89 protein-coding genes and 1 pseudogene are annotated in these 106,760 nt (G+C 66.7%); 56 read left to right on the top strand and 34 right to left on the bottom strand.

The window, feature by feature from the left end; translation table 11 throughout:
• Positions 1-897, top strand: an 897-nt coding sequence (locus AC1DP9_RS25700; protein ID WP_477108867.1) for a DUF6708 domain-containing protein, incomplete at its 5' end; no start/stop codon positions are given.
• 27 nt (positions 898-924) lie between these two features.
• Here AC1DP9_RS25700 and AC1DP9_RS25695 read toward each other — a convergent pair.
• The 5 genes from AC1DP9_RS25695 to AC1DP9_RS25675 all read right to left on the bottom strand — a co-directional run bounded on the left by AC1DP9_RS25695 (position 925) and on the right by AC1DP9_RS25675 (position 6,496).
• Entirely contained in the window at positions 925-2,004 is a 1,080-nt protein-coding gene (locus tag AC1DP9_RS25695; RefSeq protein ID WP_477108866.1) for a glycosyltransferase, read from the bottom strand.
• 85 nt (positions 2,005-2,089) lie between these two features.
• Positions 2,090-3,310, bottom strand: coding sequence for a phage tail protein (locus tag AC1DP9_RS25690; RefSeq protein WP_477108865.1), 1,221 nt, complete (start codon positions 3,308-3,310; stop codon positions 2,090-2,092).
• A 295-nt stretch (positions 3,311-3,605) separates the two neighbouring features.
• A complete protein-coding gene (locus tag AC1DP9_RS25685) occupies positions 3,606-5,840 on the bottom strand; it encodes a phosphocholine-specific phospholipase C (protein ID WP_477108864.1) in 2,235 nt (744 codons plus the stop codon).
• 44 nt (positions 5,841-5,884) lie between these two features.
• Positions 5,885-6,049, bottom strand: coding sequence for a hypothetical protein (locus tag AC1DP9_RS25680; RefSeq protein WP_177219952.1), 165 nt, complete (start codon positions 6,047-6,049; stop codon positions 5,885-5,887).
• A 123-nt stretch (positions 6,050-6,172) separates the two neighbouring features.
• Complete coding sequence (locus AC1DP9_RS25675) at positions 6,173-6,496, bottom strand: hypothetical protein (protein ID WP_092296475.1); 324 nt, start codon at positions 6,494-6,496, stop codon at positions 6,173-6,175.
• A gap of 284 nt (positions 6,497-6,780) precedes the next feature.
• Between AC1DP9_RS25675 and AC1DP9_RS25670 the strand changes: the two genes are divergently transcribed.
• Positions 6,781-8,799 (top strand): lactonase family protein, encoded by a 2,019-nt coding sequence (locus AC1DP9_RS25670; RefSeq protein WP_477108863.1) that lies wholly within the window; start codon positions 6,781-6,783, stop codon positions 8,797-8,799.
• Between the two features lie 45 nt (positions 8,800-8,844).
• Positions 8,845-10,845: a lactonase family protein gene (locus tag AC1DP9_RS25665; protein ID WP_477108862.1), complete on the top strand. Its 2,001-nt coding sequence runs from the start codon at positions 8,845-8,847 to the stop codon at positions 10,843-10,845.
• A gap of 12 nt (positions 10,846-10,857) precedes the next feature.
• Here the strand turns inward: AC1DP9_RS25665 and AC1DP9_RS25660 are convergent, their stop codons facing one another.
• The 3 genes from AC1DP9_RS25660 to AC1DP9_RS25650 are packed head-to-tail and all read right to left on the bottom strand — an operon-like array spanning position 10,858 to position 14,131.
• Entirely contained in the window at positions 10,858-11,607 is a 750-nt protein-coding gene (locus AC1DP9_RS25660) for a Coq4 family protein (RefSeq protein ID WP_092296463.1), read from the bottom strand.
• Positions 11,608-11,639: 32 nt separating this feature from the next.
• A complete protein-coding gene (locus tag AC1DP9_RS25655) occupies positions 11,640-12,608 on the bottom strand; it encodes an alpha/beta fold hydrolase (protein WP_441593170.1) in 969 nt (322 codons plus the stop codon).
• Entirely contained in the window at positions 12,605-14,131 is a 1,527-nt protein-coding gene (locus tag AC1DP9_RS25650) for a flavin-containing monooxygenase (RefSeq protein ID WP_477108861.1), read from the bottom strand. The genes AC1DP9_RS25655 and AC1DP9_RS25650 overlap by 4 nt, the downstream gene beginning before the upstream one ends.
• A 73-nt stretch (positions 14,132-14,204) precedes the next feature.
• Between AC1DP9_RS25650 and AC1DP9_RS25645 the strand changes: the two genes are divergently transcribed.
• The 3 genes from AC1DP9_RS25645 (at position 14,205) to AC1DP9_RS25635 (ending at position 16,835) form a co-directional block, all read left to right on the top strand.
• Positions 14,205-14,834 (top strand): TetR/AcrR family transcriptional regulator, encoded by a 630-nt coding sequence (locus AC1DP9_RS25645; protein ID WP_477108869.1) that lies wholly within the window; start codon positions 14,205-14,207, stop codon positions 14,832-14,834.
• A gap of 91 nt (positions 14,835-14,925) precedes the next feature.
• Positions 14,926-15,849: a bifunctional helix-turn-helix transcriptional regulator/GNAT family N-acetyltransferase gene (locus AC1DP9_RS25640; protein ID WP_092296451.1), complete on the top strand. Its 924-nt coding sequence runs from the start codon at positions 14,926-14,928 to the stop codon at positions 15,847-15,849.
• Positions 15,846-16,835, top strand: a complete 990-nt coding sequence (locus tag AC1DP9_RS25635) for a DMT family transporter (RefSeq protein ID WP_477108860.1) — start codon at positions 15,846-15,848, stop codon at positions 16,833-16,835. Before AC1DP9_RS25640 ends, AC1DP9_RS25635 begins: the two co-directional genes overlap by 4 nt.
• Here AC1DP9_RS25635 and AC1DP9_RS25630 read toward each other — a convergent pair.
• Positions 16,758-17,633 (bottom strand): LysR substrate-binding domain-containing protein, encoded by an 876-nt coding sequence (locus AC1DP9_RS25630; RefSeq protein WP_092296448.1) that lies wholly within the window; start codon positions 17,631-17,633, stop codon positions 16,758-16,760. The two genes, AC1DP9_RS25635 and AC1DP9_RS25630, sit on opposite strands and share 78 nt — an antisense overlap.
• Before the next feature lie 96 nt (positions 17,634-17,729).
• Between AC1DP9_RS25630 and AC1DP9_RS25625 the strand changes: the two genes are divergently transcribed.
• The 5 genes from AC1DP9_RS25625 to AC1DP9_RS25605 are packed head-to-tail and all read left to right on the top strand — an operon-like array spanning position 17,730 to position 22,783.
• A complete protein-coding gene (locus tag AC1DP9_RS25625) occupies positions 17,730-18,608 on the top strand; it encodes an HpcH/HpaI aldolase/citrate lyase family protein (RefSeq protein WP_477108859.1) in 879 nt (292 codons plus the stop codon).
• 50 nt (positions 18,609-18,658) lie between these two features.
• Positions 18,659-19,654: a tripartite tricarboxylate transporter substrate binding protein gene (locus AC1DP9_RS25620; protein ID WP_092296442.1), complete on the top strand. Its 996-nt coding sequence runs from the start codon at positions 18,659-18,661 to the stop codon at positions 19,652-19,654.
• 26 nt (positions 19,655-19,680) lie between these two features.
• A complete protein-coding gene (locus AC1DP9_RS25615) occupies positions 19,681-20,889 on the top strand; it encodes a CaiB/BaiF CoA transferase family protein (RefSeq protein ID WP_477108858.1) in 1,209 nt (402 codons plus the stop codon).
• A gap of 40 nt (positions 20,890-20,929) precedes the next feature.
• A complete protein-coding gene (locus AC1DP9_RS25610; protein ID WP_477108857.1) occupies positions 20,930-21,784 on the top strand; it encodes an amidohydrolase family protein in 855 nt (284 codons plus the stop codon).
• A gap of 33 nt (positions 21,785-21,817) precedes the next feature.
• A complete protein-coding gene (locus AC1DP9_RS25605; protein WP_477108856.1) occupies positions 21,818-22,783 on the top strand; it encodes a tripartite tricarboxylate transporter substrate binding protein in 966 nt (321 codons plus the stop codon).
• On the opposite strand, the gene AC1DP9_RS25600 is transcribed toward AC1DP9_RS25605, so the two are convergent.
• A complete protein-coding gene (locus AC1DP9_RS25600; protein WP_477108855.1) occupies positions 22,755-23,702 on the bottom strand; it encodes a 2OG-Fe(II) oxygenase in 948 nt (315 codons plus the stop codon). The genes AC1DP9_RS25605 and AC1DP9_RS25600 overlap by 29 nt on opposite strands.
• Before the next feature lie 384 nt (positions 23,703-24,086).
• Between AC1DP9_RS25600 and AC1DP9_RS25595 the strand changes: the two genes are divergently transcribed.
• The 3 genes from AC1DP9_RS25595 to AC1DP9_RS25585 all read left to right on the top strand — a co-directional run bounded on the left by AC1DP9_RS25595 (position 24,087) and on the right by AC1DP9_RS25585 (position 28,388).
• Positions 24,087-26,237 carry an alkaline phosphatase family protein gene (locus AC1DP9_RS25595; RefSeq protein ID WP_477108854.1) on the top strand — a complete coding sequence of 717 codons (2,151 nt, stop codon included), beginning with the start codon at positions 24,087-24,089 and terminating at the stop codon, positions 26,235-26,237.
• Positions 26,238-26,352: 115 nt separating this feature from the next.
• Entirely contained in the window at positions 26,353-27,729 is a 1,377-nt protein-coding gene (locus AC1DP9_RS25590) for a cytochrome-c peroxidase (RefSeq protein WP_477108853.1), read from the top strand.
• Positions 27,726-28,388 carry a hypothetical protein gene (locus AC1DP9_RS25585; RefSeq protein ID WP_477108852.1) on the top strand — a complete coding sequence of 221 codons (663 nt, stop codon included), beginning with the start codon at positions 27,726-27,728 and terminating at the stop codon, positions 28,386-28,388. The genes AC1DP9_RS25590 and AC1DP9_RS25585 overlap by 4 nt, the downstream gene beginning before the upstream one ends.
• A 10-nt stretch (positions 28,389-28,398) precedes the next feature.
• Here AC1DP9_RS25585 and AC1DP9_RS25580 read toward each other — a convergent pair whose 3' ends face one another.
• The 6 genes from AC1DP9_RS25580 to AC1DP9_RS25555 all read right to left on the bottom strand — a co-directional run bounded on the left by AC1DP9_RS25580 (position 28,399) and on the right by AC1DP9_RS25555 (position 34,369).
• On the bottom strand, positions 28,399-29,079 hold the full coding sequence (locus tag AC1DP9_RS25580) for a GntR family transcriptional regulator (protein WP_441593325.1): 681 nt from the start codon (positions 29,077-29,079) through the stop codon (positions 28,399-28,401).
• Between the two features lie 80 nt (positions 29,080-29,159).
• A complete protein-coding gene (locus AC1DP9_RS25575) occupies positions 29,160-30,161 on the bottom strand; it encodes a TRAP transporter substrate-binding protein (protein ID WP_092296418.1) in 1,002 nt (333 codons plus the stop codon).
• An 83-nt stretch (positions 30,162-30,244) separates the two neighbouring features.
• Complete coding sequence (locus tag AC1DP9_RS25570) at positions 30,245-31,510, bottom strand: TRAP transporter large permease (protein WP_477108851.1); 1,266 nt, start codon at positions 31,508-31,510, stop codon at positions 30,245-30,247.
• A 1-nt stretch (position 31,511) separates the two neighbouring features.
• On the bottom strand, positions 31,512-32,162 hold the full coding sequence (locus AC1DP9_RS25565) for a TRAP transporter small permease (RefSeq protein ID WP_477108850.1): 651 nt from the start codon (positions 32,160-32,162) through the stop codon (positions 31,512-31,514).
• Positions 32,163-32,282: 120 nt separating this feature from the next.
• Positions 32,283-33,233 (bottom strand): dihydrodipicolinate synthase family protein, encoded by a 951-nt coding sequence (locus tag AC1DP9_RS25560; RefSeq protein ID WP_477108849.1) that lies wholly within the window; start codon positions 33,231-33,233, stop codon positions 32,283-32,285.
• 287 nt (positions 33,234-33,520) lie between these two features.
• Positions 33,521-34,369: an amidohydrolase family protein gene (locus tag AC1DP9_RS25555; protein WP_477108848.1), complete on the bottom strand. Its 849-nt coding sequence runs from the start codon at positions 34,367-34,369 to the stop codon at positions 33,521-33,523.
• 101 nt (positions 34,370-34,470) lie between these two features.
• On the opposite strand from AC1DP9_RS25555, the gene AC1DP9_RS25550 reads away from it, so the two are divergent.
• From AC1DP9_RS25550 to AC1DP9_RS25535, 4 genes are all read left to right on the top strand, one after another.
• Positions 34,471-35,241, top strand: coding sequence for a GntR family transcriptional regulator (locus AC1DP9_RS25550; RefSeq protein ID WP_477108847.1), 771 nt, complete (start codon positions 34,471-34,473; stop codon positions 35,239-35,241).
• 35 nt (positions 35,242-35,276) lie between these two features.
• Positions 35,277-36,251, top strand: coding sequence for a tripartite tricarboxylate transporter substrate binding protein (locus AC1DP9_RS25545; RefSeq protein WP_477108846.1), 975 nt, complete (start codon positions 35,277-35,279; stop codon positions 36,249-36,251).
• Positions 36,252-36,296: 45 nt separating this feature from the next.
• Positions 36,297-37,298 carry a Bug family tripartite tricarboxylate transporter substrate binding protein gene (locus AC1DP9_RS25540; protein ID WP_477108845.1) on the top strand — a complete coding sequence of 334 codons (1,002 nt, stop codon included), beginning with the start codon at positions 36,297-36,299 and terminating at the stop codon, positions 37,296-37,298.
• Positions 37,299-37,360: 62 nt separating this feature from the next.
• A complete protein-coding gene (locus AC1DP9_RS25535) occupies positions 37,361-37,555 on the top strand; it encodes a DUF1059 domain-containing protein (protein WP_092296395.1) in 195 nt (64 codons plus the stop codon).
• Between the two features lie 65 nt (positions 37,556-37,620).
• Here AC1DP9_RS25535 and AC1DP9_RS25530 read toward each other — a convergent pair whose 3' ends face one another.
• On the bottom strand, positions 37,621-37,839 hold the full coding sequence (locus AC1DP9_RS25530) for a DUF2188 domain-containing protein (RefSeq protein WP_092296392.1): 219 nt from the start codon (positions 37,837-37,839) through the stop codon (positions 37,621-37,623).
• A gap of 99 nt (positions 37,840-37,938) precedes the next feature.
• Here AC1DP9_RS25530 and AC1DP9_RS25525 point away from each other — a divergent pair, with 99 nt between their 5' ends.
• Positions 37,939-38,352: a MerR family transcriptional regulator gene (locus AC1DP9_RS25525; RefSeq protein WP_441593145.1), complete on the top strand. Its 414-nt coding sequence runs from the start codon at positions 37,939-37,941 to the stop codon at positions 38,350-38,352.
• Here the strand turns inward: AC1DP9_RS25525 and AC1DP9_RS25520 are convergent.
• Positions 38,321-39,255: pseudogene (locus AC1DP9_RS25520) on the bottom strand (LysR family transcriptional regulator). The gene AC1DP9_RS25525 and the pseudogene AC1DP9_RS25520 sit on opposite strands and share 32 nt — an antisense overlap.
• A 100-nt stretch (positions 39,256-39,355) precedes the next feature.
• Between AC1DP9_RS25520 and AC1DP9_RS25515 the strand changes: the two are divergent.
• From AC1DP9_RS25515 to AC1DP9_RS25490, 6 genes are all read left to right on the top strand, one after another.
• Positions 39,356-40,345, top strand: coding sequence for an SLAC1 anion channel family protein (locus AC1DP9_RS25515; RefSeq protein WP_454757836.1), 990 nt, complete (start codon positions 39,356-39,358; stop codon positions 40,343-40,345).
• A 113-nt stretch (positions 40,346-40,458) separates the two neighbouring features.
• The gene (locus AC1DP9_RS25510) at positions 40,459-40,749 is read left to right on the top strand and encodes a hypothetical protein (RefSeq protein WP_477108844.1); all 291 of its coding nucleotides are present in this window, start codon (positions 40,459-40,461) and stop codon (positions 40,747-40,749) included.
• A 46-nt stretch (positions 40,750-40,795) separates the two neighbouring features.
• On the top strand, positions 40,796-41,611 hold the full coding sequence (locus AC1DP9_RS25505; RefSeq protein WP_477108843.1) for an AraC family transcriptional regulator: 816 nt from the start codon (positions 40,796-40,798) through the stop codon (positions 41,609-41,611).
• A 92-nt stretch (positions 41,612-41,703) separates the two neighbouring features.
• Positions 41,704-42,351, top strand: coding sequence for a LysE family translocator (locus AC1DP9_RS25500; RefSeq protein WP_477108842.1), 648 nt, complete (start codon positions 41,704-41,706; stop codon positions 42,349-42,351).
• Between the two features lie 173 nt (positions 42,352-42,524).
• A complete protein-coding gene (locus AC1DP9_RS25495) occupies positions 42,525-46,211 on the top strand; it encodes an autotransporter outer membrane beta-barrel domain-containing protein (protein ID WP_477108841.1) in 3,687 nt (1,228 codons plus the stop codon).
• Between the two features lie 22 nt (positions 46,212-46,233).
• Positions 46,234-47,361, top strand: a complete 1,128-nt coding sequence (locus tag AC1DP9_RS25490) for an NAD(P)/FAD-dependent oxidoreductase (protein ID WP_477108840.1) — start codon at positions 46,234-46,236, stop codon at positions 47,359-47,361.
• Here AC1DP9_RS25490 and AC1DP9_RS25485 read toward each other — a convergent pair.
• Both AC1DP9_RS25485 and AC1DP9_RS25480 read right to left on the bottom strand, forming a co-directional pair.
• Positions 47,271-47,807 (bottom strand): EF-hand domain-containing protein, encoded by a 537-nt coding sequence (locus AC1DP9_RS25485; protein WP_143093914.1) that lies wholly within the window; start codon positions 47,805-47,807, stop codon positions 47,271-47,273. The genes AC1DP9_RS25490 and AC1DP9_RS25485 overlap by 91 nt on opposite strands.
• A gap of 193 nt (positions 47,808-48,000) precedes the next feature.
• Positions 48,001-48,693, bottom strand: coding sequence for a type 1 glutamine amidotransferase domain-containing protein (locus AC1DP9_RS25480; RefSeq protein ID WP_092296370.1), 693 nt, complete (start codon positions 48,691-48,693; stop codon positions 48,001-48,003).
• 124 nt (positions 48,694-48,817) lie between these two features.
• On the opposite strand from AC1DP9_RS25480, the gene AC1DP9_RS25475 reads away from it, so the two are divergent.
• The 3 genes from AC1DP9_RS25475 (at position 48,818) to AC1DP9_RS25465 (ending at position 51,294) form a co-directional block, all read left to right on the top strand.
• Complete coding sequence (locus AC1DP9_RS25475) at positions 48,818-49,720, top strand: LysR family transcriptional regulator (RefSeq protein WP_441593129.1); 903 nt, start codon at positions 48,818-48,820, stop codon at positions 49,718-49,720.
• 383 nt (positions 49,721-50,103) lie between these two features.
• Positions 50,104-50,601 (top strand): cupin domain-containing protein, encoded by a 498-nt coding sequence (locus AC1DP9_RS25470; RefSeq protein WP_477108839.1) that lies wholly within the window; start codon positions 50,104-50,106, stop codon positions 50,599-50,601.
• A gap of 42 nt (positions 50,602-50,643) precedes the next feature.
• Entirely contained in the window at positions 50,644-51,294 is a 651-nt protein-coding gene (locus AC1DP9_RS25465) for a DsbA family protein (RefSeq protein ID WP_477108838.1), read from the top strand.
• Between the two features lie 15 nt (positions 51,295-51,309).
• Here the strand turns inward: AC1DP9_RS25465 and AC1DP9_RS25460 are convergent, their stop codons facing one another.
• Positions 51,310-53,238 (bottom strand): sensor histidine kinase, encoded by a 1,929-nt coding sequence (locus tag AC1DP9_RS25460; protein WP_477108837.1) that lies wholly within the window; start codon positions 53,236-53,238, stop codon positions 51,310-51,312.
• A complete protein-coding gene (locus tag AC1DP9_RS25455; protein ID WP_477108836.1) occupies positions 53,231-53,938 on the bottom strand; it encodes a response regulator in 708 nt (235 codons plus the stop codon). The genes AC1DP9_RS25460 and AC1DP9_RS25455 overlap by 8 nt, the downstream gene beginning before the upstream one ends.
• A 449-nt stretch (positions 53,939-54,387) precedes the next feature.
• Here AC1DP9_RS25455 and AC1DP9_RS25450 point away from each other — a divergent pair, with 449 nt between their 5' ends.
• Positions 54,388-55,515 (top strand): hypothetical protein, encoded by a 1,128-nt coding sequence (locus tag AC1DP9_RS25450; RefSeq protein ID WP_477108835.1) that lies wholly within the window; start codon positions 54,388-54,390, stop codon positions 55,513-55,515.
• Positions 55,516-55,614: 99 nt separating this feature from the next.
• On the opposite strand, the gene hxsC is transcribed toward AC1DP9_RS25450, so the two are convergent.
• From hxsC to hxsA2, 4 genes are all read right to left on the bottom strand, one after another.
• Complete coding sequence (gene hxsC / locus AC1DP9_RS25445; protein WP_477108834.1) at positions 55,615-56,781, bottom strand: His-Xaa-Ser system radical SAM maturase HxsC; 1,167 nt, start codon at positions 56,779-56,781, stop codon at positions 55,615-55,617.
• Positions 56,763-58,223, bottom strand: a complete 1,461-nt coding sequence (hxsB, locus tag AC1DP9_RS25440) for a His-Xaa-Ser system radical SAM maturase HxsB (protein WP_477108833.1) — start codon at positions 58,221-58,223, stop codon at positions 56,763-56,765. Before hxsB ends, hxsC begins: the two co-directional genes overlap by 19 nt.
• Positions 58,220-58,510, bottom strand: coding sequence for a His-Xaa-Ser system protein HxsD (hxsD, locus tag AC1DP9_RS25435; protein WP_477108832.1), 291 nt, complete (start codon positions 58,508-58,510; stop codon positions 58,220-58,222). The genes hxsB and hxsD overlap by 4 nt, the downstream gene beginning before the upstream one ends.
• Before the next feature lie 61 nt (positions 58,511-58,571).
• The gene (gene hxsA2 / locus AC1DP9_RS25430; protein WP_477108831.1) at positions 58,572-58,853 is read right to left on the bottom strand and encodes a His-Xaa-Ser repeat protein HxsA2; all 282 of its coding nucleotides are present in this window, start codon (positions 58,851-58,853) and stop codon (positions 58,572-58,574) included.
• Positions 58,854-59,601: 748 nt separating this feature from the next.
• Between hxsA2 and AC1DP9_RS25425 the strand changes: the two genes are divergently transcribed.
• The 16 genes from AC1DP9_RS25425 to AC1DP9_RS25350 all read left to right on the top strand — a co-directional run bounded on the left by AC1DP9_RS25425 (position 59,602) and on the right by AC1DP9_RS25350 (position 81,513).
• Positions 59,602-60,177, top strand: coding sequence for a Pvc16 family protein (locus AC1DP9_RS25425; RefSeq protein ID WP_177219951.1), 576 nt, complete (start codon positions 59,602-59,604; stop codon positions 60,175-60,177).
• Positions 60,174-60,911: a hypothetical protein gene (locus tag AC1DP9_RS25420; RefSeq protein ID WP_477108830.1), complete on the top strand. Its 738-nt coding sequence runs from the start codon at positions 60,174-60,176 to the stop codon at positions 60,909-60,911. The genes AC1DP9_RS25425 and AC1DP9_RS25420 overlap by 4 nt, the downstream gene beginning before the upstream one ends.
• Positions 60,912-60,935: 24 nt before the next feature.
• The gene (locus AC1DP9_RS25415; RefSeq protein ID WP_477108829.1) at positions 60,936-62,492 is read left to right on the top strand and encodes a phage tail sheath family protein; all 1,557 of its coding nucleotides are present in this window, start codon (positions 60,936-60,938) and stop codon (positions 62,490-62,492) included.
• A 56-nt stretch (positions 62,493-62,548) separates the two neighbouring features.
• Positions 62,549-63,007 carry a phage tail protein gene (locus AC1DP9_RS25410; protein WP_092296337.1) on the top strand — a complete coding sequence of 153 codons (459 nt, stop codon included), beginning with the start codon at positions 62,549-62,551 and terminating at the stop codon, positions 63,005-63,007.
• 13 nt (positions 63,008-63,020) lie between these two features.
• A complete protein-coding gene (locus AC1DP9_RS25405) occupies positions 63,021-63,491 on the top strand; it encodes a phage tail protein (protein ID WP_477108828.1) in 471 nt (156 codons plus the stop codon).
• 4 nt (positions 63,492-63,495) lie between these two features.
• Entirely contained in the window at positions 63,496-63,696 is a 201-nt protein-coding gene (locus AC1DP9_RS25400; RefSeq protein ID WP_092296331.1) for a DUF5908 family protein, read from the top strand.
• Positions 63,697-64,395 carry a CIS tube protein gene (locus tag AC1DP9_RS25395; protein WP_477108827.1) on the top strand — a complete coding sequence of 233 codons (699 nt, stop codon included), beginning with the start codon at positions 63,697-63,699 and terminating at the stop codon, positions 64,393-64,395.
• Positions 64,396-64,398: 3 nt separating this feature from the next.
• The gene (gene vgrG, locus AC1DP9_RS25390; protein WP_477108826.1) at positions 64,399-66,186 is read left to right on the top strand and encodes a type VI secretion system tip protein VgrG; all 1,788 of its coding nucleotides are present in this window, start codon (positions 64,399-64,401) and stop codon (positions 66,184-66,186) included.
• A 93-nt stretch (positions 66,187-66,279) separates the two neighbouring features.
• Entirely contained in the window at positions 66,280-66,552 is a 273-nt protein-coding gene (locus AC1DP9_RS25385) for a PAAR domain-containing protein (protein WP_255370870.1), read from the top strand.
• A gap of 2 nt (positions 66,553-66,554) precedes the next feature.
• Positions 66,555-66,974 (top strand): GPW/gp25 family protein, encoded by a 420-nt coding sequence (locus tag AC1DP9_RS25380; protein WP_092296319.1) that lies wholly within the window; start codon positions 66,555-66,557, stop codon positions 66,972-66,974.
• An 11-nt stretch (positions 66,975-66,985) separates the two neighbouring features.
• On the top strand, positions 66,986-71,170 hold the full coding sequence (locus tag AC1DP9_RS25375; RefSeq protein ID WP_477108825.1) for a hypothetical protein: 4,185 nt from the start codon (positions 66,986-66,988) through the stop codon (positions 71,168-71,170).
• The gene (locus AC1DP9_RS25370; RefSeq protein WP_477108824.1) at positions 71,160-71,978 is read left to right on the top strand and encodes a hypothetical protein; all 819 of its coding nucleotides are present in this window, start codon (positions 71,160-71,162) and stop codon (positions 71,976-71,978) included. Before AC1DP9_RS25375 ends, AC1DP9_RS25370 begins: the two co-directional genes overlap by 11 nt.
• Positions 71,975-74,596: a hypothetical protein gene (locus tag AC1DP9_RS25365; RefSeq protein WP_477108823.1), complete on the top strand. Its 2,622-nt coding sequence runs from the start codon at positions 71,975-71,977 to the stop codon at positions 74,594-74,596. Before AC1DP9_RS25370 ends, AC1DP9_RS25365 begins: the two co-directional genes overlap by 4 nt.
• The gene (locus tag AC1DP9_RS25360; RefSeq protein ID WP_477108822.1) at positions 74,593-77,556 is read left to right on the top strand and encodes a contractile injection system tape measure protein; all 2,964 of its coding nucleotides are present in this window, start codon (positions 74,593-74,595) and stop codon (positions 77,554-77,556) included. The genes AC1DP9_RS25365 and AC1DP9_RS25360 overlap by 4 nt, the downstream gene beginning before the upstream one ends.
• Positions 77,540-78,928, top strand: a complete 1,389-nt coding sequence (locus AC1DP9_RS25355) for an ATP-binding protein (protein WP_477108821.1) — start codon at positions 77,540-77,542, stop codon at positions 78,926-78,928. Before AC1DP9_RS25360 ends, AC1DP9_RS25355 begins: the two co-directional genes overlap by 17 nt.
• Complete coding sequence (locus AC1DP9_RS25350; protein ID WP_477108820.1) at positions 78,925-81,513, top strand: putative Ig domain-containing protein; 2,589 nt, start codon at positions 78,925-78,927, stop codon at positions 81,511-81,513. The genes AC1DP9_RS25355 and AC1DP9_RS25350 overlap by 4 nt, the downstream gene beginning before the upstream one ends.
• An 18-nt stretch (positions 81,514-81,531) precedes the next feature.
• On the opposite strand, the gene AC1DP9_RS25345 is transcribed toward AC1DP9_RS25350, so the two are convergent.
• Complete coding sequence (locus AC1DP9_RS25345; RefSeq protein ID WP_441593103.1) at positions 81,532-82,176, bottom strand: response regulator; 645 nt, start codon at positions 82,174-82,176, stop codon at positions 81,532-81,534.
• Positions 82,173-82,898: a sensor histidine kinase gene (locus AC1DP9_RS25340; protein WP_477108868.1), complete on the bottom strand. Its 726-nt coding sequence runs from the start codon at positions 82,896-82,898 to the stop codon at positions 82,173-82,175. The genes AC1DP9_RS25345 and AC1DP9_RS25340 overlap by 4 nt, the downstream gene beginning before the upstream one ends.
• Positions 82,899-83,284: 386 nt before the next feature.
• Between AC1DP9_RS25340 and AC1DP9_RS25335 the strand changes: the two genes are divergently transcribed.
• On the top strand, positions 83,285-85,552 hold the full coding sequence (locus AC1DP9_RS25335) for an eCIS core domain-containing protein (protein ID WP_477108819.1): 2,268 nt from the start codon (positions 83,285-83,287) through the stop codon (positions 85,550-85,552).
• Between the two features lie 33 nt (positions 85,553-85,585).
• Here AC1DP9_RS25335 and AC1DP9_RS25330 read toward each other — a convergent pair whose 3' ends face one another.
• Complete coding sequence (locus AC1DP9_RS25330; RefSeq protein WP_477108818.1) at positions 85,586-87,439, bottom strand: hypothetical protein; 1,854 nt, start codon at positions 87,437-87,439, stop codon at positions 85,586-85,588.
• Between the two features lie 230 nt (positions 87,440-87,669).
• Between AC1DP9_RS25330 and AC1DP9_RS25325 the strand changes: the two genes are divergently transcribed.
• The 3 genes from AC1DP9_RS25325 to AC1DP9_RS25315 all read left to right on the top strand — a co-directional run bounded on the left by AC1DP9_RS25325 (position 87,670) and on the right by AC1DP9_RS25315 (position 91,711).
• The gene (locus AC1DP9_RS25325) at positions 87,670-89,670 is read left to right on the top strand and encodes a lactonase family protein (RefSeq protein WP_477108817.1); all 2,001 of its coding nucleotides are present in this window, start codon (positions 87,670-87,672) and stop codon (positions 89,668-89,670) included.
• A gap of 158 nt (positions 89,671-89,828) precedes the next feature.
• A complete protein-coding gene (gene hmpA, locus AC1DP9_RS25320; RefSeq protein WP_477108816.1) occupies positions 89,829-91,040 on the top strand; it encodes an NO-inducible flavohemoprotein in 1,212 nt (403 codons plus the stop codon).
• Between the two features lie 104 nt (positions 91,041-91,144).
• Entirely contained in the window at positions 91,145-91,711 is a 567-nt protein-coding gene (locus AC1DP9_RS25315) for a TetR family transcriptional regulator (protein ID WP_477108815.1), read from the top strand.
• A gap of 13 nt (positions 91,712-91,724) precedes the next feature.
• Here the strand turns inward: AC1DP9_RS25315 and AC1DP9_RS25310 are convergent, their stop codons facing one another.
• Positions 91,725-92,732: a LysR family transcriptional regulator gene (locus AC1DP9_RS25310; protein WP_477108814.1), complete on the bottom strand. Its 1,008-nt coding sequence runs from the start codon at positions 92,730-92,732 to the stop codon at positions 91,725-91,727.
• A gap of 228 nt (positions 92,733-92,960) precedes the next feature.
• On the opposite strand from AC1DP9_RS25310, the gene AC1DP9_RS25305 reads away from it, so the two are divergent.
• The 4 genes from AC1DP9_RS25305 to AC1DP9_RS25290 are packed head-to-tail and all read left to right on the top strand — an operon-like array spanning position 92,961 to position 99,548.
• Entirely contained in the window at positions 92,961-93,767 is an 807-nt protein-coding gene (locus AC1DP9_RS25305; protein WP_454757817.1) for an alpha/beta hydrolase, read from the top strand.
• Positions 93,768-93,771: 4 nt separating this feature from the next.
• A complete protein-coding gene (locus AC1DP9_RS25300) occupies positions 93,772-94,992 on the top strand; it encodes an efflux RND transporter periplasmic adaptor subunit (protein ID WP_477108813.1) in 1,221 nt (406 codons plus the stop codon).
• Between the two features lie 4 nt (positions 94,993-94,996).
• Positions 94,997-98,161 carry an efflux RND transporter permease subunit gene (locus AC1DP9_RS25295; protein WP_092296273.1) on the top strand — a complete coding sequence of 1,055 codons (3,165 nt, stop codon included), beginning with the start codon at positions 94,997-94,999 and terminating at the stop codon, positions 98,159-98,161.
• The gene (locus AC1DP9_RS25290) at positions 98,148-99,548 is read left to right on the top strand and encodes an efflux transporter outer membrane subunit (RefSeq protein WP_255370868.1); all 1,401 of its coding nucleotides are present in this window, start codon (positions 98,148-98,150) and stop codon (positions 99,546-99,548) included. Before AC1DP9_RS25295 ends, AC1DP9_RS25290 begins: the two co-directional genes overlap by 14 nt.
• 5 nt (positions 99,549-99,553) lie before the next feature.
• On the opposite strand, the gene AC1DP9_RS25285 is transcribed toward AC1DP9_RS25290, so the two are convergent.
• Entirely contained in the window at positions 99,554-100,195 is a 642-nt protein-coding gene (locus AC1DP9_RS25285) for a TetR/AcrR family transcriptional regulator (protein ID WP_477108812.1), read from the bottom strand.
• 275 nt (positions 100,196-100,470) lie between these two features.
• Between AC1DP9_RS25285 and AC1DP9_RS25280 the strand changes: the two genes are divergently transcribed.
• Positions 100,471-101,421 (top strand): tripartite tricarboxylate transporter substrate binding protein, encoded by a 951-nt coding sequence (locus AC1DP9_RS25280; RefSeq protein ID WP_477108811.1) that lies wholly within the window; start codon positions 100,471-100,473, stop codon positions 101,419-101,421.
• 76 nt (positions 101,422-101,497) lie between these two features.
• On the opposite strand, the gene AC1DP9_RS25275 is transcribed toward AC1DP9_RS25280, so the two are convergent.
• The 3 genes from AC1DP9_RS25275 to AC1DP9_RS25265 all read right to left on the bottom strand — a co-directional run bounded on the left by AC1DP9_RS25275 (position 101,498) and on the right by AC1DP9_RS25265 (position 103,903).
• Positions 101,498-102,388 carry a serine hydrolase domain-containing protein gene (locus tag AC1DP9_RS25275; RefSeq protein WP_477108810.1) on the bottom strand — a complete coding sequence of 297 codons (891 nt, stop codon included), beginning with the start codon at positions 102,386-102,388 and terminating at the stop codon, positions 101,498-101,500.
• 144 nt (positions 102,389-102,532) lie between these two features.
• A complete protein-coding gene (locus AC1DP9_RS25270; RefSeq protein ID WP_477108809.1) occupies positions 102,533-103,531 on the bottom strand; it encodes a zinc-dependent alcohol dehydrogenase family protein in 999 nt (332 codons plus the stop codon).
• Between the two features lie 69 nt (positions 103,532-103,600).
• Positions 103,601-103,903, bottom strand: a complete 303-nt coding sequence (locus AC1DP9_RS25265; RefSeq protein ID WP_441593082.1) for an ArsR/SmtB family transcription factor — start codon at positions 103,901-103,903, stop codon at positions 103,601-103,603.
• A 196-nt stretch (positions 103,904-104,099) separates the two neighbouring features.
• Here AC1DP9_RS25265 and AC1DP9_RS25260 point away from each other — a divergent pair, with 196 nt between their 5' ends.
• Complete coding sequence (locus AC1DP9_RS25260; protein ID WP_477108808.1) at positions 104,100-105,107, top strand: retroviral-like aspartic protease family protein; 1,008 nt, start codon at positions 104,100-104,102, stop codon at positions 105,105-105,107.
• 32 nt (positions 105,108-105,139) lie between these two features.
• Positions 105,140-106,585 (top strand): IS1182 family transposase, encoded by a 1,446-nt coding sequence (locus AC1DP9_RS25255; RefSeq protein WP_477106178.1) that lies wholly within the window; start codon positions 105,140-105,142, stop codon positions 106,583-106,585.
• Positions 106,586-106,760 lie beyond the last annotated feature (175 nt).

Raw genomic sequence — 106,760 nt, 5'->3', positions numbered from 1 at the left:
CAGGATCGTGAGTGGCATGTATCGATCCATGACAGTGCAGGCGAGCCGCATGCATCAGGCCGGGCGATCCGAATGAACTCTTCCTATCTCGAGTTAGTCGACGGGTTCTACTCGAATCGCGGAGGGATGAGTGCGGTTGGAATTTTCGGGGTGAGTGCAGCTGTGTTCATGATCAATTCGTTCGTTCACACCGCCATCGCCCGCTATCTGAATCCAGATTGGGACCGTCACGATGAATTCGAAATGATGTTTGCAACGATCCTTTGCTCAATTCTCTTTTCACTTCTCATCGYYGGCRTYGTCGCCTTCAATMWMAAGATCGGCGAATGGTTCCGCTAYACGCAYTACCCGATGCGCTTCAACCGMYGSAACCGKATGGTSTACGTATTTCGCGGTGACGAYACAGTGCTCGAAGCATCTTGGGATGACGTGTATTTCAGCCTTCTGGTCAACAACAATATTGCGGGCGTGCACACCTTTGGCATCTGCGGCCTCGTCCTGAAGAACGAACATACTGTCGAGGAAATGTTCGGGTTCGGCTACATTTCGACCTGCCGCGACTACTGCCTGCGCCACTGGGAATTCATTCGCCGCTACATGGAGGAAGGCCCGCAGTCGGTAATTGACGCGCCGGGTTTCGAATTTTGCCTGCCGATCGCCGACAAGCGCGAGACGCTCTATCAGGGCTGGATAGCGCTGGTGTCGAGAGACGCATCGAACCCTATCCTCAAGTGGTTCATGTCCCCATTCCACGTCTTCTTCTTTATTGGCCGTCTTGTCCACCGCGCCACAAGCAAAGTGCCACTCTGGCCCGCCGATGTCGAAGCCGCCTGCCGGATCGCGCCGAGCGATCCGTACGTGCGGGATTCCAGTACGAACCCGAAGGGGTATCGCTGAAGCGCCCTAGGGGAACCAGAGGGAGGGTTACATCCCGTAATACGGCCGATTCGCCTCGATTCRGGCGCGCTCAGACTCGGGGAACGCCCCTTCGGCGAGCAGCCGGATCAGCGCGGCGCGGCCTTGTTCCTGGGCGCCGATGTAGTAGGCGCAGACCGTCAGCTCGTCCAGCGCACGCCAGCGGTAGACCGAGGTATCGACGAACAGCGCGTCGGCGGGGAGCGGCATCGCCGCCGCCTGCTGGGCGTAGAGGTGCCCGAGCGCGTATTCCCCGCGCTGGCGGTGCCAGCGGGCCAGGTCGCACAGCGGCTCGGCGCGGGTGGGGCGGGCCTGATAGGCGGCCAGGTAGGCCGCGGTCACCGTCTCGGCCGGCGCGCCGTCCAGCGCGAGCATCGCCGCGCACTGGTAGGTGGCGAACCACTGCTCCTCGTCCCATCCCCCCATGGCGGCCCGCGCGCGGTAGTGGCGCAGGGCGTCCGCCGGCCGGCCAGCGTCCCGGCAGCTTTGGGCGAGGTAGAAACGGTAGCGCGTGTTGTCCGGGGCGTCGGCCACGGCGCGCTCCAGCACCTCGATATCGCGCAGATAGGTGTTCGGGTCGCGGGCCCGCGCGCCGTCGCGCGAGACCACGATGGATGGGCCCTGCAGGTCGTCCCAGACCGCCGGGGTATCGCAGGTCAGGTATTCGTGGATCACCCCTTCCCAGCGCCACGGCACCCCCGCCCGTACCAGCGCGTTGCGCTGGTACTGCCAGCCGCTCAGTTCGCAGCGCAGCCGGTAGCCATCCGTGCCGAGCGCCGGCCAGCGGAAGCCGTCCGGCACGCCCAGCGTTTCGTCGGCATCGATGAACAGGATGTAGTCGTCCGGCTGGCACTGTGCCCGGGCCAGTGTGAGCGCCTCGTTGCGGTTGTGGGCGAAGTCGCGCCAGGGCCGCTCGTGCACCGCGCCCGGCAGGCCCGCCATGCACGCGGCAATGCGCTGCTGCGTGCCATCGGTGGAGCCGGTATCGACGATCAGCCAGCTATCGATCCATGGGCGCACGGACGCGAGGCAGCGCGCGATGACCGGCGCCTCGTTCTTGACGATCATGTTCAGGCAGATGCGTGGCATGGAGCTTGGGGTGGGGTGGGTTGGGTGGCGCATCTTGCGGCCACGGCGGCGTGGGCTGCCGTGGCCGGAGGCGGTGCTGCTGCCGTCAGATGTGCTGCGGGAACAGCCCCTCGGTACAGATCATATAGGTCAGGTTCGCCGGCGCCTGGCCAGTCAGGTTCGGCAGCGCGAAGTTCGTCGTGCCGTCGCCGCCATACGTGGTGCCGATGAGCGAGAACAAGGCCGTATAGGTCCAGATCGGCAGGAGCTGGCCCTTGGCGACCATGCCGCCCAGCTCGTAGTTCTCCGGGTAGGGCAGGGCGGTCAGCCAGACCTCGCCGAGCGTGCACACGCCGGTTGCGCCGTCCTGGCCTTGATTGCCTTGCGGGCCCTGGGCACCGGTTGCGCCGGTGGCACCCGTTGCACCGGTTGCCCCCGCGGCGCCGGTCGCGCCCGTGACACCCGTAGCACCAGTGTTGCCGGTCGGGCCTTGCGGGCCGGACGGGCCGGTGATACCCGTGGCGCCGGTGGCCCCCGTGGCACCCGTCACACCAGTGGGGCCTGCCGCGCCAGTGGTGCCGGTGGCACCCGAGGGGCCGGAGGCGCCGGTGCTGCCCGTCGCCCCAGTCGCACCCGTGGCGCCAGTCGGCCCGGTTGCGCCCGTGGCACCCGCGGCGCCCGGACTGCCCACATCGCCACGCGCCACGTCCTGCGAGATCGCGCCCAGCGAGGTCTGGCGGGCGGCCAACTGCATGGCGAGGGCTTCGAGCTTGTCGTCATAGGCATCGCCAAACACCGGCTTGAACGGCTGGTTCAGCAGGTTCAGGCCGCTGGTGTCCACGCCCAGGTTGACCAGACGGGCGCGCACGAGGGTGAGCACCGAGGCCAGGTTGGACTGCATCAGGCTGGCCAGCGTGGGGTTGAACGCGTTGAACACCGTGCCGGTGTCGGGGTTCTGCGCGGCGCCCGCGACCACCAGTTCCGTGATCGGCGTGATGTTGGTCGTGCCGGGACCTTGAATGTAGGAATGCAGCGTCAGCCCGGCGGGGCCGGTCACGCGCGCCACGCAGGGCAGCGCCAGACCGGCGGACGAAACCGACCATGCACCGTTGGCGTCACTCGTGGTCGAGGCCGTGCCAGCGGCGCAGCGCAGATCGACGGCGCCGTTCTGGACCGGCGCGCCGGTGGCCGCCGTGCCCGAGAGCATGGCCGCCGCCGGGGCCGCCGCCGCCGGGGCGCTGGTGCCCGCATCGTCGCCGCCGCCGCAGGCGGTCAGCAGTTGGGCCGTGGCCATGGAAAGGGCGAGCGCCCACCGGTTCTGTTTCATCGTATTCCCCTGAATGGCGCGTCGCCGGCGTGTGAGTTGCCGGTCCGGAGCCTGTTATGTATCGAACGTGTGTTGAACGGAAAGGCCGTGACCAAACGGCCGTGGCGTGCGCCGGGTGGAGCCACCCGTCACGCCGGGCGTGATGATATGTCAACAAACCCGGAATTTCTGCCACCGATAAGGGGCAAGTGCGGAGTGCTGGGACTTGCGGGAGGTCGGGGGATGCACATGCGGGGTGTGTGACGTTTAAGCCTCCTGTCACACCCCCGCATGGCTACTGCGGATTAAAAGCTGCTCAGACCGTGCCCATCGCCGGGTCGGTGATGGTGTGCTGGCCGGTTTCCACGCGGCCGGCAAAGCGGCGGTAGTACGCGCTGTCGTGCGGGGTCGTCACGGCGAAGTCGTACCACTGTCCGCTGTCCTTCAGCGACCAGTGCAGCGTCTGCGTGCCGCCGGCAGCCACCGTGGCTTCCCACGGACCGTCCGTGCGATAGGCCAGCGGGGCCACGCGGAAGGTGCAGGCGGCCTTGCCGGTGTTCATCAGGTCGACGTAGACGTCGCCATTGGCGATGTCATAGCAGACGCGCACCTCCGCCACACCGAGCGCGCCGCCCAGCACGGTCGTATCGCCCTTGAAATGGCGATGGAAACCGTTCGGGCCGAGCACCCACAGGTCGTACTGGCCCGGCGCGGCGGCCGACGTGCTCCAGCTATCGGACAGATTCTTGCCTGCCTCCACCATGTAGCGGCGCGGAATGCTGTTCAGGTCGTTGCGGTCGTACACGTGGAACACGGCCGCCTGCGTGCCCGAGTTGGCGAACAGGATCTCCACCTGGCCGTTCACATGGGCGCGCGCGCTGGCGTGCAGCTCGTAGGGCAGGGCGCGCGACGGGCGCGTGCCGGTGGCCTGCTCCGGCAGGTTGATGTCGGAGGGCACCGGCACGGCCGGCAACGCCTGCTGGGCCACGCGCAGGGCGTCCGCCGCAGCGCGCGAGCCGCGGCCGGCGAGCGTGGGCAGCGCCTCGCTGTTCGGCGTCTTGAAGTTGAACGCCGAGGTCAGGTCGCCGCAGACCGCGCGGCGGAACGGGCTGATGTTGGGCTCCTGCACGCCGAAACGGGCCTCCAGGAAGCGCAGCACCGAGGTGTGGTCGAACACCTGCGAATTGACCCAGCCGCCCCGGCTCCACGGGGAAATCACGAACATCGGCACGCGCGGGCCCGGGCCGAACACGCGGCCATCGCGGGCCGGCTGGCTGGTGCTGCCTACCGGCGGCGACTGCGTGTAGTACTCGGCGGCCATGTCGGCATCGGTCAGCGTGGTCTTGCCGGCCAGCGTGCTGTCGGCATTGCGCGACGGGGCGGACGGCGACGGCACGTGGTCGAAGTAGCCATCGTTCTCGTCGAAGTTGACCAGCAGCACGGTCTTGCTCCAGACGTCCGGATTGGCGGTCAGCGCGTCCAGCACTTCCTGGAGGAACCACGCGCCCTGCACGGGCGTGGACGGCCCCGGGTGCTCGCAGTAGATCGACGGCGCGTTGATCCACGACACCGCCGGCAGCTTGCCATTGGCGATGTCCTGCTTGAAGGCGTCGAGGTACTGCTCCGGCTGGGTGCCCGGCAGTGTGTTGGCCACGCCCTTGTAGAGCGGATTGGCGGCGTTGTCGGTGGCCGCGTCATAGGCCTTGTACGGCACGGCCTGCCCGGTGTTGGTGTACGGGGCGCCCGGCGAGCCGCCGCTGGACACCGGGAAGCCCGAGTTCAGGTTGGCGCGGCGGAAGGTCTGGAACGCGCCCAGCATGTTGTCGCCCCATTCGTCGGGCATGTTCTGGTAGCTGATCCAGTTGATGCCGGCTTCCTCGAGCCGCTCGGCGTAGGTCTTCCATGTGTAGCCGATGTTGGCGTCGGCGGCCACGCCGTTGATGGCATCCCACTCGTTGTTCACGAAGGCCCGGTTCAGCGGCTTCGCGCCGTTGGTGCCGGTCATGTGGAACGAGCGATTGGCGTCGGTGCCGGTGTGCATCGCGCAGTGGTAGGCATCGCACAGCGTGAAGGCGTTGGCCAGCGCGAACTGGAACGGGATCTCCTGTTCCTTGAAGTAGCCCATCGACGTGTCCGTCTTGGCCACCGGCCAGCGCGACATGCGGCCGTGGTCCCAGGCGGCCTGGCTGTCCGACCAGGCGTGCGGCGTGCCGGCCGTGCGCTGGGCGTTGTTGGCGGCGCCGTTCAGGTGGTACGGCGTGATCAGCGAGCCGTTGGTGCGCGCCTGCTGCCAGACGTTGCGGCCACTGGGCATGGGGATGGTCAGGCGGTCGCCAAACCCGCGCACGCCACTGAGCGTGCCGAAGTAATGGTCGAACGAGCGGTTTTCCTGCATCAGGATGACCACGTGCTCCACATCGGCGATGGTGCCGGTGGCGTTATTGGCCGGAATGGCCAGCGCGCGGCGGATGCTGGGCGGAAAGGCGGCCAGGGCGGCGGCGGAGAAAGCCGTGCCCATGCTCGCCTGCAAGAACTTGCGGCGGGAGATCATTGTTCGGGTTCTGGAGTGTTGGGGAGAGGTGCCGTCAGGGACGGTCAGGGCGCGCAGCGCTTGTCCGGGGCCGGCGCGGAGGCGGGCGGCGGATCGCCGGCGGGCGGCTGGCTCGGGCTGGGCTTGTTGTCGTCGCCGCCGCAGGCGGCCAGCAGCAGCGCGGCAAGGCACGCGGCCGCGAGGGCGGTCGTCAAACTGGCTTGTTTCATGGGGTCAGGGCTGGTTGGATCGGGTCTGCCACATCAGCAGACCCGCAAGCCTATGTGTCAGGAATGACACAATCGTGACCTTTGCTGCATTAGGGTGATCTGTGCAGCACGCGGGGGAGACGCCTACAACGGTCCTCGAAGTGACTTGAGTCCCACCCAGATCACGCCGATCACCACGTTGATCGGCACGCTGAGCACGCTAGGGACGTAGAAGATGGCCGACAGCGCGGGCGCGCTCATCATGGATTCGGCGATGCCGCCGAGGGCGAACAGGATCAGGCCGCACCAGAGCCAGCGCCGCATATAGGTGGGCAGCCAGTGGGCGCGCGACTGGTTGAAGCGCCACGCCGCCGCGCGCTCGAACAGGTCGCCCCGGCTGGCGTCCTTGAACAGCCAGCCGAAGAAGAAAAAGCGGTACAGCAGCGTGCGAAACGCAAGCTCTTGCATGATGCGCGGGGCAGCCGGGCTGCCAGGTTGCCGATTCAAGAAAACGGGGCTTCCTGACGTAATAGGCCGAATAGGCGGGTTTCGCAATATGGATGCGAGCCCGGGAAAACGGCGCCCCAAAATGGGGACCGGGTTGGGCTGCAACCCGGGTTTTCCCCGTGGGCGTTACGCCCGCTAGTCCCCCCATTTGGGGACAGTCAAAACGTGACAGCGCTGTTACAGTCGCGCGCAATGCACCGGTCAACAAGGCCGGGCGAAACATCAAAAAAAACGGGTTGGGGTCCATGTTTTCACACTTCTCCGCCGGCGCGCGCGCGTTCGGCGTCGCCTTGCTTGCCGCCGCGGTGCTCACCGCCTGCGGCTCCGATGACAACACCACGCCGGCCCCCTCGGCCACGCCAGCGGCGACCAGGGTGGTGGTCGACACGACCAGCGCCCAGCCAGTGGCGGGCGGCACCTTGACGCTCAAGGCGACGCTGCTGACCGCCGATGGGAGCGAGGTCAAGGGCGCCAGCTTCGCCTGGACATCTTCGGACGAGTCGGTCGCCGTGGTCACGGCGGCTTCGGACAAGGCGCCGGCCGGGGTCTCGGCCTCGGTCTTCGTCGGTACCTACGCCACCGTGCAGACCCGGAATGCCGGGGAAGTCGATATCACGGCCACCGCGACGCTGGCCGATGGCAGCCGCGCGACTTCCGTCACCCATCTGGTGGTGCAGGCCGCCCCGGCAAAGTCCTACACGCTGACGCTGTCGCCGTCGAACCTGACCGTGACGGCTGGCGCAGCGGCGCAGACGGTGTCCGCAGCCGTGCGCCGCTCGGATGGGGTCGATGGGATCGCCGACCTGACCAACTGGTCGTGGACCACTGGCGACGCCACCTTCCCCGTGACGCAGGCAGCGGACGGCCATTCGGCACAGGTCAGCAGCCCTTCGTCGGCCACGTTGGCCGGCTCCGCCGTGCTGGCAGCCTGCGCCGATGCCCCCACCGGCACCCGCCTGTGCGCCAATGCCGCGCTGGCTCGCCCGGCCACGCCGCCGCCGCCCACCTACACCGTGGGTGGCACGGTGTCCGGCCTGGCGGCTGGCAAGAGCCTGCTGCTGGCAGGCCCCAATGGCGATTCGCTGGCGATCAGTGCCGACGGCGCGTTCACGCTGCCCACCGCGCTGGCCGCCGCCTCGGCCTACAGCGTCACGGTGTCCGGCCAGCCTGCCGGCCAGACCTGTGCCGTCCAGAATGGCAGCGGCACCATCGCCGCCGCCAACGTCACCAACGTGACCATCACTTGCGTGCAGGCGCAGTTCGCGGTGGTGCCAAACAGCATGGGCTCGACGATTTCGGTCTATCGGATCGATCCAGGCACCGGGGCGCTCTCGGACGTGCCGGGCAGCCCGTTCACCACCACGCGGCCGGTCACCGACATCGCCTTCCTGCCGGACGGGTTGGTGGGCTATGCGGTCATGGGCAACGACAGCGCGGTCGAGGCCTACCAACTGAACCCTGCCACCGGCGCGCTGAGCGTCATCCCCGGCACGAACATGCCGACCGACCCGGGTCCGGAGGTCGTCGCCGTGCACCCCTCGGGCAAGTGGCTGATCATTGGCGCCGGCCGGTCTGTCATGCCGTACAGCCTCGACCCCGTCACCCACGCGCTGTCGCTTCGGCTTGGGTATATCAGCGGCGACCTGGCAGGCCGTACGTCAGGGATCGCCGTGTCGTCGGACGGGCAGTATGTCTATTCGGTGAACACCGGGACCGGCGAGATCTGGTCCATGCCCTTCGACACGTCGCTGGGCAACCTTGGCTTGCCCAGCGTCAGGCAAACGACTGGCTTGGGCACGCGCGGGGCGGCGCTGTCGGCCGATGCGAACTTCCTGTACTTCGTGGACATGACCGCCAACCTGCTTGGCGCCGGCGTGATCGATGCTGTCAACCGTGCCGTAGGCGCGATCGGGTTCTCCTCCTCGGGCATGTTCCAGCCGACCGACGTCGTCCTCGCCCCGTCGGGCCCGTTTGCCTATGTCTTGACCGGGGGGGCGCTCACCACCAATCAAATTCAAGTGGTTCGGCGCGATCTCACGACGGGTCTGATCGACCGGGACCTGGGGGCAACGCCGACTGGCGTCAATGGGCAACGCCTAAGCATGGATCCGAACGGCCGCTTCCTGTACACGCCGTCTTTCGTCGGCCTGGTGTACGGCTTTGCCATCGACGCGACCACTGGCCTGCTGACGCCGGTGCCGGGCAGTCCGTTCCGCACGGGTATCGGCAATATCGGCATGGCCATTGTGCAGCCGACGCCATAAGCCAGTCGGCTCCCCACCATTCAAGACAACTACGGGTCGGGTTCCATGTTCCTTCGTCTTCCTGCCGGCGCGCGCTCGCTCGGCATTGCCTTGCTTGCCGCGGCGGTGCTTGCCGCCTGCGGCTCCGATGACAACGCCGCGCCGGCTCCCTCGGCCACGCCAGCGGCGACCAGGGTGGTGGTCGACACCACCAGCGGCGCGCCGGTGGCTGGCAGCACCTTGACGCTCAAGGCGACGCTGTTGGGTGCCGATGGCAGCGAGGTCAAGGGCGCCAGCTTCGCCTGGGCGTCTTCGGACGAGTCGGTCGCCGTGGTCACGGCGGCTTCGGACAAGGCGCCGGCCGGGGTCTCGGCCTCGGTTTTCGTCGGCACCTATGCCACGGTGGAGACCCGGAACGCCGGGGAAGTCGATATCACGGCCACCGCGACGTTGGCCGATGGCACCCGCGCGACTTCCGTCACCCATCTCGTGGTGCAGGCCGCCCCGGCAAAGTCCTACACGCTGACCCTGTCGCCGTCGAATCTGACCCTGACCGCTGGCGGGGCGGCGCAGACCGTGATCGCAGCCGTGCGACGCTCGGATGGGGTCGATGGGATCGCCGACCTGACCAACTGGACTTGGACCACGGGCGACGCCACCTTCCCCGTGACGCAGGCAGCGGACGGCCATTCGGCGCAAGTCAGCAGCCCATCCTCAGCCACGCTGGCCGGCTCCGCCGTGCTGGCAGCCTGCGCCGATGCCCCCACCGGCACCCGCCTGTGCGCCAATGCCGCGCTGGCCCGCCCGGCCACGCCGCCGCCGCCCACCTACACCCTGGGTGGCATGGTGTCCGGGCTGGCGGCGGGCAAGAGCCTGACGCTTTCCGGCGTGAATGGGGATACGGCGGTTGTCAGTGCCAACGGCGCCTTCTCCGTCTCCAGCGGGCTGGCCGATGCCACGCCCTACAACGTCACCGTGTTCGCCCAGCCGGCCGGCCAGACCTGCACGGTGCAGAACGGCAGCGGCACCATCGCCGCCGCCAACGTCACCAACGTGGCGATTACCTGCGTGCAGGCGCAGTTCGTGGTGGTGCCCAATAACATCGATCTGACGATTTCGGTCTATCGGATCGATCCGAATACCGGCGTGCTGGCCGCCGTGCCCAACAGTCCGTTCCCGAGTGTGAACCAGATCAACGACATCGCCTTCCTGCCCTCGGGACTGGTGGGCTATGCGATAGCGGGGGACAACAGCACGGTCGTCGGATTCCGGCTGGACCCGGTCACCGGCGCGCTGGCGGCCATCCCCGGGGCGACGGCCCTGACCCTGCCGGGTCCGGAGGTTATCGCCATGCACCCGTCCGGCAAGTGGCTGTTTGTTGGTGGGCTCGTATCCGTGGCAACGTATGGCATCGACACCGCGACGTACGCGCTGACGCCTTCGACCACGCAGCCGAGCGGCATGTCGAGTGCCACGACGGGGCTCACCGTGTCCCCGGACGGCCAGTATGTCTACGCGATGAACGCCATGCCGGACCTGCTCTGGAGCATGCCTTTCGATGCGATGACCGGTGTCCTGTCCACGCCGAACACCGCGCCGAGCCTTGGCGCCCGGCCGGGCGGGGGCGCCGTGTCTGCCGATGGCCGTTCCCTGTTCTTCGCGAACCTTTTCAGCAATTCGCTCGGCATCGGCCTGATCGACACCAGCACCGGGATGGTCGCGGCGGTCGCGGACTTCCCGACGGCCGCGGCCGGGCCGACCGATGTCGCGCTCGCGCCTTCGTTCGCCTATGTCCTTGGCTCGATGAGTAACAGCATCGAAGTGTTCCGTCGCAATCTCGCGACGGGGTTGGTCGACTTCAGTGTCGGGAGCACGCCCGCCAGCGTCACCGGCCAGCGCCTGCGGATCGAACCGAACGGCCGCTACCTCTATACGCCGTCCTACATGGGGCCGGTGTATGGGTTCGAGATCAATGCGACGACTGGCTTGCTGACGCCGCTGCCGGGCAGCCCATTCGCCTCGGGCAGGGGCAATGTCGGCATGGCGATTGTGCAGCCTACGCCATAAACCGGCGGATCGTTACGCCGTCCAGGCCTGCGCCGGGTTGCAGGCCAGGTAGCGCGCCGGTTCGGCAATCCCGAGCCGGGCGCGCGCCGCGTCCATCGGCTCGTGCAGCAGGGTTTCGTAGTCTTCCCCCAGCAGCCAGCCGGCACGGCGGCCCCGGCGGTAGCCTTCCAGCACCGCGCGGGCGAAGGCCGTGCTGCGCGAGACGCGCAGGCTTTTCAGGGCGGCGGCCACGGCGATGAAGGCCCAGCCGGTGCCGCCGGTCTGGGCGTAGCTGAAGGCCACCAGCGCCGCCTCGCCCAGGCTCTCATCGGCGCGATAGCCGGTCAGGACGTGCCAGATGTCGTGGATGTCCCGCGTGCGGCGCCCAAACCACAGATAGGCGTCCTCCATCACCGGCTCCTGGTTCAGGTTCGACACCTTGGCCAGTCCATCGGCGCTATAGCCGGTCTTTTCCAGAAATTGCCGATAGGCGGCGCCCACCGTGCCCGGCGCGAAGCTGGCGATAAAGGCCGGGTCGGTGAGCCGCTCGGCCAGTTCGATGCGCTGGTAGGCCAGCCGCCGCCCCTGCCGCGTACTGAGCAGGCGGCGGTAGTTCTTCGGCATGGCGGGGCCGTTCAGCGCCCGCATGATGAGGAAGACCTGCTCGGTGTCGTTGCCGTCCGCCAGCAGTTTGCGCACGGCGCGGAAGGCGGTGAGCAGGTCGCGCTGGTAGGGATCGGACGCAGTCGAGGGGGCGGGAGAGGGGGAAGCGGAACTGGCCATGGCAGGCTCCTCGGTCATCACGGGCAGGAAGGTCAGGCGGGCACCGCCGCGCGCAGGCTGGCGGCGGCGTTACGCACGAAATCGACACTGGCCTCGACGGCCGTCACCGGCAGCATATGCCCGCCGGCCACCAATGTCAGCCGGGCTGCCGGCAGCTTGGCGACCAGCGCCTCGCCGTTCTCGCGGTAATCGAGAATGCGGTCCTCGCGGCCGAACAGGATGCTGACCGGCATCTTCAGATCGCCATAGGTCGGCAGCAGCGGCGGCAGGCTGTGCGCCACGCCGTGCAGGTCTTCGGACGCCCCGAGGAAATGGCCGGGCCGCAGCCCCAGCAGGCCGCCGCCGCGCGTGGGAAAGTCCGCTGGCGCCGCGTCCGGGCCGAAGACGACCTCCATGACCTGCTCGCGGTTGCGGATCGACATCGGAATCAGCAGCGTCCAGGCGATCAGCTTGCGCATCAGCGCGCTCTGCATGGCCATCGCCTTGAACACCGGCGAGACCACCTCGGGCGGATGGGTGAGCGGGGCGATCAACGCCAGCCCGCCCACGCGCGCCGGGTGATAGGTGGCCAGCGCCAGCGCGATGGCGCCGCCGAGCGAATGGCCGACCACCAGCGGCTGCTCCAGCCCGAGATGGTCAATCAGCGCGGCGAGCGTGTCGGCCTGCGCGCGCAGGTCCGCCGGGGCGCCGGGCGTGCGCGTGGAATAGCCGGCGCCGGGGCGGTCGACCGCAATCACGCGGAAGTCACGCGCCAGCGGCGCGATCATGCCGTAGTCGAAATTGGCGAGCTGACCGGCCAGGCCGTGCACCAGCAGCACCGGCTGCCCCTCGCCACGCTCCACCACGTGCAGGCGGGCGCCGGGCACCTCGACGAACCGGCCGGTGGGCGGCAGGGCCGCCTCGATCTTGCGTGCCGTGCGCCAGGTGAACAGGAACAGCAGCGCCAGCGGTACCAGCACCACTATCGCTATGACGAGTACGAAAATCAGCAAGGCATTCATGATTGGGCTTCGGCGAGGGGGTCTTGGGTGGGCATCGTGGTGGCCTGCGTGGTGTCGAAGCGGAGCACGCCATCGTCGATGCGGCCATGGCGGATCGTCAGCATGTCCATCAGATAATTCTGATACACGCGCCACGGCTTGCGGTGGCCCTGGCGCGGCAGCACGGCAGCGGCGCGCTGCACGTAGCCGGAACTGAAATCGAGGAAGGGCACGCGCTGCACGTCCGGGTCCACCTGCGGCAGGGCGTAGCGATGGCCGTGGCGGTCCATGTACTTGAGCAGCCGGCAGACGTATTCGGCGGTCAGGTCGGCCTTCAGCGTCCAGGACGCATTGGTGTAGCCGAAGGCCAGCACCAGGTTCGGCACGTTGCTCAGCATCATGCCCTTGTAGGCGAGCAGCTCGGACGGCCGGCGCGGCTGGCCATCCACATGGACGGCGATGTCCCCGAGCATGTTCAGCTTGAGCCCGGTGGCCACCACCACCAGATCGGCCGGCAGCGTCTGGCCGGACTTCAGCACGATGCCATCTTCGGTGAAGCGTTCGATCTGATCGGTGACGATGGAGGCGCGGCCGTTACGGATCGATTGGAACAGGTCGCCATCGGGCACCAGACAGACGCGCTGGTCCCACGGGTTGTAGCGCGGGGTCAGGTGCGTGGCGGCGTCGAAGCCCGGCTGGAGCTGCGCGGCGGCCATGCTGACCAGCCGCTGCTTGACGCGCTCGGGGCGGCGGCGGGCGAGCTGGAAGAAGAACATCCCCAGCAGCACGTTTTTCCAGCGCGTGGCGCGGTAGGCCAGCCGCTCCGGCAGCAGGCGCCGCAGCTTGTTGGCGATGGCGTCCTCGCCGGGGCGGGTCACGATATAGGTGGGCGAGCGCTGGAGCATGGTCACGTGCGCGGCGGTCTCGGCCATGGCCGGCACCAGCGTCACGGCGGTGGCGCCGCTGCCGATCACCACCACGCGCTTATCGGCATAGTCGATCGACGGATCCCAGAACTGCGGGTGCACCATCTGGCCCCGGAAGGTTTCCTCGCCCGGGAAGGCGGGGCGGTGCCCCTCGGCATAGCTGTAGTAGCCGGCGCAGACGTAGAGGAAGCGGGCGCGCAGCCGCACGCGGGCGGCCAGAGTGGTGTTTTGCGCACGTTCGGCGTCGATGGTCCAGCAGGCGTCGCGACTGTCCCACGCCGCGCCCACCACCTTGTGGCCGAAGCGGATGTGGGGCGTGATGCCGGCTTCCTCGGCGGTTTCCTGGATGTAGCTGAGGATGGACGGGCCGTCCGCAATGGCCTTGGCGCCGCGCCACGGCTTGAAGCGGTAGCCGAGCGTGTACATGTCCGAGTCGGAGCGGATGCCGGGATAGCGGAACAGGTCCCAGGTGCCGCCCAGGGTCTCGCGGGCTTCGAGGATGGCGAAGCGCTTGTCGGGGCAGCGCTGCTGGAGCTGGCGGGCGGCGCCGATGCCGGACAGGCCGGCGCCGACGATCAGGACATCGAGGACTGCGTCATCGGGAGTGGGGGCGGTCATGACGGGCATCCGGATCTTGGGAGTTCTGACAACATAGGTTGTCAGACGCCATCTGACAATAGGGAATGTCATACTGGCGCCCATGACTGCCGAGCTGATCCCCGCCCGCCGCTATCGCGGCGCCGAAGCCGAAGAGCGGCGCGCCCAGCGCCGCGCCCAGCTGATTGCCGCTGCCGTGCAGGTCTACGGCGAACGCGGCTACCAGAACGCCACGGTCAAGGCCGTGTGCGAAGCCGCCGGCCTGACCGAGCGTTACTTCTACGAATCGTTCGCCAATAGCGAAGCGTTGCTGCTGGCTTCGTTTGAAACGGTCACGCACCGGTTGCTGTTGCGCATCGAACAGGCGGGCGAGGATGCCGGGGGCGATGGCGAGCATCGCGCGCTGGCTATCCTGCGTGCTTATTTCGGCACATTGCAGTGCGAGCCCCGCTCGGCCCGGGTGTTCCTGGTGGAGATCCGGGGCGTGAGCCGGTTGGTGGACGAGGCGCTGGGGCGGTCCCTGCGCGAATTCGGCGGACTGCTCGCCCGGACGCTGCTGCCGGGTGCGCCCGAGCCCGATCCGATGCTGCTGGCCGGCGTGGCGGGCGGCATCATCCACGTGGCGCTGCACTGGATTCGGCACGGCCATGTGCCGGAGGTGGATACGGTGGCCGCTACCGCGCTCCAATTGGCGCTGGTGTTGAAACCGGGCGCGAGGGACTGAGCGCGTCCATCGGAATTTCTTGATTTATTTGCTTGATTTGCTTGCCTTAAGCAACCAATAATTTGCCTCAGGCAAATAAATCGTCCCCGACATGTCTCCCAATCCGCAAGTTCTTGCGCGCGCCGAAACCGTGCGCCGCTTTAATCGCTTCTACACCCGCCAGATCGGCCTGCTGCACGAGCATCTGCTGGAAAGCGAGTTTTCTCTCACCGAAGCCCGGATCCTCTACGAGCTGGCCCATCGCACGGGGCTGACCTCGTCCGACCTGTGCCGCGAACTGGGCCTGAACGCCGGCTACCTGAGCCGGGTGATCGCCGGTTTCGAGAAGCAGGGGCTGGTCGCCAAGACCCGCTCGCAGGCCGATGCCCGCGTCAGCGAACTGGCGCTGACCGATGCCGGCCGGGCGACCTTCGAGGTGCTGAACCTGGCCTCGCGCAACGAGGTGACGGCGATGCTGGGCCGCATGACCGAGTCCACCCAGCAGCAACTGGTGGACGCCATGACGCAGATCGAAGCCCTGCTCGGCGAATCGACCCCGAGCTACATCCTGCGTGACCCGCAGGCGGGCGACATGGGCTGGGTCGTGCGCCAGCAGGCGGTGCTGTACACGCGCGAGTACGGCTGGAATAGCGAGTTCGAGGCGCTGGTGGCGGAGATCGTCGCCAAGTACCTGCGCGATTACGACCCGAGCGCCGAGCGCTGCTGGATTGCGGAGAAGGACGGCAAGGCGGTGGGTTCGGTGTTCGTCGTGCGGCACGACGCGGAGACCGCCCAGCTACGCATGCTCTATGTGGATGCCAGCGCGCGCGGGCTGGGTATCGGCCATCGGCTGGTGGATGAGTGCCTGCGCTTCGCGCGCGGGGTGGGCTACAAGCGGATGATGCTGTGGACCAACGACATCCTGACCGACGCCCGCAAGATCTACGAAAAGGCCGGCTTCACGCTCGTGGAGGAAGAGGCCCATCACAGTTTCGGCAAGGATCTCGTCGGCCAGATCTGGGCGCGGGATCTGTGAGGGGCGATCCCTCGGCCATCGTTGCTGCCGCGCTGACCGGCATTCTGGTGGGCGCGGCGATGGTGTCGACCCGGGCGGTGTCTGCCGATGCGTCGCCAGCCACGTTGGCCTTCCTGCGCTATCTGATTGGCCTGTGCGTGCTGATCGGGCCGGCCTGGCTCGGCATGCGCACCCGGACCCGCACCCGCACCCGCACCCGCACCCGCTTCGCCCGGAAGGATGCGGCGGTGCTCGCCGGGCTGGGCGTGTGCCAGTTCGCCGTGCTGATCGTGCTGCTGAACCACGCGCTCGGCGTGCTCTCGGCCGCCACCTGCGCGCTGGTTTTCTCGACCATGCCGCTGTTCACGATGCTGCTGGCCGTGCTGAGCGGGCAGGAGGCGTTCAGCCTGCCCAAGCTGACGGGGCTGGTTTGCGCCGTCTCGGGCGTGGGGGTGTTGCTGCATGGGGCGCCCCTCGGTGGCACCGGCGGCGGCACGCATCTCGGGGCGATGGCCGCGCTGATCGGGGCGACCGTGATCGGCGCCGTGAGCAGCCTGTTGGTTCGGCCCTTGCTGCAGCGCTATCCTGCCTTGCCGACCAGCGTGCTGGCGATGTGCGCGGCGGTGGTGTTCCTGCTGGCGCTCTGCGCGACGACCGGGCAGCCGCTGTGGCCGTCCCTGTCGTTGACGCAGTGGGGGCATGTCGCGTTTATCGGGCTGTCCAGCGGCGTGGGGTACTTTTGCTGGCTCTGGGCGCTGACGCGGCTGGAAGCGAGCCGGGTCGTCGGCTTCCAGGCGCTGGGGCCGGTGACGGCGGCGGTGCTGGAACTGCTGGTGGGCCGCCAGTGGCCGTCGGGGTCGTTGCTGGTGTCGATTGCGCTGGTGGTCAGCGGGCTGCTGATCGCCCAGCAGGGCCGCACGGTCGCGCGATCAGGTACCCGCCGCCAGCCGGGCCTGCTCGAGGAAGGAGCGGATCACGCTGGCCCCGGGCGACGTCCGGCGCCATAGCAGGCCGAAGCGGCGCGGCTCCGGCTCGATCGGCAGATGGAGCTTGGCGATATGGAGTCCGGCGGTCAGCGGCGAGGCGATGTCCGGCACCAGCGACACCCCGAGCCCACGGTCCACCATCATGGCGATGGCCAGCAGCGAACTCAGCTCGAAGCGCTCCTGCGCGGGCGTGATGCCGGCCCGGCGCAGGTAGTCGCTGGCCTGCTTGCCGCCGCCCAGGCTGCGGTCATAGCGGATCAGGGGCCGCGTGCGCAGCAACTCGTGCGGATCGGCATCGCGGTCCTGCGCCGGCGCCAGCACCACCAGCGGCTCCTGCCGCAGCAAATCCCAGGCGAAGGTCTTGGGAAGGGCGAAGGGCGGATGCAGGCAGACGGCGGCATCGAGTGATTCATCCTTCACCGCATCGAACAATTCGTGGGACAGCGCCGAGCGGATATGCACCGACACCCCGGGGTGCACCGCCGCGAACCGCGCGAGCGCGTCCGGCAGCAGGCTGTGCAGCGCCGTGTTGATCGTGCCGATACGCAGTTCGCGCACGGCGTCCGCCTGATTCACCCATCCCCTCAGTTCATCCACCTCCCGCAGCAGGGTCACGCAGCGCTCCGCCAGCCGTCGCCCGGACTCGGTGGGCGCCACGGTACGGCCGGCCCGGCCCAGCAACGTGGTGCCGAGTTGCCGCTCCAGCACCTGGATCTGCTGCGAGATCGCCGCCGGGGTCACATTGAGCCGCCGCGCGGCTTCCGCCAGCGTGCCGGTCTCCACCACCAGCGCGAAAGCCTTCAGGTAAGCGGTTTCCATAGAATTTCTAATGTACGAACGTAGTTAAGGATAGTTTATCTTTTTCATCGGTTCGCGGACACTGCCTGTCACCCCCACGGAGATACGGTATTCGCCATGAGAAGCAAGCTGTTCGTGCCCGGTTCACGCCCCGAGTTTTTCGCCAAGGCGCTGGCGAGCGATGCCGACGCGCTGTCGTTCGACCTCGAGGATGCGGTGGCTCAGGAGAAGAAGGGCGAGGCCCGGGCGCTGCTGTCCGGCCTGCTGCGCGCCGCCGAGACGCGCGCCAGCACCAAGACGCTGATCGTGCGCGTCAATGGTCTCGATACGCCACATTTCGAGGCTGATCTGGCGGCGGTGGTCGTGCCGGGTTTGCATCTGGTGAACCTGCCCAAGCCGGAAAGTGCCGATGACGTGCGCCGCGCGGCGGCGGCCATCGAACAGGCCGAACGGGCCAATGGGTTTGGCGATAGTGATGCGAAGGTTGGACTGCTGCTGAATATCGAAACGCCCCGGGCGCTGCGGCTGGCCGCCGAGCTGGCGGGCGCCCATCCGCGCGTGGCGGGCCTCCAGCTTGGGCTGGGCGACCTGTTCGAGCCGGCTGGCGTACATCGACGCAATACGGCGGCGATTGCCTCCGCCATGTTCGCCGTGCGGATGGCGGCCGCCGAGGCCAATGTCTATGCCTACGACACGGTGTTCGCCAATATCCGCGACACCGAGGGCTTCCGCGCCGAGGCCGAGATGTCCCGCCAGATGGGCTTCCTGGGCAAGAGCTGCATCCACCCGAGCCAGATTGCACTGGCCAACGAAGTCTACCGGCCGTCCGACGAGGAAATCGCCCACGCGCTGCGCGTGGTGGCCGCTGCCGAAGAGGCGGACGCCAAGGGCGTGGGCGCCTATGTGGTGGACGGCAAGATGATCGATCCGCCGTTTGTGCGCCGGGCCCAGGCGATTGTCGAGATTGGCCGGAAGCTTGGATTGATCGCCGCCTGATCAGATTTACCCCGCATTCCTATATAAAAAACACACAGGAGACAAACACCATGACGAATCCATCGTCGCTGCGTGCCGTGGCATGCCTTGGCCTGACGGTTGCTGCAACGGCCGCGATCTCTGTGCCGGCTGTGGCCGTCGCCGAGGGCGCCTACCCCTCCAAGCCCATCACCCTGATCGTGCCGTACCCGCCGGGCGGCTCGAACGACATCTTCGCGCGCATCGTGGCCAAGGAGATCGGCGAGGAACTGAAGCAGCCCGTGGTCATCGACAACCGCCCCGGCGCGAGCGGCAACACCGGCACCGGCCTGGCGGCCAAGGCGGCGCCGGACGGCTACACGCTCGTCGCGGTGTCCTCCAGCATGACCACCAACGCGGCCATCCAGAGCAAGCTGCCGTTCGACGCCGTGAAGAGCTTCGCGCCGGTGGCGATGGTGGCCCACGGGCCGTTCATCGTGGCGGTCAGCAATGACTTCCCGGCCAAGACGCCGCAGGAGCTGGTCAACGCCATCCGCGCCAATCCGGGCAAGTACAACTACGCGTCGTCCGGCCCGGGCAGCGTCAACCAGTTCGGCACCGAACTGCTCAAGGCGCAGGCCGGCAAGCTCGCCATCACCCACGTGCCGTACCGGGGCATGGGCCCGGCCGTGACCGACCTGATCGGCAACCAGACGCAACTGCTGATCTCCAGCGGGCCGTCGCTGCTGCCGATGGTGCGCGCCGGCAAGGTTCGCGCCGTGGGCATCACCAGCCTGAAGCCCAGCCCGATTGCGCCGGATCTGGTGCCGATGGCCACCGCCGTGCCCGGCTACGAGTTCGAACTCTGGTGGGGCTTCCTGGCGCCGGCTGGCACCCCGCCGGCGATTGTCGCGCGGCTCAACGCGGCGGTGAATCAGGCGCTGGCCAAGCCCGCCGTCAAGGAGGCGATCCTGAAGGAAGGCGCCGAGGTCACGCCCGGCACGCCGCAGAAGTTCGCCGAGACGATTGCCGCCGATGTGACCCGCTGGAAGGCGCTGGCCAAGCAGCAGAACATCGTCGCGGATTGAGTATTTAGAGAATTTTCGGAGTGAGTATGCAACCCAACACCAAGGGCCAGACCGAGGGCCAGGCGGGCGGTTTCGGCGCGCCACGGGCAGGACAGCCCGGTCCGCTGAGCGGCGTGCGCGTGCTGGACCTGAGCGCCTATATCGCGGGGCCGTACGGCTGCTCGCTGCTGGCGGATCAGGGCGCGGACGTGATCAAGGTGGAGCCGCCCGTCGGCGACAACCTGCGCAAGTACCCGTCCACGCTGGAGTCGGAGTCCCGCGCCTTCCTGGGCGTGAACCGCAGCAAGCTGGGCGTGGTGCTCGACCTGAAGGCTCCGGCCGATCTGGAGCGACTGCTGGCGCTGGTGCGCGAGGCCGACGTGCTGGTGCACAACTTCCGGCCCAGCGTGCCGGGGCGGCTGGGGATCGGCTACGCGCAGTTGGCCGCCGTCAATCCGCGCCTGATCTACTGCGCGGTCACCGGCTACGGCGAGGCCGGGCCGCTCAAGGACAAGGCCGGCTACGACCAGGTGCTGCAAACCATGACCGGCATGTGCACGCTGCAGGGCAAGCACGGCGGGCCGCCCGAGATCCTGTACGGCTCGGTGGTGGACTACTACGCCTCGGCGCTGGTGGCGGGCGGCGTGGCGTCCGCGCTCTATGAGCGGGAGAAGAGTGGGGTGGGGCAGTACGTGGGCGTGTCGCTGCTGCGCGCGGCGCTGACCATGCAATCGGCCCGCATGGTCTGGGCCGACTCGGAGCCGCGCGACGTGGGGCGCGACATGCGCTCGGGCGGCATCACCGGCATCCATCCCACCCGGGACGGCTATCTCTACATCTCGGCCAACACCCCGCACTTCTGGCGCGCCCTGTGCGAGAAGACGGGTTTGGGGGAATTGCTCTCCACCGACCGCTACGACAGCGTGCGCAAGCGCGCCCAGCATCAGGGCGAGATCCTGCCCAAGCTGCACGCGGCCCTGCAGCAGCGGTCGGCGTTGGAATGGGAGGCCGAGTTCGGCGAGGAAGTGCCCTGCGCGGCGGCGCGCTCGGTGGAAGACATGTTCGATTTCCCGCAGGTGCTGGCCGAGGAGATGGTGACGACGTTCGATCACCCGGTGGTGGGCCGCTATCGCGGCTTCACGCGCGCCGTGAAGTTTGGCCGCACGCCGGGGCCGGAGCCGTTTGCCGCGCCGGCGCTGGACCAGCACGGGGACACCGTCCGCGAGGCGGCCGACCGGCTGGTTGGCCGTGGCTGAGGGTGGGACTGCGGGTGGAAATGCGGCTGGCTTCCAGCCAGTGCCGAACAGTTCGGCCAGCGCCGCGCCACGCAGCACGGCATGGCCGGACGCCTGCGACGCCCATCTCCATATCTACGACTCGCGTTTCCCGGCCATCGCCCCGGCTGTGGCCAACGCCACCGTGGCGGACTACCGGCGCGTGCAGGGGCTGCTGGGCACGCGTCGCGCGGTGATCGTCCAGCCCCGCTGCTACGGCACCGATCACAGCTGCACCCTCGATGCGATCCGGCAGCTTGGCATCGCCAACACGCGCGGCGTGGGGGTGGTGCGGCCCGATGTGTCCGATGACACCCTGCAGGCGCTCCATGCCGGCGGCATCCGGGGCATCCGCTTCTCGTTGTACACCCCGGCCCACGCCGTGGTGGGCTTCGAGATGGTGGAGACGCTGGCGCACCGCATCGCCGAACTGGGCTGGCATCTGCAACTGCACTGGACTGCCGACCAGATCGTCGCCCATGGCGACCTGCTGGCGCGGCTGCCCACGCCGCTGGTATTCGACCATCTGGCCCGCCTGCCGCTGCCCGGCGGCACGGCGCACCCGGCGTTCGCGCTGGTGTCCAGGCTGCTGGCGGAGGGCCGTGCGTGGCTGAAGCTGTCGGGCGCCTATCTGGATTCGATGGTCGGCGCCGGCGGTGGGTATGCCGACATCGCGCCGGTGGCCCGTGCGTGGGTGCAGGCGGCGCCGGAGCGGCTCGTCTGGGGCAGCGACTGGCCCCATTCCACCGAGCCGCACGCCAAGCCGGACGATGCCTTGCTGTTCGACCTGCTGGCCGATTGGGCCGGCACCGAGTCGGCGCGCCGCCGCATCCTGGTGGACAACCCCGCCGCGCTGTACGGATTCGAGGCCGCGTAAGCCGGTCCATAGAACTCAAGAACGGAGACAACCATGAGCAAGACCCTGCAACGCCTCGGCAAGGCCGTGGCGACCCTGGCTGCGGCCGTGCCGCTCGCCGCTTTCGCCTTCCCGGACAAGCCCATCCGCATGGTGGTGCCGTACTCGGCCGGCGGCGGGGCGGACAACACCGCGCGGGTCGTCGCCCAGAAGGTGGGCGAACTCCTCGGCCAGACCGTGGTGATCGACAACAAGCCGGGTGCCGGCGGCGTGATCGGCGCGGACGCCGTGGCGAAGGCCCCGGCGGATGGCTACACGGTGCTCTACGACGCCTCGGCCTTCGCCGTGAACGGCGCGCTGCGCAAGCTGCCGTTCGACCCATCGGCCGATTTCATTCCGATTTCGCTGGTCGCCACGGCGCCCCAGATCCTCGTGGTGGCCACCAACGCGCCGTACAAGACCGTGGCCGAGTTCATCGCTGCCGCAAAGAAGACGCCCGGCAAGCTGACCTACGCGTCCGCCGGCGCTGGCACGGGTTCCCATCTGGCCGCCGAGATGTTCAACGAGCAGGGCAAGATCGAATTGCTTCACGTGCCATACAAAGGCGGCGCGCCGGCGCTGACCGATGTGATGGGCGGGCAGGTGGCGTCCTACTTCGGCAATACGGCCTCCACGCTCCAGTACGTGACCGGCGGCAAGCTGCGCGCGCTGGCGGTGACCTCGAAGACGCGCCTGAAGGCGCTGCCCGATACGCCGACGCTGGCCGAGAGCGGCATGCCGAACTACGAGGTGCTGGAGTGGAACGGCGTCTTCGTGCCCAAGGGCACGCCGCCGGACCGCGTGCAGACCATCGCGAACGCGGTGCAGAAGGCGGTGGCGGACCCGGCCGTGCGCGCCAAGCTCCAGCAGGCCGGGCTCGATCCGGTCGGCAACACGCCGCAGGCGTTCAAGAGCTTCCTGCACACCGAATCGACGCGCTGGCAGGCGCTGGTCAAGGCGCGCGGGATTCGGGTGGAGTAAGTTCCTGGCGCTCGGCTTCGGCAGCGGGCACGAAGCGCCGCTGCCGCATCCACTTCGTCGCCACCCATTTCTCGCCGGCCAGCACTTCGGCGGCTGCATGCAAGGTGCGGCCGTCTAGCTGGCCGTGGTCGTCGCAGTACTCGAAGTACAGCGCATTGCCCTTGCGCGGCACCACGGACAGGCCGATCTCGGGGAAGAGCGTTTCCCCGCCCGCCGGCACGTCGTTCAGGTAGATCACCATCGTGCTCACACGCTGCCCGCTGCGGGCAATCGACGCCTGATTGGCGGCGTTGTTCGGCATCAGGAAGTCGAAGTGCGGGCGGCTCTGCGCCCCCGGGGCGTAGCGCAGCACCTGCAAGCCCTCGCCGTTCTCCATCGGCATCTGCATCAGGGCTGAAATGCGGGCGTCGAGCGTGGCCAGCCACGGCGCCTCGGCCAGGCGGAAGAACATGCCCTCGCTGGTGCGGTCCGGGCTCACGATGTGCTCGCCGGTGCGTGGATCGACAAGGGTCGATGGCGCGAGGCGAGGCCGCGCCGCCGCCATCAATGCATCGCACTCATCATGGCTGAGCACACCTTCGAGCACGGCGACCACGGGGCGCTCGGTGCGGGATAGCACGGGTACGTCGCGGTCGCCACCGTGCAGCACCGACACACGCGGCAGCCGGGGCTGGGCCGGCGCCGTGGCGGGGGCGGTGCGTTCCACCGTGATGCTGCCCTCCGGCATTGGCAGTCCCTCGCGCAGCACGCGGGCGAAAGCCTCCACCAGTTCGCGCGCCACGTCCGGCGCAAAGCGCTGCGCGGCCAGCGCGCGCACCAGTTCATCCGGACGGCCGCCGCGCTGCAAGGCCTGCACGATCCAGTCGCGCAACTCGGCGGTGAAATGCAGCGTGGCAGGCTGGCGGGGCGGGGTAGTCAAGGATTGGGGCGAGGCGCGCATGGGACGGCATGGGTAACGGGCGGCGCCAGTATCCCGGCATTGCGCGCGGCATGCAACCGGTTGCCGGCTTGAAATTTTCTGTAACTTTCGTGTGGTACCGGAGCAATCAAACGGTCATATTTGGCTCCTAGGATCAGGGCCGCTGCACACATGACAGGGAATCGCGTACCGGCTTTCCCCCGTCGAAAAACTCCCTCGCGCAGGCGGCCCACCCGCCAGAACCATCGCGACGGGGCGGGCTTTTTGGGTGCGGCACTCCAACGATACCCACTACATATCGCCCTAGCCCGGCGAGCCAAAAATACAATGCACCCAAACCACCACAGCTTTGTTCCGTTACTCACGGCGCTGGCCGCAGCCGCCATGCTGACCGCCTGCGGCGGCGATGACGGCGGCACCCCGGCCGCGTCCACGCCCAACGCCACCCCGGCCACGGTCAGCGGCAGCGTGATGGGCACGGCGATCAAGAACCCGACTGGCGTCGCCCAATCGTCCGCCACGGGCGTGGACTACGCCAAGAGCAGCACGGGCGATGCCGTCCAGCAGACCATCGTCCCCATCGCCTATGCCAACGCCACCGTGTGTGCCGACACCAACGGCAACGGCGCGTGCGACAGCGGCGAAGCCTCCACCCGCACCGGCGCCGATGGCCGCTTCACGCTGACCACGGCGGCCACGAGCCTGGTGGCCGTGGTCGGCACGGACGCCACCTACACCGACGCCAGCGGCGCCCCGGCCAAGGTCGCCAGCAAGCTGGTGCTGCGCAGCGCGGCCGACCAGGCGGCAAATGGCGCTCAGGTAGTCATCAGCCCGTTATCGACGGAAGTGGTGCGCCTGACCGAAGCCGAATCGCTGACGGTGGCCGATGCCAAGACCGCCATCGCCAGCCGCCTGAGCCTCACCGGCGGCACCGCCGATGTGACGGTCAAGGCCGATGACGTGCTGGCCCTGCCGGCCAGCGTGGCCGACGCCCACGCCGCCGCCGCGCTGCTGACCGAGTCGAACACGCTCGCCGGGCGCTACACGCTGGCCTCGAAGATCCTCGACCGTGGCTTTATCAGCGATGCCGCCACCGATCCGGTCACCACGCTGAAGGCTGCGCAGGACGCTGCGTTCAACCCGGAAGGCATCCCGCGCTACGACCACCTGTTCGTGGTGGTCTTCGAGAACCACAGCAACCAGACTATCGACGATCCGGCCTACCCGAACTTCTACAAGTACCTGAACCAGGAAGGCAACAAGGCGGCCAACTATTTCTCCACCGGCAACCCCAGCGAGCCGAACTACATCTCGCTGGCCAGCGCCGACGACTGGGGCGTGGCCGACGACAACGCCTGGAATTGCCTGCCGGCCGGCGACACCGCCAACCAGCCGACCGACGTCTACCAGCCGCTGGCCGCCTGCAACGCCGACACCAAGGTCCACAACCTCAAGGGCCGCCGCAACCTGTTCACGGCGATGTACAACGCCGGCATGGGCACGCGCGTGTACAGCGAGTCGATGGACCCGGGCCAGGACCCGCGCAAGGACGGCGCCGGCAACGCGGCCATCACCGCCGTCAACGTGACGTCCGGCGCGGGCGCCACCGAGCCCATGATCTCCAGCCTGTACAAGACCAAGCACCACCCGGCGGTGAATTTCGACGAGGTGCGCAATCGTCCGGACTTCTTCAAGAACCTGAACCGCACCGTGGGCGGCGGCCAGTGGGATGCGGCCATCCAGACCTATGCGCAGGGCCACGGCATCACCTGGAACACCCACCAGTTCGAGGATGACCTGAAGAGCGGCGACGTTGGCGCGCTGAACTACATCGTCCCCGACCAGTGCGATGACATCCACGGCACCGGCTCGGCGGTGGCGGACTGCACCTCGGGCGTGCCGGGCATCAAGCGCGGCGACGCCTACGCCAAGTACCTGGTGGAGACCATCAAGGCATCGCCGGTGTGGCAGAACACCAGCCGCCGGTCGGCCATCGTCATGCTGTTCGACGAAGGGTCGAGCTTCTTCGGCAGCTCGTCGTGCTGCGGCTGGAACGTGGGCGGTACTGCCACCAGCGGCGCTCCGCTGGACGAAGGCATCACCACGGCGATTCCGCGCTACAACGGCGGCAACAAGGGCGATGGTCCGACCATCTTCGGGCTGCTGACCAACCAGCCGGGCGCGCCCAAGCAGGTCATCGACTCGGATGCCTACAGCCACTTCTCGTTCGTGCGCACGATGCAGGACATGTTCGCGCTGGCCGACCCGGGCGTGCCGACGTCGTACATGAACCGCTCGAAGTACACCGAGCAGTACATCGCCCAGAACCTGGCCAATCTGGCCGAGTACTCGGGTAGCGCCAACACCCACTTCGATTCGGTGCGTCCGATGAACCACAACTACGTGGTCAAGGCCGGCGATATCGTCTCGGGCGGCGCCACGCGCGGCGTGAGCGGCAGCGGCACGCTGAGCGGCGGCAACACGGCCAGCGGGCCGGATGCCACGCAGACCAATATCTGGGCGATCAAGTCCTGATGTTGCGGGGCGCCGGGCGCGCGGCGCAGGCCGTCGCCCGGGGCCCCGATCTTCTTATGGTGCGCAACCGGGCCTGGCCCGGCTGTGCGCCCGGCTGCCACCGCTGATCCAGACCATGTCCCACTCCATTCTTGCCGCCAGCCTGCTGGCGGCCGCGTGTGCTGTCACGCTCGTCGGCTGCAAGCCGGCCACCGAGACGGCGCCGCACGCTGCCACGCCAGCCAAGGCCGCCGTGCAGACCGTTTCCGCGCCGGCGCCATCGGCTCCGGCATCGCCCCTGTCTCCCGCCGCGCAGCTCGGCGCGAAGCTGTTTTTCGATCCCTCGCTGTCCGGCACGGGCAAGATGTCCTGCGCCACCTGCCACGACCCCAACCACGCCTACGCACCGGCCAATGACCTCTCGGTGCAGCTGGGCGGGGCCGACGGCAAGGCGCCGGGCACGCGCGCGGTGCCCACGCTGATGTACAAGGAGTACACCAACGCCTACTCGGATACCTTCGAGAACCCCGACATGGTCAGCCCGCCCGGTCCCGGCGGCGGCCTGACCTGGGACGGCCGCGCCAACACCATCGCCGAACAGGCTGCGATTCCGCTGCTGGCGTCCAACGAGATGGCCAATGCGAGCAAAGCCGCCGTGGTCGAGGCCGTACAGCACGGCGCCCACGCCGACGCCTTCCGCCAGACCTACGGCGCCACCGTGTTCGACGACACCGAGCGGGCCTTCACGCTGGTCGGCGCCGCGCTGCAGGCGTTCCAGGTGGAAGACCGCAGCTTCCACCCCTACAGCAGCAAGTTCGACCGCTACCGCAACAACAAGCTCGGCGGCGCGCTGACCGATGCGGAGGTCCGTGGCCTGCGCGTGTTCCTGGATCCCAACAAGGGCAACTGCATGGCCTGCCACCTGATCGGCGGTGGCAACGACGGCAGCCAGGACATGACGAGCGATTACTCGTTCGCCGCCATCGGCGTGCCGCGCAACATGGAGATCCCGGCCAACGCCGATCCGAAATATTTCGACCTCGGCCTGTGCGGCCCGCTGCGCACCGACCATCGCCCCGGCAAGGACAAGGGTGCGGCGGCCACCTGCGGCATGTTCAAGACGCCGGTGCTGCGCAACGTGGCCACGCGCCACGTGTTCATGCACAACGGGGTGTTCAAGTCGCTGGAGGAGGTGGTGCGCTTCTACAACACCCGGGACACCGCGCCGGAGAAGTGGTACCCGCGTGATGCCCGGGGCCGCGTGAACAAGTTCAACGACCTGCCGGCGTCGTACCGCGCCAACCTGGACGACCAGATGCCGCTGGACTTGCGCAAGCCGGGGAGCGCCACGCCGATGACTGACTCGGAGATGCAGGACCTGATCGTCTTCCTGAAGACGCTGACCGATGGCTTCGTGCCGCCGGCGGGCACCGCCGAGAGCGGTCCGCAGGCCCACACGGTGGCGGAAGCCGCGGCCGAGAATGCTGCCAGGAATGCCCAGCACAAGCCATGACCCATTCCATCGACACCAAGACCATGAAACCCATTCTTTTCGCCAGCCTCGCCGCGCTGGCCGTGCTCGCCGGCTGCAGCGCCCCGGACGCCCCCAACGAAGCCAACTTCCGCGCCGCGCTGGAGAAGCAGCTGGAAGCCCACGGCGACCTCTGCATCGGCCGCCATAGCTGGCCCGTGGATGTGCCGGACCTGCCCGTGGCGGGGACACTGCGCGACGGCATCCAGATGCCCGCGCTCGAACATGCCGGGCTGGTGGCGCACACCAGTGCCGAGATGACGCTGCGTCACCAGAATGGCGAGACGGAAACCGTGAAGGCGCTGCGCTATGACCTGACCGACAAGGGGCGCGGCTTCGTCAACGCCCATCCCGGGACAGCAGCGAAAGGCACGGACACCGCCGAGCCGGATCTCTGCTACGGGCACGTCCGCGTGAACAAGGTGACTGGCTGGGACACGCCCAAGACCAGCGGCGGCGACAAGGCGGCGCACGCCACCACCACCGTTCGCTACACCTACATGCTCGATCCGGCCCCGTGGGCCAGTGACGCGGCGGTGCAGGGCGCCTTCCCGGTGCTGGCCCGCGTGGTGCGGGGCAGCGGCACGATGGAGTTGACGCAGCAGTTGGTGGCCACCAGCGGCGGCTGGCAGCCGATGTAAGGAGGGGAAATCAGGCGTTGACGACGCGGCGCGCGAAGCGCTCCAGGTAGTCCATCAGCCGCTCCGCGCCGTCGGCGGCTTCGGCTTCGTTACCGCTGGCGATGGCCTGCGCCATGACCAGGTGGGCCTGGGCGCCTTCGGCAATCTCGCCCTCGTGCTGATAGGCGTACCAGAAGCGCCGGCATTGCACGATCAGCGGGATCACCGCCTTGACCGCCGAGCGGTTGCGGCAGGCCGCGTGGTTCACGTGGTCCAGCGCCTGGTCGGCGGCCATGTATTCGTCGAGGTTGCCACGCTGGGCGGCCTTGACCATCTTCTGGGCGCTGGCGATCAGCGCCTTGCGCTGGGTATCGGTGGCGCGGCGCGCGGCATTGGCGGCAATCAGCCGCTCCAGCACGCGGCGGGTGGCCAGCACGTCCAGATGGTCCATGACGTCGATGGTCGAGACGATCAGCCCGCGCCGGGGCTGCTGGAGCACCAGCCCCATCGACACCATGCGCACCAGCGCCTCCCGCACGGGCGTGCGGCCCAGCCCGGTGAGTTCGGCCAGCTCGGCCTCCACCACGGGGCTGCCGGGGGCGATCTCGAGCTTGGAGATCAGCGTCTCGATGCGGTCGTAGGCCACGTCGGCGGCGCGGCGCTTTTCACGGTTGTCAGTCTCGGCGCTCTGGTTTCTGGAAGGTGTCGGCATCTCGAACAGGTTGGCAGCGGGGGCGGCGGTCGACATTATGCCGTGACCGCCGCCGAGGGGCTCAGGGGGCCTTGGCGCGCTCAGAGCGTGGCGCCGATCTTGCGCAATTCGGGAATCGCCGGGGCCTTGGCCACCCACAGGGCGTCGAACTTCTGGATCGCCGGCGCCGGGTCGTAGTTGGCGACGCTCTTGAAGTGGACCGACGACTGCTTGAGCTTCTCGATCAGCCCCGCCTCGGTGGTGACGATGTCGTTGATCTGCGCGGTCAGCGACTGCGTGACCAGCGCGCGCACGATGTCCTTGTCCTTCGCGTCCAGCCCTTGCCAGATTCGGCCCGAGACCAGCGGCGCGAACGGCATGAACAGCGCGTTCATCGGCAACAGGGACTTGGAAATCTTGTCGTAGCGCTGGTTCCAGGACAGTTCGATGTCGGCCTCCAGCCCATCCACCTGGCCGTTGGTCATGGCGTCGAACACGGCCGGGGTGGGGATCGGCGTGGGCGCGGCGCCCAGCATCGAATAGAAGTCGCGGTAGACCGGCGTGGGGTTGATGCGCAGCTTCATGCCCTTGAGGTCGTCCGGCGAATTGATGTCGCGCGTGGCGAACACGACCCGCATGCCGGTGATGCCCCAGCCCAGGCCGATGGTGCCGGTTTCGCGCGGCAGGGCGTCCAGCAGCTTCAGGGCGGCCGGCGTGCGCACCAGCTTGGCCACGCTGCTGGTGGAGCGCACCAGATAGGGCGCGTTGATGGCGGCCACGCTGGAGACGCGCGACCCGAGTTCGGCCGCCTGGATCCAGCCCATGTCGAGCGCGCCGGACTGGAGCTGCTGCATCATCGCCGACTCATTGCCAAGCTGGCCCGAGTGGAACACGGTCACGGTCAGGCGGCCGTCGGTTTCCTTCTTGAGCGACTCGCCGAAGGCCACGGCGGCCCGGTTCCACGAGTGCCCGGCGGGCGTGATCAGCCCGAGGCGGAACTCCTTGGTCGTGGCGGCGCGCGTGGTCGAGGTGATGACCATGGGCGCGGCAACGGTGGCCAGCGCGGTGGTCTTGAGGAAACGGCGGCGGGTGATGAGGGTCATGGCGGCTCCTGTGCGGTTCGATGGGTAACGGCGAGGCGGATGGGACGGCTATGGATCGGGTTGGATCGGGTTGGATCGGTCGGCTAGTCCAGCAGGGCGATGGACAGGCTCGGGAACAGCGAGAGCAGCACCAGGGCCACGCAGCTGATCAGGAAGAAGGGCAGCGTGACCATGAACATCTTCCCCGGCTTGGCGCCGGTGACGGCGGAGGCCACGAAGAAGCTCAGCCCCACGGGCGGGGACATCAGCCCGAGCACGAGGTTGATGACGATGACCACCCCGAAGTGGCGCGGGTCGATGTGGTAGACCTCGGTGGCGATCGGCAGCAGGATCGGCACGGTCATGATCAGGCCCGGAATGCCGTCGATCACCGTGCCGATGATCAGCAGGATCACGTTGGCCAGCAGCAGGAATTCGACCGGGCTGTGGGCGATGGTCTGGATCCAGGCCGCCACCATCTGCGGGATCTTGCCGTAGATCAGCAGCCACGAGAACACGGCGGCGGCTGCCACCAGGAACAGCACGATGGCCGAATAGATGGCCGAGCGCAGCAGGATGGCCGGCATCGTGCGCAGGTCGAACTCCTTGGTCACGTAACGGCCGACCAGCGCCGCGGCCAGCGCGCCCACGGCGGCGGCCTCGGTCGGGTTAGCCACGCCGGCGAGGATGGAGCCGACGATCACCACCGGAATCAGCAGCGTCGGGCTGGCCTGGATCACGGTGGTGGCGCGCTCGCGCAGCGTCTTGCGCGCGCTGCGGGGGTAGTTGTAGAAGACCCCCATGATGGCGATGATGATGAAGAACAGCACCGTCAGCAGCAGCCCGGGCAGGATGCCGGCGATCAGCATGTCGCCCACGGCCACCTGGGCCAGCACGCTGTAGACCACGAACATCACCGAGGGCGGGATGATCGGCCCCAGCATGCCGCCGTAGACGGTCAGCCCCGCCGCGAAAGTCTTGTCGTAGCCCTGTTTCTCCATCTCGGGCACCATCACCTGCGACATGATCGCCACCTGGGCCGTGGCCGAGCCGATGATCGACGACACCAGCATATTGGCCAGGATGTTGACGTAGGCCAGGCCGCCCTTGATCGAGCCGACGAAGGCCATCGACAGGTCTACCAGCCGGCGCGTGATGCCGCCGCTGTTCATGATCTCGCCGATCAGGATGAACAGGGGGATGGCGATCAGGCCGTAGCTGTCCACGCCCGCGAACATCTGCGAGGGGAACGATTGCAGCAGCACGGTGGCGCCGGTGCTGAAGATGAACGCCAGTCCGGCCAGGCACAGGCAGATGCCGATCGGCACGCCGACCAGCATCACGCCGCAGAAGAAGAAGGTTGTCGGCATGTCAGTTCACCGTCTCGGAGTTGCCCACCTGGAACTCGGGGTAGGCGCGGCGCGGCGCCAGGTCGAGGTCTTCGAGCAGGTTGGCCAGCGCGTGCAGGCTCAGGGTGCAGGAGAACAGCGGCATGATCAGCTGGAGCACCCAGACCGGCCATTCGAGCGTCTGGGTGTGCTCGGTGTAGAGGAAGTTGAACGATTCGGCCGCGTACTCGCGGGCGTCGAAGCCGTAGCGGGCGATGCCGACCGGGTCCATCCAGACCCAGCACATCGCCAGCAGCGCCAGCCCGAACAGCAGCACGCCGCCCGTGGAGATGGCCTTGGCAGCGCGGGCGGCCTTCGGGGGCAGGTGCTCGGTGAGCAGCCCCACGGCGAAATCGAGCCGCAGGCGCGTCATGACCGACGCCCCGACGAAGGTCAGCCAGACCACTGCGTAGACCGATGCCTCGTCCACCCAGTACAGCGGCAGCCCCGCGTAGCGCGTGACCACGTTGAGCAGGATCAGCAGCACGAGCAGCGTCATCAGGCCGCCGAGCACGTAGCGCTCCACGGCGAGCACGGCGTCCGAGGCGCGCATCACCCAGCGCACCGGTCGCTTGACGGTGGCCGTGGCCGTGGCGGGCGCATCGGTGGCAGTGAGGGAGGGAAGGTCAGGCATGGCAGGCAGACTCCAGGACGAAGGGGGCGGTCGTGACGATCACGGACACGACGGCTGGTGCAAGTTGGATGCCGGCTGCGGCCCCGGGGGCCGCAGCAGGCATGCATCACGCAGTTGGCCTCATACCACCGACTGGTATTTCGCCGGCCGCGTCTCCAGCGCCTGGCGCACCACGCGTTCGACGAAGGCGCGCTCCTCGCCCACCAGCGGCAGGCGCGGGCGGCGCATGAACTCGGAGCCCACGCCGACCAGGGTGTCGATCAGCTTGAGGTTCTGCACCAGCTTGTTCGAGACATCGAGGTGGAGCATCGGGGTCATCCACTGATACAGCTTGAGCGCCTCGGCGAAATTGCCCGCTTTCATCAGGTCGAACAGCGCCACGGTTTCGCGCGGGAAGGCGCAGCCCACGCCGGCCAGCAGGCCGTCGCAACCCAGCGCCAGCCCTTCGTAGGCCAGGTCGTCCACGCCCATGAAGATCTGGTAGCGGTCGCCCAGCGTGTTGCGCAGGTCGGTCACGCGGCGGATATCGCCCGTGCTTTCCTTGATCGCCGCCACCCACTTGCAGTCGGCCAGCTCCACCATGTGCTCGGGCTTGAGGTCCACCCGGTAGGCGACCGGGTTGTTGTAGACCATCACCGGCTTCTGGGCGGCTTCCGCCATGACGCGCACGTTCTGCATCGCCTCGCGGGCATCGGCCACGTAGATCACCGAGGGCACCACCATGAAGCCGGACACGCCGAGCTTGTTCGCGCCGTCGATATAGCGCAGCGCGTCTCGCGTGCTGGTTTCGGAGACGTTGGCCAGCACCGGGATGCGGCCATCGGCGGCTTCCACGGCGATGCGTGCCACGTCGAGCTTCTCCTCCAGCGACAGCGTGCTGGCTTCGCCCAGCGAACCGCAGGTCACCAGGCCATGGATGCCATTGCGGATCTGGAATTCGATGTGACGGCTAGTGCCCTCGGCGTCGATCCGCTCGTCGGCGTGAAACTTGGTGGTGATGGCGGGGAAGATGCCGGTCCAGCGGGGATTGGTGGCGTTGCTCGAATTGGTCGAATTGGTCGAATTGGTCACAGGGGACTCCTCGGTTGGGTCGGGTTGGGCTCGCAAATATCTGCTTAATATATTTAGGATATCTTCCAGCATTGGTCTAGCAAGAGCAATGCCAGTGAATACCCTGATAGCCTGCGCGCCCGGAATCCGGCTTGGGGACTGGGCTTGGGGGAAATGGGGAGGGAAAGGCGGGCGGAAGGGGGGAGGAAGCCCGGGCCCCGGAGCGGGGCATGCCGTGCACCGCCGGCGGGTCCGGTGCACCGGCGCGGACGCGCCGCGTCCGCTAGATGGGCGGCTGTGTGGGCGCTTCAGCCCGCCAGTGCGAAGCCGTAGAGCGCGGCGGCATTGCGCCAGCGCAAGCCTTCCGACAAATCCGGCCGCTGTGCGAGCCAGGCCATCACCGCGCGGCATTCGTCGGCACGTGCGGGGGCCTCGTGGTTGGTCCACGGCCAGTCGCTGCCCCAGAGCAGGCGGTCCGGCCCGGCTATCTCGGCCCAATGCGCGGCCAGTGTCGGCCACTGGTCAGGGCCGGCCAGCCGGTAGGGCGCGCTGATCTTGATCCAGAGCGGGCGTCGCACGGCCACGGTGCGGGCCGTGTCGAAGACCGGGTCGTCCACGCCGAGCGGGCCGGGGCGGCCGAAGTGATCGAGCACGATGGGGGCCGGCGCATTGTCGAGCGCGGCATCGAGCGCGGCCAGCACCATCGCGCCGTCGCCATTGTTCGTGTGGACTTCCACGTGCCAGCCCAGCGCTGCCACGCGCTGGAACAGCGTGCGCCACGGCGCGGTGTCGATACGGCGCCAGTCGGCATCGCCATACAGGTTCAGGCGGATGCCCCGCACGCCGGCGGCGTCCAGCGTGGCGAGTTCGGCGTCGTCCACGGCCGGATCGACCACGGCCACGCCGCGCAGCCGCCCCGGCATGCGGCGCAGCGCAGCCAGCATCGCCGCGTTGTCGGTGCCAAGGAAGCTGGTCTGTACCACCACCCCGTAGGGGTCCACCGACGGGGCGCCCATCGACCCGCCCATCGACCCGACCATCGACAGCCAGTCCGCCAGCGACGCGGCGTAGGGCGGCTGGTAGCGTGCCGAAGCCACGGCCACGCCGGCATCGAAGACATGGAAGTGGCAGTCCACCAGCGTCTGGCTTGTCGTCATCGGCACGATTCTCCTCTGTGCGGGTTAGCCCCGATATGGCGGGCTGGCCCGGTCCGGGTACTCTAGTCCTCTATAGGAGTGGAATCTAACACGGACACCAGATGCCAGACAATGCCACGCGCCAACCGGCCGCCGCCTCGGCAGGCATGAGCCGCTACGGGCAGATTGCCGCGCTATTGCAGCAGAAGATCGTCACGGGCGAGTGGTCGCCGGGCACTGCCATTCCGGCCGAAAGTGCGCTGGCGGGCGAGTTTGGCATCGCGCTCGGCACGATCCGGCAGGCGATTGCCGTGCTGGTGCAGCAGGGGCTGCTGGAGCGGGTACAGGGCAAGGGTACTTTCGTGTGCACCGGGCTGACCGGGGGGAGCGGCGCCAGCATGATGCGCTTCTTCCGTTTCCGCTCGGAGGCCGATGCCGATGCGGCGCCCACGGCGGTGCCGCGCTCGGAGATCCTGTCCTGCCGCAGCGTGCGGCTGGACAGGGCCATGGCCGGCCGCTTCGGGCTGGAGGCCGGCGCGCGGGGTCTGGCCATCTCGCGCCGGCGCTGGGTGGCGGACACCCCGCGCCTGCTCGAATCGATCTGGCTGCCGTTGCCGCGCTGCGCGGCGCTGCAGGAGACGCCGATGGCCGAGTGGGGCGAGCTGCTCTATCCGCTGCTGAGCCAGCGCTGCGGCATCACCGTGCACCGGGCGATGGACGAGGTGACCTTCCGGCTGCTCGATGCCGAGGAAGCCGAGCTGCTCGAGCTGCCGCCCTCCCATCCCTGTGCGCTGGTCACGCGTCAGGCGTTCGATATCCAGGGCCAGTGCGTCGAATACCGGCTGACCCGGGGCGATGCCTATGCCTTCCGCTACACGGCCGAGATCCGCTGACCTCGCCCCAACATTGATTTGACGGAGACACCCCCATGCGTTCCCTGATCCCCCTCACGCTGGCCGGCCTGGTCTTGCAGCCGACCTTGCTGCACGCCGCCGACGCCGCCCAGCCGTGGCCGACGCGCCCGCTGACCATCGTCGTCACCTATCCGCCCGGCGGCGGTGCCGACCTGATGGCGCGGCTGATCGCGCCGGGGCTGGGACGGGAACTCGGCCAGACGGTGATCGTGGAAAACCGCCCCGGGGCGGGCGGGCAGATCGGCGCGTCGTACGTGGCCAAGGCCGCGCCCGATGGCTACACGCTGATGGTGGACGCGTCGTCCTACGCGGTGAACCCGAGCCTCTATCCGCGCCTGCCCTACGACCCCGCCAAGGCGTTCCGGGCGGTGGGCGTGCTGGCGCGCTATCCCAATGTGCTGGTGGCCAATCCCGCCTTCCCGGCGACGAACGTCAAGGACGTGCTGGCGCTGGCGAAGCAGAAGCCGGGCACGGTGGCGTTCGCGTCGTCGGGCAATGGCTCGGCGCAGCACCTGTCCGGCGTGCTGTTCGAGCAGCGCGCCAGCGTGGACCTGCTCCACGTGCCATACAAGGGCGGCGGTCCGGCGATGACCGATGTCATCGCAGGGCAGGTGCCGCTGTTCTTCGCCAACGTGGCTTCCAGCCTCCAACACATCAAGGCAGGCAAGCTGCGCCCGCTGGCGGTGACCAGCCATACGCGCACCTCGGCGCTGCCCAACGTGCCGACCATGCAGGAAGCCGGCGTGGCGGGCTACGAGGTCTATGAATGGAATGCCGCCTTCCTGCCCGCCAACACGCCGGAAGCCGTGGTGGCCCGGCTGTCGGACGCGCTCCAGAAGGTCATGGGCAGTCCGGAGATCCGCCAGCGCGTGGCCGAGCTGGGCGGCGAGGTGGTAGGCGCCCCGCCGGCCGAGGCGGCGCGTTATATCGACACCCAGACGCGGCTCTGGGCCAAGGTCATCAAGGACGGTAACGTCAAGCCGGAATAAGCGCCGGCGCGACGTCGTAGCACACTAAAAACGAAGGAGACCCCCATGTCCACAGATTCCCCCTTTGACGCCGATCGCCGGCACCTGCTCGGGTTGATGGCTGCGCTGGGCGCCGGCGCCCTGGCGCCCACGCTGGCGCGCGCGCAGGCAACCTGGCCGTCCAAACCCATCCGGCTGGTGGTGCCGTTCGCGCCGGGCGGCAGTTCCGAGATCGTGGCGCGCTCCACGGCGGCGGAGCTGACCAAGCTGCTCGGCGTATCGGTATTCGTCGAAAACAAGCCGGGCGGGGCGGGCAATATCGCCATGGGCGAGGTAGCGCGGGCCGACGACAACCACACGCTGATCCTCGGCCATATCGGCACGCTGGCGGTCAATCCGTACATCTTCCCCAAGCTGCCGTACGACCCGAACAAGGACTTCCGGCCGATTTCGCTGCTGTCGAAGGTGCCCAGCCTGTACGTGGTGCACCCGGACCTGCCGGCGAAGAACCTCAAGGAGTTCGTGGCCCTGGCCAAGAGCAAGCCGGGCAAGCTGAACTACGGCTCGGCGGGCAATGGCAGCGCCGGCCACCTGGCTTTCGAGTACCTGAAGGCGACCACCGGCACCTTTATCACCCACGTGCCGTATCGCGGCAGCGGCCCGCAGATCACCGACCTGCTGTCCGGGCGGCTCGATGCGGCGGCGGTGGGCGCGCCGGCCATCATCCAGTTCATCAAGACGGGCAAGGTGCGCTGCATCGCCACGGGCACGGCGCAGCGCATTCCGCAGCTCCCCGATGTGCCGACGGTGGCGGAGCAGGGCTATCCGGGCTTCGAGATGACGCAGTGGTACGGGCTGCTGGCGCCGGCCTCGCTGCCGCAGCCGGCGGTGGCCAAGCTGGCGGAGGCCACGATCAAGGCGGTGAAGAGTCCCACCTCGGTGGAGCGGCTGGGCGCGGACGCCGCCCTGGTGGTGGGCAGCACGCCCGAGGAATTCGCCCGCTTTATCGCGGCGGAGCAGCAACGCTGGAAGCCGATCGTGGCGCGCGCGGGCATCAAGCCGGACTAGGCGTTGCCGCCGTCCTACCTATACTTCAAGGCACCGGCCCCAGGCCGGTGTCAGGAGGCGATATGGGACGCAAGTACATCGATTGCCGCGACTATCCGAGCGAGAAAAACTGCACTGTGGCGCTGAGCGCCGACAATGAAGACGAACTGCTCGAGGCTGCGGTCCAGCATGCGGTGGCGGTGCATCAGCATCAGGATTCCCCTGAACTGCGCACGCAGCTGAAGTCCTTGTTCAAGGAGGGTGCCCCGCCGGCCTGAGCGCCGGCGTTGTCAAGCGAGAGGCGGGACCGGCCAGCGGCTGATCCCGCACTTCCGGCGCGCGGCTAGCGGTCCTGATACGGGTCGTACCATGCCCTGCGCAGGTGCACGTCCCCATCGTGACGATGGATGTGCAACTCGGCGTGCTCGCGCCGGGCCATGTCCCAGCCGGCGGCGATGGCCGCTTCCATGGTCGTGAAGCGCTGGGGCTTGATATCGAGACCACCGAACTGCAGTGCCCAGCCATACTCGGCGGGCAGAACGCGAATGATGCGCGATTGCATGTCGTTCTCTCTCCGTATTCCCCGCCATTTTCTTCCGTCAGATTTACCGCTAGGCTAGATCCGTACCAAGGTACGGAGTCAAGCGCAATGCATCACACCATGACAATCGGGAAGCTGGCCCAGGCCGCAGGCGTTGGCGTGGAGACGGTGCGTTACTACCACCGCTGCGGGCTGCTGCCGATGCCGGAGCGCGCGTTCGGCGCCGTCCGCCAGTATCCGGAGGCGAGCCTGCAGCGGCTGCAGTTCATTCGCCAGGCGCAGTCGTTCGGCTTCACGCTGGACGAAGTGCGAGTCCTGCTGCGGCAGGGCCATGGCGACACGTGCGGCACGGCCCGGGTGCTGGCCGAGCAGAAACTCGGGCTGGTGGAAGATCGATTGAAGGATCTGCTACGCCTGCGCGACGAACTGAAGACCCTCATTGCGCAATGCCACGCCAATGGCAGCGGGACGTCCTGCCCCTTGATCGATAGCTTGTCCAACGTCAGACGGCAATCGCCGCCACCCGGGCCCTGAGCCGGGGCGCGGCGAAGTCCAGGAAGGCGCGCAGCTTCAGCGGAAGGAGGCCCTGCCCGGTGTGGACCAGGCTGATGGGCCACGGCGGCGGCTCGAACGCTTCGAGCACGATCTGCAACGCGCCCGCGCGCAGGGCGCCCGCCATCTGGTAGGACACCACGCGCGTAATGCCCACACCGGCCACCGCCGCATCGACAGCCGCCTCGGCCGTGCTCACGGCCAGCCGCGAACGCACCGGCACCGCAATCTCCGCCTTGCCCGCCTTCGCCCCCTTCGCCACCTTGCCCGCCGTGAAATGCCAGACCTGCCGCGAAGTCATCTGCTCGAACGTGATGCAGGCGTGCTCGGCGAGATCCTGGGGGCGAGCGGGCGTGCCGTGCGCGGCGAAGTAGGCCGGGCTGGCGCACACCACCCGGCGGACGGTGCCGATCGGCATCGCAATGAAATTGCTGTCCGGCAGGTCGGCAATGCGCAGGGCGATATCGACATGCTCGTCCAGCAGGGCCACCACGCGTCGGTCAGCACCATGCGGACGTCGATGTCCGGATAGGTTTTCAGGAAATCCGCCACCACGGGCAGCAGGTGCAGGCGGCCGAAGACGATGGGCGCCGTGATGACGAGTTCGCCCTTGGGCGCGGCATATTCGCCGGAGGCGGCGCGCTCCGCCTCGCCTACCTCCTCGAGGATGCGCCGGCAGGCGGCCACGTAGGCGTGGCCGGTCTCGGTCAGCGAGAGCTGCCGGGTGGAGCGATGCAGGAGCCGGGTGTTCAGGTGCGCCTCCAGCTCGCCCACCTTCCGGCTCACGGTGGCAAGCGGCATCCGGAGCTGGCGCGCGGCGGCGGAAAAGCTGCCGGCCTCCACCACGGCCACCAGGATCGACATGGATTCGAAACGATCCGCCATATTCTCGATTTTTGGGAGAGTGATTCCCGATCGTGCCAGATTATATTTCTGGGTGGAAGGGCCTAGTATCGGGCGAACCCCTCAATCTGGAGTCCCTGCCGTGTCCACGCTTTCGAACCCTCACCCCCAAACCCTGCGCAAATCCGCCTCCGTCAGGCACCTGCCCGTCAACCTGTTCGCGTCGGTGATGGGGATCGCCGGGCTGTCGCTGGCATGGCGGCAGGCCAGCCAGGCGTTTGGGGCCAGCCCGTGGATTGCCGATGTGGCCGGCTGGCTGGCGCTGGCTGTGTTCGTCGTGCTGGGCACGGGCTATCTGGTCAAGGCGGCGAAGTACCCGGCGGCGGTGGCCAGCGAGTACCGGCATCCAGTCGCGGGGAATTTCTTCGGCACGATCACCATCGCCATCCTGCTGCTGTCCACGGTGGTCGCCCCGCTGAGCCAGCCGCTGGCCGAGGGGATGTGGACCGTGGGCACCGTGGCGACGCTCGCCATCTGCTTCGCCATCTCCAGCCGCCTGCTGCGCGGCAAGATCGACGCGGCGCACGCCGTGCCGGCCTGGTTCATCCCCGGCGTGGCCACGCTCGATATCGCCGTGGCCGGCGCCACCATGCCGATGCCGTGGGCCCATGAGGTGAACCTGTTCGCCATGGCCGTGGGGACGATGATCGCGCTGCTGTTCTTCACGATGATCATGGCGCGCATGATCCACCACGAGCCGGTGCCGGCCGGCATGGTGCCGTCGCTGCTGATCCTGATGGCGCCGTTCGAGGTCGGCTTCCTGGCCTATACGAACATGACGCAGCGCGTGGATACCTTCGCCGCCCTGCTGTTCTACTTCGGCCTGTTCATCTTCCTGGCGCTGGCGCCCAAGGTGTTCCGCCGCGGCCTGCCGTTCGCCTCTGGCTGGTGGGCCATCAGCTTCCCGCTGGCGGCGCTGGCCATCGCCGCGCTGAAGTACGCGATGTTCGTCCAGGCCTGGCCGGTGACGGCGATTGCCATCGTCCTGCTGGCCCTGCTGAGCATCGCCATCGTGGTGCTGTTCGTCCGGACCCTGCACATCCTGTTCAACGGCGATTTGCTGGGCGGTTGATATAGATGCAAGCCCGGGGCCTGCCGAGGCCGCTGGCACCTAGACTGGTTCCGTTGCAGCTTATCTTTGCGCACTGCGCGAAAGGCCGGGGTTCAAGCATTGGAGGACCCATCATGCACACCGTCGTCAGAACGTATTCAGGAAGCGGCGCCAGCGAGCTATTCGACCTGCTGGCACAACACAAGGATGAGATCGAACCGTTGATGCGGGAGGTTCAGGGGCTGGTCAGCTACACGCTGGTGCGCGGAGACGCCGGCGGCTTTTCGGTGACCACCTGCACCGACAAGGCGGGCACGGACGAAAGCGTCAAGGTCGCCAAGACCTGGATCGCGGAGCACGCTACCGGAATCTCCGTGGGCGCACCGACGATTACCGAAGGCACAGTGATCGTGCAGTCGAAGTGATGGATAGGGCAAGGCGCGGCGGTTCCTCGAAGGTAGAATCGCCGCCATGACTGGCCCCGATGACACCACCGAGTTCTGGCGCGACCCCGCCATGCCCTGCGCCGAGAGCCGCCGGGCGTGCCGGAGCCGTGCCGCCTATCGGCCGCACAGCCATCCGACCTGGTCGATTGGCGCCGTGGATGGCGGCGCCAGCGTTTTCACGGGGGCCGGCCCCGCGCCGGTGGCGCTGCACCCCGGGACGCTGGTGATCGTGCCGCCGGGCCACGTCCACGCCTGCAACCCGGCGCCGGACAGCGCCTGGAGCTACCAGATGCTCCATCTTGACCCCGGCTGGGTCGCGGCGATCTGTGCGGAGGAGGGGGCGGATGCCCTTGGCGCGGTCGTCCGGGTGACGCAGCGGCCGGCGCACTATCAGGCGTTCTGTCGGCTCAACGCGCTGCTCTTTTCCGACGCCAGCGTGCCCGAAAAGGAAGCCGCGCTGATTCTTTTTGTCGGCGATGCCCTGCGCCTGACCGGGCAAACCATCGACACGGACCCGCCCGGTGCGGCCGTCTGGCGCCAGCGGCTGGCCGCGGTCTTCGCCGCGCTCGCCAGCGCGCCTGTGGAGGGCCGCCAGCTCGCGGAACTGGCGGCGCTGGCCGGCCTGAGCCGCTACCAGCTGATCCGCGCCTTCCGCCGGGCCACCGGCATGACGCCGCACGCGTGGCAGGTCAACCAGCGCGTCAACTTGGCTCGCGACCGCCTGCGTGCCGGCGAAGCGATTGCCGAGGTGGCTTACGGGCTCGGTTTTGCGGATCAGAGCCACTTCCAGCGCGTGTTCAAGGCGCACGCGGCCGTGACACCGGCGCGGTATCGGGCCTGATCGGGCCTGATCCCCCCAATCCTGCAATTTCCTTCAAGACGCGGCCCGCGCGGGGCGGCAGACTCCGGCGGTTTCCTCAGTGAGTCTGCGTCATGCACCTATTCCTCATCGTCGCCACGGCCCACTTTCTGGCGCTGCTATCGCCCGGCCCCGACTTCTTCCTGATTGCCCGTACCTCGCTGGCCGCCGGGTGGCGACGCGCCGCCGGGGCGTGCCTCGGCATCGCGCTGGCCAATGGCGTGTTCATCGCCGGGGCTTTCGCTGGGGTGTCCGCCATGCAACCAGACAGCGCGCTGTTCAGCCTGACGCAACTGGCCGGCGGCCTGTACCTGCTCTACCTCGGCTGGCAGTTCGTGCGGTTCGCCGGGACCACGCCCCTGGGAGAGGCAAAGGCGGGCGGCGGGGCGGCGACCGGCTTCGCGCAGGCGGTGGCTAGCGGCTTCCTGTCCGGCATCCTCAACCCCAAGAACGCCTTGTTCTACGCCAGCCTGGCCGCCATGCTCAGCGGGCCGCACGCCAGCGTGCCGTGGAAAGTGGCGTATGGCGTGTGGATGTTCGGCGCGGTGCTGGCGTGGGACCTGCTGGTCGCGGTGTCCATCGGCCACCCGCGCGTGCTGCGGCGCTTCGCCCGGGTGCTGCCCAAGCTGGAGCGCGCGGCGGGCGGCATGCTGATGGTGTTCGGGGCGGGAGTGCTCGTGGCGGTGGGCCGGCCGGCAATCGGCGCGGTTCAACGGTTTTAACTCGCTTTGCCAAAAGTTTCACTTGCCCGTCAGATTTGACATTCCATACTGGTTCGACCACGTCTGACTGTGACACGGGAGACTCTATGGGCCGGCCGGCACGTTGTGTGAGGACGCGGATCGCACTGGGCGCCGCAGCATTGTTCCCCTCGGCCCTGCAAGCGCAGACGTCCATGTGCAGTACGAGTATCAGCGGAACGTTCTCGACCGGGGTGTTCTGCCAGCCGGCTGCGGGCACGCCATCCAATATCGGCACCTTGACGGGCACCACGTTCAATACGACGACCGGGGCCAGTATCCGGGCGACCACGTCCGCAGCCAACGCCACGGCGACCGTGGCGGGCACGACCATTACCAACCAGCCGGCCGCCGCCGCAAACGGGGTGACGGCCCAGGTCACCGGCACGGTAACGGCCGGCAATGCCGCCGCAAACATCGATGGCGGCACCACGTCGATCACCATGCAGGGCGCTGGCCTGGACGGGATTGGCGTGATCAACCTGAGCCCGGGTAGCTCGACGATTACGGTAACGTCCGGCACGACGCTCAACGTGACGAACCGGGTTCCCGGCAACGAGCACGATGGGCTCGACATCACTGCCAACGGCGGCGGCAGCGCCACCATCCTGCATCAGGGCAGCGGGACCATTTCGACGGTCGGTGGCCATGGCATGAACCTGAAGACCACGGCGACCAGTGCGGGCGCGGTCTCGGCGACGGTCGGCAGCGGCGTGACCTTCCTTATCGACAACACCACGGCAATCGAGGATCCGTCGGACCCGGGTCTCGAGGCTGGCCCCGCCAATCATGCCGGCATACGCGCCTACAGCCCCGGCAGCGGCACCATCACCATCGACAGCAACGCCACGGTCCGCGCCACCGCGACCAATGCGTTCGGCATCATGACCGATGCCGGTACCGGCACCACCCGCATCCGCAACGGCGGCGCCATCACCACCGACGGGCTGAACGGCTTCGGCATCCGATCCAGCACGCAGGGCGGCGACGTCGCGGTGGTCAACGAGGGCGCCATTTTGGCCACGGGGCAGGCGGGCCATGGCATCTATGTCACGTCGGGACTGAACACGTCCGGCTCGCTGTCGGTCGACAACCGGGCGCCGATCACGGTTGGCGCCACGGGGAATACCGAGGGCTCACGCGGCATCTATATGATCGCCCGGGCTGGCGGGACGGCCACCGTCACGGGCACTGGTGACATTACTGTGTACGGCAACCCGGCGACAGTGCGCGCCTTCGGCATTACCGTGGGCGCGGAAGCTGGCGCCGTCACCGTCGACTATTCGGGCAACATCACCACCTACGGCGATGGCTCGGCTGCCATTCGCGCGCATTCCGTCAGCGGCAATACGCAGGTGACCTACACCGGTGCCCGCCTCGAAACCTTCAACGGCAATGCCAACGGGATCTACGCCACCACGGGTGCGGCGACCAACACGGTCGGCATCACGGCGCAGGGCACGATCATCACGCACTCGGACAATGGCGGTGGAGAAGGATCCGGCGGCGGCTCGTTCGGTCTGCAAGGCACCAGTCTGGGCGGCGACGTCGACATCAATTTCGTGAGCGGCAGCATCGACGTGAATGGCAGCGGCGCGGCCATCGTGGCGGGCAGCGGCTACAACGGCGGTACGGGGCTGGGGAAAGTCACCGTGCAGAATGCCGGCACGCTGACGGCGCGCGGCAACGCCCAGCGTGGGATCGCCACGCTCTCGGGAGCGGGCGCGCAGACCATCATCAATCGCGGCGCGATCCAGACGCTCGGCGCGATCGACGCGCAGGGCATCCTGGCGCGGGGCAGCGGCGCGGCGGCGATGTCCGTCGTCAATGAAGGGGCGATCTCGACCGTCGGGAACAATGCGTCGGGCCTGGAGATCACCTCGGTGGGCGGCGCGGTCGATGTGCAGAACCTCCAGCCGGTTCGGGCGGGATGGGGCACGAGCGCGGGCATCGCCACGGCCGGGCTGACACAGGCCGTGCGGAATGCGTCCTCCATCGAGGCCCTGAGCGATCAGGCCGTGCGCGCCGACAGCAACGGCTCGGCGGGATCGTTCCGGCTCGACAACGCTGGCACCATGACGGGCGTGGTCTCGGCGGCGACGTCGGACGTCACGCTCAACAACAGCGGCACGTGGAACCTGCGCAGCTTCGCGGATAGCACGGGAAGCGGTTCGCGGGATAGCTGGAACGTCGCCATCGCCAACCTCGGCACGGGCTTGAACAACACGGTCGACAACACCGGCACGCTGGCGCTGGCCGCGCAGCCGGTGAGCGGGGCGGGCGGCACGCGGCAACCGGCGGACGCCATCGTCACCTTCAACCCCGCCGGCGCCTACCTGCCGCTGGGTCAGACCGCCAACACGCCGGTGGCTGGCGGCGCGGTGCAGGGCCAAATCCTCGGCGTGCGGACGTTCACCAACAGCGGCACCATTGATCTGACCGGAGGCGGTGCGGCGGTCGGCAACGTCCTGGTGATCGGGGGCGGCCAGACGGCAGGGCAGTACGGCGGGGGCCTCTATGTCTCCAATGGCGGGACGCTGAAGCTCAATGCCGTGCTCAATGAGGGAGGGCCCGCCTCCCGTGCCGACATGCTCGTGGCGGATGCCACGGCGACCGGGGCCGGCGGTGCCACGCGGCTCCGTGTGAACAATGTCGGGGGGCAGGGCGCGCTCACGGTCGCCAACGGGATACCGCTCGTGGAAATCCTGAGCCCCGTGGCCACCGACAGCGCTCCCGGTGCCTTCGCGCTGGAAGGCCGCGCCGTGGCGGGCGCCTACGAATACCGGCTGTTCCAGGGCGCGCCGGATGGCAGCGCGGGTAACGTCTGGTATCTGCGGTCCGAGCAGGACCCGAATCCAAGCCCAACTCCGACGCCGGGCGGGGCGCTCTATCGGCCCGAGGTGGCGGCCTACCTCGCCAATCAGCGCCTGGCTGGCCAGATGTTCGTCCATAGCCTCCATGACCGGCTGGGCGAGCCCCAGTACGTGGAAGGGCAGGATTTCGACCACGAGAACGACAAGCCGCGGTCGGGCTGGCTGCGCGCGGTGGGCAAGTGGGAGGGCAGCCGCAGCAGCAATGGTGTGTTCAAGACCAGCACGGACGCCTTTCTGTTGCAAGGGGGCGCCGAAATGGCCAAGTGGAAGGTCTTCGGCGAAGCCGCCCGCGCCCACCTTGGCCTGATGGGCAGCTACGGCAACGCCTGGACGGACGCGCAAGCGCAAGGCAACGCCTTCCGCGCCAAGGGCAAGGTGGAAGGCTGGAGCGTGGGCGCCTACGGCACCTGGTACCAGAACGATGAGCACAAGCTCGGCGCCTACGTCGACACCTGGTTCCAGTACGGCTGGTTCACCAATCGCGTGGAAGGCGACCTGCTGCCGGTGGTCCGCTACCATGCGCAGGGTTTCGCCGTATCGGCGGAGGGCGGGTATGCCATGCCGCTGCGCAACGATTGGGTGATCGAGCCGCAAGGGCAGCTGATCTACGTCGGCTACAGCGAGGACGACATCACGGAGCCGAATGGCACGCGCGTGAGCGGGGCGGACTCGCACGGCTGGATCACGCGGCTCGGGACGCGGCTGCATCGCACCTACGTCCGCGATGACGCGCGCAAATGGCAACCGTACCTGACCCTCAACTGGTGGCATACCAGCGTCGGCAGCAACGTCTCGTTCAATCAGCTTCCCGTGGGCAGCATGTACCCGGATAATCGGTACGAAGTGAAAATCGGCGTCAATGTGGATTTGCGCAAGCGCTGGACTGGCTGGACCAATGTGTCCGGCGCGTGGGGCGCGCAGAGCTTCTATCAGTATGTGGTGCGCGCCGGGGTGAAGTACACGTGGTAGCTGTCGTCAGGGCAAATAGAGCATGAAACTCGCGGTAATCGGACGGGGATTGATCGGCGCGGCGGCGGCGCGCCATTTGTCGAAGATGGGCCACGAGGTGGCGCTGATTGGACCCGATGAGCCGGCCGACTACGCTGGCCATGCCGGGGTCTTTGGTAGCCACTACGATGAAGGCCGTATCACGCGGCAGTTCGATTCGACGCCATTCTGGCGGGACATGAACCGCGCATCGATTGCGCGCTACGGCGAGATTTTTGCGGAAAGCGGGGTCGAGTTCTACCGGGAAGTCGGCGTGCTTCACGTGGGCCCTGGTCAGAGCCCGGACGTGTCCTCCATCGGCGGCATTGCGGCGGACGCCGGCATTTTTGTAGAGGCTTATGACGATGCGGGGCTCGCTCAGCGATTCCCGTACCTGGGATTTCCGGCTGGAACCCGGGGCTATTTCGAGCCGCAGCATGCCGGTTATATCAGCCCGCGCCGGCTGGTCCGTGCGCAGACGATTGCGGCGGAGCGCGCCGGGGCCCGGATTCTCGCCGAACCCTCGCTCGGCATCTCGGAAAGCGCCACTGGCGTGACGATCCGGACGCGATCGGGCGATGTGGAGGTGGAGCGCGTTCTCGTTGCGGCCGGCGGACATACCCAATCGCTGCTGGGCCAATCCCTGGGTTTCGTGGTGTACGCACGGACTGCCGCGATGTTTCGGCTCGATGCGGCGGAGGTGCAACGCCTGGCCGGCATGCCATCGATGCGTTGTTTCGGACCCAAGGGTGCCGATCCCTATATCCTGCCGCCCATCCTCTATCCGGACGGCCAGACCTGGCTGAAGCTCGGCGCCGATCCGGTGGATATCCCCCTCGAAAGCGAGGGGAATATCCAGGACTGGTTTCGGTCCGGCGGCTCGATTCCCGTGGCGGAAGGGCTCGAAGCGCAGCTCCTCGAGCGTATCCCCGGCCTGCAAATCGAAGAACGGCGCGTCGTGCCCTGCATGACCACCTTCGGCACAACGGGCCTGCCGCGCATCGGGCCGCTTTCGGATCGCGTTACCGTTGCATTCGGCTGCTACGGCAAAAGCGCGAAGTGTTCGGACGAATTGGGCAGATTGGGATCCATGGCGCTGCTCGGTGAAAACCACGGGGTGCTTGCGGCTTGAAATATGCCGGCACGTACTTGCAATGCCGCCCCTTGCGCGCTGAAACGAGCCATTAACGCGTCTTGGTTACTGGCCGTTGCCACGCTGTTGAAGAATTCATCGAGGGGAATGCTGTCCTTGAATTCCGCGCCAGATACCTGACCGTCCTTGTCGATGTCCATGGCCTCATGGATGCTCGCCAGTTCCGCCTCACTCTTGCCGGCCAACTGCTTGCCCAGTTCGCTGAGGGATACCACGTTATCGCTGTTGAGGTCGGTGGCCTTGAGCTGCTCTGTCTTGAACGCATCGACCATGTCCACCAACTTCAGGGCCATGCCCCGTGCCTTGAAACGATCCACGGCACCCGCATTCGCACTGGCCGTTTCTGCGGCCTGCGTGCGCCTGAGTGACGACGATGCCTGTGCACTGCGAATCGCATCGAGTCCACCGAGTCTGAGTTGGCTCATCAATATTTCCTTAGGAGAAAAGTGATGCCGGGGAATTCCGGCGCTGACGATTCTAGGCAGTGCGATAGGTCGCAATGCGCGGAAAAAGGGGTGTTTACTAAGTCACTTTGAATCTGCCGAGGCATCTTTCAAAAGAAGGCCGCCACGTTGTCAGTTATCAAGGGAAACATGGCAGTTTCCCTTGATCAGCGCGTCATGCGCGCGCCAACTCGACTTGCCCGCGGAGCGCGGCGACGATGGCCTCGCCGACGGCGCTGCCCGATGCCGGATTCTGGCCAGTGATCAGGCGACCATCGACCACGAGCTTGGACTGCCACGGATCGGCGGAAGCGAACTCGGCGCCTGCCGCGCGCAGCGCATCCTCCAGCAGGAACGGGACGTCCGCCTTGGCGTAGCCCTCTTCCTCAGCGTTCGAGAAGGAGGTCAGGCGGCGACCCTGGACCAGCGGCGTGCCGTCCTCCAGCGTGACGCCGAGCAGCGCGGCCGGCCCGTGGCAAACGGCGGCGACGATCTTGCCGCCGTTCCAGGCGCGCAGCACCGCGCGCTTGACGTCGGGGTCGTTTGCGATATCCACCATGGGGCCAAGGCCGCCGGGGAAGAAGATCGCGTCGTAGTCCAGGACATCGACTTCCGAGAGCTTGCGGCTATGCGCCATGCGCCGGATCGCCTGGCTCTTGCTGAACGCGAGCTGCGCGGGATCGGTCTCGTCGTAGCCGTCGAACGGTGGGTTGCCACCGAGGGGCGACGCGTACTCCACGGCAATGCCGGCGGCGTCGAGCACTTCGAAGGGGTGGGCCACCTCAGGGTAGAAGTAGCCGGTGGCGCGCTTGTTCGGCCCGATCTCGGCCGCATTTGTCAAAATGAACAGGACATGCTTGACGGTCATGATGAACTCCTTCTGGTCTGCATTTCGCGGCACAGCGCGGTTGAATGAACTGTAGCCAGACAGGCAGCCTGGGAGTAGATAGCATCGCATTGACACATTGGCTCATGGAATAAGACAATCGGCCATGGACCCGACCAATACGATCCTCGACGAACTCCGCGCGATGGCGATCTTCGCCACCGTCGTGCGCTGTGGCAGCTTCGCCGCCGCGGCGCGCTCGCTCGGGCTCACCCGCGCCGTGGTGAGCCACCACATCCGCGCCCTCGAAACGAAACTTGGTGTGCCCCTGGCCCAGCGCAGCACACGCAGCTTCAGCCTCACCCCGGCGGGGCAGGCGTTCCGCGTGCATTGCGAGCGGCTACTCGATGAGGCCGTGGACGGCATCCGTAGCATGGAGTTGATGCGCGCCGAGCCACGCGGCGAGGTGTGGCTGACCTGCTCGCACCACTTCGGCACCAAGCGGATCCTGCCGGCGCTGGTCGCGTTCCGGCGGCGCTATCCGGCGGTTCGCCTTCATGTCGCGATGTCGGATGCCAACGTGGATATCGTCCACCACGGTGTGGAACTGGCCGTGCGGGCGGGGCCGCTGGCGGATTCGTCACTGCTTGCTCGCCGCTTGCTTCGGGAAGCCACCATGCTGTGCGCATCCCCGGCCTACCTACGTCAGCACGGGGCGCCCGGTTCGGTCGAGGAACTGGACGGTCATCGCTGGGTCGTCTATCCGCCGAGCCAGCGCACCACGGTCGTACGCGCTGGCGGCAAGGACATCGAGGTCCCGGTGCAGGGCGATGTCGTGACGGACAGCGCCGCCTCGCGGCTCGCGTTCGTGCTCGCGGGTGACGGCATCGCCAGGCTGCCGGCCTACGACGCCGCGTCGCTCCTGGCCTCCGGCGATCTGGTGCGCGTGCTGCCAGACGCCGAGACCGCGCCGCTGGAGATCTTCCTGGTCCATTCGAAGCAGATCGGCCCTAGCGCCAAGCTCCTGCGGGACTTCCTGCTGGCCACCGCGAGCGAGGACAACTGGTGATCGATTTCGGATAGCCTCCGGCGAACCGCCTCAGGCCCGGGGCGCCTGTGTTGTTCCTGTCGCGCACGCTTCGTGGCGCGGAATAGTGCTGGGCGGAGAATGCCTACCCGAAGCTGATCACTTCAACCGCCTGTCCAAGGGCGGCCACTTCGCGGCCTGGGAACAACCGCAAGCGTTCACGGAAGACGTCCGCAAGAGCTTCATGTCGTTGCGATAGCGCGGACACGTGAGTCGGGGACTTTGGGGCGCGGACTTGTTCCACCATGTATCAATTCAAGTTCTCCTGGATGGCTTCATCGGGCCAATCCGCGCTTCTATAGTGCTCTCCATCGCTGGAGGCAAGGCAGCACGCCGATGCTTCAGGCACGTCAGGAGATAGACACATGACATTCTTTGCGAAACGCATCGGCGTAGGGTTGGCACTGGCCACAACCCTCGCGGCCGGGACTGGATGGGCGGCCAGCCTGTCGCCCACGTCCAACGGGGCCATCCTGCAGGAGGACATTCAGTGGTCGTCCTTCCCAGCCTTTCCAAAACGTGCGCGCCTGTCGGTGCTGGTCGGAGATCCGTCGGCCGCGGGGCCTTACGTGGTGCGCGTCAACGTGCCCGCAGGCGTGAAGTTGATGCCGCACGTGCATCGAGAGGATCGGGTCTACACCGTGATCTCAGGGGTGTTCTATATCGGTATCGGCGAGGAGTTCGAGCCGCAGAAGCTGGTCGCATATCCCCCGGGCAGCGTCATCGTGTTGCCGGGTGGCACGCCGCATTTCCACTGGGCCCGGTCGGGGGACTATGTCACCCAGGTAAGCGGGAATGGCCCGCTTGGGATCGACTACGTGAACGTCGAAGACGATCCGCGCCAGAAGGCACACATCCACTGAGTCGCAGCCTTGCGGCGAGCTAAAAAAGATTGAAGGAATGATATGGAACTGGTCTATGTTGCCGACCCGATGTGCTCGTGGTGCTATGGATTCGGCAAGGAATTGACGGAAGTCCGCAAAATCTTGCCCGATCTGCCGCTGCGGATCGTAGTGGGTGGCATCCGAGCGGGGGCCACCGATATCCTCGACGACGCCGGCAAGCGATTCCGCCTGCATCATTGGGGCCTGGTGGAGAACGCAAGCGGCCTGCCGTTCAATCGCGAGGGGCTGATGGCTCGGGAGAACTTCGTCTACGACACGGAACCCATCTGCCGCGCCGTCGTCGCGGCTCGCCTGCTGGTACCGCAGGGCGACCTCCTGACGCTATTCCGTGCCTTGCAGGAAGCGTTCTATGTCGATGCCCGCGATACCACCGACGGCAAGGTGCTAGCGGAAGTCGCCGCGCAAGCGCTGAATCGGCAAGGCCATGACGTCTCCGCGAAGACGTTCCTGGATCAGTGGTCCAGCGACGCCGCCATCGCGGCCACCATCGAAGACTTCCATACCGCACGCAGCTGGGGCATTTCAAGTTTCCCGGCGCTGCGCTTGCATCATGGCGGCCGTCTGTACCGCGTCTCGGACGGCTACGCACGAGCCGGCGATATCGCGCAACAACTGACGCGTGTGATCGATGCCGCCAGTGCGGCCGCTTGACGAAGGAGGAAGCCGCTAGCCCACATCCAGCGAAGCGGTCACCGGCGCAATTGGCAGGCTCAACGTGAACCACGTGCCTGTTGCGTCCGGCTCCCAGGATACCGCTGCATCGAGGGCCGACGCGCGGCGCTGCACGTTGGCGAGGCCTCTGCCGCCGTGTGCCAGTGGCACGCCGGTGGGGTCGAACGGCGTGCCGTTGTCGTGCACACGCACCATCACCACGTGGTCGTCGTGGCTGGTCTGCACGCGGATCGCGGTCGCGTGGCTGTGCTTGAGCACGTTCGTGAACACTTCCTGCAGGATGCGCAGGATGTGGAGGGCGCTCTGGGCGCCGAGCCACTGCAGCGGCGGGATGTCGTCGACGTCCCACGTAAGCGAGATGCCCGCGGCTTCGAGCCTCGACCCCAGCCGGTAGCGCAACGTGGCCAGCAGAAGCAACAGGTCCGTCGATACCGGTTCCAGCGAGTCAATTGTCAGCTTGAGGTCGTCGATGCATTCGCGCAGCACCTGGGCGATATCGTCGGCGCGCGCCGTGCCGGATGGGTCCTTCTCGACCATGCGCAAGGCGCTGATCAACGATGATCCGAGACCGTCATGCATGTCCTGCAGCAGCCGCTGTCGCTCACGCGTCAGCGTCTCGCGGCGCTCCACATCACGCAGCTGCCGATGGCTTTCCAGCAGTTCCGCTTCCCGCTGCGCCAGACGCAGCGAGAGGTTGGCGTTGGCCTGCGCCACCTCATCCAGCGCGCTGGTATAGCGGCGATACATCAGCACCATGAACAGCAGCAGCTGCACGCATCCCAGGTAGGACAGCAGGTAGATACCCTCGATATCGATGCGGTAGTTCTGCAGCAGCAGGTCATGCACGGCGATCGGCGTGCTCATCGCATTCCAGGCCGAGAACGTCAGCGCCTCGCGCGACCTGGCTAGCCAGGCAGCCCGCAAGGCCGCAATCGACACCACGAGGTTCAGCGCCACCAGCAGCAACTGGGACAGCGGGTAGAGGAACACCACATGCGTGAGCCACGACAGTGGCAGCGTGCTGGTGGCCAGGAACACGACCGAGCAGTACAGCGCGGCTTCCAGGCGCCGGTAGCGCAGGCCCAGATATCGGAAGATGAACAGGTAGCAGGCCAGGATCAGCCACGCGATACTGTTGAAGGCCAGCCAGCTGAACCAGGCCTCCGGAATCGGCAATGGGTCCTGGCCAACCAGGTACTGGAGCGTGTGCAGGAAGTAGGCCCCTGCGGCCAGGAAGCACAGCAGGTAGCGCGTTTCGTCGCGGCGCCGGAGCCAGACCAGCAACGAGAAGATGCCGACCGCGAGCAGGCCACCGCTGGACAGGTAAGGAAACTGCGTCTGGAGGAAGCTTCGTGCTGCGTAGCGCCAGAACAGGTCGTCGCGCGTGCCAATCCGCACCGACGACAGGGCGGCGCCGACCTGACCCACCACATCGATACGGATGACGATGTCGCGCGGCGCCTGCCCGAGCGCGATCCACAAGGGATAGTTGTAGCCGTTCCATACCGGCCCGCCGCGAGACTGCCAGAGTTGCTCGCCGTCCGCGTACACGGTGAGGCGTCCCACGGTCTGCCAGCGCGGCGCGTAGAGGTAGAGGGGTTCGCCGGCAGCGGCCGTGGCCACCGGAAGCGCCAGTCTCACCCAGACCGTTTCGATCTGGCCTGACCCCACCTCATCGGGTGTCACGTGACGCGGCACGGCCATCGGCAGCGGCGTGTCCCGCCATGCTTCGCCGGCGGCGGGCAGCGCGAGCTGCGGCGGAAGCCGGTCGAGCGTGCCGCCGGGCGTGATCCGTAGCTGCGCCGAGGTGATGTGCCAGGGCAGGGCCTCCGCCAGCGCGCCCTGGAGCGAACCCGCCAGCAACAGGGCGAGGACGAAGGGGAGCCACCGCCGCCATGCCGGCGTGCCCGCGCTGTCAGTCATCGCGCAGCAGGCCATGTTGCCGGGCCACGTTGATGGCCTCGACCTTCGAATGGACGTCCAGTTTGACGTAGATGCGTCGGACATAGGTCAGCAGCGTATGTCTCGATACGCCGATCCGGTGCGCAATTTCGTCGTGCGAGAAGCCCCGCGTGATGTCGTTCAGGACCTCATATTCGCGCGGGGATAGGGCGGAAGGCTTCGGGCCGGCCGCTGCCTGGGGGGCTCGCACCGGCGCATCGGCTGGCGGCGCTTGCAGGCGGGACAGCACCTGGCGGGCGATCAGCGGACTGATCGGGCTGCCGCCCTGATGCAGTGACCGCAGCTCCCGCACGATATGGGCCGCCGTGCTGTCCTTGAGCAGGTAGCCGGTGGCGCCCGCGGCAATCGACTGCATGACGTGGCTTTCGTCGCCGAAGACCGTGGCCACCATCACATCGCAGCGCGGCCATGCCACGCGTGCCGCGCGGATGGCATCGATGCCGGACCCGTCGGGCAGCCCCAGATCGACAACGAGGATGTCTGCGGCAGGGGCCGATTGCAGCAGCGCCAGCCCATCGCGCAACGTCGTGACGACGCCAGCGGTGCGCATGTCGGGCGCGCTGGACAGCGCCTCGAGGAATGCCGCACTGAAACCGGGATCGTCTTCGATCAGTGCGACGCGGATGGGCGGGGCAAGGGGAGAGGAGCGGTCAGTGGACACGGGAGGACGAATGCGAGACGAACGGGTCGAGGCACGACATGCAACGGCCCGTGCAGCCGCTATCCCCCCAAGATCGTGGGGCATGACGGCTTGTCGCACGATCTGGGGACATACAGCCCGAAAACCCAAGGCTATGATCCAGCCGGATTGTTGCACGCACGGGACCGGATGCAAAGACGGCGCGCGCGGGCATGCACCAAAACAACAGGCTCGACGAGCCAACAGACTAACGAACGGGGAAGGGTCGCAGAATGAAACGGGAAACCTGGGTGAAGGCATGGGCGGCCCTGGCGGTCAGTGTTGCACTGGGCGCATGCGGCGGGGACGGGGGAAACAACGGGGGGAACGGCGCGGGCAGTGGTGGCGGTAACGGCGGCGCGGGGACGCCATCGACGCCCGAAACACCCAGCACCCCGGGCAATCCGGAGACGCCCGCGACGCCGCAGGCCGTGACATACCTCGGCGTGATCAGCTTTGGCGACACGCTTGTCGTGACGCTCGATGCCCCGGCCGCAGGCCAGGTGCGGATCCGCTTCTCCGATTCGGCGTTCGGGCTGGCTGGTGCGGTGATCGGCCACTACGTCAAGAACGGGAACGTCTACACGGTCAGCGCGCTCGAGGCCGACAGCGCCGAACCGCCGCCGGCTTTCGTGACCGCGCTGCTGGGCTCGGTGACCGCGTCGTTCACGGTGTCGGGCACCACGCTGACGGGCGAGATCTCCGGCCTGCCGAAACAGCTCGGCAACGGCAAGCTGTCGGGGCAGGTCACCGCAAGCAGTGTCAGCACGCCGGTGACGGCTGCCGATCTGGCCGGTACCTACACCTTCCTGCGCGGACAATCCACGTACTACGCAAGTTCCGGAAACCTCCAGATTCAGTACGGCATGGGCGGTCAGATGCGCGTGGGCGCCGACGGTACCGCGCGGCTGTGCCAGGCTGGCACGTACAGCGACACCTGCGGCATGGGCCTCGCCGGCACACTCGCGCTGGCGGACCAGACGCGCTACCCGGGCGCCTACACGCTGACCCTGGGTGGCAAGGTCTGGGGACAGGTCTTCCCGCTGAAGACGAGCGGCGTCACTGCGCTGTACCTCGACCACCTTCAACTCGATTCCGCAGGCAACCGCATGACCGGCACGGGGGTCTTCCGGCCCGCCCAGACACTGACGGCGAGCCAGGTAGCCGGGCAGTGGGTCTGTCGGCAGCCGGGCGTGTCGTATGCCGCTGTCACGGGTCTCGGCATTAGTGCCGCGCTCGATGGTTCGATGCAGGAGGAAGCGCTGACCATCTCCGGCACGGGTTCGGTCACCAGTGCCGGGACCGGACAGGTCGCCTCGCTGGCGCTGAATCGGGCCAACAACCTACTGGGCGTCTCGTCGCCGGCCGCCATCCCGGGCACCATGTACGCGGACTGGACCGTGCCAGCGGTTCCGCCCAACACCGTCACGGGCCTGCGCACGCAGGTGTTCATGCCGCTCGACGAGAACAGCATGGCCTACTACGCCGAGGTGACCAGCAAGCCGACCGACCCGAGGAATTGGACGTTCGTCGTGCAGGGGATGTGTCGGAAGGGGTAGCCGTAGAGCATTATGCCGGTGGACTTGCCATGGAATGGCGTGGCCATCGGCTGGGATGGTTTTTGGCCTTGGCGATGCATCTACACCCTTCAGCGCACTCTATGTCAGGAACGGCTGGATAGACTTGCTGTACCCATGCTGGATACCCGACGAGAAGAAGCCACCGCAGTCGGCCTTCCTGACACACGGGCCACACTCTGTAGCGAACTCGTTCTTCCAGTCCGATATTGACCGGACGTAGGATGGATCGACGTCGCGATTCACGAGACACAGCGGATGGTTGTATACAGATGTCTTGAGGCCATAGCTCCTCAAGATTCTCACAGCCTTGCTCAATTCCGATTTGTACTCGATAGGGTCGATCCAGAGTGCATCCAAGTTCGCGCGTGTGAAGCCCGTCATCTCGAGAGCCATGAGAGCGACGTGGTCCACGAACAGTAGATTGCGCGCAATATACTCAGCCAACTCCGGCAAGCCCTCGCAGGTTTGCTTGTGGAGCACCACTCGAATCTCGACCTTCTGGTTCAGGCGCTTGAGATTGAGGATGCCGCGGATGGTTTCGTCGAATGCTCCCTTGGCCTGGACGACGTAGTCATGCCGTGACGGATCTGCCGAATAGACGGGAATGCCAACCATCATGTCAGGATGGCCTATAGCAGCGTACTTCGCAGCGAACTGCGGGTCAGCAAAAGTCCGGCCGTTGGAAAGGATATGCAGCGAGGTTTGTGGCAGCCAGTTCTTGATATGGCGAAGCAAGCCAATGAACCCGTCGCCATACAAAGTCGGCTCACCTCCGGTGATACCGAGATTGCGAGCCTCTCTGGGGATGAGGCGAACGGTCTCCTTCGCCTCGTCCAATAGCCAGCTGTCATCTAGGCGCTTTGGAGGCTGGGAGCACATCAAGCAATAGTTGTTGCACTGCTCCGTAAGCAAAAGGCTGTTGTGATTGGAACTCGTACGATACAACGACCGAACACGGCCATCGCCGCTTAGAGCGATGACATCGCCATCCTCCAGATAGGAAAACTCGTCACCTAACAGCGTGCACGGTGTTTCATCCCCGAGATCTGCAGGTCGGCTATTGAACGCCAGATAGTGCGCAAATCCCGGCGGCACAGGTCCGGAGCCCTTGACCAGGAATGCCTTGCTTCCGCGTAGCGGCGCGGCGAGCGTGCGATTTGTGCTCAGACTTAATATCTGGCGCTGAGCGGTATTCTTTTCTGCCCAGATGACGCGGCCTGAGAGAGTTAGCATCGGTTCACCCACCGCATGAAAATTTCCTTTGCTTCGGCGTCTCTGCGCATGATGTCTAGCAAGTGTTTGGTCACACCCATCATACGTTTGCAAAACTCTGATTCGGGCTTTCGTCCTAGCACATCGCCGTACATCGCATGATGGAACACCGGCTCAGCTCCGCACCACGGCTCGAAGGCACAGTCACTACACATCGGCGCCGAACCCGTGAAAGAATCCTCGAGCGCATTGAGTAAAGCGTCGTTCGTAAAGATCTCCTCGTAGGTGTTCTCGTGGACGTTGCCAAGCCGGAACGTTGTGTCGCCCATTTCTCGAAGCATCCGGCTCTCGTCCGACGCATACACATCGCCGTCGTAGTTGAACACCACCGCAGCAATACCTGCGCCTGCCGGGTTCATCAAGTCGACGAAACCAGGATCATTCGACGTCAACATCTTCGTCAGAATGAGGCTGGAGTAATACTCGGTAAATGGCAGACCGGCTTTGTTGAGTTCCAGGATGTAGTCCAAGCCTTCCTTGTAGAACTGCAGCCAGCGTTCTGCGTTGTAGGCTTGGAAGCTCTTCGTCTTCAGGGCGAACCCATAGGGGGAGAGGTGTCGCAAGAAGATGCCGCTTAATCCGTGCTTCACGTACTCGTCGATGATTTCGCGCACCCTGTCCAGGCTTGCGGGTGAGGTTGTCATCAGTGCCGACACAGAGTCATATCCGACGATATCCCTAGCTCGTCGAAGTCCTGCGACAAACCGCGCGTGACTATCTCGTCCCGGGCGCGGGCGATTTTTATTGTGCAAATCTTCCGGACCATCCAGCGAGGAAGACAGATAGATATGGTGGTCCCTGCAGTACTCCAGGATTTCGTCGGTGGCCAGTGCCAGGGTCGTCGTGATGACGAACTCCAGATCACGGCCTTCCTCGATGCCACGTCGCTTGGCCTTTTCGACTACATATCGAATCAGGTCAAAGTTGAGCAGAGGCTCGCCACCTTGGAACTCAATTTTGATGGCCGGGTTGGGCGACCGGAAGACAAGCTCCAGGGCCTTGTCTGCGCTCTCGGGCGTCATGTCGAAGGCGCCTTTGTCCTCCGACTGACGTGACACTTGGCAGTACTGGCAGCTGTGGTCGCAACGAAGCGAAACGACGAACAGATGCAGGTTCGTAAAATTCGCGAGCTTGTTGAACTTCGTGCGCGTCTTGAGTGCGAGAAGTTCCAGGCTGGCTTCGTCGCCCTCTTCCCTAATGAAGTGCCGCGACCGTAATGCAACATAGTCGTCGTCAGTGGGCTTGAGTCGACGGGCAACCAGGTCGTGGAGCTTTGCGCGCGACAAAAAGGTGAACTCACCAACTGCATTCGTGAGAACTATTTCTTCGTCATTCAACGGCTCAAATCGAAACGGCAAGAGATGATATTTACCGGAGCTATCGAGGTAACTCTCGAGGGGCTGAAACTTGCTCATCCTTGGAGCCCGGTGCGCGAAAAGGCGTATGCGAGGATAAGATTCCGAGCAGGCTCCGTCTCTTCTTTGATTTGCAGGCGCAACTGCTGGTCAAGCAACTCTCGCTTGAAGTTAGCCACCAGGTTGTCCAGCGCGGTGCTTCCTGCCTTCACCGGGTCGATTTCGCAGACGAGCTTATCCCCACTTTTGGATATCAGGATCGTGAGGCGATCAATGAATCGATAGGCTGCCTTCTGAACAGCCTCCAATCGATAGATGGCGGGGTCCAGTTCCAGACGTAGTGTCATCGTAGGCTCAAAAAAATGGCTCCGAGATCGAGCCGATACCACAAATCAGTCTGCCCGCCCATTAACGACCAGAGTAATGTGATGCGTGAGATGCGTGCGAAGCATGCGAGGCGTGAGAATGGTGGTAGGCCATCAACGTGCCTTCTTCGGCATTGCGCTTCAGAACGAAGTTGAATGCATCACCGCTTTGGGTGCGCACCGCGATTCGCTCCGTCGGCTTCGAATCTGACGGCGAATTCGAGGTCTGCCCAGTAGAATCATGAGTAGGAACTTGCATGGCCGGTGCGTTTTGGGCAGCAAATCCGGCTGCCACTGCTGCAAATGCTTTGAGAAATCCCTTCATTTCGACCGTCCCCTTATTGATTTGTTTTTCCCACCACAACAAATGTGCGCTTTTTGGGGCGCATTTAGCAGTCGCCTCAGAATCTTGTCTGGGTTGTCCGCCGACGTTACAAATAGTTACTAGCGTGGGTTGCGCAAGTGTATAACGAGCAGCCCCAATTCGGTGCCTACGTTAGAGCACTCAAAGTCCCCCCTTTTGTAGGGGATAGGGCCCAACTGTCGAGTACAAGGCGCTTGGCTGCCAACGTAATGCATTTCGCCCTAGTTGCTCCGACTCATTGGAAATTTGATCCGAGAGCTTTAGCAGGCATATGACCTTAATCTGGAATCGTGCGTCAACACGTAGGTCTGTAAGCAGCTGCTCGTAACGACAATTCCCGAACCAATCGGTTTTGACTGCCCCCCCCACCGTCAGACAATCACCTACCCCCACAGAGCAATGTCAGGCGCAGGCCGTCTCTGACAATATCCGCCGACCGAGAAATCGGTAAGACCTAAATTCGCGTTCTGACCGCTGCCAATGCGCAGCGGTTTTTTTTTGTGCGTGTCACGCGTGCGCCGGGGGCCGCCAGTCCCCAGCGCCTACCTGAGATACCCCTCGAAAGTACTACCTAGGGATTTCCGAACCCGGCTTCAGACAATTACCGATGGCCGGCAGGTGTGGCGCCGCGCAACATCCACGCGGTCAAGCAGACGTCAGGTTGAAGGAGCCCAGTGGTGAAGCCAGTGATAGCCGGTCGGGAGCGGGTGTGATTGATACCGCGCTCGCCCATCTCGCCTTGCAGTTGAATCAGATGTTCCGCCGCCGCGTGGTGCTGGCGGAGGACATGGTCGTTGTGTCCAACCTGCAGGAGCTGGGGGGAGGCGCGGTGCCTTCGGTAGCCAACAAGCTGGTGCTGTTCCTGGGCGGGATCGAGCGCGATACTGCCGCGCATCGGGCGCGCGGCGCCGTCACGGCCGAGCAAGGCAGCCGCGTGGCCGGCGCCGAGCCGCTGTTCCTGAACCTGCTGGTGGTCTGCGCGGCCACGTTCAGTGGGCAGACTTACCCCGAGGCGCTGCGCGCCCTGGCCGACGCCATCACGTTCTTCCAGGCCACCCCGGTGTTCGACCATCAGAACACCCCTGACCTCGACCCCCGAATCGACCGCATCGTGCTCAATATCGAAAACCTGAGCACGGGCGAGATGCATAGTCTGTGGAGCATCCACGGCGGCCACTACCTGCCCTCGGTGCTGTATCGCGTGCGGCTCGTGTGCCTGGACCCCGCTGCGACGCAGCGTCGCGACCCGCTGGTGGGGCGCCCCGAGGTGGGTGTTCGGCCATGACGTCCGGCTATCGTGCGGTCACCGCGCTGTCCATCCGACATCCGTACTTCTCCGCGGGATGGCCGGGCGCCTTGCACCTCGCGCCGGAGCCGCCCACGGCAGCGCTGATGTCCCGTTTTGGCCTGCTGCTGCGCGGCGAGCCGCGCCGCTTCGTGATCATGGCGGAAGCCAGCCAGCTCGACACCTTCTGGCGCGCGCGCGACGAATGGCCTGAAGCCGGCCTGTCGTTCACGGCCCGCTCCGCCGATCCGCTCTGGGCTTACTACACCGACGTGCGTGCCCCTGTCTTTGCGGAAAGCACGACGACCGGTGCGCTGCGCGTGAATTTTCCGCTGGCCTCGCGCGATTGCCCGACGCTGGCCGACTGGCTCGCCGCCGCGCCACCCGACCATGTTATCGACGTGCCGGTGCGCCATACGTTCTGGAAATACCTGCTGATCGGCGACTGGGGCACGCTGGATACGCTGCATTGCGCGGATCTTGCCGGCGCGGTCAGCTTTGCCGAGCCGGTGCCCGAGACGCTGCCGGACGGCGCCACCGTGACTGCCATCCGCTCGGCCGCGCCGCTGCCGCTGGCGGAGCGCCCGCGCCACCGTTTCCAGCTGCGCCGCGCATCGGGTGCGGGCGCCCGCGTGCTGGTGCCGCGCCTGCCGATGGCAGCCCCTGTGGCGTTGCGCCGGGAAGTCATCGACGGCGCGCTGTGCGATGTATCAGAGATCTTTGTCAACCGCTAACCGTTTTCACCGGGAGAGTGTGCAATGGGTGCAATGAAGACGCCTGGCGTCTATATCGTGGAGAAGAACGCCTTCCCGAATTCGGTGGTGGAGGTGGCAACGGCCGTTCCGGCGTTCATCGGCCATACGCAGATTGCCGATAACCGCAACAAGCCGCTCAGCATGAAGCCGTGGCGCATCAGCTCCATGGCCGAATATCACCAGTACTTCGGCTTCTCGCCGTTTCCGCGTTTCACGATCGCCGAAAAGACCGATGCCTCGGCGATTGCCGCGTTCCGCGTGGCCGGCAAGGACTACGTGCTCGAGATGCCGGAAGGCAAGGACGGCGGCGGCTACATGCTCTATCGCGCGCTGCGCCATTTCTTCCAGAACGGCGGTGGCCCGTGCTACATCGTCTCCGTGGGCGACTATACGCAGGACCTCGACCTCGACAAATTCAAGGCTGGCATCGACGAACTGCTCAAGGAGCAGGAGCCGACCATGGTCGTGATTCCGGAGGCCGTGCGTTTCAAGGCCGCCGAATGCATCGACCTGCAGCAGGCCGTGCTGGCCCACTGCGGCGACAAGATGCGCAGCCGCGTGGCAATCCTCGACATCTGGGGCGGCGACAAGCCGCGCAGCGACCCCGCCGGCGATCCCGTAGCCGCATTCCGCAACGCGCTGGGGATCAATTTCCTGGATTTCGCCGCCGCCTACTACCCGTGGCTGAACACCACGGTCATCGGCGACAAGGACATCAGCTACGAGAACATCGCCAACCCGGACGTGCTGATGCAGTTGCTGCGCACCGACCTGGGCCTGCCGGACACCTTGCCCGACGACGCACCGCCCAAGACGCGGGAACTGGCCGGCGCCGTCGCCGACATCGGCAAGGACTGGAGCGCCGCCACGCCGCCGCTGACGGACGACGCCATCCTGACCAGCAAGGCGTTGCTGAACAAGACGCTGACTTCGGTCAGCAGCCTGTTCAACACCATTCTCAACGAAGTCAAGTACCAGTTGAACCTGCTGCCCCCGAGCGCGGCGATGGCCGGCATCTACACGATGGTCGACAACACGCGCGGCGTCTGGAAGGCGCCCGCCAACGTCAGCCTGGCCGGCGTGGTGTCGCCGTCGGTGTCGATCTCCGCGGTAGACCAGGAAGAGCTGAACGTCACCACGCAGGGCAAGTCGATCAACGCCATCCGCAGTTTCATCGGCGAGGGGGTGCTGGTCTGGGGCGCGCGCACGCTAGACGGCAACAGCCTCGACTGGCGCTATGTGAACGTGCGCCGCACGATGATCATGCTTGAGGAATCGTGCCGGCTGGCGGCCAAGGCGCTCGTTTTCGAGCCCAACGTGGCCAATACCTGGGTCACCATCAAGAGCATGATCCAGAACTTCCTGACCAGCATCTGGAAGCGCGGCGGTCTGGCCGGCGCGGTGCCGGAGGACGCGTTCAGCGTGCACGTCGGGCTGGGCGAGACCATGACGCCCGACGACATCCTCGAGGGCATCCTGCGCGTGACCGTGCTGGTGGCGATGGTGCGGCCGGCGGAGTTCATCGAGATCACGTTCCAGCAACAAATGCAGAAGTCCTGACGCCGGGTCGCGGGCAGGGTCCAAAGACAAATCACAGATAGCAAGGGAGAAGTGTCATGGCAGACGACGGCTCGGCACAGTCGAAGAACGTGTGGCCCATTCCGAAGTTCCACTTCCAGGTGAAGTGGGACTCCACGGTCATGTCTTTCGAGGAGGTCTCGGGGCTCGACGTCGAGGCCCAGCAGATCGAATACCGTTCGGGCGACAGCCCGGTGTTTTCCACGGTCAAGATGCCCGGGCTCAAGAAGTTCGGCAACGTCACGATGAAGAAGGGCGTTTTCAAGGCCGATAACAAGTTCTGGGACTGGTTCAACCAGATCAAGATGAACACCATCAAGCGCGTGCCGGTGATCATCAGCCTGCTGGACGAGACCGGCAATCCGACCATGGTCTGGACGCTKAACAACGCCTGGCCGGCGAAGATCACGGGTACCGACCTGAAGGCACAGGGCAACGAGGTGGCCGTGGAAACCATCGAGATCGCCCACGAGGGCCTGACCATCGCCAACAGCTGACGCGGGATCTTCCATGCAGAAATCGGCGCGCTTCGGCACCGACTTCACGCCGGTTTCGTTCGCCTTCTCGGTTGGCTTCACCAACATCGCCACGGGCGTTGACTGCTCCTTCCAGGAGGTGTCGGGCATGGACCAGACGATGGAGGTGGAGGACGTGCAGTGCGGCGGCGAGAACCGCTTCGTCTACAAGCTGCCGAAGGGCATCCGCCAGGACAAGCTGGTGCTGAAGCGTGGCGTGGCGGACATGCGTTCGCCGCTCATGCGCTGGTGCAAGGCGGTCCTTGGCGGCGGCTTCGTGCAGGCCGTGACACCGATGGACGTGAGCGTCTACCTGCTGGACGAGGTGGGCAACAAGGTACGCGGCTGGACCTTCCATGCGGCGTACCCGGTCCGCTGGGGCGTGGACGAGTTCCAGTCCACCAAGAACAACCTCGCCATCGAGACCATCGAGCTGGCCTACCTGAATTGCACGCGGGAGCTCTGAGCCCATGACGATCGAAGTCCGCCAGATGGTAATCCGCTCCGAACTCGGCAACGGCCAGCGGGGTGCGGCACCGGCCCGTGCCGAGGCCGAGCCCGATCCCGCGCAGTGCTGCGACGAGGACGAGGCCGCCAGCACGCGCCACCGCGAGCAGCGCGCGCAACTGCGCATGCTGCGGGCGCAGCTGGCCCGGCTGAGGGAGCGCTAGATGCCATTGCAGTCGGCCGAATTGACGCCACTCAAGATCACGGCCTGCGAGGACAAGGGCGGCGTGGTGTCGCCCCAGGCCGGCGCGGGCAAGTCCGTCTCGCTGCTGATCAACCCGTCGCAGCTGCGCCACGAGCGCAACACGTGCTTCAGCAAGGAGAAGCCGATGGGCGACACGGGCTCGGGCCGGCCGTTCAGCCATATGCAACCTGGCAAGCTTTCGTTCGCGGTGATCTTCGACGGCACCGGCGTGGTGCCGCGCCCGGCCAACAGTGCCGTGCCGGCCGAGGTGGAGGACCAGCTCAAGGCGCTGAGCGTCGTGATCTACGAGTACAAGGGCGTGCAGCATCAGCCCAGCATCGTCCAGATCCTCTGGGGCCAGCTTATCTTCACGGGCCGGTTGACCAGCTTCAGCACCGACTACACCATGTTCCGGCCCAGCGGCGTGCCGCTGCGCGCGACGGCCTCGCTCGCCTTCGACTCGTATACCAGCAGCAAGCAGGCCAAGCTCGAGGCGGACGCCAGTTCGCCGGACCTGAGCCACCTGGTGCAGGTGCGCGATGGCGACACGCTGCCGCTGCTGTGCGAGCGCATCTACGGCGACAGCCGCTATTACATGGCCGTGGCACGCTTCAATGGCCTGCGGCAGTTCCGTGCGCTGACGCCGGGCATGGCGCTACATTTTCCGCCGCTGGAGTAGCGCATGCCGACCTATCCGTCGATCGACACCGATGGCGTGCTGCGCCTCACCGTGAGCGCCAACGGCACCGCGCAGCCGGACCTCGCCGTGGTCTCGGTGACCGTGCGCCGCGCGTTCAACCGCATCCCATGGGCCGAGATCGTGATCCGCGACGGCGATATGCCCACCGGCACCTTCGCCTGCGGCGACTCCGCAGATTTCGCGCCCGGCAGCGTGGTGACCATCAGCGCCGGTTTCGGCAACGACGAGGCGCAGATCTTCAGTGGCGTGGTGATCCGCCACGGCGTACGCATCGAGGGCCAGAACGATTCGCGGCTCGTGATCGAATGCCGCGACGCCGCGGTAAAGATGACCGTTGGCCGCAACAATGCCAATTTCATCGACAGCACCGACAGTGACGTCCTGTCCACGCTGATTGGCGCACACGGGCTGACGGCCAAGGTCGACACCACCGTGGGCAGCTATGGCGAGATGGTTCAGTTCCACAGTTCAGACTGGGACTTCCTGCTGGCGCGCGCCGAGTTCAACGGCATGCTCGTCGACGTGGAGGACGGTACGGTCAACGTCCAGACGCCGCAGGCCGGCGGCGCCGTCGCGTTCGGCGTGACGTGGGGGCTCGACCTGTACGAGTTCGATGCCGACATCGACGCCCGGCTGCAGTACCAGTCGGTGCAAGCCACCGCCTGGGACCCGGCTGCGCAGGCCATCGTCCAGGGCGACGCGGCCGCGCCGGCGCCGTTCAACGCGCAGGGCAATCTCGACAGCGCCACGCTGGCCGATGTCATCGGCCTGTCCGTCATGCCGCTGCGCACGGCCACGACGCAGTCGCCACAGATGCTGACGAGCTGGGCCAAGGGCGTGCAGACCCGTGCCGAGCTGGCGCGCATTCGTGGCCATCTTCGCTGCATGGGCACGGCCCTGGCCCGGCCAGGTGTGCTGGTGCAGGTCAGCGGGGTGGGCCAGCGCTTCTCGGGCGCGGTCTACGTCACCGCAGTGGAGCATGCGCTGGTCGGCGGCTTCTGGCACACCGATGTCGAGTTCGGCCTCGATCCGGCCTGGCACCCCCTCCAGCACGACGTGGTGGCGCCGCCTGCGTCTGGGCTGCTGCCCGGCATCGGCGGCCTGCAGATCGGGGTGGTGCTCAAGCTGGACGGCGACCCGCTCAACGCGCAGCGCATCCAGATCTCGCTGCCGGTCACGCAGGCRCAGACACAGGGCGTCTGGGCCCGGCTGATCCAGGGCTATGCGTCGAACGGCTTCGGTGCCTTCTTCCTGCCCGAGGTCGGCGACGAGGTCATCGTCGGCTTTCTCAACGACGACCCCTGCCACCCGGTGGTGATCGGCGCGGTCTACAGCGCCAACCATGTGCCGCCGTATGCCATCGAGGCCGCCAACGACACCAAGGCCATCGTGACCCGCGCGCGCCACGTGATTGCGTTCGACGAGAAGAACAAGACCGTGACCATTACCACGCCGGGCAAGAACAAGGTCGTGTTCGATGACACCGCGCAGTCGATCCTGCTGCAGGACCAGCACAACAACAGCGTGAAGCTCTCGGAGGCCGGCATTGACTGCGACAGTCCCTACGACATCACGCTCACCGCCCAGGGCAGCATCCGCATGAGCGCGAATGTGTCGATCGAACTGACGGCACAGGCCGACGTCAAGGCCGCAGGGCTCAATGTGCAATGCGAGGCACAGGTCGGCTTCACAGGCAAGGGCGGCGCCACGGCCGAGCTGTCCGCCGCCGGCCAGACCACGGTGCAGGGGGCCATGGTGATGATCAACTGAGCCCCACCGGCCGCCCCGCACCTTACTGAATCGAATCGAACCGAACCGAGCCCACTGCCTGCCGCCATGCCTCCCGCCGCCCGCTTGACCGACATGCACGCCTGTCCGATGCAGACCCCGGGCCTCCCGCCCATTCCCCACGTGGGCGGGCCGGTGATCGGCCCCGGCGTGCCGACAGTGCTGATCGGCAAGCTGCCGGCCGCCGTGGTTGGCGACAACGCGGTCTGCGTGGGCCCGCCCGACGTCATCGTGCAAGGCTCGGCCACAGTCATCATCGGCGGCCGCCCGGCGGCACGCGTGGGCGACACCACGGCCCACGGCGGCACGGTGGTGATGGGCCTGCCCACGGTCATCATCGGAGGCTGACGATGAACGAGACGAGTCCGTTCCTGGGCCGGGGCTGGCAGTTCCCGCTGCGCTTCGACCCGCGCAACGGCCAGGTCGGCATGGTGGCCGGCGTGGAGGATATCGAGGAAAGCCTGCGCATCCTGCTCGGCACCTATCCGGGCGAGCGCGTGATGCTGCCGGCCTACGGCTGCAGCGTACGCCGCGCGGTCTTCGACACCCTCAACGAGAGCACGCTGACCGAACTCAAGGAACTGATCCGCCGGGCGATCCTGTTCTTCGAGCCGCGCATCCTGCTCGAGCGGATCGACGCCGACGTACTGCCGCTGGAAGGCCGCGTGGACCTGCAGGTGTGCTACATCGTCCGCACCACGAACACGCGGCACAACCTCGTCTATCCGCTCTATCTCGACCAGGCCACCGAGCCGGTCCGGATGTACTGAGGCGGCGCGGTATGTCAAACGGTACGCGTCAGGAGGACCGCCTGGCCGATGCGCTCGCATCGCACCACCTGCTGCCGGACGAGTTCGGTCTGGCGGACCGCCTGCGTCTCACCCTGGCGCAGGCGCGCGGGTTGCGCTTCGGGGCGGGCGGCGACGCCAACTGGGATACCGTGCTGCGCCAGGACGAATCCATCCTGCTGGCCGAGCTGGCATCGTTCCCGCTTGAGCGTCTGGAACGGGATTTCCTGGCCGCACTGGACAGCGAAGGCGAGGGCGCGCTGTGGGCGCGCATCTGGCAGCTGGTGCGCGCCTACGACGGCTGGTGCTGGTGGCTCGGCGGGCAGGGCGTGATCGCTCACGGCGTGGGGGACCAGCCGCCCGTGGCCGACGGCAACGGCATGGGCGATGCGCTGCGCGAGGCGCTCTACGCGCAGATCTCCCAGGGACTGGCGAGCGTGCTGCGCACCGGCATCGACGCCTTCGGCCACGGCGGCGGCACGCTGCACCCGGCCTGGGCGATGCCGGCCGGGCATGGCGCCCACGCCGACGCCCCCCTGGCCGGCACGTTGCCCGAAGACGATGCCGCCGCGCGGCGGCAATGGCTGCGCCGTGGCTGGCTGGCCATGCGGTTGGCCATCGCGCGGCTGCAGCCACTGGCACGCGCGCGGCTCGGGCCCAGCCTTGCCACCGGCCGGCACGAGCCCGCAATGGGCCTGCTTTTGACGGCGCTCCAGCTGTTCCAGTACAGCCGCGCGCCGCTGAACCGCTTTCCGGACCGGCTGATCGATTTCTACTACCGCGACGTGCTGCGCCTGTCCCCGCGCCCGGCGGTGCCCGAATCGGTGCACCTGCTGCTGGGCCGTGCGCCGCGTTATGCCGGGCCGGTCGATATCGACGCCGGTACGCGCTTCCTGGGCGGCAAGGACGCGCAGGGCCGCGCGCTCGCTTTCGCCGCCGATACCGCGCTGACGGTGACCGATACCGCGGTCGCCATGCTGTGCAGCCTGCGTGTGGCGCGCGACCCGAGCATTTCGCCTGAGCGGGAATTCGACTATCCCACGCGCATCCAGGTCGAAACGCTGCCGCTCCTGCCGCCCGAGGCCGCGTATGCCGAACGTGCGCCGTGGTGGCCGCTGCTGGGGGGCGCCGTGCGCGACTCGGCCGCGCAGGCGCACGACGCGCGGCTCGGCTTCGCCATTGCCTCCCCGCTGCTGCGGCTGCGCGAGGGCCAGCGCGAGATCCGCGTCCGGCTGCAGCTGTCGCATCCGGCCAGCGACGATCCGGCGCTGCAACGCGCATTGCGCACCGCGCACGCGGCGCGCACCGTCGACTGGCTCGCCGATCTGTTCCAGCGCTACGCGGCGCGGGAGCGCCAGCAGTTTCCGCCACGCCCACGTCCACGCGCAACGCCGGCGCCCGCGCCCGCTGAATCGTCCGAACCCGCCACGCTGGCCCAGGAAGCCTGGGCGCGCTCGCCGGATTTCGGGTCCGACGTGCAACTGGCCTACCTGCTCGCGGCCTGCCTGGCCTGCGCCGACGCCGAGCGGTTCGCGGAATGGCTGGGACGGCTGTTCGCGGCCTGGCTCGTGGCAGCCGAGGAAGACCTGCGCGCCGCCGATCTCACCGCACTGCGCGCGCACGCCGCCAGGCTCGATCCGTCACGCGCGGGGCGCCGCGTGGAGATCGACGATCCGCTGATCCTGATCCACCCACCGCGCGACGCCGCGCAGGCCGGCGCGCTGCCGGACCGCGCGCTGATCTTCGAGCGGGTGTTCGCCGATGTCTGGCACGTCCAGTTGAGCGTGCCCACGGGTTGGCTGCGCATCGACACGGTCTTCACACGCCGGCGGCCCGGCAGCGGCGACCATGCCGGCGGGGCCATCGAACTGACGCTGCGGCTCGGCCCCGAGCAGCCCCCGGTGGTGCCGTGCCAGCCCGCCAGCCATGGCGCGCCGTGGCCGGCGCAAGCCGTGCTGCAGTGCATGCTGCGCACGCAGAGCCGGCTCTTTGCGCACGGCCTGCTGGCGCAGTACGCGGTCCACGATATGCGCCTCAGCGTGAGCGTGCAGGACATGCGCGACGTGGTGCTTTACAACCAGCTTGGGCGCCTCGACCCCTCCAAACCGTTCCTGCCGTTCGGCCCGACGCCAGCCGTCGGCAGCCATCTGGTCCTGGGCAGCGCCGAGTTGGCCTGCAAGCCGCTACAGGCGCTGCAGGTCGACCTGAAATGGTCGGGCCTGCCCACCGCGCCGGGCGGCTTTCCCGAGCATTACGCAGGCTATCCCGGCGACTGGTCGGCCAGTGACTTCGGTGTCGGCGCGCAGGTGCTGACCGATGGGCAATGGCGCGGTGCGGATGCTGCGGTGCTGTCGCTGTTCAGCACGCACGACGGCGATGGCCGCGGCGAGCGCCTGGTGCCCGGCCACCGGCTGGTGTTCCCGAGCACGGTGCTGCGCCGGTTCCAGCGCGCGGCCGCACCGGTCGCCCCGGGCCAGCCGTTCCAGTATGGCCTCGGCACGCGCGCCGGTTTCTTCCGATTCGATCTGAGCCAGCCCGCCGGCGCGTTCGGCCACGCGGCCTATCCGGCGCTCCTCGGCGCAGCGCTCACCCGCAATGCGCGGCGCAAGCGCGCCGGTCCGCTCCCGCGCGAACCCTACACGCCGGTGCTGGAGAGCCTGTCCCTGCGCTACCAGGCCAGCCAGGACATCGACCTCGTCGGGGAGCCGAACGGCGGCCATGTCGATGGGCTGGTGCAGGCGGCCTATCACCTGCATCCGTTCGGCGTTTCGCCGATGGCGCGAGCTGGCGGCCAGCCGCCCGCGCTGCTGCCGCGCTTCCCCCATGACGGCAATCTCTACATCGGCCTGTCCGGCGGCAATCCACAGGGGGCGCTGAGCCTGTTCTTCCACCTGCGCAGGGAGGCAGCGGCCGGGCGCTGGGCCGATGCCGAGCCAGCCTTGCATTGGGCGGCGTGGCGGGACGGTGGCTGGCAGCCGCTGCCGGCGCACGCGCTGGTCAGCGACGGCACGCAGGGCATGCTGCGCCCGGGCATCGTCCGGCTCAACCTGCCGGCCGGCATGGCGGCGGACTGCCTGGCTGTGTCGCGTCCCGCCGGCCAGGCGTACTGGCTGCGGCTCAGTGCCGATTGGGGCTTCCTGCGGCTGGCGGGTCTCCATGGCGTGCACGCCCACGCCGTGCACGCCACGCGCTGTGCCCCGGCCGATGCCGGCATCGCCCCGGACGCGGTGCAGGTAGCCTTGCCGCCGGGCAGCATCGACCGCCCCGAGCGCAGCGTGCCGGGTCTCGGCGCGGTGGTGCAGGTCGGCCCGTCCGAGGGCTGGCGCGCCGCCGATCGCCCTGAGGCGGTGCGCCAGCGCGGTGCCGAGCGGTTGCGCCACAAGGCGCGCGCGGTCACGCGTTGGGACTACGAGCGGCTGGTGCTCGATGCCTTCCCGGCGGTGTGGAAGGCCAAGTGCTTCCCCCACCACGAGGTAACGATCGACGACGACACGGCGGCCAACCGCAGTACGCGCCATCGCCACCTTGCCAACCATCCCGGGCAGGTGCTGGTTGTGGTGGTGCCGCATCCGCATTCGGGCGACCTGTTCCGCAGCACCGAAGCCCCGCGCTTCGACGCCGCCGTGCTCGACGCCATGCAGCGCCACCTTCAGTCGTGTGCGCCGCCCGGCGCGGCCGTGCGGGTGCGCAACGCTGCCTACGAGCGCGCGCAGCTGCGCTGCATCGTGCAGCTGCGCGCCGACGCCCACCCCGGCGCGGCGGTGCGCCAATTGAACCGGGCGATCGTCGAATACCTGTCGCCGTGGCATGCGGATGGGCTCGGCGCGGAGTTCGACTGGAGCGTGCGCGCGGAGGCCGTGGAAGCGTTCCTGCGCGGCCAGCCCGGCGTGGCCGCCGTGGGCCGTGTGTCGATGCTCCATATCGTGCGCAACGACAGCCAGTTCAACGCGCTGCGCGACACCGCCACGCACGTGACCCACGGCGAGGCGCGCACGCTGCGCCCGGCGCAGCCGTGGAGCCTGCTGCTGCCCACGCGGCGTCACCTGATCGAGTTGCGCGACGAGGTCGGCCCGCTGGTGCCGCAGCGCACCGGCATCGCCCGGCTCGAGGTGGGCAATACCTTCATCGTGGGCCGTTCGCTGCCGACGTCTTCCGCGCAGGAGCGAGATGACCAGTAGGAACCGAGAATCCCTCAAACGCTATTTCCGCGAAGGCGCGCTGCCTGACGAGGACCATTTCGCCGATCTGATCGACTCGATGCTCAACATGAGCGACGAGGGCTTCCGCAAGACGGTGGAACATGGTTTCGAGGTCTATTCGCCGGTTGGTCACGATGCGTTGATCAGCTTCTTCCGCGACCAGGACCCCGAGCGGCCCGCTTGGCGCATCGGCTTCGGCGGTGAGCGCGACGCGCTGCTGGTGCAGGGCCGCGCGGCCGGTGCCGGTGAAGGGGAGGGCAAGGAGGAGGGCGAGGTGGGGCCGGCGCTGCTGTGCCTGGACCAGGCGCGGCGTATCGGCATCGGCACGGAGCAGCCTGCGGCCACGCTGGACGTGGCCGGAGCGGTGCGCAGCCGGGGGCGCCAGGGCGCGTTCGGGCGCACGCATGCGACCCCGCTGCGCGCCGACGGCACGTGGCAAGACCTGACCGACGACCTGGAGGGCTGTCAGGCGTTCGAGGTCATGGCCGGCGCGGGGCTGCGCGGCAAGGGCCGCTTCGGGATGCTCCACGCCATCGCCGTCAACACCTACAACCCCACGCTCGGACTGTTCGACTTCCTGAACCGCAAGCGCGGCATCCGCTGCACGCACGGCTACTACAGCCGCCGCTGCGACAAGCTCGAATTGCGCTGGACCGGCACCAGCGGGCGCAATGCCACGTACCGGTTGCAGATCCGCACCGGCTGCGATTTCGGGCCGGACGTGCAGATCCAGGCGCAGCTGACCCAGCTCTGGTTCGATCCGCACATGAGCGGAGGCCAGCCGTGAGCCGAACCAACCCCGCACCCATGATCGGGCCGATGTCGGGTCCGGGCGCTTCCACCGATCCGCCGCCACGCGGCACCGTGTTGCCACCCGGCGCAGTGGATGCCGACGCGCTCGGTACGGCCGCCATCGCACGGCTGTACGGCGACGCGCCGTTCAGCTATCCCGACCTGCGCGCGCGGGGCATTGCGCTCTCGCAGGCGGCCAGCGGTCAGCTCTGGACCGACTACAACCTCCACGACCCCGGCGTCACGCTACTCGAGTCGCTGTGCTACGCGATGACCGAAGGCGTATTCGCCGCGGACGCCGACGTGGCCGACCTGCTGACCGCGCCCGATGGCCGCATCCATTACCGCCGCCACGCGCTCCACGGCGCGGAGGAAGCGTTGCCGTGCCGGCCGACCACCGAAGCCGACTGGCTGCGCTACCTGCTGGACCGCGTGCCGGCGGTACGCCAGTTGCGCCTGCGCATGCCCGCAGCGGACGGGCGATGGCAGATGGCGCTGCGCGTGGCTGATGGCGACGGCGAGGCCGCCGCGCGCGACACCGTGCGCGCCTACCTGGCCCAGCGCAACCTGGCCGAGGATCTCGATGGCGCACCCGGCATCCTGCGCCCGCGCTGGTGCGCGCTGGAGATCCGCCTCAGCGTGGAAGGCCCGCGCGAGCTTGGCGACATCCTCGTCGAACTGGTGCGCCGCTGTGCCGACATCGTCGGCGCCGCGCCGCCGCGCCAGCCAGTGCAGGCCCGCCTCGCCCAGCGCGACGCCCAGGGCCGCGTGCTGCCCACCGACGAACTGTTCGACGGCCCCGCCGTGCAGTGCGGCTGGATGGCCACGGAAGACCTTCGGCGCGATCCGGCCAACCGGCTTTACTTCAGCGACCTCGCACGCGCACTCCGCGAGATCGACGGCGTGGCTGACATCAGCACGCTACGGCTCGTGCCACTCGACGCCCCGGCCACGGACGTTACCCATGACGAGGCCGGCGACAGCCTGCCGTGGCAGGGCCCGGACTGGGCGCTGCAATTGCGCTGGCCGGAAGATGCCGATGCGCTGGCACGCTGGGAAGTCAGCCGGCGCGGCAGCCGGCTCCATCTGGATACCCATGCCCTGCTGGTACGGCTGGCCGATGCACGGCAGGCGGCGCGCGTCGCCCTGACAGCGCCACGTACGGCGCCGTATGCAGGCCAGTTGCTGCGGCGGCCCACCGGACACTACCTGCCCGATGCCCCCTACCTGTCGAGCTGGCACCACTTGCCACCGCTCTATCGGGAGGCTCACCTCGCGCCGAAGGCCGACCCGGCACGGCAGGCCCAGTTCGGCGCCTATCTTGCCCTGCTCGAACAGTGGCTGGCGCACGGCAGCGCGCAGACCCAGCACCTGCGGGCACTGTTCAGCGTGGCACGCGCGTCGGCCGACAGCTACTGGTGGACGCCGCTGGACGCCACGCACATCCCCGGCCTGGCCGGGGTGCCGGCCGACACGCCGGCGGCCGTGCAGGCGGCGCTCGGCCAGGAAGACGACGCACCCGAGCGACGCAGTCGCGTGCTGGACCTGATGCTGGCGCTGCACGGCGAATCGTGCGACCAGCACAGCATCCAGCGATTCGGCGTGTACTACGATAGCGCCGCCTGGCAGGCCCATCTGCTGACTTGCAAGCGGCGCTTCGTTCAGCGGATCGTGCGCCATACGCGGGACCGCGCCGGCGGCTTCGACTACAGCCGCCCCTCACTGGGGCGGCGGGGCAATACCGCGCCGCTGCAGGAGCGCGTGGGGCTGCTGCTCGGCTTCGCCGAGACGCACAGCCGGCGCCTCGCGGGCGTGCTGGCGCGCCACGGGCTGGCCCTCGACGAACGCCCGCCGCACGTCGCCCAGCCGCCCATCGCCCCCGCCACCCGCCCGACACCCCAGGCGGGCGCGCCCGACCACCCCGAGCTGCTGGTGATGTACCCGCCGGCACGCGCGCGGCTTGTCGCGCATTACGAGGAAGACCTGGCCGAGCGCCAGGTGCACGAACGGCTGGCTTTTCACTTCCCGCAACTGGCGCCGCAGGCGCTGCCGGCAGCACTGTTCCGCTGCGCGGTTCATGCCGGGCGCTATCACCGCGTGGAAGGGGCATCGGGGCCGGAACTGTGGTTGGGGCCGGACGAAGCGGGCCATTGGTGGCCGCTGCCAGTGCGCGACGGACCCGGCGGCGTGCTGGCACCCGCGCTCTACCTGCATGAGCTGGCCTGCCGCGTGCAGCGCGAGGCAGAAGGTCTTCATCTGGTCGAACACATCCTGCTGCGCCCGCTGGGGCAGGATGGCGGCAAGCCGGACGTGCCCGAGACCTTCTACGCCCACCGGATCAGCGTGGTGCTGCCGGGATGGACCGCACGCGGCGCGGACCGGAGCTTTCGCGATCTCGCAACGGAGACCATCGGGCTTGGCTGTCCGGCGCATGTCAAGCCGGACGTCCATTGGCTCGACACCACCGCGCTGGCCGCCTTCGAGCGGGAGTTCGCGGCATGGCTGGACGCCCGCATGGCCCACGCCCGCGACAGCGCCGCCGTGGCGCAGCTCGACGTCTGCGCCGCGCGGCTGCGGCGGCGGCTGGCCGCCCTGGCGGGAGACCAGCCATGAGGCAGGCGCATGCGATCGAGACGCTGACCTGGCACGCGCTGGGCTCCGACGACCGCGAGGCAGCGCGCGCCCATCAGGCCCGCCTCAGCGCGTTCCTGAACGGGCCCGGGCGGGCGACGATTGCCCGTGTGTTTTCGCGCCTCTCCGTGCCGGGCGAGGTGTGGCAAATTGAGCGGCTCGAGATCGACACCGGCCCGATGCCAGCGGATGGCAGCTTCGGCCAGTGGTCAGCCATTCTCGAGCGCCAGCTGGCCGACGCGCTGCACAACACACTGCATAGCGCGCGTCACCGCCAGCGCGGAGGGGGCATGCGTGCGGACGCCGCCGCGCTGGCCGGCATGGCGCCAAGGCTGGCGGACCACCAGCGGCTGGAGCACTTCCTCTTCTATCTGCGCCACGGACACCTGCCGTGGTCTCGCAGTGCGATGGCGGGGCGTGGGTTGTCGGCGTGGCTGGCCACGTTGGCACGGCGCACGGGGCCGCGCCTGTGGTCGTTGCTGCGCGCGCTGCGCCCCGCGGATTACGTGCTCGCGCGCCTGAGCCAGATCACGCCGTACCAGGGGTTGCAGGCGCTGGTGGCGATTCGCCATCGGGAACTGGCCGAGAGCCTCGACATGCTGGACGCGCAGATCCTCGCGCCGCTCCAGGCGCGCGGTCGCCTCAGCGCCTATCAGGTGCAGCAGCTGCAGCAGGCGTGGCGGGTGGCGGCGTTCCGCACGCTGTGGGACCGGCACGCCGGGCACCTTGGCGCAGATGGCATCCAGCGCTTGCGGCGCGAGCTTGGCGCCGCGCTGGCGCGGCAACTGGGGCAGGGCGGACTGGGCGCGTGGCGGCCCGCACGCCGGCAACCACCGGGCCGCGCCAACGATGCCGCGCTCGCCCCCCTGCTGTTTGCTGGCGTCATCGACACCGTGGCTCCCGGCGCGATGCTGGCCCCGGTGCCTGCGCGCCTCGCCCCAGGCATGCCGGGGGGCGCGCCCGAGCACGCGCGGCGACCGCTGGATGCCGCGCTGGAACGGCTTGGCACCGCACTGGACGGTAGCGTGCCACTGGACGGCGCGGCGCTGGAGGTGCTGCTGCAGGATCTGTATCGACGCGAACCCGACGTGCTGCGGGCCCGGCTGCGTGGGCTGGTGCTGCGGGACGGGCAGGCCGAACAGTGGCTGGCGCGGCACGGCGCGCCGCTGACTGGCCGTGTGCTGCGGGCGCTCGCACCGCGCGACGACGCGGCGCGCGGCGCGAGCCTCGGCGTGCACTGGGCCGAGTCGCTGCGGCAGTTTGCGCTGGCCGCGCTGGCCCGCCCGGCCGGCGTGGGCCGCGCCGCGCGACCCGGGGGCGTCTCGGCGCTGCAAGCGTGGCTCGCGGCGTACAGCCTGCGGCAACTGGCGCTGGGCGAGCGCGCACCGACCGACCAGCGTGGCTGGGAACGGCTGTGGCAGCGCGCGCTGCGGGCATGGCAGCCTGACCATCGCCCGTCGCGCCGCCCGGCGGCTTCAGTGGCTTCAGTGGCTTCAGCGGCTGCAGCGGTTTCATCGGCGCCCATCCAGGCCGTTCCAGGCCCTCATGCTGTCCAGGCCATGCAGGGATCGACGGCAAGGCCGGCGACGTATGCGCCACAGACGCCTCGTGCGTTGGCCGGCCGGCTCGACTGGGACGCGATTCACCGCATCGCTTCCCGCACACTGCGGATTGCCCATCTGCTCGCCTTGCCGCAGCGTCCCGCCGCGCGGCGGGACTGGATGGTGCGGCGGCAGGCGACGAGCTGGCTGGCCGATCCCGCGCTGTGTGCCGACTGGATTGCGGTGACGCGGCCCACCCAGCGCTGGGCGCTGTTGGGCGTGCTGTTCCCGCGCGAGCTTGGCACGTTGCGCGAGGCCAGCGCCGCGCTGGCGCAGACCGCGGCGCTGCTGGGTCGCGACCTCTCGGCAGCGGCGCGGGCGCGCAGCCACTGGCGCTTTCTCGCACACCATGTACTGGTGGAGCAGCGGCCGATCACGGCGGCATCGCTCGCGCGGCGCCATGCCTTGTACCTGTATCGCGAGCAGGGCCACGGCGCAGGGGCGCTTGGCCAGTGGCTGCGGCGTGTGGCGCAGGCCAGTGCCAGGCCGGAGGCGCCCGAAGCCACGCCCCCGCTTGCGCCGCCGGTGAAGCTGGCGAAGCTGGGGCAGTGGGGTCGGCTGGGGCGCTGGTGGCGGCGTGGGCATGCAGCCCCGGCGTCCTTGCCGGCGCCAGCCCTGCCTGCAGGCGCCATCCGTGCCTTGCACGCTGCACCCACCGAAACCGAGCAATGGGAAGCCCGCCAGCCACTGGACTGGCCGCTTCCGCCATCGACAAGGAATTCACCCGTGGCCGACCGCCCAACCCCTCCGGCGCCGGCGCGCCCCGAAGCCGCCGTGCTGGCCGAACTCGCCGCGCTGGAAGCCGCCATCGCAACGGGCACGCATTACGTGTCCGATGCCGGGCTCGTGTTGCTGGCCAACTATAGCCAGCAACTGTTCCGCATGCTGGACCTGCTCGACGGTCCGCGCCTGCGCGATGCGCGGGCGGCATCGAAGGCGGTGCGCTGTCTGGCGTGGCTGGCGCACGGTCACGACGACGCCAGCGAGCCCGAGTGCATCCTGCCGAAGCTGCTTTGCGGCATGCCGCTCGGCGAGCCGCTGTCCGCGCCTGCGGAAGGCCCGACCTGGCTCGATACGGAGACGCGCGCGGTACTCGACAGCCTGCTGGGCGCGGTGATCGCCCACTGGAAGACGATCGGCCAGACCTCCCCGGATGGCCTGCGCGAGACGTTCCTGCGCCGCGAAGGCCGGTTGGTGCGCGAGGAAGCCGCCGCCGGCACGCACTGGCGCCTGGTGGTACGGCCTGCGCCGTTCGACATGCTGCTGGACCGCCTGCCGTGGTCGTACGCCACCATCAAGCTGCCTTGGATGCAGGAGGCGCTGTATGTCGACTGGCGCTGAGGTGGACATTGCCCTGCACGCCGAGGCGTTGCGGCGCGAACTGGACTGGCTTGTCGCCGCGCTCGACGCCCGCTTCCGGCAGCATTTCGCGCAGCCGGCCGGGGCGTCTCCCGCAGCGCATGGCGACGCAACCGAGGTGGCGCCGGACGTGCCGCCGCCGCCCACGCTGCCCGCCGGCAGCGCGTTGTCCGTCATCGTGACGCAGCACGGGCTCGCGGCCCACGAGCGGCTGGTGCTGGCGCTGGCGCTGGCACCGCACCTGCGGCCCTCTGCGCTCGACCTGTTTTTCGTCAAGAACCGCGATTTCGACCGGGGCTTCACTGAATTCGGCGGCAGTCGGGCGCAGCACCACGGCGGCTTCCTGCCGAGCGGGGAAACGGCCATCTTCCTGCTGGCTGGCGAGGACCTGGCCGCCCGGATCGCCGCGCTGGCCCTGTTCGACCCCGATCATGCGTTTGCGCAAGCAGGCCTGCTGCAGCTCGATGGGGAGATCGGTGGCGAACCGCAGTTGAGCGGCGCGCTGCGCGTCAGCGCCGAGACGCTCCAGCGCCTGCAGACCGGCGTCTGGCACAAACCCGACTACAACGCGCAGTTTCCGGCGCGGCGCATCGCCACGGCGCTGGCGTGGGACGACCTCGTGCTCGCGCCGGACGTGATGGACGAGATCGAGATCGTGCGCACCTGGCTGCGCGACGGCCCGGCCCTGATGGAGACCTGGGGCCTTGCCAGGACCGTCAAACCCGGCTACCGCTGCCTGTTCTACGGCCCGCCCGGCACCGGCAAGACGCTGACCGCCACGCTGCTGGGGCAGGACGCGGGCGTGGACGTGTACCGGATCGACCTGTCGATGGTGGTCTCCAAGTACATCGGCGAAACCGAGAAGAACCTTGCGCGCGTGTTCGACCAGGCGCAGAGCCGGCGCTGGGTGCTGTTCTTCGACGAGGCGGACGCGCTGTTCGGCAAGCGCTCTGCCACGCAGAGCAGCAACGACCGCCACGCGAACCAGGAGGTGGCCTACCTGCTCCAGCGCGTGGAGGACTTCCCGGGCACAGTGATCCTGGCCACCAATTTGCGCGGGAACCTCGACGAGGCCTTCTCGCGCCGCTTTCAGTCGATGATCTACTTCCCGATGCCTGATGCAACCCAGCGGCTGCGGCTGTGGCGCAGCCTGATCCGCGAGCCGGGGCGGCTTGCGGCGGATATCGATTTGCCGGAGCTGGCCGAGCGGCATGAGCTGTCTGGCGGGGCCATGGTCAACGTGCTGCGCTTCGCCGCCTTGCAGGCCCATCGGGAGGGCGCGGTGCAGATTGGGGCCGGGCATCTGTTGCACGGCATCGCGCGCGAGCTGCGCAAGGAAGGGAGGACACCATGAGGCCAGCGCGGCGGGGTCTTGCGGCGGCGCTATTCGCGGCCGGGCTCGGGTTGCTCTGGCCTGCCCCGGCGGCAACGCCGGGGCAGGCATCGGCCGGGGTGGCCCCGCCTGCCCCGGCTTCGGCTGCCGTGGCGGTGCCGGCGTCCGCGCCGGCCGGTGCGCCGCTGGCGGTGGTGACGGTGGTCGCCTCGGCGCCGGCTGCGCTGTCGTGCGCGGTGGCGCCGGGCCAGCCCGTGCCTGATCAGTGCATTGCCGATGCCGACCCGCTGTCGTTCGAAAAGACGGCTGTGACCACGCTGCCGGCGGCGGTAGAGAACCTGCCGTATACGTACCGCTTCCGCGCCACGGGTGGCGAGCCGCCCTACGTGTTCCGCGCGGCTGACAACGGCTTGCCGGAGGGCCTGGCGCTCGATGCGGCCGGTACCGTGCAGGGTGCCACGGCGAGACGCGGCCGGCACACCTTCCTGGTCGAACTGCGCGACCGCTGGGGACAAGGCGTGCGCCAGCGCTTTGCGCTGAACGTGGTCGGGCCGCGCGCGCCGTCGCCGGCACGGCCGGCTTCCACGCCCGCCGCCGATCCGCCGATCCAGACCGTGCCGATCGTGGCCACGCAAACCCCGCTGCGTGGGCGCACGCTGATCGATACGTGGCTGCTGACCGAGGCTGTGCTCGGCAAGATCGCCCCGCCCGCAGCACCGCCGGCGCCGGAGGGCGAGGCCGAAGGCGAAGGGGCGGGCCCATCGACGCCCCCGGCGCCCCCGGCACCCCCGGCGCCAGACCCCGATGGCCTCGACGAACTGAGCGAGGCCGGCGCCAGCCAACTGGCCACACTGTTGCAGCCGTTGGTCAATGTGGAATACCCGACGCGCGCGCTGTTCACCGCGGCCCTCGATGCGCGTGTCTGCACCTACGCGGCGGAGCTGACCGCCAAGGTCGCGCTCGATACCGGCAAGGCCGCCCCCGGTGCCGCGCAGTGGCGCGAGCGCTGCCTCACGGCATGGCAGGGCCCGCCGCCGAAGACGCCGCCCCAACTGGCCGAGACGCCGGTCAAGTGGCAGGACCTGCCGGCTACGCTGCTGCCGCCGCGCGTACGCGCCTGGCTGGTCGAGCAGGCCATGACCAGCCACGATGCCGCCAAGGCCGTGGCACCGGGCTGGTCAGGCACCGGCTGCAACTGCTTCGTGTCCGAGTCCACCGGCAAGGTCTATGGCATGGTGCCGAACTGGAGCGATCCGAAGACCGGGCCAAAGACCGACTTCGGGCTCTATGACCGGCTGGTCGGCTATGCGCAGCCGTTCGACGAGGACGGCAACGTCACGCCCCTCGCGCCCGATGCGGCGCAGATCGACTTCCTGCGTGCGATCCACCGTTATGGCAGCAAGCTGGACGTGACGCTCTATCGCAAGGACTGGCAGTTTCTGCTGCGCCTGCCCGAGACGCAGCGGCGGCGCGTGGCCGAGGAGGCCGCACGGCAGGCGCTGCGGCTGATCGACACGCCGCTCCGGCGGCTGGACACCCGCTGGGAGGACCGCGTTCCCGGGCTGGCTGGCGAGAGCCATGTCGGCGACGGCATCACGCTGTTCCTCGACCAACCGCCGTTGCCCGGCGATGCACGCTACGCCGCGTTCGACGACTTCCGCAACCGTCTGGTGCACGCGCTGATTGCCGAGATGCGCCAGCGCCACCGCCACTACACGCTGAACCTGATGGTCCAGGCGGCGGACCTCGTGCCTGCGCTGCGCCACGGCGACGAGCCGGCCACTGCTACGGCGCCCAAGCCGTCCAATCCGCCCACGCCCCCCGCACGGGGCAGGGCGCCTCCGCCTCCGCCGCCGGCGCCGCCGGCTGACCCTCCCTCTGCTACCTGGACCTTCGACGGGCTGCTCGACTATCTGGTGCGCGCCGAGGATCCGCCGTTCCAGGATGGTCGCATCGCCGTGGGCGCGGGTAGCTATCGATCCCACACCAATGTCACCGTGCGTTACCTGGTGGCGCTGCCGGAGCCGACCACGCTGAGCAAGAAGACGCTGCGCGAGGCCGTGGAGAGCACGCCGGCGCTGGCCGGCACCAACCGGGCAATCCTGATGCGGCGCATCCTGCCGCTGGTGTCGGTGGGCAGCAGCCAGGCGCAGCAGATGAGCGACGACATGGCTTACTTCAACGACAACTTCGGCGGGGTGGCGCTGTGGCCGCAGCCGGTGGCCGATGCCACGTTCACCCACCTGGTGGAAACCACCTTGCGTGGCACCATCCTGGCGGGCGAGACGCGCGAGGGCGCGCTGTGCAATCTGGTCTGCGACTGGCGCTGGGCGCTGCGCGCGGCGTTCTGGCTGCTGCTCGGCATCGTGGCCGTGTCGTTGGCCGCGTTGCTCCTCTCGTGCCGCGTGCGCGCGCTGGGCCGGCCGTACCAGCTTTATGTCGTGGTGGCGGGCATTGTGCCGCTGGTGATCGGCGGGCTGCTGTTGCGCTGCGATCCCGACCTGGCTTCCGCGAACTTCAGCAACCAGCTGCTTTTCGCGGTACTGGCGGTGGTGATCGTCGCGCTGCTGGTGCCGCTGCTCAAGCCCAAAGTGCAGAGGCCCTGAGCCATGGCGAAGCGCTTGCTACTGGCTCAGGCCCTCGCGCATCGCGTAGCGCGTCAGCTCGGCGATGCTGCGGATGCCGAGCTTGCGGAAGGTGTTCTCGCGATGGCTGGCGATGGTTTTGTCGCTGAGAAACAGCAGGCGGGCGATCGACTTGGTGCTGTGCCCCTCGGCAAACAGCTGCGCGATCTGGCGCTCGCGCGCGGTCAGCTGCGGCAGCCGCAGCGGCACCTCCACGGCGGCGGGGCTGCGCGCGGCATGGAGCACGCCGCCGATCAGCTCGCCGCTCAGGTAGACCTGGTTCGCCATCACGCGGCGCACGGCGCGGGCCAGTTCGTCGTAGGAGTTTTCCTTCAGCACATAGCCCGATGCGCCGGCGTCGAGCGCCGCGATGACTTCCTGGTGCTGGTTGTTGACGGACAGGCACAGCATCTTGCACGGCATGGACTCGGCGGCCAGCCGGCGGATGGCCTCCATGCCGTTCATGATCGGCATGCCGATGTCGAGGATCGCCACGTCCGGCCGGACCGAGCGCACCAGGTGAAGCAACTCGATGCCGTTGCGGGCCTGGGCCAGCACTTCCATGTCGGCTTCACGCTGCAGCAGTGCGATCAGGCCCTCGCGGATCATCGCGTGGTCGTCGGCGACCACGATGCGGATGGTCATGGCGCGCCCGCGCCCGGCCAGCGGACGCGCGCGCGCACGCCCCGGCCTGGCGCAGTCTCGAGAGCGAGTTCCGCCCCGACCTGGCGCAGCGCGCCCGGCAGCCCGCGCAAGCCGCAGTGGCCGCGCGCGGGCTGGTGGAGCAGGGCGGCGTCGAAGCCGGGGCCGTCATCGGCGATCGTAATGTCGATGGCGCCATCGACCCCGCGCAGGGCCAGCGCCACGCGCGCGCCCGACGCATGCTTGCCGGCGTTGGCGAGCAGCTCACGTATCGCGCGCAACAGCACACGTGCCACCGCCGCTGGCGGATCGGCGGGCAGCGGGGCTGCATCGACATCGATATGGATGCCCTGCCGGCTCTGCTGCCGCGCGGCCTCTACGATCCGCGCGCATTGCACCGGAAACGCGCAAGGGGACTCCGGGGCTGCCGGCGTGGCCGCATCGAGCAGGCCGGCAATCACGTCGCGCGTGGTGCGCAGTGCGTCCTTGACGAGTTGGCGGCCGTGGCGCAGCGCCGCGTCGCGCGGGTCGCTGCTCGTGCTTGCGGCAGCGGCGGCGGCTCCCTGGGTGGCCGTGTCGATCTGGATCAGCGCGAACGAGAGGCGTTGCGCAAGGTCGTCGTGCAATGTCTGGGCCAGGGCCGCGCGGGCGGCGGGGTCAAGCGCGGTATGGCTGCCCCGATGGTAAGAGACGGCACGCAAATCGTCGAAGTGCGATGCCGGCACAGGCAATGAACCACTCATCATTCGTCCGAATTCCCGAAAAGACTCAACAGCTCTCCGGCAATGCCTTTGCATTGGACGCATGGTTGCGGCGCCGTCAGCCGGGATTTTGGCCGGCCTCGTACAGGATGGACCTGGGGGCCGACGCGTATCGGACAGTACTATAGATCGCGTACCCGCTGCGCATCCTGCGGAAAAAACGCGTAAAACAACGAGCGATTTCTTCTTGTTTAATCGAGATGTAAGCGGCGTTTAATCCCGTATCGCGCCGCGATAGCGGGGCGCGTAGTCCCTGGCGCCTCCGACCACTTCATGTGACATCGTCGCGTGACATTCGATTGACTAGTATTGGATCCACCCTCAAGTAGACGGAAGAAGACGGACCTGCCATGCGCCTGAAAGTGGAAAAGCCCCATCGCCCCGAAGCCAGCCACGCATCGCCGCGCGCGCGACGGGAGCCTGAGAACGCCCACGACGCCATGCACGACGGGCGCCTGCAGGCGCCCGTCCAGCGGCAGGCCCAGGACCTCGCCAGCCATGGCGAGCGCGCTAACGCGCTGCGGGACCGGCAGGCGATGGCCGATGCGCGGTCCGATGGCCTGCCGGCACAGCTGAAGTCGGGGATCGAAGCGCTCTCGGGCATGTCGATGGACCACGTGAAGGTTCATTACAACTCGCCAGCGCCGGCGCGCGCGCAGGCCTTGGCTTATGCCCAGGGCCACGACATCCATCTGGCGGCCGGTCAGGCGCATCACTTGCCCCACGAGGCGTGGCACGTCGTGCAACAGGCGCAAGGCCGCGTGCAGCCCACGCGCCAGCTCAAGGCGGGAATTCCCGTCAATGATGACGAAGGTCTCGAGCGGGAGGCTGACCGGATGGGCAGCCTGGCGCTGGCAGGGGGGCAGGGCACGGCAGCGCCCCGGTCTGGCGTGGCGGCCGCGCACGGGGCAATCCAGCGAAAGCCAGACGCGTATGGCGACGTCGAGCATGCGACAAAGAAGGCCAGCAAGCAGGCGGAGGGCCATCCCGAGGCGCCGCTCGATGCCTCGCTCAAGTTCCAGCGTTTCCGCAAGCTGAACCGGCTTGCCGGCGCGCTCTACCAGAACCGGGCGGTGCCCCATATCGACCCGGTGGTGACGGGGCTGAAGACCTTCCTGGTGACCGTCGATACCGATCTCGGCCTCACCGAGGCGACCATGCCGGCCGATGACGGCATTCACCGCGACAGCGTCAGCGCACTCCAGGAGGCCGTGAAACCGGACACCGCCCTCACGCCGCAGGACTACGAGGCGTACAGTTTGCTCGGGCCGCTCGATTTCTGGCTCGAGAACCAGCACAGCTCGGACGATGTCCAGCTTGAACTGCGCAAGCTGCGCCTGAGAATGGCCGAGCGCCCCGGCGTCAGCATCGTCGCGCATCGCGGCCATGGTCCCACCAACCGCACGCGCGGCGGGCTGATCCGCCAGACCGATCTGCGCCGCACCGGCAACCCCGCGGAAAACTCGAAGTCGGCGTTCGACGCGGCCTATGCCCAGACCACGCGCACCCCCACGGCACCGTCGCTGGACGGTATCGAGTGCGATGTCTTCCTGTCGCAGGACGATGTGCCGATCCTCAGCCACGAAGGCAACATCAAGGAACAGCTCTCTGACGCGCAAAAATTGGTGCACCACGCACTGGTAGGCGACAACACGCATATCGAGGACCTGACCGCTGCCCAGCTGACCGGCATCCAGCGCACCGCCAGTGCCGACAGCGCATTCCTGACATTGAGGGGCTTCCTCGACGGCACGCTTGGCGTCGCGCAGTCCTACTTTACGGCCAGTGGCAAGCCCCTGCGCGTGGAAATCGAGATGAAGGGGCACCAGGCCGACGAGAAGATCACGGCGGCAACCAACCTGATCACGGGGCCGAATGCGAAGCAGCGCAAAAAGGATGAGAAGACGCGGCTGGAGGCCGAATACAGCGGCAAGCTGGAGGGTGCGGTCGCCAAGGCCATCAGCCAGTTCAAGAAGGCGCATCCCGAGCCCTGGTGGGAAATTATCCTGTTCAACAATTCGCCCGATGCGGCGAAACGCTTCGACGACCTTCGCAAGAAAAAGCCGCACCTGGGCCAGATCTACACCGGACTCGGCTCGAACAACACCGTCCATGGTGCCGACGCCCGGGTGGACGAACTGCGCATGGCGGCATCGGGCGAAAACCTGGCGCTCATGAAGGGCAACAAGAACTTCATCGTGACCTATGTGCCCGGGGCGGAACGCGCGGCGGAAACCCCCGACGCGCCCCTGGGCGACCTTGATTTCGCGCCCACCCAGAAGCCCGAGTATGTGGACCGGGTCAACAACGAGATGCGAGACACCACGGGGGCCCAGTCGACCATCATCTATCGGATTCTGGCCGAGACGGCCGGCGCGAAGAACGTGCACCTGCTCACGGACATGCCCCGCAACGCCGGATACTACAAGGGCATGCAGGCGCTGGCGGCGGACCTGAACGGCAAGGCGCCGAATGCGATGCATATCGCCTGGAACGGGCTGCGGGAGGACCAGAAAACGGCCGTGCGGACGCTGGTGCTGGTCTCCCCGGAGACCTATCCGGAGGCCTACCGGCGGATCTTCCACCACCAGCGGCGACGCGGAAAGCGGGGGCTGTGACAGGGCGCCACCGCTGGCGCCCGGCGTCTGGTTCTAGTCGTCCAGGTAGGCCGTGAGCGATTTCTCGCTGCCCACGGGCCCGAAGATCGGCTTGTGGGCCTTCGTGGCCTTCCAGCGCTTGCTTGCCGTGCGCTTCTCGCGCAGCGACTTGACCGAGGTGTCGGTGTAGAACTGGTCGAGATTCACCTGCAGGTCGGACAGCATCGTGAGCTTGTCCTCCAGCGCCTGGCGCTCGTCTGTGTCCACGGTCTTGTCGAGTTCCATCTCCAGACCAGTCTCCATCTTGTCGATCAGGGCTTTCTTGCGCTTCAGGTAGTCGGACTCCAGCCGCGTGACGTGGAAGTCCGTACCGTGCTGCTGGTTCGCCCATTCGACGCGCCGCTTCAGCAGCTTGCGGCGCTTCGTATGCTTGCGGTCGCGCTCCTCGGCGGTTTTGCGGCCGGGGCGCGCCGGGCGCGCCGAGTCCATTTCGTCGATCAGCTGCTTCTGCGAAGCCACCTTGGAAAGCGTGGCCAGACTGACCGTGAACAAGTCCATCCTCGGCTTGTTCTGGAAGATGTTCTCATCGACGTCCATGACGCTGGCGTCGCTGTGCGTCCCATAGTCTTCTGCATCGGACTGGTCATCGTCCGACTCCTCGCCGCGGGTGCTGAACTTCGGGAAGCCGAGCGTCTTCTGCACGTAGGTGGTTGCCTCGTCCGGCGTCGTCAGATGCGTGCCGTCCATCTGGGTCATCTGCTGGGCGAAGGCGTTGTTCAGGTGCAGCCGCTGGGTGAAGAAATTCTCCGGGGATGGCGCCTTGTTTTCCGGCAGGGCCCGATAGGCGAGTTCGAGGATCTGCTTGGTGCAGAGGAAAACGGCCTTGTAGGTGGCACCGTCGAGGGTGCTCTGGGGCAGCGGCCGGTTGACATCCATCAGTGCGGAGAACGCCAGCTCGGGCTGGTCCGGTTCGGTGGGCTTGGGGGGCAGGGTCCTGCCGAAGCCGTGGCTGGCGTCGTGCACCAGCATGGCCTTGGACTTTTCCAGCTCGAACTGGCGGAACCGGTTTTGCCCGGCCTCCTCGTCGGTCGGGCCCTGCTTCCGGCGCCCCTTCAGTTGCGGATGATTGAACGCCTGATATTGCAGGGCATGCTGCACCATCAATTGGATGTCGGCGTCCATCCGGACATCGACATGGAGCTTCATGCGCTCGAAATTGTCCACCGCGGCCTGGGCGGCCTGCTTGGCCTGTTCGGGATCCATGCCCTGGGTGGCCGCGGCAAGGATCGAATGGAGGTCGACGTAAGAGAAATCGCCCACCGGATCGGCCTCCACGGCCTCTGTATCCGAGTCGTCGTCGCTACGCTTGCGCTTCTTCTTGTTTTCCGCTTTGGCCTTCGCCTCCTGCTCTTCTTGCGCCAGATGCCGATGGGTCCGCGAGCGCGCTTCCGGATAAGACGCGTCCACGTTCCGGGTGGTATGCAGGCGGCGGCCAATCTGTTTCAGCGCGAACCGTTCCAGGCGGGGGTCGTCGAGCTTGTCGAGGAGTTCATGCGTGGTCAGCGTGCCATGGTCGCCCTTGGTGGCGAGCGCAACCAAGGCGGCGATCTGACTGGGCGTGGCCTCGTCGCCATAGAGTTCCCTGGCGAGCTTCCCTGCGGCGGCCCGGCTGCTGATGTCGCGCAATTCGTCATCCTTCTTGTAGACGAACTTGCCTTGCAGGACCGGAGACGTGCCGGCGGCAGTCAGCGACGCGAGCGCCTGGCGCTGATGCAACTGCCGGGGCGAGCGGTCGACCAGCGCCTGCCGGCCGCCCGCCGCCACCGGCGTTGCCGATCGCTCGGCGGAGCCGGGTTCCGTGGCATGAGGATCAGGGGCCTTTTTCTGCCTCGTCAGGGATTCACGCATTGGGATCGCTGGAAGGTTGGGATTGCCGAGGACACTAGCAGGCCGCTCGCGTGTTGTCCACGAGGGCCGTGGTGGGTATTCGATGCGCTCGCACCAGCCACCCCCCGATTGGGGGATGTGGCATATCGCCGGCGCTGATAGAGTCGCGCGCAAGCTGCCCCGTTGAGGGCGCAAGTGGCCGCCGGCTCAAGGCTTGGGCGGCCCTCTCTATATAGATACGGGTTGGGTCCATGTTCTCACACGCTATTGCCGGCGCGCGCGCTGCCGGCCTCGCCTTGCTCGCCGCGGCCTTGCTCGCCGCCTGCGGCTCCGATGATCCCCCCGAAAGCCCGACCGCCACGCCCGCGGCAGCGCGCCTGGTGGTCGACACCGGCAGCGCCGCGCCGGTGGCGGGTGGCGCGCTGACGCTCAAGGCGACGCTGCTGGCCGCCGACGGCACCGAGGTGAAGGGCGCGAGCTTCGCCTGGACGTCTTCCGATCCGGCCGTGGCCGCCGTGGCGAGCGCCTCGGACAAGGCGCCAGCCGCCTCGGCATCGGTCATGGGGCCGGTCGGCACCTACGCCACGATCCAGACCCTGGCCGCCGGCGCGGCCGACATCACGGCCACGGCGACGCTGGCCGATGGCAGCCGCATCAGCAGCATCACCCATCTGGTGGTGCAGGCCGTGCCCGCCAAGTCGTACACCCTTGTGCTGACCCCGGCGAGTCTGGTCGTGACGGCCGGCGGCGCCGCGCAGACCGTGACCGTCGCCGCGCGCCGCTCGGACGGCGTGGACGGCGCAGGGGATCTCACCAACTGGGCGTGGACAACGGATGGCGCCAGCTTCGTGGCCACCCCAGCCGCCGACGGCCACAGCGCCCAGGTGGCGAGCCCTGTCTCGGCCGTCGCCGCCGCAGCCGGCGTGCTGACGGCCTGCGCCGACGCCCCGGCTGGCGGCCGGCTGTGCGCCAATGCGGCGCTGTCGCAAGGCGCTGCCCCGACGATCTACACCGTGGGCGGCACCGTGTCGGGCCTGGCTGCGGGCAAGAGCCTGCAACTGGCCGACACCAGTGGCGACACCCAGGTCGTCAATGCCAACGGCAGTTTCGCGATGCCGGCTTCGCGCGCTGCCGGCACGGCCTACCACGTCACGGTGGCCGGCCAACCTGCCGGGCAAACCTGCACGGTGGGCAATGGCAGCGGCACGCTCGCGGCGGCCAGCGTGACCAACATTGCGATCACCTGTGTGCAGGCGCAGTTTGCCGTGGTGGCCAACAGCACAGACCGCACCTTATCTGTCTACCGGATCGACCCGATCAGCGGCGCGCTCGCCGCGGTGCAAGGTAGTCCGTTTGCGGCCACGGGGCAGATCGCCGATCTCGCCTTTTTGCCGTCGGGACGGGTAGCGTACGCGCTGATGCGAGACACAGACAGATTGATGCCATTTGCGCTGGACCCGGCATCCGGCGTTTTGGAAGCCGTGCCAGCTGCCGCGATACCGAGTCCAATCGCGGGAGTTAGAACCATCGCCGTGTCGCCCTCGGGGCAATCGTTCTACGTAGGCTTGGATTCTGGCTGGACATTTCGGTACGACGTGGATGCCGCCAGTGGTATGCCGCGTACCTGGACTAGCAACATCAAGGTGGGATCCGCAACGCAGGCGGCGACGGCTATCGCGATTTCACCCGACGAACAGTGGATCTACGTGGCCGGCATGAGTGCGGATGCGGTCACGACGTTGCGGGGCGATCTTTATATCGGATTTTTTGCTGACACGCCTTCCGGAGGCATCGGACCGAATGCGGCTGTGCTTTCGCCGAACGGGGCGTTTCTCTATACCCCTAACATGGGCAGCGGCACCGTCGGCGTTCATGCACTGGCTGCCGGTTCTGGCCTCATTGTCGGTACCAACGCGTTTGCAGTGGGTTCGGCGCCGACCGATATCGCGATGGCACCTTCCGGCCAGTTTGCCTACGTGGCCAACAGCGGCAGCAACAATATTTCGTCTCTTCAGATCGATGCCACAACAGGCATGCCGACAACGGCTCCGGTGAATGTTGCTGCCGGGATAGGCACCCAAAGGCTGCGCGTGACGCCGAACGGGAAGTTTCTGTACGCGCCGGCGCTCAATGGATCGGTCTACGGCTACGCGATTAACGGGACGAGCGGTGCCTTGACCGCGGTGCCGGGCAGCCCATTCCCCACCGGCAACGGCAACGTGGCGATCGCCATTGTCGAGCCGAGGCCCTGAGGAGAGGCGGGCCGGTTGCGGTTCCAGCAGGACCGCAACCGGCCGACGGACGACTCGACCAGCGGCGATGGCATAAGCCTCGCCTCGCCGCTCCGCCTCACGTCTCCTATGCTGTTCAAGCGCCTACGCCGCTTGACCTGCCCCCAAGGAGATCCCCCATGCTCACCCAAAAAACCAAAGACATCGTCAAGGCCACCGCTCCCGTCCTGGCTGAGCACGGCTACGACATTATCAAGTGCTTTTACACGCGCATGTTCCAGGCCCATCCTGAGTTGAAGAACATCTTCAACATGGCTCACCAGGAGCGGGGGCAGCAGCAGCAGGCGTTGGCGCGGGCGGTTTATGCCTATGCGGAAAATATCGAGGATCCGAGCAGTCTGATGGCGGTATTAACCAATATTGCGAACAAGCATGCGAGTCTGGGTGTTCGTCCCGAGCAATATCCTATCGTCGGGGAGCATCTGCTTGCGGCGATCAAGGAAGTCTTGGGCAGTGCAGCGACGGACGACATTATCTCGGCATGGGCGCAGGCGTATGGGAATCTTGCCGATGTGCTGATGGGGATGGAAAGCGATCTGTATGAGCGGTCGGGGGCACAGGACGGGGGCTGGACGGGCTGGCGGCATTTTGTCGTGCGGTCAAAGGACGCGGAAAGCAGCGTTATCACCTCATTCGTTCTGGAACCCGTCGATGGCGGGCCGGTGGTCAACTTTGAGCCCGGCCAGTACACCAGCATTGCCATCAACGTGCCTGCACTGGGTATGCAGCAGATTCGTCAGTACAGCCTGTCCGATATGCCGAATGGCCGCAGCTACCGGATCTCGGTCAAGCGTGAAGGGGGCGGGCCGCAGCCGGCGGGCTATGTATCGAACCTGCTGCATGACCACGTGAATGTCGGCGATGAAGTCAGGTTGGCAGCGCCTTATGGCAGTTTCCATATCGACGTCAATGCGCGCACGCCCATCGTGCTGATTAGCGGCGGCGTAGGGCTGACGCCGATGGTCAGCATGCTGACGCAGGCGATCCAGGACCCGCAGCGGCATGTGGTTTTCGTGCATGGTGCCCGTAATGGGAGCGTTCACGCCATGCGCGACCGGCTGCGCGAGACGGCTCGGACATTCCCCAATTTCGATTTGATCGTGTTCTACGATGCGCCACTGCCGGAGGATATCGCCAATCACGACTACGATTTTGCCGGGCTAATCGACGTGGCGGCGATCAAGGATTCGATATTGCTGACCGATGCCGATTACTACATTTGTGGCCCGATTCCATTCATGCGGCTCCAGCATGACGCGCTGAAGGGATTGGGCATTCGTGAGTCGCATATTCATTACGAGGTTTTCGGCCCCGACCTGTTCGCGGGATAACCCAAGAAGGCCAGCGAGCAGTGGATCTCGTCATGATTGCTGGCTAGAGACTTACGCGCGACAATGCGTGCCATATTGCCAACCGCTGAATCACTGCATGCAACATGGGACACTCGAAGGAGACGAAGGCCTCTACGCGTCAACGCATACTTACGGTCGCCGCACAACGCTTCCGCGAGCATGGTTTTTCAGGGATCGGGCTGGCTGAGATCACCCGCGAGGCAGGTATTACGCCGGGGGCGTTCTACCGGCATTTCTCGTCGCGCGAGTCAATGCTGGCCGAAGTCGTCCATATCGCCGCGCGCAGTCTCGATGAGTGGGCTGCAGGATCGCCCGATGCGCCCAGTGCGGTGCGCAATTACCTCAATGCCGCGCACCGGGACGCCCCCGGTGTTGGCTGCCCCTTGGTGGCGCTGGTGCACGACATCGCACACGCAGACCCGACCACACGCGATGCCTATACGCTCGAGGTGAACCGCGTGCTGGACTTCCTGGAAGGACTCAACAAGGCGGAAGGGCACGCCGATTCACGGGCGATGGCGCTGCTTCAACTCTCCGCCTTCGTCGGTGCGATGGGGTTGTCCCGTGCCGTCAGCGATCCCGCGTACTCGCAAGACCTCCTCGACAACGTGGCGGACGGTCTGGTCCAACTCGCCACGCCGCTGGGCTAGGGACGCTGGCGCCCTACAGCACGGCTTCGTGCTCGTGTGCAATCGCGGGGGCCGCGGCCGGCACGCGAGCGGATGCGCCTGCCAGCGGCATCGCATCGGGACACTTGCCTTCATCCGCCGCCAGCAGCGGGCAGCATTCGAACATCTGCGCCACCCAGTCGACGAACACCCGCACCTTTGGCGCGAGATGCCGGTTCTGCGGATAGATCGCCGCAATCGGAATCGGCCGTGGCCGCCATTGCGGCAATAGCTCCACCAGCGCGCCACTGCGCAGGTGCTCCTTCACCATGAAGCGGGGCGCCTGCAGCATGCCGGCGCCGCTCAGGCCATACGCCACGTAGGCATCGGCGTCATTGAAGCTGACGCGGCCGCGCATCGCCACCTCCACCGGATTGCCGTCCACGATGAAGTTCATGTCCAGCCTGCGCCCGGTGCGGTTGGAGAAGTAATGGATGGCGGTGTGGTGCGCCAGGTCGGCCAGCGTACGCGGGATGCCATGGCGGGCGATATAAGCCGGGCTGGCCACGGTGGCCAGGTGCATGTCGCCCAGGCCGCGCGCTACCAGGCTCGAGTCCTGTAGCGGTCCGACGCGGATCGCGCAATCCACGCCGTCCTGGATCAGGTCCACGAGCTTGTCGCCATAGCCCACCACCAGTTCGATGTCGGGAAAACGCGCGTGGAACGTATGCAGCCGCGGCACGACGATGGCGCGGCCGATGGCCGCCGGCATCTCCACGCGCAGCCTGCCCATCGGCCCCTGACCAGAGCGCGTCATGGCCACCTCGGTCTCGGCAATCTCCGCGAGGATGCGCATGCAGCGCTCGTAATAGTCGGCGCCCTCGGGCGTCAGCCTGAGCTGCCGCGTGGTGCGGTTGATGAGCCGCACGCGCAAGTGCGCTTCCAGTCCCTGGATGATCGTGGTGGCCGACGTGCGCGACAACCCCAGCGCCTCCGCCGCACGCGAGAAGCTGTTCATCTCCACCACGCGCGTGAAGACTTCCATTGCCTGGACCTTATCCATCGTCTTGCCCTTCATTGGTGCGCCGGACCGGAACGCCTGGTGCGTTACGGGCCCGATTGTTCGGTCACGCCAAATTGTGTTCTGGATTATGAACGTTTACCAGAAGTTCGCAATGTACCAGACTTCGTGCATCGCAGCATTTGCAATTCCAGGCAGCCCCTCATGGTCCCGAATGGCCAATCCCCTCCTGTAACGACCCGCGTGGAAAGCGTGCGGATTGCGGGTCACGTGCAGCCGATTCCCTTGCGCATCTACGTGCCGGTCGGACTGGACGTCCGGCCTCCCGTGGTGCTCTACCTGCACGGCGGCGGTTTCGTGCAGGGCAGTGTGGCGTGCGCCGACGCGGCAGCGCGGGCCATTGCCGCCGCCACCCCAGCCGTGGTGATTGCGGTGGGCTATTCGCTGTCGCCCCGGTTTCCGTTTCCTGTACCGCTTGAGGACGGGTATCTGGCAGGGCTTTGGGCCTTGGCCAATGCGGGCACCTACGGCGGTGACGCGCGCCGCATGGGTATCGCAGGTCACGATGCTGGCGGCAACCTCGCGGCCGGCATCGCGGCCATGGCGCGTGACCGCAAGGACCTGACGCTGCTCGCGCAAGCGCTGATTGCCCCGCTACTCGACCCCAGCATGACCCGGCTGGCCGATGGCGGGAGGCTGGTTGGGGCCGATCTCTCGGCGAGCGACTGCGCCATGGCCTATCGCGCCTACTTGCCTGACGTCCTCCAGCACTTGCACCCCTACGTGGCGCCGCTGGAGTCGCGTCGTCTGCAACGGTTGCCGCCCACGCTGATCGTGAGCGCCGCGCGCGACCTCTGCCACATCGAAGGCGAGACCTACGCCAGCGAACTGATTGCGGCGGGCGTGCCGACCGAGACCACCCGCTACGCCGAGGCGTCACACCAGTCGATCGTGACCCATGCCGGCGCGCTGGCCGACGTGGCAGCGTTCTTCGCTCGCCGTCTCCACGCTGCCGAAGCCGGCCCGCGCCGCGCGCAACGAACATCCCATCCACAAAGACACGCTTCGCAGGAGTGAAGTCATGGAACAACGTAGATCCATTTTCCGCCGTCCACCGGTGCTGGCGGGCGTCGGTGCCGTCATGGTGGCAGCCGGGTTGGCAGCCAGTGTGGCGCTGACCGAAACAAGCGCCGCCGCACCGCCGGCCGCCGCTGCGCCCACTGAGGTGACCGTGAAGTCGCTGCAGCCGGAGGACGTGCGCGTCTGGACCAGCTTCTCCGGGCGACTCAAGGCGGTGGACGAGGCGCTCGTGCGGCCGGAGGTGAGCGGGCGCATCGTGGAAGTGAAGGTCCGCGACGGTCAGTCCGTACGCGCTGGCGAGGTCATGTTCGTGATCGATCCGCGGCCGTACGAAGCCGCCGTGGCGCGCGCGAGTGCCGACCTCGCCTCGGCGCGTGCGCGGGCGGAGTTTGCCACCACCGAGTACGATCGCGCCAAGGGCCTGATCGCCGCCGAGGCGATTCCCAAGAGCGTGCACGACCAGCGCGGCAACGAGTACCGCATGGCGCAGGCGGCGGTGCTGGCCGCCAATGCCGCGTTGCGGCAGGCCAGCATCAATCTCGACTATGCCTACGTCAAGGCACCCATCGCGGGCCGTATCAGTCGTGCCGAATTGACGGTGGGGAACCTCGTGCAACCGGGCCCCAACGCACCGGTACTCACGCGTATCGTGTCCAACGATGGGATCTATGCTGACTTCGAGGTGGACGAGCAGAGCTATGTCCGCTCCATCCGCAATCACGCGGACACGCAAAGCAAGGAACAGCAGATCCCTGTGGACATGCGGCTCCAGGGCGATGCCGAACACGTCTATCAGGGAAAGATCTACACGTTCGATAACAGCATCGATGTGAACACCGGCACCATCCGCGCGCGAGCGCGCTTTGCCAACAAGGACGGCGCATTAGTGCCCGGCATGTTCGTCTCCATCAGCCTGGCCGGCAGCGGAGACACCCGCGCGCTACTGGTGCCGGACGTGGCGGTGGGGTCCGACCAGAGCAAGAAGTTCGTCTTCGTGGTGGGGCCGGAGAACAAGATCGTCTATCGCGAAGTGACGCTCGGCGCGGGCGTCGATGGCCGGCATATCGTGCTGAGCGGGCTCAACGCGGGCGACCGGGTGGTGACCAAGGGCCTGCAGTTCGTCCGCCCCGATGTGGTAGTCGCCCCGAAGGAGGCCGTTCCCGAGGCGGTGAAGACGGCATCGGCGGGCCCGGCGCGGGGCACGCCGCCCCTGGCGGAGTGACAGCATGAATCTCTCGAAATTCTTCGTCGATCGGCCCAACTTCGCGGCGGTCATTTCCATCATCATCTTCCTGGCTGGGCTGATCGCCATCCCCAAGCTGCCGATCTCCGAGTATCCGGAAGTGGTACCGCCGTCGGTGGTGGTGCGCGCGCAGTTTCCGGGCGCCAATCCGAAGGTGATTGCCGAAACCGTCGCCACGCCGCTCGAGGAGCAGATCAACGGCGTGGAGAACATGCTCTACATGTCGTCGCAGGCCGCCAGCGATGGCCAGATGACGCTCACCGTGACGTTCAAGCTCGGCACCGATCCGGACCTCGCCACGCAACTGGTGCAGAACCGCGTCAATGAGGCACTGCCGCGCCTGCCGGACGTGACGCGCCAGCTTGGCGTCAGCACCGTCAAGAGTTCGCCCGACCTGACCATGGTGGTGCACCTGGTCTCGCCCAATGACCAGTACGACATGCTGTACCTGCGCAACTACGCACGGCTCAACGTGAAGGACGAACTGGCCAAGATCAGCGGCATCGGCCAGATCAACATGTTTGGCTCGGGCAATTACGCCATGCGCATCTGGCTCAATCCGCAAAAAGTGGCCGAGCGCAACATGAATCCCGACGAGGTGGTGGCCGCCATCCGCAAGCAGAATATCCAGGTGGCGGCAGGGGTGATTGGTGCCGCGCCATACGCGAACAACGTCGAGATCCAGTTGCCGGTTAACGTGCAGGGGCGTTTGTCCGATGTCGACCAGTTCGAGAACATCATTGTCAAGCGCGACGGCGGGGTGGTTACCTACCTCAAGGATGTGGCGCGCATCGAGATTGGCGCCAGCGACTACGCGCTGCGCGCACTGCTGGACAACAAGCAGGCGCTGGCACTGGTGATCTTCCAGTCGCCGGGCGCTAACGCCATCGAGATATCGAACAATGTGCGGGCACGGATGGAGGAACTGAGCAAGCGGTTTCCCAAGGGGCTCGAGTACCGCATCGCCTATGACCCCACGACCTTCGTGCGCGACTCGATCACCGCCGTCACGCATACGCTGATCGAAGCCATCGTGCTGGTGGTACTGGTGGTCATCCTGTTCCTGCAGACCTGGCGTGCAGCGATCATCCCGCTGCTGGCGGTGCCCGTGTCCGTGGTGGGCACCTTTGCAGCGATGCATGCGTTCGGGTTCTCGATCAACGCGCTGTCGCTGTTCGGGCTGGTGCTCGCCATCGGCATCGTGGTCGACGATGCCATCGTGGTGGTGGAGAACGTGGAGCGCAATATCGCCACCGGGCTCTCGCCACGCGATGCGACCATCAAGGCCATGAAGGAGGTGACTGGTCCGATTATCGCCATCGCCCTGGTGCTGTGCGCCGTGTTCGTGCCGATTGCCTTCATCAGCGGCCTGACCGGGCAGTTCTATCGCCAGTTTGCGCTGACCATTGCGTTCTCCACGGTGATCTCGGCCTTCAACTCCCTGACACTGTCGCCGGCACTGGCGGCGCTGCTGCTGCGCGGGCACGATGCGCCCAAGGACCGGCTGACGCGCTTCATGGACCGGCTGCTTGGTGGCTTCTTCACCAGATTCAACCGATTCTTCCACCGCAGTTCCGAGGCGTACAGCGGGGGCGTGACGCGCGCGCTGCATCGCAAGCGCGGTTCGATCGCCATCTACCTCGTGCTGCTGGGGGCCACGGTGCTGGGCTTCAGCAAGGTGCCGTCGGGCTTCGTGCCGATCCAGGACAAGGGATATCTGGTCAACCTGATCCAGCTGCCGAATGGTGCCACGCTGGAGCGAACCGAATCGGTTGTGCGGCAGATGACCGACATCGCCGCCAAGGAGCCGGGCTTCCGCAATGCGGTGCAGTTCCCGGGGCTGTCGCTGAATGGCTTCATCAACAGTTCTTCGTCGGCAACCGTGTTCTTCGGCGAGAAGACGTTCGAGGAGATGCGCGAGATCGGCTCGTCCGGTCCGGCCCTGGCCGGCGCGCTGCAGCAGAAGTACAGCGCCATCAAGGATGCGTTCATCGCTGTGTTTCCGCCGCCGCCCGTGCAAGGGCTGGGCAATACGGGCGGCTTCAAGCTGCAGATCGAGGATCGGGGCGATGTGGGTTACCTGGCGCTGAGCAAGACCGTCAACACGGTGCTGGAGAAAGCGCGCAAGGCGCCCGAGCTGGCCGGGGTGTACTCCACGTACAACGTCACCACGCCGCAGCTATTTGCCGATGTGGATCGCACCAAGGCGTCGCAGCTGGGCATCGACGTGGATGACATCTTCAAGACCATGCAGATCTACCTGGGCTCGCTGTACGTGAACGACTTCAACAAGTTCGGCCGCACGTATCAGGTGATTGCACAGGGCGATGCGGACTTCCGCTCGTCGCGTGATGACATTCTTCGACTGAAGGTGCGCAATGGCGAGGGCAAGATGGTGCCGCTTGGCGCGGTGGTTACGCTGAGCGACACCAGCGGGCCGGAGAGCGCCGCACGCTACAACGGCTATCGCTCGGCCGATATCAACGGCGGCCCGGCGCCCGGTTACTCCACGGGGCAGGCACAAGCCGCGATCACCAAGATCCTGGACGACACGCTGACCGGCGAGATGACGTTCGAATGGACCGAGCTGGCCTACCAGCAGATCCTGGCCGGCAACACGGCGCTGATCGTGTTCCCGATCTGCATCTTGCTGGTGTTCCTGGTGCTGACCGCGCAGTACGAAAGCGTGTTCCTGCCGCTGGCCATCATCATGATCGTGCCCATGTGCCTGTTCTCGGCCATCATGGGCGTGTGGCTGACCAAGGGCGACAACAACCTGTTCACGCAGATCGGCTTCTTCGTACTGATAGGGCTGGCGTGCAAGAACGCCATCCTGATCGGCGAGTTCGCGCGCGAGCTGGAGATCGAGGGAAAGTCTACGTTTGCGGCGGCGGTAGAAGCGGCTCACCTGCGGCTGCGGCCTATCCTGATGACATCCATCGCGTTTATCGCAGGCGTGCTGCCGCTGGTGCTGTCGCACGGTGCCGGTGCCGAGATGCGCCATGCCATGGGGGTGGCGGTGTTCTTCGGCATGATCGGCGTGACGTTCTTCGGCCTGTTCCTGACCCCGATTTTCTATGTGATGGCGCGCGCATTGGAGAAGCGCATCACCAAGACCGAAAAGGTGCATCACCATGTTGAAGCTTAAGCTGATGACGGCGCTGGCGGCTGCGGCGCTGGCGGCCTGCACGGCACCCGTGGGGCCGCAGTCGTCGGGCATCGATCCTGCGCCGCAGTGGACGAAGCTGGAAGACGGAAATGGGGCGGCAAATGCCTATCTGGTGGCCGACGCCGGTGCCGGCGTAGACCAGACGTGGTGGTCGCGCTTCCGCGACCCGACACTCGATACCCTGGTGAGCGAGGCATTGGCCAGCAACAAGGCACTGGCGATTGCCAAAGCCAGGGTGGAGGAGGCCCGCGCGGGCCGCCTGTTGGCGCAATCGGCGCTGGCGCCGCAGGTCAATGCGACGGCCAGCTCCGAGCGCGGCAACCGGGGGTTCGTGACCAATGACCAGGCCGTGACGATCAATCAAGTGGCGATCTCGGCCGCGTGGGAGGTGGACCTGTTTGGCCGCAACCAGGCACGCACGGCACAGGCGGCTGCGGTGCTGCAGTCCGCTGAAGCGAGCCAGCAGGCGGTGCGCGTGGCGCTGCTGGCCGAGGTGGCACGCAGCTATTTCGAACTGCGCAACTTCGCGCAGCAGATTGGCATCACGGAACGCAACCTGGACAGCCAGCGCCGCACACTGCAGTTGATCGAGGCGCAGAAGCAGGGCGCGCTGGCGAGCAACTTCGACGTACAACGTGCCGCCGCACAGGTATCCGCAACGGAGTCGCTGCTGCCTACGCTGCGTACCGGATACGACGGCGCGATGAACAGGTTGTCGAGCCTGCTGGGCCGCACGCCGGGCTCGTTGTCGGCGATGCTTGCCGGAGAGCCGGCCTGGCAACCGCTCGATCCAGGCATCGTTGTCTCGGCCCCGGCAACGGTGCTGGCCACGCGGCCCGACGTGCGTGTGGCGGAGCGCCAGTTCGCAGCGAGCATCTCGGCGCGCAAGGCAGCGGTGGCGGAACTGTTTCCCAACATCTCGCTGACGGCCTTCTTCGGGGCGCAGAGCGCATCGCCGTTCTCATCAACACCGTGGGGGATTGGCGCCGGGCTGATCCAGCCGGTGCTGAACTTCGGTCGCATCCGCTCGCAGATCAACGCGGCCGATGCACGGCAGACGCAGGCCTATCTCGGCTATCAGCAGACTGTGCTCGATGCGCTGGAGGACATGGAGAACGCGCTGTCCGGGTATCTGAACGAGAACGTCAAGAATGCATCCTTGACGGCAGGGGTGGCGCAGAACCGCAAGGCGGCAGAACTGGCGCGCCTGCAATATCGATATGGGTATGTGGGACTGCTCGATGTACTGGTAGCGGAACGGGATCAGCTAGAGGCGGAGTCACGCCAGGCGGCCTCGGATGCGAACTTACGCAAGGCACTGGTGCGGATCTTTGCGGCGGCTGGAGGTGGCTGGGAAGTGCAGTAGGTAGCTTAGCGCCCCTCTCCCTCAGGGAGAGGGGCAGGGGAGCGGTCTGGCATTTCAATCACCGCCATCAGCTGATCCGCCACGGCATTCAGCAATTCCCTCGATAACTTTGCATCGGACACCGCGCGTGACAGGGTCAGCGCCCCTACGCACGCGCTATACACCAGCATCGCCTTGGCCTGCCTGTTGGCTCCGTCCTCCGGCAGCAGCGACGCAATCAGTTCCACCAACCGCCGCAGCCGATTCGTATACAACGCGCGCGATTCCACACCGCTGACACCCGTGTCGTTCAGGAAGGCCGCAATGCCGCAGCTGTTTTCGCGCCGGTCCCGATGCGATTCCCCAAGGTATTCCCGCAACGATCGCCGAAGATTTGCACGCAGGCGCAGGCTCCACTGGTCGGTATCGAGGAACGCCTCGGCCATCGCCTCGCAGACCAGCGCCTCACGTGTGGGAAAGTGCTTGTAGAAGCCGCCCACCGTCAGCCCGGCTTCCTGCATGATGTCCGCTACGCCGATGCCGCGAAGTCCGTGCACGCGGAAACGCTGCGCCGCAATGGTGACAATGCGTGCGTGAGTGGCTTGCCTGGAGGCTTGCGAATGGCCCATGGGAGGAACGACTGGATGAAGGCGGATGCTGCGGAGCATAGCCGATATCGCCACACACTGAACGGCCTCTCACGGTCTCAAGCAGCGACTGCTGGCCGATCGCGCCTTCATGTCCTTCCCGCTCTGCGTTGCCCACAGAGCAACGATCTTGTGTAAGGATTGCTGTATCTCGAACAAAATTTCCGGCCAACAATCCCCTCACAACCGGTTCTCGTATCGATGCGAGAAGGTCTAATAAAGTGGAGGACGAGATGCAAGACCGAGGACACCCCCCCGCCAACCGCTGGATGGCGCTTAGTGCCGTCATCCTGGGGATGACGCTGACCGGCGCACCGGCATCCGCTGCCGACGCGTTTCCCACCAAGCCAATATCGATGCTGGTCGCATTTCCTCCGGGAGGGCCCGCCGATGTGCTGGCGCGGGCCATGCAGCCGGCAATGGCCAAGGCGCTCGGCCAGCCCGTGATCATCGAGAATCTGCCCGGCGCCGGCGGCGCGCTGGCAGTGCAGCGGCTGCTGAGCCGTCCGGCAGACGGCTACACGCTCATCATGGGCTCGCCCAACGAGGCCATCCTGACGCCGCTGGCGCTTGCCAGCGCCAAGTACAAGTCAGAGGAACTAACTCTGCTGGCGCCGGTCTCGAACCACCCACTCGTCGTGATGACGCGCAGCGACCTGCCGTACAACTCGCTGGAACAGATCATCGCGGCCGGCAAGTCGGCAGGTAGCAATAGCCTGACCTTCGGCAATCCGGGCTACGGGACCATGTACCACATCGTCGCCGAATACATGGCTCAGCTGACCGGCGCCAAGATGCTGCAGGTGCCGTACAAGGGCGCCACGCCAATGCTGGCAGACCTGACCGGTCGCCAGATTGACATGACGATTCTGCCAAACCTCGGTGCCTCCACGCAGTTGCTGGAAACGCACAAGATCAAGGCGGTGGCGGTGCTGGACACGCAGCGCATGCGAACTCTGCCCGACGTGCCTGCCATCTCCGAAACCAGCGTCGCGCGCAAGTCCGAGTTCGTGTATTCGATCTGGCTGGGCGTCATGAGCAAGGCCGGTGTCCCAGCGGAGCGTGCCCGCGTATTGACGGACGCCTCGCAGCAAGCGCTGCGGTCGCCTGAACTGATCAAGGCGCTTGAGCTCTCCGGCGTGCAGCCGATGAAGCCACAGACCCTTGCGGCGTCCGCGAAGTTCTACGTCGACGAGACCGAGAGGCTTAGGAAGATGGCCGCCTCGATCAAGCTGACGCCCCAGTAGTTCCAACCCAAAGCGGGCATCCAGGATGGGCAGAGACTGATATCCACTAGACGCCAGGCATGACCGGAGAATGCCCTCAGCGCGTTTTCTCCAGCGCCTCATGTATCTGCTGGACAACGTGCGCCTCGATGTCCCCCTCATTTGCACCCGGCGAGAAAACTGCGCAGCACGCCGTGGCTTCACCAACGGCGCCACGATAGACCGCCACGACACTTCCGGGCCCACATCCGGTATGTCCAGCCACGATCAAGCCGCCTCCGATAGCGCCTCGCATAAGACCCAGAGCGTATCCTGGCGAAATCCAGGGACGCCCGGCGATCGGGCCACCCAGTACCCGTGTCGACTGCATATCCTGAAGCAAGTTGGCGGGAAGAAGCTCTCCGGCGAGCAGACGATCCAGAAGAAGAGCAGCCTGTGAAACGGGGCCGATCAGCAATCTGTGATAGACCCAGGCCGGATCGTAGTTCAACGAACTGTCGAGGTAATCCCGGTGTATATCTGTGCGCTCCGTTGCGAAACGAGCCGTCGAAATATCGAGAGGCACCAACACCTGCCGCCTGACGGCTTCTTCAAGCGGCTGGTCTGTCGCACGTTCGATAAGCCTTGCTACGAGCATGTAGCCAACATTCGAGTAGCGCCAGGCAGCTCCGGGGGTGTATCGAAGCCGGTGACCATCGAGACGGCGCATCATCTCGTCTGGCGACCATGCCGCTTCATGGTTTGCAATGGCAGCGTGGTACTCGGGAAGCTCGCCATAGTCTGCGAGTCCAGCCTCGTGCCGCAGGAGTTGGCGCAAGGTGAATGCGCTTTCAGGAAGTGAAGTATCCAGGTCGAGCAGTCTGTCTCGCACCAGTGTCAGAGCTGTCGCGGCCAATACTGTCTTAGTAAAACTCCACCATGGTACGGCGGGTTCAAATTGCCCGGGAGGTCTTGGTGATTGGCCGTTGGAGATGACGGAGATCAGCATTGAGCACTCAAGCGGTAGTGGCTGGATGGTGGTAAAGCGTGGAGCAGGCAAGATACACCATCAACCGGTAGCGCCGTTCGCAATGACTGCTCAAACTACGACCTTGACGAAGGAATAGAGGTGATGGAGACGAATGGCAGAGTTCTATTCGCAGAGAGCCCTCTCCATGTCGAGCTGCGTCAACGGTCCGACCGCTATCGCGATTTTTCCCTGTAGGCCGTTGCCGGAACTTTCGAGTCGGGCGTGGGCGAGGGGGATGTCGGCGAGGGAATAGACTGCGCCTACGTGCGGCCGTAGTTGGCCGCGCTCGACCAATGCGCTCAGTTCGTCGAGCTTGCCGCGGTTCTGTCGTGTGAACACGAAGTGGTAGCTCGCGTTCTTGCCCCATGCCTGCATCACGTTCTGCGGCTGCGCGGTATCGACGATCGTGACAACGCGGCCGAGTTGGGCGAGGGCGTCCGGGCTGCGGGACAGCGTGTTGCCGCCGATGGTGTCGAACACGACATCAACGCCTTTGCCGCCTGTTTCGCGCAGGATCGCGCCGACGTAATCCTCTTTCCGATAGTCGATGCCCACATCCGCCCCCAGGCGTCTTGCGAACTCGAAGTTGTCGTCGCGCACGGTCGTGAATACTCTGGCTCCCATCGCTTTCGCGAGTTGGATCGCAATATGGCCAACGCCGCCCGCACCGCCGTGGATCAGGATGCTCTCTCCCACGCGCAGCGCCGCACGCGCGACCAGCGCTTCCCACACCGTTCCGCCAACGAGGCTCAGGCTTGCCGCTTCGAGGTGGCTCAGGGACGCAGGCTTCCTTCCTACGATGTTCTCGGATGCAACGTGGTATTCGGCATAGCTTCCGGGGCCGTCGAAGATCTGCGGGGTGTACCAGACTTCGTCGCCGGGGATGAAGGCCGTCACGCCGGGGCCGATTGCTTCGACGACGCCAGAGACGTCGTGGCCGGTAATGGCGGGCAGTGGCACGAGGTCGGCGTAGTCACCACGCCGGACCTGATAGTCCAGGGGATTGATCGAGGTAGCCTCGACCCGGACCAGGACTTGTCCCGCCTGAGGCGCGGGCTTAGGTACTTCCCAAAGTGCGAATGCGTCGGGCCCGCCGAATGTTTTCAGGACCAGTGCTTTCATGGTGAGGTGTCTCCGGATTGTTTCGATAAAACGGGATATTGGGAAATATCGATATATATAGGCAAAAAATTACAGCTCCTTCCCGATGAGCTGGGCGAGGGCGCTGATGGCTGCTTCGTTCCGCTTGTAGTAGGTCCACTGTCCGATGCGCCGGACCTCGACCAGGTCCGCGCGTTGCAGCGTGGCAAGGTAATCCGACACCGTTGATTGCGACAGTCCGACCCCTTCCTGGATGCTGCTCACGCAAACGCCCACCGTGTGAACGTCGCCCTCATCCTGCGGCGGGAAGTTCTTCACGGGATCTTTCAAGCCGCGCAGGATCTCGAGCCGTGTCCGGTTCGAGAGCGCTTTGAAAATTTCGAGCAGGTCCATGACGGCATAATATCGACATTTCCCGATATGTCAATGAAGGATGCTGCCGATGTTGAATCAAATATGCCCGATTGTTGACGCTGTTCCGGCATCGGAGCAAAGGTCGGGGCCGAAGGGCGGACCGACGATTTCCCTCATGTGATTCGTAGCGTACTTGCCCTAAAATGCCAGACATCTTGAACTCGCTGCCTGGAACATGTCCAAGTCGCTCCTGCGGTTGCTGATTGCCTCGGTTGTTGCAGGGATTCTTGTGCTTGGCGTGATGTATGCAATCGTGCGTGGACCGGACTACCGCGACCAGTATCGCGATGTGCTCATCGCCTTCCATCTGGACACGCTGCCGCGCGACGCTTTCAGCCGCCGCGACATCGTCGGGCACCTGGACTCCCTCAATCGCGAGCGATGCGACAAGCACGCGGCATGGGATCTGTCCCGCGCGCTGCTGGCGGCACGCTTTCGGCGCGAAGCCGCGACGTTGCTGACCAAATACGGCAACCTGTGCCAGCCGCAGCCGGCATTCCTGAGCGACGCCGTGGAGATCTTCCGGATGCTCGGTGACTATCGTGCCGCGCGGCAGGCGGCCGACAAGCTGGTCAGCATCGACGGTTCCGATATGGCGTTGTTGATGCGCGGGACGGTGCTGAATGCGCAGAAGGAATATGCCGCAGCGCTGCGGGATTTCGAGACGATCATTCGCCGTAGCACCGCCCCCTCGCAGTTGATCGGTGCCGTGTATGTGGGCGCGGCCGATGCGCGCGCAGCGCTGGGCGAGCCGTGCAAGGCGGCCGAATTGATGGCGACATGGATTGGCTATGATCCGGCGCGGCGGGCTTCGTCCAGCGCGCGCAAGCAGCTCGCGCAATACCGGCAAGAGGGCGGCAACTGCAAGACCGAGGAACTGCCGCCGGTGCAGCGTTTCCCGCGCAGGCCTAACGAGGTGATACGCGTCAAGCTGACGGTCAACGGCCAGACGGGCAACTTCATTCTGGACACGGGCGCAAGCTATGTCTCGATGACATCGGCTTTCGCCCGCCGGGCCGGCATTTCGCCCACCGACGGCCGGCCCATCAAGCTGCATTCCGCCAACGGCGTGACGACTGCGATGCTGGCGCACGCAGACACCGTGGCGGTTGGCAACATGAGTACGCGTCAGGTCGAAGTCGCGGTCCGACCGAGGCTGTGTGAAAACGTCTTGATGACCTAGACTGAGTCAACGCATTCGGATTGGGGGATCGGATGAAGCGATTCATAGAGGGAGAAGATAGGAAGCAAGCCACGCTGCTTCCAGAATGTCTCGATGACTTCATCGCCGAGGACAATCCAGCCAGGATCATCGAGGCTTTTGTTGAGGAACTAGAACTAGAATCGCTCGGCTTCGAAGGGGCGACTCCTTCGACCACAGGTCGCCCCTCGTACCATCCAGCGGTTCTGCTGAAGATATACATCTATGGCTACCTCAACCGTGTCCAATCCAGTCGTCGATTGGAGCGCGAATGCCAACGCAATATAGAGCTGATGTGGCTGACCGGTCGACTGGCGCCAGACTTCAAGACCATTGCAGACTTCCGCAGGGATAACGGTGCGGGCATCCGCAACGTCTGCCGTCGTTTTGTTGTTCTGTGCCGTGATCTTAAGTTGTTCACCCAGGCTCTGGTGGCGATTGACGGTAGCAAGTTCAAGGCGGTCAATACTCGGGACCGCAACTTCACAGCCGGCAAGGTCGATAAGCGCCAACAGCAAATCGAGGAAAGCATCCAACGGTATCTAAGTGCGCTGGAAACTGCTGATCGCACCCAGTCGGAGGATATGCAGCTAAAAACCGACCGACTGCAGGAGAAGATCGCACAGCTTCGGGAGCAGATGCACCGGCTTGATCAGATAAAAGACGAGCTCAAGGTGGTGCCCGATGGCCAGATATCGGTGACGGATCCCGATGCGCGTTCGATGGCAACAAGCGGTAAGGGTTCGGGAATCGTAGGCTACAACGTGCAGATGGCAGTAGATGCAAAGCACCATCTGATCGTAGCTCATGAAGTCACCAATGTCGGCAGTGATCGAGCACAGCTCAGCTCGATGGCCCGCGCCGCTCGCGACGCAATGGGAAAGCCTCGACTTAAGGCTGTCGCCGATCGCGGCTACTTCAGTGCGCAACAAATCAAGGCGTGCGCGGATGCTGGCATCGCGGCAATCTTGCCCAAGCCAACCACATCCGGCGCAAAGGCTGAAGGTCGATTTGATAGATCTGACTTCATCTACATCGCCCGAGACGACGAATACCAGTGTCCTGCCGGAGAACGGGCAATCTACCGCTTCACAAGAGAAGAGCATGGCCTGCAGCTACGCCGCTACTGGAGTAGTGCTTGTCCTCAATGTGCGATGAAGGCGCAATGCACGCCAAGCCCTTACCGCCGCATCTCGCGGTGGGAGCACGAAACCGTGCTCGAGGCCGTGCAGCACCGGCTCGACAGAACCCCTGACGCGATGAAGATCCGAAGGCGCACTGTCGAGCATGTCTTCGGTACCTTCAAGCACTGGATGGGCTATACGCACTTCCTAACGCGAAGGCTCCCCAATGTTGGTACTGAGATGAGCCTGCTCGTATTGGCATACAACTTAAAGCGCGTGCTTCGCATTCTTGGATATGCAAAAACGATGAAGGCGATGAGCCTGCTGGGGGCGTAAGCTCCCTTTTGGAGGAAAAACCCGCCCGAAATTCGGCTCTCCAAGCCGCTCGCCATAATTGCGCGCTCTGTTACGCTGCCAGCCCCATCGTCTGATATCGCCGTTTGAGCGATTATGGACGTCTACAAGGGCGCGCTATGCAGTTCCAGCGGAGTTTCCACACGGCCTCGACCCT

This window comes from Cupriavidus sp. 01L43 (genome assembly GCF_056399925.1).
Note: the sequence above shows the minus strand (reverse complement) of the source record. Positions and strands in the feature narration are given on the sequence as shown.

What these genes read in the sequence shown, in the direction of transcription:
- AC1DP9_RS25690 (WP_477108865.1), bottom strand. Translation starts at nt 3,310, where the DNA reads ATGAAACAGAACCGGTGGGCGCTCGCCCTTTCCATGGCCACGGCCCAA.
- AC1DP9_RS25685 (WP_477108864.1), bottom strand. Translation starts at nt 5,840, where the DNA reads ATGATCTCCCGCCGCAAGTTCTTGCAGGCGAGCATGGGCACGGCTTTC.
- AC1DP9_RS25680 (WP_177219952.1), bottom strand. Translation starts at nt 6,049, where the DNA reads ATGAAACAAGCCAGTTTGACGACCGCCCTCGCGGCCGCGTGCCTTGCC.
- AC1DP9_RS25675 (WP_092296475.1), bottom strand. Translation starts at nt 6,496, where the DNA reads ATGCAAGAGCTTGCGTTTCGCACGCTGCTGTACCGCTTTTTCTTCTTC.
- AC1DP9_RS25670 (WP_477108863.1), top strand. Translation starts at nt 6,781, where the DNA reads ATGTTTTCACACTTCTCCGCCGGCGCGCGCGCGTTCGGCGTCGCCTTG.
- AC1DP9_RS25665 (WP_477108862.1), top strand. Translation starts at nt 8,845, where the DNA reads ATGTTCCTTCGTCTTCCTGCCGGCGCGCGCTCGCTCGGCATTGCCTTG.
- AC1DP9_RS25660 (WP_092296463.1), bottom strand. Translation starts at nt 11,607, where the DNA reads ATGGCCAGTTCCGCTTCCCCCTCTCCCGCCCCCTCGACTGCGTCCGAT.
- AC1DP9_RS25655 (WP_441593170.1), bottom strand. Translation starts at nt 12,608, where the DNA reads ATGAATGCCTTGCTGATTTTCGTACTCGTCATAGCGATAGTGGTGCTG.
- AC1DP9_RS25650 (WP_477108861.1), bottom strand. Translation starts at nt 14,131, where the DNA reads ATGACCGCCCCCACTCCCGATGACGCAGTCCTCGATGTCCTGATCGTC.
- AC1DP9_RS25640 (WP_092296451.1), top strand. Translation starts at nt 14,926, where the DNA reads ATGTCTCCCAATCCGCAAGTTCTTGCGCGCGCCGAAACCGTGCGCCGC.
- AC1DP9_RS25630 (WP_092296448.1), bottom strand. Translation starts at nt 17,633, where the DNA reads ATGGAAACCGCTTACCTGAAGGCTTTCGCGCTGGTGGTGGAGACCGGC.
- AC1DP9_RS25625 (WP_477108859.1), top strand. Translation starts at nt 17,730, where the DNA reads ATGAGAAGCAAGCTGTTCGTGCCCGGTTCACGCCCCGAGTTTTTCGCC.
- AC1DP9_RS25620 (WP_092296442.1), top strand. Translation starts at nt 18,659, where the DNA reads ATGACGAATCCATCGTCGCTGCGTGCCGTGGCATGCCTTGGCCTGACG.
- AC1DP9_RS25615 (WP_477108858.1), top strand. Translation starts at nt 19,681, where the DNA reads ATGCAACCCAACACCAAGGGCCAGACCGAGGGCCAGGCGGGCGGTTTC.
- AC1DP9_RS25605 (WP_477108856.1), top strand. Translation starts at nt 21,818, where the DNA reads ATGAGCAAGACCCTGCAACGCCTCGGCAAGGCCGTGGCGACCCTGGCT.
- AC1DP9_RS25595 (WP_477108854.1), top strand. Translation starts at nt 24,087, where the DNA reads ATGCTGACCGCCTGCGGCGGCGATGACGGCGGCACCCCGGCCGCGTCC.
- AC1DP9_RS25590 (WP_477108853.1), top strand. Translation starts at nt 26,353, where the DNA reads ATGTCCCACTCCATTCTTGCCGCCAGCCTGCTGGCGGCCGCGTGTGCT.
- AC1DP9_RS25585 (WP_477108852.1), top strand. Translation starts at nt 27,726, where the DNA reads ATGACCCATTCCATCGACACCAAGACCATGAAACCCATTCTTTTCGCC.
- AC1DP9_RS25580 (WP_441593325.1), bottom strand. Translation starts at nt 29,079, where the DNA reads ATGCCGACACCTTCCAGAAACCAGAGCGCCGAGACTGACAACCGTGAA.
- AC1DP9_RS25575 (WP_092296418.1), bottom strand. Translation starts at nt 30,161, where the DNA reads ATGACCCTCATCACCCGCCGCCGTTTCCTCAAGACCACCGCGCTGGCC.
- AC1DP9_RS25570 (WP_477108851.1), bottom strand. Translation starts at nt 31,510, where the DNA reads ATGCCGACAACCTTCTTCTTCTGCGGCGTGATGCTGGTCGGCGTGCCG.
- AC1DP9_RS25565 (WP_477108850.1), bottom strand. Translation starts at nt 32,162, where the DNA reads ATGCCTGACCTTCCCTCCCTCACTGCCACCGATGCGCCCGCCACGGCC.
- AC1DP9_RS25555 (WP_477108848.1), bottom strand. Translation starts at nt 34,369, where the DNA reads ATGACGACAAGCCAGACGCTGGTGGACTGCCACTTCCATGTCTTCGAT.
- AC1DP9_RS25550 (WP_477108847.1), top strand. Translation starts at nt 34,471, where the DNA reads ATGCCAGACAATGCCACGCGCCAACCGGCCGCCGCCTCGGCAGGCATG.
- AC1DP9_RS25545 (WP_477108846.1), top strand. Translation starts at nt 35,277, where the DNA reads ATGCGTTCCCTGATCCCCCTCACGCTGGCCGGCCTGGTCTTGCAGCCG.
- AC1DP9_RS25540 (WP_477108845.1), top strand. Translation starts at nt 36,297, where the DNA reads ATGTCCACAGATTCCCCCTTTGACGCCGATCGCCGGCACCTGCTCGGG.
- AC1DP9_RS25535 (WP_092296395.1), top strand. Translation starts at nt 37,361, where the DNA reads ATGGGACGCAAGTACATCGATTGCCGCGACTATCCGAGCGAGAAAAAC.
- AC1DP9_RS25530 (WP_092296392.1), bottom strand. Translation starts at nt 37,839, where the DNA reads ATGCAATCGCGCATCATTCGCGTTCTGCCCGCCGAGTATGGCTGGGCA.
- AC1DP9_RS25525 (WP_441593145.1), top strand. Translation starts at nt 37,939, where the DNA reads ATGACAATCGGGAAGCTGGCCCAGGCCGCAGGCGTTGGCGTGGAGACG.
- AC1DP9_RS25510 (WP_477108844.1), top strand. Translation starts at nt 40,459, where the DNA reads ATGCACACCGTCGTCAGAACGTATTCAGGAAGCGGCGCCAGCGAGCTA.
- AC1DP9_RS25505 (WP_477108843.1), top strand. Translation starts at nt 40,796, where the DNA reads ATGACTGGCCCCGATGACACCACCGAGTTCTGGCGCGACCCCGCCATG.
- AC1DP9_RS25500 (WP_477108842.1), top strand. Translation starts at nt 41,704, where the DNA reads ATGCACCTATTCCTCATCGTCGCCACGGCCCACTTTCTGGCGCTGCTA.
- AC1DP9_RS25495 (WP_477108841.1), top strand. Translation starts at nt 42,525, where the DNA reads ATGTGCAGTACGAGTATCAGCGGAACGTTCTCGACCGGGGTGTTCTGC.
- AC1DP9_RS25490 (WP_477108840.1), top strand. Translation starts at nt 46,234, where the DNA reads ATGAAACTCGCGGTAATCGGACGGGGATTGATCGGCGCGGCGGCGGCG.
- AC1DP9_RS25485 (WP_143093914.1), bottom strand. Translation starts at nt 47,807, where the DNA reads ATGAGCCAACTCAGACTCGGTGGACTCGATGCGATTCGCAGTGCACAG.
- AC1DP9_RS25480 (WP_092296370.1), bottom strand. Translation starts at nt 48,693, where the DNA reads ATGACCGTCAAGCATGTCCTGTTCATTTTGACAAATGCGGCCGAGATC.
- AC1DP9_RS25475 (WP_441593129.1), top strand. Translation starts at nt 48,818, where the DNA reads ATGGACCCGACCAATACGATCCTCGACGAACTCCGCGCGATGGCGATC.
- AC1DP9_RS25470 (WP_477108839.1), top strand. Translation starts at nt 50,104, where the DNA reads ATGACATTCTTTGCGAAACGCATCGGCGTAGGGTTGGCACTGGCCACA.
- AC1DP9_RS25465 (WP_477108838.1), top strand. Translation starts at nt 50,644, where the DNA reads ATGGAACTGGTCTATGTTGCCGACCCGATGTGCTCGTGGTGCTATGGA.
- AC1DP9_RS25460 (WP_477108837.1), bottom strand. Translation starts at nt 53,238, where the DNA reads ATGACTGACAGCGCGGGCACGCCGGCATGGCGGCGGTGGCTCCCCTTC.
- hxsB (WP_477108833.1), bottom strand. Translation starts at nt 58,223, where the DNA reads ATGAGCAAGTTTCAGCCCCTCGAGAGTTACCTCGATAGCTCCGGTAAA.
- hxsD (WP_477108832.1), bottom strand. Translation starts at nt 58,510, where the DNA reads ATGACACTACGTCTGGAACTGGACCCCGCCATCTATCGATTGGAGGCT.
- hxsA2 (WP_477108831.1), bottom strand. Translation starts at nt 58,853, where the DNA reads ATGAAGGGATTTCTCAAAGCATTTGCAGCAGTGGCAGCCGGATTTGCT.
- AC1DP9_RS25420 (WP_477108830.1), top strand. Translation starts at nt 60,174, where the DNA reads ATGACGTCCGGCTATCGTGCGGTCACCGCGCTGTCCATCCGACATCCG.
- AC1DP9_RS25415 (WP_477108829.1), top strand. Translation starts at nt 60,936, where the DNA reads ATGGGTGCAATGAAGACGCCTGGCGTCTATATCGTGGAGAAGAACGCC.
- AC1DP9_RS25405 (WP_477108828.1), top strand. Translation starts at nt 63,021, where the DNA reads ATGCAGAAATCGGCGCGCTTCGGCACCGACTTCACGCCGGTTTCGTTC.
- AC1DP9_RS25400 (WP_092296331.1), top strand. Translation starts at nt 63,496, where the DNA reads ATGACGATCGAAGTCCGCCAGATGGTAATCCGCTCCGAACTCGGCAAC.
- AC1DP9_RS25395 (WP_477108827.1), top strand. Translation starts at nt 63,697, where the DNA reads ATGCCATTGCAGTCGGCCGAATTGACGCCACTCAAGATCACGGCCTGC.
- AC1DP9_RS25385 (WP_255370870.1), top strand. Translation starts at nt 66,280, where the DNA reads ATGCACGCCTGTCCGATGCAGACCCCGGGCCTCCCGCCCATTCCCCAC.
- AC1DP9_RS25380 (WP_092296319.1), top strand. Translation starts at nt 66,555, where the DNA reads ATGAACGAGACGAGTCCGTTCCTGGGCCGGGGCTGGCAGTTCCCGCTG.
- AC1DP9_RS25375 (WP_477108825.1), top strand. Translation starts at nt 66,986, where the DNA reads ATGTCAAACGGTACGCGTCAGGAGGACCGCCTGGCCGATGCGCTCGCA.
- AC1DP9_RS25370 (WP_477108824.1), top strand. Translation starts at nt 71,160, where the DNA reads ATGACCAGTAGGAACCGAGAATCCCTCAAACGCTATTTCCGCGAAGGC.
- AC1DP9_RS25360 (WP_477108822.1), top strand. Translation starts at nt 74,593, where the DNA reads ATGAGGCAGGCGCATGCGATCGAGACGCTGACCTGGCACGCGCTGGGC.
- AC1DP9_RS25355 (WP_477108821.1), top strand. Translation starts at nt 77,540, where the DNA reads ATGTCGACTGGCGCTGAGGTGGACATTGCCCTGCACGCCGAGGCGTTG.
- AC1DP9_RS25350 (WP_477108820.1), top strand. Translation starts at nt 78,925, where the DNA reads ATGAGGCCAGCGCGGCGGGGTCTTGCGGCGGCGCTATTCGCGGCCGGG.
- AC1DP9_RS25345 (WP_441593103.1), bottom strand. Translation starts at nt 82,176, where the DNA reads ATGACCATCCGCATCGTGGTCGCCGACGACCACGCGATGATCCGCGAG.
- AC1DP9_RS25335 (WP_477108819.1), top strand. Translation starts at nt 83,285, where the DNA reads ATGCGCCTGAAAGTGGAAAAGCCCCATCGCCCCGAAGCCAGCCACGCA.
- AC1DP9_RS25330 (WP_477108818.1), bottom strand. Translation starts at nt 87,439, where the DNA reads ATGCGTGAATCCCTGACGAGGCAGAAAAAGGCCCCTGATCCTCATGCC.
- AC1DP9_RS25325 (WP_477108817.1), top strand. Translation starts at nt 87,670, where the DNA reads ATGTTCTCACACGCTATTGCCGGCGCGCGCGCTGCCGGCCTCGCCTTG.
- hmpA (WP_477108816.1), top strand. Translation starts at nt 89,829, where the DNA reads ATGCTCACCCAAAAAACCAAAGACATCGTCAAGGCCACCGCTCCCGTC.
- AC1DP9_RS25315 (WP_477108815.1), top strand. Translation starts at nt 91,145, where the DNA reads ATGGGACACTCGAAGGAGACGAAGGCCTCTACGCGTCAACGCATACTT.
- AC1DP9_RS25310 (WP_477108814.1), bottom strand. Translation starts at nt 92,732, where the DNA reads ATGGATAAGGTCCAGGCAATGGAAGTCTTCACGCGCGTGGTGGAGATG.
- AC1DP9_RS25300 (WP_477108813.1), top strand. Translation starts at nt 93,772, where the DNA reads ATGGAACAACGTAGATCCATTTTCCGCCGTCCACCGGTGCTGGCGGGC.
- AC1DP9_RS25295 (WP_092296273.1), top strand. Translation starts at nt 94,997, where the DNA reads ATGAATCTCTCGAAATTCTTCGTCGATCGGCCCAACTTCGCGGCGGTC.
- AC1DP9_RS25290 (WP_255370868.1), top strand. Translation starts at nt 98,148, where the DNA reads ATGTTGAAGCTTAAGCTGATGACGGCGCTGGCGGCTGCGGCGCTGGCG.
- AC1DP9_RS25285 (WP_477108812.1), bottom strand. Translation starts at nt 100,195, where the DNA reads ATGCTCCGCAGCATCCGCCTTCATCCAGTCGTTCCTCCCATGGGCCAT.
- AC1DP9_RS25280 (WP_477108811.1), top strand. Translation starts at nt 100,471, where the DNA reads ATGACGCTGACCGGCGCACCGGCATCCGCTGCCGACGCGTTTCCCACC.
- AC1DP9_RS25275 (WP_477108810.1), bottom strand. Translation starts at nt 102,388, where the DNA reads ATGCTGATCTCCGTCATCTCCAACGGCCAATCACCAAGACCTCCCGGG.
- AC1DP9_RS25270 (WP_477108809.1), bottom strand. Translation starts at nt 103,531, where the DNA reads ATGAAAGCACTGGTCCTGAAAACATTCGGCGGGCCCGACGCATTCGCA.
- AC1DP9_RS25265 (WP_441593082.1), bottom strand. Translation starts at nt 103,903, where the DNA reads ATGGACCTGCTCGAAATTTTCAAAGCGCTCTCGAACCGGACACGGCTC.
- AC1DP9_RS25260 (WP_477108808.1), top strand. Translation starts at nt 104,100, where the DNA reads ATGTCCAAGTCGCTCCTGCGGTTGCTGATTGCCTCGGTTGTTGCAGGG.
- AC1DP9_RS25255 (WP_477106178.1), top strand. Translation starts at nt 105,140, where the DNA reads ATGAAGCGATTCATAGAGGGAGAAGATAGGAAGCAAGCCACGCTGCTT.